Raw genomic sequence first — 101,407 nt, 5'->3', positions numbered from 1 at the left:
GGGTCGACGTCCTGTGGGCCATGCTGCGTGACAAGAGGCTGTTCACCTCCGCCCCGCCGGTCACGCAGGCGGCTTGACACGATCATTGAGATTCTCCCCGGGCGATGGCGGCGAAGGTACGGAGGGACTCGGTGCCCGGCGCGAAGTAGCCGGTGTGGCCGGGGGCGTCGGCGGCGGGCACCGCTCGGGCGCCGAACTCGGCGGAGGCCGGGTCGGTGCCGTGCCCGAGCCCGAGAAGCTGGACGTTCGGCACCCTGGAGATCCAGTCGGACGGGTCCTTGGCGGCCCACACCCGGGCGCCGGTACCCAGGTCGGCGACGGTGTCGGCGCGCAGGCCGGGGGAGCCGAGGACCACGAGGTCGCGAACGCGCAGGTGCGGGGCGGCCAGGCCGCAGACCACGGAGCCGTAGCTGTGGCAGAACACGGCGGGCTCCGGGGCGCCCCCGGCGGCGAGCCCGTCGACGAGGCGCGCCAGCCGTACGGCACCGGCCTCGGCGAGCCCGCCCGTGGCGGCGTCGAGGCCCACCCCGACGGGCGTCGTGTACCCCGCCCACGCGATGACGGCGGTGCCCGGCGCCGCGGTCCGCAGCTGCCTCGCCATCCCGGCGGGCGTGCCGTACGGGTCGGTGGGGCGGTCGTACGTCCCGGCGTCGATGTCCGAGCCGGGCACCACGACGGCGACGTGGCGGCTGCGCGTCAGGTCCCCGTACACCTCGGCGACCTGGCCCCGGCCGCGCGGGTCGAAGGCGAGGACCTGCCGCCCGGCGAGGTGTGCGAAGCGGGCGTCCTTCCGCAGGGCGGTCGCGTTCGCCTGGTAGCGCAGTTCGACCGGAGCGCCGTCGAGGTTGCCGACGACGGAAGGGTGCCGGTGCGCGAGGTCCTGCCGCCGGCCGTTCGTCAGGGTGCGGAAGAACGCGGCGATCTCGCGGGGCGTCGCGCTCGCCGGGTCGGGCAGGGCGCGCCCCAGCGAGGTGTCGGCCCGCCATTCCCGGCTGCCCGGTGGCGGCCCCGTCACCGGCCGCTGGCCGCTCCCGGCGGCCCAGCCGGCGGTCGCCGCGACCACGGCGGTCGTGAGGGCGAGGGCGGTCAGGGTCCGTTTCCAGCGGGTCGGCCGGCGGCTGCCCCGGCCGGCCCGATCGGTGCTGCCCGTGGTGCGTACGCGGTCGGTGGCGTCCGTGGTGCGCACCTGGTCGGTGCTGCCCCTGGTGCCCACGTGGTCGCTGTCGCCCGCGTGGCCCCTGCTGTCGGCGTGGCCCCTCGTCCAGCGGCGCATGACGCCCCCCTCTGCTTCCCTCGTCCGGTGCGGCGAGAGGAAGGTAGGAGGGCGGCCTCCGGCAGGACGTCACCCCGCGGGGCCAAGTGCGGGGTGCTACCGGGGTAGGGGGTGTACGAGGCCGGCCGGGGCGGGCCGTACCCGGAACGGGCGACGCCGGTCCCGGCCAGGGTTTGTCGTGTGGACCACGCCGCGGACGCGTGGTCCGGCACGCACGTCTGCGGCGTCGTCGTCGGTCGCCAATGCTCCGCGGTGGCTCCCTCCTCCGCCTTGCGATCCACGGCACCAGACGCCGCTCACGGATCCGGCCTGATCGACAAGACAACCCCTAGGCGTCCCCCGGGGTGACCACACCCGACTCGTACGCGAAGATCACCGCCTGTGCCCGGTCGCGGAGGTCCAGCTTGGCCAGCACCCGGCCGATGTGGGTCTTCACCGTCTGCTCGGCGAGCACCAGGCGGCCCGCGATCTCCTGGTTCGACAGGCCGCGGGCGATCAGCTCCAGGACCTCCGTCTCGCGGGGCGTCAGACCCTTCAGGCGCAGTGAACGGTCCCTGCGCGGGGCCGGACGGGAGGCCGCGAAGTCGGCGATCAGCCGGCGCGTCACGGACGGGGCCAGCAGCGCCTCGCCCGCCGCCACCACCCGTACCGCGCCGATCAGGTCCGCCGGCGGTGCGTCCTTCAGCAGGAACCCGGAGGCTCCGGCGCGCAGCGCCTCGTACACATAGTCGTCCACGTCGAAGGTGGTGAGCATCAGCACCCTCGGCAGGTGCACGACCCCCGGCGGCGGCGACAGGATCTCCCGCGCCGCCGCGAGTCCGTCCATCTCCGGCATCCGGACGTCCATCAGCACCACGTCCGGGTGGGTGGAGCGGGCCACCGCGACGCCTTCCCGGCCGTCCGGCGCCTCGCCCACCACGTCGATGTCCGGCTGTGCCGACAGCAGCGCGGCGAACCCCGCGCGCACCATGGCCTGGTCGTCGACGATGATCACGCGGATGGTCACGCGGGTTCCTCCGGGGCGGGGGCGGGGGCGGGAGCGAGGGGGAGGCAGGCCGCGACGCGGAAGCCGCCGTCCGGCAGCGGCCCGGTGTCGAGCGTGCCGCCGGTCAACCGTACGCGCTCCCGCATGCCGATCAGGCCGTGCCCCGTACCCGACGTCTCCAGCGGCGAACCGGCCCTCTCCGCGGGCCCGTTGACGACCAGCACGGTCAGCCGGCCGTCGTCCGCGGACACCGACACCCGCGTCCTGGCGCCCGGCGCGTGCCGCACCACGTTCGCGAGCGCCTCCTGCACGATCCGGTACGCGGACAGGTCCACCGCCTGCGGTACGGGACCGAGCTCGGCCGGCATCGACAACTCGGCCGGCACCCCCGCCCGTACCGTCGCCTCCACCAGCTGCTGCGCCCGCTCCAGCCCCGGCTGCGGGGCCCGTTCACCCTCCGCGCCCTCGCTGCGCAGCACCGTGAGCAGCCGCCGCATCTCGGCGAGGGACTCCCGCGCCGACGCCGCGATCGAGGAGAACTCCTCACGCGCCGCCTCGGGCAGTCCCTCGATCCGGTACGGCGCCGAGTCCGCCTGCACCGTGATCACCGACATGTGGTGGGCCACCACGTCGTGCAACTCCCGCGCGATGCGCGCCCGTTCCTCCAGCAGCGTGCGCCGGGCGCGCTCGGCCTCGCTGATCGTCTCCTGCTCCATCAGCCGCCGCTGCGCGTCGCCGCGTTCCCGGAGCGACGCGGTGAGCAGCAGCACGGCCCCGCTGAGGATGAACAGCAGCAGGTGGATGCCGTCGCTGCGGGTCTGCGAGATCAGCTCGAAGAGGAACCCCGCCGCGCCGGTGGCCAGCCACACGCCCAGCAGCGTCCGGCGCGGCTCGCGCAGCCCCACGGCCACCATCAGCGCCAGGTAGCCGACCACGATCATCGGCGTCCACGGCCACGACCGGCCGGCCACGCCGTCGGCGCCGAGCAGGAACAGCGCGCCCAGCACGTCGGCGGCGACCACGATCCACCACGCCTGCAACGGCCGGGCCACGGCCAGCAGCAACGGCACGGTCTGGGCGGTCGCCAGGGCGCCGGCGACGGCGCCGTTCACCTGGTAGTCGTCGACGAGCACGGTGACGGTGACCGGCAGCAGCGAGGCGACGAACCCGAAGGCGACGACGTACGGCAGCCGCCGCAGCCACGGCGAGGCCGCCCGCGCGAGCAACGGCTCCCCGCCCTCGGCCGGAGTGGCGACGGCGAGCCCCAGGGCGCGGACGGAGGCGCTCAGCCGGGGAAGCGGGGTAGTGGTGCGCATGACCCGCCAGCCTAGGCACCAGCCGCCGCGCGGACGTCATACCGGGGTGCCGGTTCCGTCCTGGTACCGGGGTACGACACCGGCGCCCCGCCGGCGGCCGGTGACCGCCGGCCGGTGGCCGGTGACCGCCCGCCGGTGGCCCTCCCCGCCGGGTGGTCCCGCTCCTGCGCGCCGCCGGGTCACAGCTCCGCGAGCAGTTGGGCCTTCTTCGCCGCGAACTCCTCGTCCGTCACCAGCCCGGCCTGGTACAGCTCGCCCAGGTGACGTATCCGCTCCGCGATCACCGCGGGGTCCCGTCCGGCCGTCACCGCGGCGTGCACCGGTACGGGCGCCGCGGCGCCCGCGTCCCGGACCGCCGCGAGCACCGCCGCCGCGAACGGCAGCGACTCGTGCACCGGCCCGTAGCCGAGCCCGAACACGACCGCCGCCGGGTCCTGGTCCGCCTGCGCCGGCTGGACGTCGCCCGCGTGGCCGCGCCGCACCAGCCGCAGGTACCCGTCGAACAGGTCGGGCGAGCGCCACTCGACGCCGCTCAGCTCCCGTACCGCGAAGGTCTGGTCGCCCGCCTTCCACTTGGCTGACGAGGCACCGGTCCAGAACCAGCGGAACGCGACCTGACCGCCGTCGAAGGTCGCCTTGCCGTCGTACGCCTTGAACTGCAGCGGCGCCTCGGGGGCCGTGACCAGGAACCGCTCGGCGGGCTCCGCGGCCTCGGGCGCCAGCCGGGCCCGCAACTCGTCCGCGTAGTACTCGGCGAGGGTTTCGCGGTCGGCCGGCAGCACCAGCCGGTAGGGGTCGCAGGCGTCCTTGAGCTGACCCGCGGCCGCCTCCATCAGCGGATCGGCGCCCGCTCTCGGCGCCGCGTGCAGCACCACCGTGCCGCGTCTGCCCGGGGAGAGGGTCACCGATGCCAGCGCCTCGTGCGGGATACGACGCTCGCGCAGCGCCTGGTAGAGCTTCGGTGCGCGGATCCCCCGTTCGAAGCGGATGAGCACGGCGTCCGGTTCGAACTCCCAGGTGGCATGAATGCCGGCCAGCACATCACCCATGCGCCTCATCGTATGCGGCGCACGCCCGCGCGTCGCCCCCGGAGACTTACGAGCTTGGACGGGGCCCGGCGGGGCTCTACGCGCGTCAGAGCGCGCTCGTACCGGAGATTCCGCTGTTGCAGGTCTCCCGGTCGCCCGCGCAGCTCACGGAACGGTATGAGCCGACGCCTATCTCGGCGAAGTTGCGCAGGCTCTCGGTGCCCGGCTCGAAGTACCCGGCGTGCCCGACCGCGCCCGCCGCCGACAGCACCCGCGCCCCGAACTCCGGCGCCACCGGATCGGCGCCGTGGCCCAGTCCGCCGACGTCCAGGTAGGGCACCTCGGCGATCCAGTCGTCGGCGTCGCGCATGGCCCACACGTGCGCGCCGGTGCCGAGCCCGGCGGCGCTCCCGGCCCGCATCCCGGGGCTTCCCGCCACCGCGACGTCGGCCACCCGGGCGGGCAGCCGGCGGGCGGCGACGCCGCACACCACGGAGCCGTAGCTGTGGCAGAACAGCGCCACCCTGGAGTCGCCGGGCAGCGCGGAGGTGAGGGAGACCAGCCGGGCCGCGCCGGTCTCGGCGAGCCTGCCGGTCGCCGCGTCCATACCGACGCCCGCCGGCGCCGTGTAGTCGGCCCAGGCGATGACGGCGGTACGGGTGCCGGGCGCGGCGGCGCGTTCGGCGGCGTACAGGGACTCGGCCATCCCGACGGGCGCCGAGTACTTGCGGGCCGTCTTCTGGAACGTCAGCAGGTTGGTGTCGACCCCCGGTACGACCACCGAGACGTGCCGCGCCCGGTCGAGGTCGCCGAAGACCTCGGCGACGCGGCCCTTGCCGGACGGGTCGAAGGCGAGGATCTGCCGGCCCTCCCGCATCAGGGCGGCGAACCGGTGCGTGCGGCGGACGGCCTCGCGGTGGCCGTCGGGCGACAGCCGCCGGTCCTCCACCCGCGCCCGCTCGGCGTCCAGCGCGGCCCGCAGCGCGAGCCGGTTCGCCCGGTAGCGGAGGGTGACGGGGGCGCCGTCGAGATTGCCGACGACGAGCGGGTGGTCGGCGGCGAGCCGGTCGCGCTGACGCGGGGTCAGGGAGCGGAAGAAGGCGGCCAGCTCGGCGGGTGGTGACGCGGGGTCGGGCAGCTCGCGCGTGCCCGTCCGGTCGTCCCGCCACGCGGCGAGCGCGGCCTCGCGCGCCTGCTCAGGGCCGCGTTGGGGGCGTATCGCGGTCCAGCCCGTGGTCATGAGGAGGACGAAGACCACAGCCAGGGCGAGCAACGCGCGCCGCACCGGGGGCATGGGGGAGGGGTCGAAGGAAGTCACTGCGGGACACCCTAGGAGACCCGCGAGGGGCCCCGCGACGAGGGTGACGTACCTCACGCGTGGAACGGTCGAATCGGGGAAGCGCGGTTACTCCCCGTACGCGCCCCGGCGCATGCCCCCGGCGTGCGGCCGGAGGTCGCGAACGTGAACAGCGGTCGTCATCCGGAACCCGGAGGCGGAAGCGGGGGACGTGCGGAGCGCGCACCGGAACGCGGTGGGGGCGTCGATGGGCGGCCCGGTGGCCGTGGCGGAGCGCGCCCGGCGGCCGGTCGGGCGGTCGCGGACGTGAACGGCCGGGGGGCGCGGGGCGTACGGACGCCCGGCGCTCACGCGTACGCCTCCGCGTGCGCGTAACCCGTACGGCACGGGCGTGTGTGTGACGGTGCGGCGTGTGCCGTGCGCGGCGGCACGCGCGCGGTGGTGCGCCGTGTGCCGTTCGGAGTTGCCCGGTGCGCGGACCGGCGTGCGGGTCAGGCGTGGGCGCCGGTTCGCCAGTCCGCGGCGAGCGCGGGCTCCAGGTGGTCCAGGTATGCCTCGGTGAGGGTGCGCATCGATTCCAGGGACGGGTCGTCGCCCCGGCCCCACAGCTGGCCGGTCATCCGCATGACGCCGCTGAACGCGGCGACGGCCACGCGCGGGCGCGGGTCGGCGTCCGCGTCCAGGCCCTCGCGGTCGGCGATCAGCCGGGCGATGTTCTCCTCCATCTCGATGGAACGCCGCAGGTGTACGGCGAGGAGCGCGGGCGTCGACTCGATCACCTGGAAGGTGCGCAGGTACAGCTCGATGGGGACGAGTTCCATGATGGCCTCACCGATGGTGTCCCACGCGGAGAGGACGGCGTTGCGCATCGCCTGCAACGGCGCCTCGTGGGCGGGTCGTTCCCGCAGGGCGGTGACGAAGTGCCGCTCGACCATGTGCTGGACGGCGAAGGCGGCCTCTTCCTTGCTGGCGAAGTAACGGAAGAAGGTGCGCTGCGACACGTCGACGGCGTCGACGATCTCGTCGACCGTCGTCTCCTCGTACCCCCGGGTCGTGAAGAGCTCCAGCGCGGCGCGCAGCAAGGCGTCACGGGTGCGCTGCTTCTTGAGTTCGCGCAGTCCGGCGGGGGCCGGCGTCCGGGGGGCGGTCGGCTGCTCGGCCGTCACTTCATGGTCCTCTTTCTGCCATTTCCGGCTGCTCAGGCTACCTGTGAGGGACGCGACAGTTACCGGCGTATGAAATGCTTTGTCAATTGTCAGTGACTGACACTAGCCTCGACGGTATGACTAGTCAGACCACCATCGATACGTCGCCGCAGGGCCAGGACCCCGTACCGGCCCCGGCCAAAGGGCTGCGCGGCCACCCTTGGCTGACGCTGTTCGCCGTGGCGGTCGGCGTGATGATGGTCGCGCTCGACGGCACCATCGTCGCGATCGCCAACCCCGCGATCCAGCGGGACCTCGGCGCGTCGCTCGCCGACGTCCAGTGGATCACCAACGGCTATCTGCTGGCCCTCGCCGTCGCGCTGATCACGGCCGGCAAGCTCGGTGACCGGTTCGGCCACCGCCAGACCTTCCTCATAGGCATCGCGGGCTTCGCCGCCGCGTCCGCCGCGATCGGCCTGTCGGACTCGATCACACTCGTGATCGCCTTCCGCGTCCTCCAGGGGCTGTTCGGCGCGCTCCTGATGCCGGCCGCCCTCGGCCTGCTGCGCGCCACCTTCCCGGCCGAGAAGCTGAACATGGCGATCGGCATCTGGGGCATGGTCATCGGCGCCTCCACCGCGGGCGGCCCGATCCTCGGCGGCGTGCTCGTCGAGCACGTCAGCTGGCAGTCGGTGTTCTTCATCAACGTGCCGGTCGGTGTCCTGGCCCTCGTTATGGGCCTGGTGATCCTGAAGGACCACCGCGCGAAGAACGCGCCGCGCTCGTTCGACCTGCCCGGCATCGTGCTGCTGTCCGCCGCGATGGCGTCCCTGATCTGGGGCATCATCAAGGCCGGGGAGAGCTGGGGCTGGGGCAGCGCCAGCACCTGGGCGTTCCTCGGCGGCGCGGTCGTCCTGTTCACGGTGTTCGCCGTCTGGGAGACGAAGGTCAGGGAGCCGCTCATCCCGCTGGGCATGTTCCGCTCCGTACCGCTCTCCGCCGGTACCGTCCTCATGGTGCTGATGGCCTTCGCCTTCATGGGCGGGCTGTTCTTCGTCACCTTCTACCTACAGGGCGTCAAGGGTCTCAGCCCGGTCGACAGCGGCCTGCACCTGCTGCCCCTGACGGCCATGATGATCGTCTCCTCGCCGCTGGCGGGCGCGCTCATCACCAAGTTCGGACCGCGCGTCCCGCTGGTGGGCGGCATGGTCTGCACGGCGATCGCCATGTTCGGCATGATCAGCCTGACCGAGGGCACCGGCACGCTGGCGATGTCCCTGTGGTTCGCCCTCCTGGGCCTCGGTCTGGCTCCCGTGATGGTGGGCGCCACCGAGGTCATCGTCGGCAACGCCCCGCTGGAGCTCTCCGGTGTGGCCGGTGGCCTCCAGCAGGCCGCCATGCAGGTCGGCGGCGCACTCGGGACGGCCGTGCTGGGCGCGGTCATGTCCTCCAAGGTGAGCGCCGAGTTCGCGGACAACTGGCGGGACGCCGGGATCCCGGTCCCGGTCGACCCCCGCCTGGAGCAGGCGGCCGAGTTCGGCACCGTCCCGGCGGAGCTGGCGAAGGCGCCCGGCATGACGCCGGACCTGGCCTCGAAGATCGGTGGTGTCATCCACGACACCTTCATGTCCGGGATGGGCCTGGCCTTCACGGTCGCGGGTGTCGTGGCGGTCGTCGCGGCGCTGGTGGCCATGCTCACCAAGCGCGGCGAGAACGCGGACGCCGGCGCGGGCGGCGCCCACATCTGACGTAGGTCCGGGCGGACGCGCGGTCGTGGATCCGACGGCGTGCGCGTGGACGAGCGGGGCCCCGTGGCTGCGGCTGCGGGGCCCCGCTCGTCGCGCTGCGTCACCCTTCCGGGTGGATCCACCCAGGAACTCTTCCCCAGAGAGTCACTCAGCGTCACGATGGATGTGCGTGATCGTCACGCGACCGATGCTGCGACCACGTTCCAACGACGCTCCACGGGGGTTCTCATGCGTTCCACGACCGTCCTCACCACCGCCGTCACCACCGCCCTCACCGCCGGCGCACTCGCCGCCGGTCTCCTCGGAGGCGCCGCGCCCGTGGCGGCGGCACCGCCCCGGCTCGGACCCTGCGAGACGGGGCAGTTGTGCCTGTGGGCCAAGGAGAGGTTCCGGGGCGCGAGGCACACCCACGAGCTGACCGACGTCGACATCGAGGCGTGCGTCCCCCTGCCCGCCGGGACGACGGCCGCCGCGCTCGCCAACCGCACCGGACGACCCGTCACCACCTACCAGTCCGCCGAGTGCGCGGAGACCGGCGAGTTCGAGACGTATCCGGGCGGCGGCACCTGGGTCCCTCAATCTCCTTACCGGGTACGGGCTTTCAAGGTGTGGGAGTCCTGAAGCGGGGCACTCGGGGGCCATGGGCAGTTTCGGGTACACCTCGCGCTCGCGCAGGAGCCCCCGATCACGCGGCCGCAGGTGGTCGCGGACCGGGCCGGATCGCGCGACGCTCGGAATCGTCGGGCTGGTCTGCGCGGTCGCCGGGTTCTTCGTCCTGGGCATCATCCTCGGCCCGGCGGCGATCGTCTGCGGCTGGCTCGGCATGGGCCGGCGCTGGGCGAGCGATCGCCTCCCGGCGCTGATCGCGTTCGTCCTCGGGGCGATCGACACCGTCCTGGCCCTCGTCCGGCTGGCCGGTGTCGGCACCCTGGGCGACGGAACGCTCTAGCCGTCCCGTACGACAGGCCTGCGCGCCCCTCGGGGCAAGGGCTCACCCCTCGCCCCGGCGCGCCGTGGGCCCTCGTGCCCGCGTCCCGACGCACGCGGCACACCCGCCCGTCCTCCGGGTGGACGCGCCCCCCCGGCCGTGCACGGGAGTTCCTAACCGGTCCTCTCCGTGGTGGCCCGGGCGGGCGCGCCGGGCGGCACGGGTGCGGTTGGCACGGCGGGCTGGACGGGCACGGCCGGGACGCCGCCCGACAGCCGGGCGACCTCCACCCGCAGCTCCCTGACCTCCCGCGTCAGCGTCTCCAGCAGGGCGCTCTGCCGCCGCTCCTGCTCGTCGTCCCGCTCGAAGCGGGAGATGAACCAGGCCGCGATGTTCGCCGTCACGACACCCAGCAGCGCGATGCCGGACAGCATCAGGCCCACGGCGAGGAGCCGCCCCAGCCCGGTGGTCGGCGCGTGGTCGCCGTACCCCACGGTCGTCATCGTCGTGAACGACCACCACACCGCGTCACCCAGCGTCTTGATGTTCCCGCCCGGGGCGTCCCGCTCCACGTGCAGCACCGCGAGAGAACCGAACATCAGCAGGCCCGCCACCGACCCGGCCACATAGGTGGTGAGCGTGACCTGCGAGGCCATCCGGGCCCGCCGGCCCACCAGGAGCAGCGTCGACACCAGCCGCAGCAGCCGCAGCGGCTGGACCAGCGGCAGCAGCACCGCCAGCAGATCCAGCGGATGGCCGCGCACGAAGTGCCACCGCGACGGGGCCAGCACCAGCCGTACCGCGTAGTCCAGGGCGAACGCGCCCCAGACCACCCACTCCACGACCGTGCACAGCGAGTGCACCCACGCCTCGGCGTCGGGCGCGACTATCGGCACCGCGTACGCGACGCCGAAGGCCAGGGCGAGAGCGAGGAGCGGCGTCTGGGTACGGGCTTCCCAGCGTTCGTTCATGCCGGGAATGGTAGGCGGGTGCGGGGGGCCGGAGCCCCCCGCGTGAGAAGCGTTACGCGTCGCCGCCGGCGGCGCCCGGATCGGCCGCCGAGACGTCCAGCAGCTGGTAGCGGTCCACGGCCTGCTTCAGCACCGAGCGGTCCACCTTGCCCTCCCGGGCCAGCTCCGTCAGTACCGCCAGCACGATCGACTGGGCGTCGATGTGGAAGTACCGCCGGGCAGCGCCCCGGGTGTCGGCGAAGCCGAAGCCGTCCGCGCCCAGAGAGGTGTAGGTGCCGGGCACCCAGCGCGCGATCTGGTCGGGAACCGACCGCATCCAGTCGGAGACGGCCACGAACGGCCCCTCCGCGCCGGACAGCTTCCGCGTCACATACGGGACGCGCTGCTCCTCCTCCGGGTGGAGCAGGTTGTGCTCGTCCACCGTCACGGCGTCGCGGCGCAGCTCGTTCCAGGAGGTGGCCGACCAGACGTCGGCGCGGACGTTCCACTCCTCGGCGAGGATCCGCTGAGCCTCCAGCGCCCACGGCACGGCCACGCCGGACGCCATGATCTGCGCCGGGATCGAGCCCTCGCGGCCGGTGCTGAACCGGTACAGGCCCTTGAGGATGCCGTCCACGTCGACGTCCGCCGGCTCGGCCGGGTGCTGGATCGGCTCGTTGTAGACGGTGAGGTAGTAGAAGACGTCCTCGGCGTTCTCGCCGTACATCCGGCGCAGGCCGTCCTTGACGATGTGCGCGATCTCGAAGCCGAAGGCCGGGTCGTACGCGACACAGGCCGGGTTCGTCGAGGCGAGCAGCTGCGAGTGGCCGTCCGCGTGCTGCAGACCCTCACCGGTCAGCGTCGTGCGCCCGGCGGTGGCGCCCAGCACGAAACCGCGCGCCAGCTGGTCGGCCATCTGCCAGAACTGGTCGCCGGTCCGCTGGAAGCCGAACATCGAATAGAACACGTACACCGGGATCAGCGGCTCGCCGTGCGTGGCGTACGCCGACCCGGCCGCGATCAGGGACGCCGTGCAGCCCGCCTCGGAGATGCCGTCGTGCAGCATCTGGCCGGTCGGGGACTCCTTGTACGCCAGCAGCAGCTCGCGGTCCACGGCCTCGTACTGCTGACCCAGCGGGTTGTAGATCTTGGCGCTCGGGAAGAACGAGTCCATACCGAAGGTGCGGTACTCGTCGGGCGCGATCAGCACGAACCGCTTGCCGATCTCCTTGTCCCGCATCAGGTCCTTCAGCAGCCGCACGAACGCCATCGTCGTGGCGATCGACTGCTGCCCCGAACCCTTCTTGACCGCCGCGTACGTCTTCTCGTCCGGCAGCGTCAGGGGCTCGGCCCGCACGACCCGGGTCGGGACGTACCCGCCCAGCGCCTTGCGGCGGTCGTGCATGTACTGGATCTCCTCCGAGTCCCGGCCAGGGTGGTAGTACGGCGGGACGCCGCTCTCCAGCTGCTGGTCGGTGATCGGGATGTGCAGCCGGTCGCGGAAGCGCTTCAGGTCGTCGACCGTCAGCTTCTTCATCTGGTGCGTCGCGTTGCGGCCCTCGAAGTTCGGGCCGAGCGTCCAGCCCTTGACCGTCTGCGCGAGGATCACGGTCGGCTGGCCCTTGTGCTCCACGGCCGCCTTGTACGCCGCGAAGATCTTCTTGTGGTCGTGACCGCCTCGGCCCAGGTGCAGGATCTGGTCGTCGGTCATGCCCTCGACCATGGCGCGCAGCCGGTGGTCGTCACCGAAGAAGTGCTCACGGATGTAAGCGCCGGTCTCCGTCGCGTACGTCTGGAACTGTCCGTCCGGCGTGGTGTTCAGCTTGTTGACCAGGATCCCGTCGCGGTCCTGGGCCAGCAGCGGGTCCCAGGAGCGGTCCCACACCAACTTGATCACGTTCCAGCCGGCGCCGCGGAACTGCGACTCCAGCTCCTGGACGATCTTGCCGTTGCCGCGCACCGGGCCGTCGAGCCGCTGGAGGTTGCAGTTGACGACGAACGTCAGGTTGTCGAGACCCTCGCGGGCCGCGATGGAGAGCTGGCCCAGCGACTCCGGCTCGTCCATCTCGCCGTCGCCCAGGAACGCCCACACGTGCGACTTGGAGGTGTCGGCGATGCCGCGCGCCTCCATGTAGCGGTTCATGCGCGCCTGGTAGATCGCGCCGATCGGCCCGAGGCCCATCGAGACGGTCGGGAACTCCCAGAAGTCCGGCATCAGCCGGGGGTGCGGGTAGGACGACAGCCCGTTGGGGAACTTCGACTTCTCCTGGCGGAAGGCGTCGAGCTGCGCCTCGGTCAGCCGGTCCAGGAGGAACGCGCGCGCGTAGACACCGGGCGACGCGTGGCCCTGGAAGAAGATCTGGTCGCCGCCGTCGCCCTCGTCCTTGCCGCGGAAGAAGTGGTTGAAGCCCACGTCGTAGAGGGAGGCCGAGGAGGCGAACGTGGCGATGTGGCCACCGACGCCGATACCGGGGCGCTGCGCGCGCGACACCATCACGGCGGCGTTCCAGCGCGTGGCGTTGAGGACCTTGCGCTCGATCTCCTCGTTGCCGGGGAAGAACGGCTCGTCCTTGGTCGCGATGGTGTTCACGTAGTCCGTGCTGCGCATCTCGGGCACGGCCACGCGCTTCTCACGGGCCCGCTCGATCAGGCGGAGCATCAGGTAACGGGCCCGCTCACGGCCGCGCTCGTCCACGGCGGCATCGAGGGAGTCGAGCCATTCCTGGGTCTCTTCGGGATCGAAATCCGGGACCTGGCTGGGAAGGCCGCCAATGATGATCGGGTTGCGATCGGATCCGGAAGCCACGCTGTTCCTTCTGGTCGGTGGAGCCTACGGGGAGTGAAGTGTCAGGCTGTGCTGTCGCGCCGCCACCATCGTGTACCCCATGGGCCTAAACGTCATCTTTACCGAGGGGTAACCCCCACGGGTCGCCGTATCCGGGCCGCGGTCACCGGAAGGCGCTGGTCAAATCGCAACCTTACGCCCAAGGCGGCCATGTGTTTCGTTCGGTCGTTCGGCCCCTACGGGCGCACGGAAGGAGTAGAAGCGAATAAAGTGGGTCAAGAGCCGTGGTGCGGATCGCGGGCAAGGGCGGGAAGGTGCCTTGAGTTGCGGCGAGACGGCCCCAAAAGTCACCGTTTCGGCGGTCTCGATCGCCGGGTACTTGCGCGATCCGCCCCGCACGTGTGGACTACGCCCAATGCCACGCGTACGCGCGCGGCCGACGCACTTTCCAAAAAACGATCAGGAGGCAAGCCGTGAGCGCGACCGCGGACCACGCGGAGGAGCGGACCAACCCGGCGGCAAAGCTGGGGTTCGAGCCCGGACAGGTGGTCCAGGAGATCGGCTACGACGACGACGTCGAGCAGGAGCTCCGTGAAGGCATCGAGGCCATCATCGGCCAGGACCTCGTCGACGAGGACTACGACGACGTCGCTGACGTCGTACTGCTGTGGTTCCGGGACGACGACGGCGACCTCACGGACGCGCTGGTCGACGCCATCGGTCTGATCGACGAGGGTGGGCAGATCTGGCTCATGACGCCCAAGACCGGCCGGGACGGTTACATCGAGCCCAGCGACATCAACGAGGCCGCCCAGACGGCGGGCCTCTCCCAGACCCGGAGCATCAACGCCGGCAAGGACTGGACCGGCAGCCGCCTGGTGACCCCGAAGACCGCCAAGCGCTGACTCGTCCGCCACCCGTCCCCCAGCCACAGGACCCCCGCCGACACCGGTCGGCGGGGGTCCTGTGCGTAGGGTGGGAGCCCACGAGACCCAGCGAAGGGATGCTTTCTGTCATGGCGATCGAGACGATCGAGGCGACCGCGCCTGTCCAGGTCGGCACCGAGGCCCCGGATTTCGAGCTGAAGGACAACCACGGCCGTACCGTGTCGCTCGCGGACTTCCGCGGCCGGAAGAACGTCGTGCTCCTCTTCTACCCCTTCGCCTTCACCGGAGTGTGCACCGGCGAGCTGTGCGCCCTCCGTGACGAGCTGCCGACGTTCGTCAACGACGAGACCCAGCTCCTCGCCGTCTCCAACGACTCGATCCACACGCTCCGGGTCTTCGCCGACCAGGAGGGGCTGGAGTACCCGCTGCTGTCGGACTTCTGGCCGCACGGCGAGGTCTCGCGGGCGTACGGCGTCTTCGACGAGGAGAAGGGCTGCGCGGTCCGCGGCACCTTCATCATCGACAAGGAGGGCGTCGTCCGCTGGACGGTCGTCAACGGTCTGCCGGACGCCCGGGACCTCAACGAGTACGCCGCGGCGCTCGACACCCTCTGATTCTTCGCCCCAAGAGCCTGCTCACGACGGGAACCGGTCACTAGGATCCAGTCGTTGATCCGACACCAACGCACCACGGGGGCGCGCTGCCCCTGAAAACCAATGGAGGGACTCGTGGGAGTCAGCCTCAGCAAGGGCGGCAACGTCTCGCTGACCAAGGAGGCCCCGGGCCTGACGGCAGTCACCGTCGGTCTGGGCTGGGACGTCCGCACCACCACCGGAACGGATTTCGACCTCGACGCCAGCGCCATTCTGGTCAACGCCGAGGGCAAGGTCCGCAACGACCAGGATTTCGTCTTCTTCAACAACCTGAAGAGCGCCGACGGCTCGGTCGAGCACACCGGTGACAACCTCACCGGTGAGGGCGAGGGCGACGACGAGCAGGTCAAGGTCGACCTGGCCAACGTCCCGGCCGACGTCGCCAAGATCCTTTTCCCGGTGTCGATCTACGACGCCGAGACCCGCCAGCAGTCCTTCGGCCAGGTCCGCAACGCGTTCATCCGCGTCGTGAACCAGGCCGGCGGCGCCGAGATCGCCCGCTACGACCTGAGCGAGGACGCCTCGACGGAGACCGCCATGGTCTTCGGCGAGCTGTACCGCAACGGCGCGGAGTGGAAGTTCCGCGCCGTGGGCCAGGGCTACGCCTCGGGCCTGCGCGGCATCGCGCAGGACTTCGGCGTCAACGTCTGACCCGCACCCCGGCGACGGACGGCGCCGCCCAGGCCCGCCCCGGCCCGCTCCGGGAGGCCGCCCCCGGGCGGTCGCCGTCCCGGCCCGCGGGGCGACGGGCCGGCGCGGCCCGCCGCCCGTCACGCTCCGGGGGGCACCGGCTCACCGCCGTGCCGTCCCGTCCGGCGCCGCACGTTTCCGTGCGGCGCCGGACGTGCCTTACCGCCCGCTCCGCACGCGGTGACCGCGCCCGGGCCGGGGGGCCGGGGACTTCCCCGGAACAACGCAGCAGCACATCTCAGGGGAGGAACACCGTCATGGGCGTCACGCTCGCCAAGGGAGGCAACGTCTCCCTCTCCAAGGCCGCACCCGACCTCACCCAGGTGCTGGTGGGACTCGGCTGGGACGCGCGCTCCACCACCGGAGCGCCCTTCGACCTCGACGCCAGCGCACTGCTCTGCCGCGACGGCAGGGTGCTCGGCGACGAATGGTTCGTGTTCTACAACAACCTCACCAGCCCCGACGGCTCCGTCGAGCACACCGGTGACAACCTCACCGGTGAGGGCGACGGCGACGACGAGTCGCTGATCGTCGACCTTCCCAGGGTGCCGGCCGACGTAGACAAGATCATTTTCCCGGTGTCCATCCACGACGCCGACAACCGGGGCCAGACCTTCGGCCAGGTCAGCAACGCCTTCATCCGGGTGGTCAACCAGGCCGACGGCCAGGAGCTCGCCCGCTACGACCTCAGCGAGGACGCCTCCACCGAGACCGCGATGATCTTCGGCGAGCTCTACCGGTACGGCGGGGAGTGGAAGTTCCGAGCCGTGGGACAGGGGTATGCGTCGGGGCTGAGGGGCATCGCTCTAGACTTCGGGGTCAATGTTTCCTAAAGCTCGTCTCCGGGTTCGTTCAAAGCCCGGCGCGCACGGCACGGGGGAGACCCGTACCCGTACTTAACACGATTGGGTAGCCAGTGGTTCTGAAAACCTTCGGCTGGTCGTTCGCCATCACGGCGATCGGCCTCGCTTTCGCCGCCTGGCAGTGGGGCTGGGAGGCGTTCGGGGTCGTACTGATCCTGTCGATCCTCGAGATCTCACTGTCGTTCGACAACGCGGTCGTCAACGCCGGGATCCTCAAGAAGATGAACGCCTTCTGGCAGAAGATCTTCCTGACGATCGGCATCCTGATCGCGGTCTTCGGCATGCGGCTGGTGTTCCCCGTCGTGATCGTCGCCGTCAGCGCCAAGGTCGGCCCCATCGAGGCCGTCCAGCTCGCCATGGACAACCCCGGGCGCTACGAGGACCTCGTCACCGACGCGCACGCCGCCATCGCCGCCTTCGGCGGCATGTTCCTGCTCATGATCTTCCTGGACTTCATGTTCGAGTCGCGCGAGCACAAGTGGCTCGCCTGGCTGGAGCGCCCGGCGGCCAAGCTCGGCAAGGTCGACATGCTCTCGGTCTGCATCGCGCTGATCGTGCTGCTGGTCACGGCCATGACCTTCGCCACCCAGGCGCACACCAGCACGGGCCATGCCGACAAGTCGGCCACCGTGCTGCTGTCGGGTGTGGCCGGCCTGATCACGTACCTGGTCGTCGGCGGTCTCTCCGGCTACTTCGAGGACAAGCTGGAGGAAGAGGAGGAGCGCGAGCACGAGGAGGAGGAGAAGGCCAAGAAGGAGGGCAAGCAGGTCTCCGCGGTCGGCCTCGCCGGCAAGGCCGCTTTCTTCCTCTTCCTGTACCTCGAGGTCCTGGACGCCTCCTTCTCCTTCGACGGGGTGATCGGCGCCTTCGCCATCACCAACCACATCTTCTGGATGGCGCTGGGCCTCGGCATCGGCGCGATGTACGTCCGGTCGCTCACCGTCTACCTGGTCCGCCAGGGCACGCTGGACGACTACGTCTACCTCGAGCACGGCGCGCACTACGCGATCGGCGCGCTTGCGGTCATCCTGCTGATCACCATCCAGCACGAGATCAGCGAGCTGATCACCGGCTTCATCGGCGTCTTCCTGATCGCCGCGTCCTTCCTGTCCTCCGTGCGCCGCAACAAGGCGCTGGCGGCCAAGGGCGAGGACGACAAGACGCACATCACCGTGTGACATTCGCCGGGGCCCGCCGGAGTGTGGGGGCCCCGGCATTGAGGAACGCTTCCGTTGCGGGGCGGCCGGGTGCTCCCGGCCGCCCCGCCGCGTATCCGAGCGGATCCCGTGGGGGAACCGGACGACTGGGGGTGGGAGCATGGCTTTCTGGGACAACCTGTGGCGGAACGACGCGGCGCGGTTCGACTCCGGCAGCGCCTCGACGAACGCGATCGACCTGACCAAGCGCCGCCCGTCCGTCTCCCTCAGCAAACAGGGCGCGGCGACCGGCAACCTGCGCGTCAACCTCTCCTGGCGCATGCGCACCTCCGACATCGAGGGCCGGTCCCGCAACAGCGGCCGACTGCTGCGCCACCCCCTCAAGCTCTTCAAGCCCGACGTGGTCCAGGCCCACACCCAGGGCGTGGTCAACGTGGACCTCGACATCGGCTGCCTGTACGAGCTGAAGGACGGCACCAAGGGCGTGGTCCAGCCACTCGGCGGGTTCTTCGGCGACCTGAACGCACCGCCGTACGTGAAGCTCAGCGGCGACGACCGGTTCGGCGCCCCGTCCGGCGAGACGATCTTCGTCAACCTCGACCACCGGGACGAGATCGCGCGCCTGCTGTTCTTCGTCTACATCTACGACCAGACACCCGCGTTCGACCGTACGCACGCCACGATGACGCTCTACCCGAGCAACGGCCCGCGCGTCGAGATCGAGCTCGACGAGCGCGCGCCGCAAGCCCGTTCGTGCGCGGTGTTCATGCTGGAGAACGTCAAGGACGAGCTGGTGGTACGGCGCGAGGTCCGCTTCGTGTACGGCTTCCAGGCCGAGCTGGACCGCCTGTACGGCTGGGGGCTGCAGTGGGGGCGGGGCTACAAGGCCGGCAAGGTCTGAGGCCGTGCGCCGTCAGGGACGGACGAACTGCGGCCCCATCGGCGGCAGCCGGAAGTTCGGGTCCGGCGCGTGAGCGGCGGCCGCGGCGGGCTGAGGGTAGCCGTACGCCGGCTGCGCCGCGCCGTGCTGTCCCTGCCCGGGCTGCTCCCCGCCGGGCCCGGCCGGGCCGCCGTGCGGGTAGCCGTACGCGGGCTGCGGCGAACCGGGCCGGGGGTAGCCGTACGCGGGCGCGGGCCCCGGGGGCGTCGCCGGTGCCGGGGGCGCCGCGGGACCGGGCGGCGCCGGGGGTGCGGGCACCGCCGTGGTGGGCGCGTTCGCCGACGCGTCCGCCATCCGGGCGTCCGTCGTCGGCTGCCCGTCCGCCTGGCGGGCCTCTCCCGCCCTGTCCGCCTCCTCGGCCTCGTCCACCGAGATCCCGAACGCCGTGGCCAGACCGATGAGCCCCGTCGGATACCCCTGGCCCACCGCGCGGAACTTCCAGCCCTCCCCGCGCCGGTACAGCTCACCGCAGATGATGGCCGTCTCCTCGCCCGTCTCCGGCTTCACCTCGAAGACCGCGAGCGGCTCCGCGGCGCCGGAGCCGGCGTCGTACAACAGGATCCGCAGATCCCCGACGCGGTCGAAGGTGTCCCCGTCCGACGACGCCGCCAGCACCACCTGGTCCACCGACGGGTCCAGCGCCGCCAGATCCGCCTCGACCGAGTCGGTAAGCCCCTCCGTCACCCGCTTCTTCGACAGCCGCCGCACCAGCCCCGAGGGGTGGCGCGGCTGGTTGTAGAAGACGAAGTCCTCGTCCGAACGCACCCGCCCGTCGGTCCCGAGCAGCAGGGCGGAGGCGTCCACGTCCGGCACCCCGGGGCCCGGGGTCCAGCACAGTACGGCCCGTACGGCCGTGGCGTCGAGCGGGACGTTCGAGCCCTTCAGCATGGCGTGCGTCATGTCCGACATCCTGCCTGGCCGCCCACGCCGCGGACAACGCGGGGGCCGCGCGGCGGGGGCGAGAAGCAGACGAGTTACCTGAAGTTCATGCCCGGGGGGAACCTCCGACACCGGTACGTACGTACTATTACCGGCCACATGTCATCAGGGCCGTCACGGCAGTACGGGGGATACTCATGCGTCATTTCGGGCACATCCCGGCCACTGCCCGGGCCGGGCTCTTCCACCGGGAGCCGTGCGAGTTCGACGCCGACTCCCCGGCACGCGTCCTCGCCGCCGCCCTCGGCGCCACCCTCTACAGCCCCGCCACCCGGCCGCGGCTCGCCGACGACGTGCTGAAGCAGGTGCGGCGCGGCGTCGTGTCGATGGTCCTGTGCCTGGAGGACTCCATCGACGACAGCGACGTCACCGGGGCGGAGGAGAACCTCGTCCGCCAGTTCGCCGACCTCCGGCAGCGGGACGGCGAACCGCCGCTGCTCTTCATCCGCGTACGGACAGCGGAACAGATCACCGACCTGGTGCGGCGCCTCGGCCCGTCCGCCCGGCTGCTGTCCGGATTCGTCCTGCCCAAGTTCACCGAGGAGCGCGGCGGGGCGTTCATGGAGGCCCTGACCGTGGCCGAGAACAGCTGCGGACGGCGACTGTTCGCCATGCCCGTGCTGGAGTCGCCCGAGCTGCTCCACCTGGAGACCCGGCGCGAGACGCTCGCCGGCATCGGGCGGATCGTCGACAAGTACCGCGACCGGGTCCTCGCACTGCGCCTCGGCGTCACCGACTTCTGCTCCGCGTACGGGCTGCGCCGCTCGCCCGACATGACGGCGTACGACGTCCAGATCGTCGCCGGCGTCATCGCGGACGTCGTCAACGTCCTGGGCCGGTCCGACGGAACCGGCTTCACCATCACCGGCCCGGTGTGGGAGTACTTCCGCCTCCAGGAGCGCATCTTCAAGCCGCAGCTGCGCCGCAGCCCCTTCATGGAGCAGCGCGCCGACGAACTGCGCACCGCGCTGATCGAGCACGACCTGGACGGGCTGCTGCGCGAGATCGAGCTGGACCGGGCCAACGGCCTGCTCGGCAAGACCTGCATCCACCCCTCCCACGTACTGCCCGTGCACGCGCTGTCCGTGGTCAGCCACGAGGAGTTCAGCGACGCCCAGGACATCCTCCGGCCGGAGCGGGACGGCGGCGGGGTGCTGCGCAGCGCCTACACGAACAAGATGAACGAAGTGAGACCCCACCGCGCGTGGGCCGAGCGGACCCTCCAGCGGGCGGAGGTCTTCGGCGTCGCGAAGGAGGACGTCGGCTTCGTGGAGCTGCTGGCCGCGGGGCTGGTCAAGTGAAGGAGAACGGGAACGTGACGGTCTGGTCGGGTACGTGGGTGTCGGAGCGGCTCGGGGTCGAGCTGACCGGCGACCGGCGGCTGCGCGAGCTGCTGGGCCTGGCGCTGCGGCGCAACCCGAAGCGGGCGCACCTGCTCGTCTCCCACGTGCTCGGCAAGCACGTCCCGCAGAGCCCGGGTGTGGTGTGGCGGTCGGGACACGACCTGGGCGTCCGGGTCCGGGAGCTGCTCGGCCCCGCCGAAGCGGCGCGGGCGGTGGTGCTCGGGTACGCGGAGACGGCCACCGGCCTCGGCCACTCGGTCGCCGACGGCCTGGGCACCGCCCCGTACCTGCACTCCACCCGCCGCCCGGTGCCCGGGGTCGCCCGGGCGGGCGGCTTCGAGGAGTCCCACTCGCACGCCACCTCGCACCTCCTGCTCCCGGAGGACCCGGCGCTCCTCGCGGGGCCCGGGCCGCTGGTGCTGGTCGACGACGAGTTCTCCACCGGCAACACGGTGCTCAACACGGTGCGTGCCCTCCACGCGCGCTACCCGCGCGAGCGGTACGTGATAGTCGCCCTCGTCGACATGCGTTCGACCGCCGATCGGGACCGCCTGGAGGCGTTCGCCTCGGAGATCGGCGCCCGCGTGGACCTGGTCACCCTGGCGGCGGGCACGGTCCTGCTGCCCGAGGGCGTCCTGGAACGCGGCCAGGCCCTGGTGGCCGAGTACGAGGCGGCGGGTGCGGGTGCTGGTCGCGTGGCTTCCGGTGGTGCGGGTTCCGGTGGTGCCGGTTCGGGTCGGGCGGGGACGGCCGGCCGGGGCGCGGCACCGGCCGTGCGGCGTGTCGAGCTCGGGTGGCCGGACGGCGTACCGGACGGCGGCCGGCACGGTTTCACCCCCGCCCACCGCGCCAGCCTGGCCGCAGCGCTGCCCGCCATGGCCGCCCGGGTCGCCGACGCGCTGGGGCTCGCCCCGGGCGCCGCGGGGCGGGCGGCCCCACCCCGCGTGCTCGTGCTGGGCTGCGAGGAGCTGATGTACGCGCCGCTCGCGCTGGGCGTCGCCCTCGAGGAGCTCGGCGGCGCCGAGGTGCGGTTCTCCACCACCACCCGCTCGCCCGTCCTCGCCGTCGACGACCCCGGCTACGCCATCCGCACCCGGCTCGTCTTCCCCGCGCACGACGACCCCGCCGACGGCCCGGGCGACCGGTACGCCTACAACGTCGCGGGCGCCGGCTTCGAAGCCGTCGTCGCCGTCGTCGACTCGGCCGCCGACACCCCCGCCCTCCACGCCCCGGACGGCCTGCTCGCGCAGCTCGCCGCACACGTACCGCACGTGCTGCTCGCCGTCGTACCGTCCTACGCCCCCGCCGAAAGGGCCACCATGCTGCCCGACCCCCTCCGAGGCCCCGCCTTCTCGTCCTACGCCCCCGAGGACGTCGGCTGGCTCCTCCAGGACCTCTCCGACGTCCAGCTGGAGGCCCCGACCGAGGAGCGCGAGGAGGCCATCCAGAGCGGCGGCGCCCACTACGCCGAGTCCCTCCCCGTCGAGTACCAGCCCAGCGACCGGTACCAGGCCCTCTTCCACACCGCCCTCGACACCTCCGCCGCCCGCATCGCCCGCGCCGTCGGCACCGTCACCGAGACGGTCCTCGTGGAGCGGTCCCCGCGCCCCGTGCTCGTGTCGCTGGCCCGCGCCGGCACCCCCGTCGGCGTACTCATGCGCCGCTGGGCGCTCCACCGCCACGGCCTCGACCTCCCGCACTACGCCGTGTCCATCGTGCGCGGCCGCGGCATCGACACCAACGCGCTGCGCTGGCTCCAGCAGCACCACGAACCCGCCGACGTGGTGTTCGTCGACGGCTGGACCGGCAAGGGCGCCATCACCCGCGAACTCGCCGCCGCGCTGGCGGACTTCCCCGGCTTCGACCCGGAGATCGCCGTCCTGGCCGACCCCGGCTCCTGCGTCCGCACCTACGGCACGCGGGAGGACTTCCTCATCCCCTCCGCCTGCCTCAACTCCACCGTCTCCGGCCTCATATCGCGCACCGTCCTGCGCGCCGACCTCGTCGGACCGCACGACTTCCACGGCGCGAAGTTCTACCGCGAACTCGCCGGCGCCGACGTCTCCACCGCCTTCCTCGACACCGTCGCCGCCCACTTCGACGACGTCACCACCACCGTCGACGCCGAGGCCAAGGAACTCCTCGCCACCGACCGCACCCCGACCTGGGAGGGCTGGGCCGCCGTCGAGCGCATCAGCGAGGAGTACGGCATCCACGACGTCAACCTGGTCAAGCCCGGCGTCGGCGAGACCACCCGCGTCCTGCTCCGCCGCGTCCCCTGGAAGATCCTCGCCCAGCGAGGCGCGGGCGCCGACCTCGACCACGTACGGCTGCTCGCCGAACAGCGCGGCGTACCGGTCGAGGAGGCCGACGGCCTGCACTACACCTGCGTCGGGCTGATCCACCCCAAGTACACCAAGGGCGCGACCGGCGCCGACGGCAGGGCGGTGGCCGGCCGATGACCCTGACCACCCTCATCGCCAGCGACCTCGACCGCACGCTCGTCTACTCCGCCGCCGCCCTCGCCCTGACCATGCCGGACGCCGAGGCGCCGCGCCTGCTGTGCGTCGAGACCTACCAGCACAAGCCGCTGTCGTACGTCACGGAGACCGCCGCCGCGCTGCTGGCCGAACTCCCGCGGCACGCCCTCTTCGTCCCCGCCACCACCCGCACCCGCGAGCAGTACCACCGCATCCGGCTCCCCGGGCCCCCTCCGCGGTACGCGATCTGCGCCAACGGCGGGCACCTGCTGGTCGACGGCGTCTCCGACCCCGACTGGCGGCGTACGGTCGCCACCCGCCTCGCCGACGAGTGCGCCACCCTCGACGAAGTCCGCGGCCACCTTCTGGCGGTCGCCGACCCGGCCTGGCTGCTGAAGGAACGCGTGGCCGAGGACCTCTTCGCCTATCTGGTCGTCGAGCGCGCCCTGCTGCCCGACGGGTGGATGCGGGAACTGGCCGCGTGGGCCGCGCCGCGCGGCTGGGCCGTCTCCCTCCAGGGACGCAAGGTGTACGCCGTACCCCAGCCGCTCACCAAGAGCGCCGCGGTCCGCGAGGTCGCCCGCCGCGCCGGAGCGGACCGCGTGCTGGCCGCCGGCGACTCGCTGCTCGACGCCGACCTGCTGCTCGCCGCCGACCGGGGTTGGCGGCCCGGCCACGGGGAGCTCGCCGAGACCGGGTGGAGCGCCGACCACGTCGACGCACTGGAGGAGCGGGGCGTGGCGGCCGGCGAGGAGATCCTCCGCCGGTTCAGCTCCGCCGTGCGCCCGTCCCCGGCTTGAACAGCCGCACGCCCACGAACGCGGCCACCGCGCCGACGGCCACCACCAGCACCACCTTGGAGTACAGCGACACGTAGTGGGTGACCTGCTCCCAGTTGTCGCCCAGCGCGTAACCGGCGAGGATGAAGGCGGTGTTCCAGATGGCGCTGCCGAGCGTCGTCAGCCCGAGGAAGGTCGGCAGCGGCATGCGCTCGATGCCGGCCGGGACGGATATCAGACTCCGGAAGATGGGGATCATCCGGCCGAAGAACACCGCCTTGGTGCCGTGCCGCCCGAACCACGCCTCCGTGCGCTCGATGTCGGCGACCTTGACCAGCGGCAGCTTGCTCGCGATGGCGATCGTCCGCTCCCGGCCGAGCAGCGCGCCGACCCCGTACAGCGCGAGCGCGCCGATGACCGATCCGGCCGTCGTCCACAGCAGCGCGGCGACGAGGTCGATCCGGCCGGTCGCGGAGGCGAACCCCGCCAGCGGCAGAATCACCTCGCTGGGCAGCGGCGGGAAGAGGTTCTCCAACGCGATCGCGAGTCCCGCGCCGGGCGCGCCGAGGGTGTCCATCAGGCTGTTGATCCAGCGTTCCATGGCTCCACGCTAGGCAAGCGGAGCTGAAGGCACACTGAAGGCCGCCGCACACTTTTCCCGAGGTCGCCACCTCGGCAGCTGGGCCCCCAAGGGCGGATCAGCCGCAGCACCCGCCACCGCAGCAACCGCCGCCGCCCTGGGACGGAGCGGGCGCTCCACCCTTGGCCGTACCGCCCACGGCGACGGCGGACAGCAGCTTGACGGTGTCGTCGTGCCCGGCCGGGCAGGCCGCGGGCGCGGACGACTCGGCCATGGGACGGTTCAGTTCGAAGGTGTCTCCGCAGGTGCGGCAGCGGTACTCATAGCGAGGCATGGCCCCAGATTAACCGCGCCGTCAGTGTGCGCCGCCCAGCTCTTCCCTGATCATCTCCACCACACGCGCCACCGACGCCCGCACCGCCTCCGTCTCGGTAAGGAAGTGCCAGTAGTCCGGGTGCCGGCCCTCCAGACCCGCGATCGCCCGGTCCAACCGGGCCACCGAGTCGTCCAGCGGCCGCGCATGACGCGGATCGGGCTTGAGCCGGCCGGCCATGGCGAGCCGCTGTGCGTCCCGGATGGCGAACCGGGTGCGCTGGATCTCCGCCGCAGGGTCCTTGGACACGGCGTTCAACCGGTTGAGCCGCTCACCGGCGGCCGACACGGCCTCATCGGCCCCGTTCAGCAACGCCCGCACGGTCGACAGGAGCGCCGTGGCGTCGGCCCACCGCTGCTCCGAGCGGGCCTGCGCCGCCTCGCGGAGCTTTCCCTCCGCCTGGTGCACACTCTCCGCGGCCTGCTCGGGAACGTGCTGGAGGTCCTGCCAGCACGCGGCGCTGAACCGGCGGCGCAGCTCGCTGAGCACCGGCTCGACCCCTGCCGCCCGGTTCGCGAGGGCCTGCGCCCGTGTCCGGAGGGACACCAGCCGCTTGTCCGTCTCGGCCGCCCGCTCCGGCAGCCGTTCCGCCTCCGTCCGGACGGCTTCTGCGTCCCGCAGGACCCGGTCGGCCCGCTGCAATGTCTCCGCGACGCCATGCTGCCCCGCGCCCTGGTTGAGCTTGGTCAGCTCCGGCCCGAGGGCGGCCAGCCGCGCCGCCAGATCATCCGCCCGCAGCCCGGAGGCACGCACCGCGTCGAGAGCGCTGCTCGCCGAGCGCAGCGCCTGCCGCGCCCGCTCGACGGCCGGCGCCAGCCGCGCGAGCTGCGTCTCTGCCTTGTCCAGCAGTGGCCCGAGCCCCCGCTCGAATGCGTCCAGCTCCCCCTTCACCCGCACCAGGTCGTCCTTGGCCCGGTTCAGCTCGCCCTGCGCCCGCGAGGCGACCGAGGCATCGAGGTCGTCCCGGTCGAGGTCGTACGCGTCGACCGCGGTGATGTACGTGTGGCTCACCTCGTCGATCCGCCGTCCCAGAGCGGCGAAGTCGTCCACCGCCCGGCGCGCTCCCGGCGACGCGTCCACCGCCGTGATCGTCTCGATCGAGATCCGCAGGTCCCGCTGCGCCGTGTCCAGCTCGTAGAACGCCGCCGCGGCCGCGTCCTTCGCCGCCTGCGCGTCCGCCCGCCGGCTCTCCCCGCGCCCGCCGAACCAGCGCCGCGTAGGGCCTCCGGCGAAGGCACCGGGCAGCACGGCGAGCGCCAATGGCACCGGCAACAACATCAGCGCGAGGACATCCTTCACGTACCGCCGCGCGTGTGTCGCCGTCACATCCGCTCCCGTGCCGTGTGTCCGCCCCTGACCGGTTCATTCTCCCACCAGGTAAGGACGAACACACGGGCCGATCAGTTCGCGCCCCGGACCATCACTTGCCCGTTGTCACTGTGGGCCGTCACCACGTGCCCGCTGCGTGCGTCGGTCGGCACCCCCACCTCCACCTCCCCGTTGTCGCTCCCCGCCCGGACCGCGTACCGCGTGCCCCCGCGCGGCAGTTCGACGGCGATGTCCCCGTTGTCGTTCACAGCCTCCACCCGGTCCGGCACCGCTCCGAGCGCCAGACGTATCTCCCCGTTCCCCGACCGCGCGACCACGCTCTTCGACGTGGCACCCTCCACCCGCACGTCGCCGTTGTCGCTCCGCAGGTCAAGCGGCCCGCGCGCGTCCCGCACCGTCACCGTGCCGTTGTCGGACGTGACTTTGAGCGTCGTCTCGAAGCCCTCGGCGGTCACATCGCCGTTGTCGTCCTCCACCGTCACCGCCACCCCACGAGGCACCCGCACCTCGTGCCGCGCCGCGCAGTTGCTCACCAGCGCGTCGCACTTCACCCGCAAGGTCAGCCGATCGCCCTCCAGCCTCCACACCGGCGCCGGCCCGTCCCCCAGCACCACCCACCCGTCGACCTGACGGGTCACCTCCACGTCCTTCACATCCGCCGGCACCAGCACCAGCTCCGAATCGTCGGCGTCCACGACCAGCGTCTCGCCCCGGAACCCGAACGCCTTCCGCTCCACCGGCGCCCCGTCCACCTCGGCACCCCCGCACCCCGCCAGGCCGATCCCGCCCAGCACCACCCCGCCGACCACCACGACCGCCCGCATCCGACGTGCACCCACGACGACTCCCCCGGTAGACCTCTGCCTCTCCCCGCTCACGCTACGTGTCCACCCGACCCACCCGCGATCCGGCCACCCACCCTTCCCCAGGTGGGGCTACCCCCCCTGCCCCGGCCGCCCGCCGCTGGGTTTGCAGGATCCACGGGTCGGCCATGTACGCTGTTCACTCACTCCACGGGTGCGTAGCTCAGGGGTAGAGCGCTGCTCTTACAAAGCAGATGTCGGCGGTTCGAAACCGTCCGCGCCCACCAGTCAAAAGACCCCCAGCCGATCATGGCTGGGGGTCTTTGACATCCGTACCTGACATCAACGGCCGTGGTCATTGGCGGCCGGGACGCCTCCTGAGCAGCCGGTCCATGTGGCTGACCGCCTCACGCTGTGTGTCCTGGACGACGTGCGTGTACACGTTCATGGTCACCGCGATCTGGCTGTGACCAAGGATCTCCATCACCACGCGGGGAGCCACCCCAGCCGCGGTGAGCAGGGTGGCGCAGCCGTGCCGGGCATCGTGCAGCCGGATCACCCGAAGGCTGGCAGGCCGGGCGACGCGGGTGAACGACCGGTACAGGTTCCTGGGCTCGATCGGCCGACCGGTCCGGGTGGTGAAGACGTAGCCCGTTTCCTCCCAGGCGGTGCCGGCCTTCTCGCGCATGGCCGCCTGGCGGAGACGCTGCCACCGCAGCGGAGCGACGCAGATCGCGGGCAGGGGAAGCGTCTGCTTCCGGCGGCGCCCCTTGGGATCGTCCTCGTACGTCTCTCCGCCGACACGCTGCCGCTGGGTGCGGACGCGTATTTCGCGCCGGTCCAGGTCGACGTTCTCCCAGCGGAGCCCAGCGATCTCACCGCGTCGGAAGCCGAGGGCGATGGCGATGACGAAGGCTGCGTAGAGCGGATCGGCCCGGGCAGCGGCAAGGAAGTCCAGCGTCTCGTCCAGCGACCAGGGCGACAGGTCCCGAGCCTCCACGGAGGGTGGCTCCACCAGCGTCGCGATTGGGTGGCCGCGACTTTCACGTCGGTAGCCCCGACGAAGACGAGAACCGGTTCCACAGGCACGGGAAAGTCGCAGTAGCGCTCCAGCACCCTTCGTACGCGCTCAGCCTCCGCCCGACTCTTGCGGGGGTACGGTTTGGGCTTGCCGCGGTTGATCCTCGCGATGTCGTCGCCCACCCACACTGCCTTGTTCGGGTGGTGCTTGGTGTTGACGCTGAACACCCCGCCAGGGCCGATGAATAAGTGATCAATGTCCACACCTCGGGGGAGGGGGATGGAGTGCAGGACTCTCCACCCCTGACGCTCCAGACGGCCCAACTCGGCTCCTACACGCCGTTCACCGACGAGCCCTGTGCGCCATGAGTCACCGTCAGTCGGCCGCCGCAGCACCCAGGCAACGAACCGCTCCAACGGACCCGGGCCCACCTCGTCAAGCTTTGCGCGCACAGCCGTGCCAGGGGGATTCGAGGCTAGGTCGTCCCGGGGCGTCAAGGGAGGCAGCGACGCGGTTGCCCGGACCGCTGCTGGGGTGGCCGGCGGAGTCGGCGAGATCTGCCGTAAGTGCTGGGTCAGCACCGTCAGCGCGGCATCTCGGTAATCATCGCGCAGGACCGTGATCTTGCCCGTTTTGCAGTCAGCCCAGGCGACGGCTGTGCCATCCGGCAGGTTCGCGTACAGACGATCATGTCCGTAACGGTTCCAGCGCACGACCTTGAGCATTGCCATGACCACCCCTTGACCAGCCTGAATGACGGTTCCGGCATCGCAGCAGGAAGGGCGGCACCACCACAAGACCACAAGCGCGGTAAGACTTTCCCTACTTCATCAAGGCCCGCGCACGGCGCGGGCGCGCGCCGCCTCGGCGGCGCGGCCCGGCCACTGTCTTCGCCCGGCCTGGCCGCGCCAGGCGGCGCGCCGCGTGCAGCGGGCGAAGGGCGGAAACCCGCTGTGGCTGGGGCGGCCGGCTCCACGGCTTTAGGCAGCCACCATGGGGCGAGCCTCTAAGATCATGGCCCCAACGTCGTGCTTTAGCGGGCAGGTCCACAGACTGCCCGACGCGCCGGAAGCTTACGGGGCTATGATCTCTCGCCCCATGGCAGCTCCCGCCCAAAGCCGCTCCACCGACCTGAAGACCAGGAGCTTGCGCTCAAGGGACTGCTGCCCCTGCGCCTTCTGACATTCCAACTTGTTGAGATGGTACGGATGTCTCGGTGATCTCTGCCTGCTGGTGAAGCTTCTTGTAGCTGGTCAATGTGATACTTCTCCAAGCTACGTAGAAGCCCACCGTAAGTAACAAGCCGAGCCCCGTAACGACAGAGATCAGTATCGGACGATCCTGTACCGGAAAGCGAATTATGACAAGATCCGCAGAGACGAGCAGAAAAATGCTATTTAGGAACCACCCTCGGCAAATCCTCATTCGAGAGCGCGCATAGTCTGCGCGCGCGACAAGGTCTGGGAATCGGTTAACTGAGCGCCGTGCGGCCGCATACGTGGAATTTGAGGTAAAGTGCCGCGCACGCAAACTTCTGCGCTTGAATTTCAGAAGGAGATCCGCGCATCGATCAATCAATATTCCGAGTGCGTACGCGAACGCGATCGCCATGCCAGCGACCGGGGCAGATCCAGCAATCGGCCCCACTTTTGATGCAGTGTCGTACCCGGCTGCGGCAGCACCTATACCGATGAGCGCCACGAGCGACCCGATTCCGACGACTAGCACCTCGATGAACATTCCAGTAGCCGCTGCCAGACCGGGCGCTTCAGGTTGACTCGGCATGTTCAAAGGGAAACCCCCCAGGCGTCCGCCATGTCATTGAGCATCGACTCGGGAAGTTCATCGACCCAGCGCCCTTGCAGGAGGAACTTAGCGCTGGATAGACGCTCAAAAATGATCAGACTTTCGGGTTGGCTCGCGAGAATATAGCGACCGTGGCGCAAGAAGTGCTCACTCTCCGGACCGTAGTCTTTGTAGGCTCGCTCGAGGTCTACCCGCCGATCCTCGGCGAACTTCGTCAGCCGTTCCGCATAGGTGCTAGGGTCCGGGATGGTCCGCACCAATACGTCAACCACGTCTTCCGATAGGTCGCGCCGCGGTTCGTGGTCCGTAAAGGTGCGAAAGAGGTGTTCCGCCTCATCCAGAAGTTGGTTACCCTGCGCAGCATCGGGGTACAGTGCCAAGGCTTCAACCCCCCGTCGGACCTCAAGATCGTAGAGTTCGATCAGTGCAATCAAACGGTACAGCGAGCGTCTGACATCGGAGGGTACGGCCCCCGACGCCGGCTTGTACATAAGCTTGTGCGACATGCGTGCCCAGAGGTCCGTGGCCTCGGTGCGAACCTGTATCTCGCACTCGTAGGGCTCACCGTCGTCGCTTCGCTGGTCCCCATACGCCACCACCTGAACGTGTAGGCGGGGGTACTGAAGACGATCTTCGGCTCCGCTCACGTACCGGTCATCTTCAGGCTCGCGTACGAGGGTTAGCGACTCTCTGAGTAGATCAACGACAGGGTCGAGGAGCCCGCTGTGCTGGACGACTATACGAACGCCGGCCTTGTCAGTGATCTTGGCCCATGGGTCGTCGTACTGCTTGTATTGGGCTTTAGTGACGAAGCTGGCTACTTCCTTGGCTCGAAAGGAGACCTCACAGTTAATCCGTGCGCGGGCAGCTCGGCGGCGAATGTGAGCCGCAGTTAGCCTCGCAGCAGTCTCAATGCGAGGCCGTTCACGTCGAAAGCGCTCAAGGGCTTCATCGGATGAGTTCACGCCTCGTCCGATTCGGTTACGGAAAATCCATCGAGACTTTGCGGACCTTGAGGGGCGTCATCTGATTCCGCAGCCTTCGGTCGACGCCTGCCACCAGGAGGCGAATATGTCGTGGTAGTGGTCACCTCCCCCGTGATTATCACACTCGTCCGACCATCCCCCTGATCTTCGAGCAGCACAGTTTCATGATCCCCCATTGCATCAAGGGGGGCCACAATGAAGACGCCATTAGCGAAGCCCAGCCGCATGTTTTTGAGCTTGTTCTCCAGGTGCTCTGTATCCTTGTCGAAGACTCTGGCGGGAACTTCTGCGCCGGTGAGGAATTCTGCGAAGCTGTCACGGTGGACGAGGTCAAGGTTCTTCTGCGCGAACGCGATCGGATCGATCACGGGGAAAGGGCTCTGGAGTTCCGTTAGAGCGGCCATCAAGTAATTGATTTTAATGTCTGGATCCGTGATGTACTCGTTGATCCAGTCTGTGGTTGCGTCGTGGAATCGCCGAGTAATCTCACGCGGCTCGTTCTTCTGCTGGCATCCAAGGAATCGCTCAAGGAAGAAGGTTGCCATTTTCCCGGACAGCTGACGATCGGCAGCCCAGCCCTCAACCCTGTCGCCAGTGGCGCCGCTTTCAGGGAAAAGGGCAACTTTGTGGATCTTTGACTTTTCCGTCATGAGAAGGTCGGCAAGATATTTGACATCGAAAGTGCGCAAACCGTTGACAACGGTCTCCGTGGCCTGCATGCCGGTTTCCTGCTCCAACTTGACTAGGAGCAGAGCCCTTTCTCCTCCTAGCCGAGCTTCTGCCACCAGGAGCAATCCAGCGGAGTTTACTCCCGATTGGCTACTACGTAGTAGATGGACCATATCCACGGACACATCTACGAGATTCACCTCACTCGTCAAGAATGAGTGAACAAAATCCGGAAGAGTGGATTTGGCGTCAGGATTCTCGACTACTTCTCGCCCTGTAGAAGCCAATACGCTGCGAAGTTTGGCCTGCAGCGCGGTGCGGACTGCGTCGTTCAGGTTGCATACTGCCTGACTCAGCGGGATTTCTTCGGCGGGGTCCGTGCGCTTACGTCGCGGCACAACGTGCACAATCGCCTGCTCAATGATCAGATCACCGAAATCTGTGCGCAACTTCCCCTACCTCGCGGCTACTCGCACGTGGATGACCACGTTGTGGCGGCTACCGGCACCACCCAACTGGCAACGGTTGACTGCGGATCCACCCAGCTGGCTGGGGCGGCCCCCTGTATGCGTATGGTGACACATTGCAATAATCATGGGGAGGGTATGCCAGTTTCAGGGTGGTCGCGCTCAGATGCTGGTGCCGCGGTCGGGCCCGCCACCAGGAGCCAGCTGGCCAGCTTGCCGGAGCCCCCGCGGCCATATCCGCTTCTGGGAGGTCGCCAACGGGCCTCCGCACATCCTGGGTGGTTGCGTCGTCAGGTTCTTCGGGGGTGTGGCCGGATCACTCCCTTGTGGCTACCTCGAGCCTCTGTCACACAGTTGATGGCGGACGATCGGGGGGAAGCGGCATGGCTGCGTCAGATGAGAACGGGCTCACGCCTTCGGCGTGGGCGGTGGAGCGGTTCGCACAACAGGCTGGCAGGCTCGCTGCCGCAGTCCCGGTGCAACTGGCTCGGGCTCATGCGCTAGCTCACGACGCACACCGCGCGGCCGGTTTGAAGAAGCGAAGCCCCTATGGCTCCACCCTCGCAGAAGCGGTCAGAGAGAAGCTGGCAGACATGGCGCGGGAGTTGGGCGAGCCAGTACGAGACGTTCGCGGGTACGAGTACGCAGTGATCAATGATCACGCGCTCTTCCCCTTCAGGTACGCAGACAGGCCTAGGCCTCTTGATCGCGCACGACTGCCGTCCAATGCTTCTCCCACGCGCCGTCGGCTGTTTCGGGCGCATGGGCCGGAACAGCCAGAAGGGTTGTTCGATCTCGACGACGGCATGACGACGGAGGCGTACCTCGATCTGCATGAGGTGTTCGAGGAGCTAGGAGCCTCCACGAAGCTCATCTGCGTGTTCTTCACCGCTGATGCAGAGAACGGTATCCACGCCATCTATTGGGGAGAAGCACACCTCGAAGCTGACCGCACCTTCACATGGCCCCATAGCGAACAGCTCCCAGTCGCCTCCCAACCGTTCCAGTGACCACCGACGCGCGGCCTATTCGTGGACGGGGAAGGGCTTGCAGCCAGACTCAGACGCCTTGACCAGCCAGAGCGTCTGATTGGCATGGGGCCTCCGGAGCCGTGTGCCCCGCCGTGCCCCCTTACGCGCCTTCCCGGCCCGCCTGGCTGGCGAGACGCTGTCAGTGTCCGTGCGGGTTCTTGGAAGGGAGGGGAGAGAGCGTGAGTCAACCAAAATGTGGGGCTCCGAAGAAGGGCGGGGGCAGGTGTACGCGGTTGGCTGTCGTGGGCAGCGGCCAGTGCTACCAGCACCAGGGAAAGTGGACAGCCCGCGCACAGGCGGACCGAAAGAAGAAGGAAGCCGAAGCGAAGAAGCAGGAGCTTCGGAAGAAGAAGCGGTCCTGGTGGTGACCGGCGGCTGACATCCGCGGCTGACATCAACCAGGGTGGACGCGGGCGGTCTCACGCGGTCGGCAGTGGCAGGGGAGTACCCAAGTCGTTGGCCGCGCAGGGGCCGTCCGGGCGAACTTACAAAGCAGATGTCGGCGGTTCGAAACCGTCCGCGCCCACTTGATCGGCAGTACGACGAAGGCCCAGGTCATCCGGCAGTTTTCCGGAGCCCTGGGCCTTGTTCGTTCCTACGCCGTCACGGAGGGGAGCGGGCGGCGTGCCACTCACGTGCCAGATGGTCCGCGATGTTGCACCTGGCGAATTCGGTGCTCCACGTGATCAGCGAGCTCATCGTCGCGACAGGCGCTGGCGACCACCATGGGGTGGTGGGGCGAGCTAGAGCAGCAGCGACGTACCGCAACCGCAACAGTGTCCGTCGATGGCCTTGCGTAAGCGTTCTCAAGGGCTGTGGTCGACGGGACGCAGGTGGGGCGCGGTTCGCTGTCGGTGCCCGCTTCCGTCGCCGCCGTACGTGGAGCGGCCGCCGGGGATGCGGCGGTTCCCGGGGGGGGAGGGTCGGCCGGGGAAGTCGGGGTGGGGCACCTGACCCGGGGCGGGGAGTAGGTGTGTCGGCCAAGGCCCCGGCCAGGGACGCGTGTTGGGTGTGATCGGATGGGGGCATGACGAGGACCCTGTATCTGTTCTGCTCAGCCGCTCCGCCCGTGTTCGATGTCGCCAGTGTGATCGAGGACGCTCAGCGCAGGGGCTGGGACGTGTGCCTCGGGCTGACCCCGACCGCCGCTCGGTGGCTGGAGCACGGGCTGGACGGGCTGGCGGCGCTGACGGGGCATCCCGTGCGGGTCGAGTACGAACTGCCCGGGCAAACAAACCCGTGGCCCGCGGCGGACATCGTCCTGTTCGCGCCGGCCACGTTCACCGTGGTCAACGAGTGGGCGCTGGGGCTGACGGGGAAGTTCGTCGTGAGCATGGCGTCCCAGGGCGCCGGGAAGCGGATCCCCACGGTGATGATGCCCTGCGTGAACGAGGCCCACGTGCAGCATCCGGCGTTCGGTACGTCGGTGGCCACGCTGCGCGCGGCCGGAGTGCGGGTGCTGTACGGCGAGGGCGCCTACCTGCCCGATCCGCCGCGTGCGGAGCTGTCCGGCGGGTTCCCGTGGGGTGTCGCGCTGGACGCCGTGGAACGCGCCGCCGGGCGGGAGCCGGCCGGGGCCTGACCGACATCGGTTGCGACCGGCCTTCGGGGCCCCGACTGACTGAGCCCGGAGGGGCGTTGTCAGTGGCGGTTCCTATCGTGGGAGCCGGTAAAGATCACCGCACGGCACCACGGCGGGCGCCACGCACGTCATGTACGCCGAGGTATGGGCGGTGCGTGAGACCGACGTCGGCCGGGCCGGACGGGGCCGGGGAGTTCTTCGCGAGCGAGTACCGCCCGCGATCTGCTGTTGCGCCACGTACGCACGTGCCGCCCCGGGCACACGGCGGTGCCGGCGCGGCGGGTGCTCGTCGCGGCGGAGGACCGGCTCAGGTGTTGGGCCGCTTGCCGTGGTTGGCGCCCTTCTTCTTGCGGGCGCGGCGCTTGTTGCCTCGCTTGGACATGGTGTGTACCTCCGTTCGCCAGTTTAGGCGCGGTGCGTGCGTCGCGCAGTGGGCGCCGGACCCCGCGTGCGACGGAGCGCACCTTCGTGGGACCGCCGTGCGCCCTGCCTGGGCGATGGCCGGGAGCGGGACGCTGCATCCGGGGGAACACCGATGCGTAGCAGGAGGCGACATGGCTCGTGCACAGTCCAAGTGCGGCGCGCGCACCAAGCAGGGCGGGTGCTGTCAGCGCCTCGCCATGGTGGGGGCCTCGCGGTGCCACCTGCACCGCGGGGACTGGGCCACCTACACGATCGAGAAGGAGAGGGAGCGGGAGAGGGAGCGGCGCAAGCGGGCGAAGCGGTGACCAGGGGACGGGCGGGCGCACACTGGGAGCATGTGCCGCAGCATCAAGACCCTTCGCCCGCCCGTGCTCCCGACCGAGGCCACCGAGGAGGACATCCACGCCGCAGCCCTGCAGTACGTCCGGAAGGTGTCCGGCTTCCGCGCCCCCGCCGCGCACAACCGGGAGGTCTTCGAGCGGGCCGTGGAGGAGGTCGCCGGAGCGACCCGGCGGCTGCTCGACGGACTCGAGGTGCGGGGCGCGGCACGCGCGGCCGAGCACTAGCACCGGGTACCGCCTCGGGCCGGGTCCGGGTCGGCGGCGAGGCGTGCCGGGTCCATGCCGGTGATCGGTGGACGGCCGGCCCGAGAGGACCGGCGGCGGGGACCCGCGGCCGCCGACCCGGGCCGGCGAGGTGCCGGTGGCCGTCAGGCGGTCGGCGCGGGTGCCGGGTGCGGAGGCGGTGGCGCGGACGGCCGGGACGGGACGGCCGTCCGGGTCGGCACCGGAACGGCTGTTGCCGCGGCCGCGGTGGGCGGCGCGGCCGGGCCAGGGACGGCGGTACGGGCCGGTACCCGTGACGCGGCACCCGAGGGGGCCGGGGGGCGCCGTACGACGTAGGCCGCCAAAGCGCCCGCGAGGGACAGGGCCAGGACCGAAACGGCCACACCGGTCCAGGTGGCGCCCAGCCACCGGCCGCCGAAGTAGCCCAGCGCCACGCTGTACGAGGCCCACGCCACGCCCGCCAGCGCGGACCATGGGACGAACTGGCCGGCCCTGCGGCGGGCCGCGCCCCAGCCCAGCGAGACGACCGAGCGCCCGGCCGGCGCGAACCGCGCGATGACGACGAGGACACCGCCACCGCGCGCCAGGGCCGCGCCGAGACGTTCCTGCGCGGTGGTCAGCCTGTGCGACCGGGAGATCAGCCGGTGCAGGCGGGACCGCCCGCGCCAGGCGAGGCGGTACGCGACGAGGTCACCCACCACGGAGGCGGTGGCCGCGCAGAGGGTCAGTGCGAGGAGGGAGCCGCCGCCCGTCGCGGCGACCGTCGCCGCGGTGACGACCAGGATGCCGCTCGGCAGCACCGGCAGGAACACGTCCAGCAGGACGGACACGGCGACGGCCGCGTAGATCCACGGGCCGGCGGCCACGCTTTCGAGCACCTTCACTCCCCGGTCCCGGTGAAGCCGGTCCCCTGGAGCGGCGGCGGCTGGACAGGCCGAAAGCGTACGACGAGGGGCGGGCGGTGCGGTGACCCGGGCGGGGACCGGCGGCGACTGTGTGAGGTCGGCGGCCCCGCCCGGGCCCGCGAGCGGGACTCCGCCCGGTTTCGTACGTCGGAGCACGGGCGGGTCTGGCGTCCGGGCGCGCACGGGGACCCGGGGGAGAGGCAGCGGAGGGCAGGGCGGGGCGGAACCGCGCGGCTCGCTACGCGACGACCGGCTCACGTCCGCGGTCGGCCGCCCGCGAGGAGGAGAGCAGGCCGTCCAGCGACAGCGCGCCCGGACCGGTGAAGACCAGCAGCAGCATCGACCAGCAGTACATGGCCGACAGCTCGCCGCCGTTCTGGAGCGGGAACAGGCCCATGGGCTGGTGGACCTTGAAGTACGCGTACGCCATCGCACCCGAGGCGATGAACGCGGCGGCGCGGGTGCCCAGGCCGACCAGCACCAGGGCGCCGCCGACGAGCTCGATGACGGCCGCGTACCACCCGGGCCAGCTTCCGGTGGGGACGGTGCCGCCGGTCCCGCCCGCGCCACCCAGGACGCCGAAGAGCGAGGCGGCGCCGTGGCACAGGAACAGCAGGCCGACGACTATCCGGAACAGGCCGAGCACGTACGGGCGGCCCTGATCGAGGCGCGCGGACATCTGGGACATGGGAATCCTTCGGTTGGGGACGGAACCGACGAGCCCCCAGGTTAGGGAGTCCTAATCAATACTTGCAAGTTCAACATTCGGTCGTTCCGCTTCCGTGGCGGAGCACGCGCGGAGGGCGGCTCGAGCCACCGCGTCCGTGTCCGAGAGGGTCACCGAGTCGACGCCCGGCCGGGCGCCCGCCGCCGTCACCCAGTGCACTCCCTCGGTGGGCACGCCGAGGGCGAAAACCGCCTGGTGAGCGCGTCCTTCACGGTCGATCAGGCGGTACGGGGACGGCGTGACGTCCAGCCCTCCGGTGTCGTACCCGTCCACCACGTGGGTGCGGCACTGACCGGACTCCAGCATTCCGGCGAGCAGCGGGTCGCCAGTGCGCCTCAAGTCCGGCTCCGGCAACCGGGCCTCGATCAGTGTGGTGGCCGTCACGGCGGATCCCGGCACGTCGGGCGATTCCGCGACGAACGCGCCGTTGTCGGGACGGACGCTCATCCGGGGTCCGACGACGTCCAGCACTCCCGCCTCGATCAGGGCCGTCATCTCCTCGATGCGGCGGCGCGGGGGGCCGATCGACAGGAAGGCGTTCAGCGGCGTGTACCAGCGGTCGAGGTGGTCCCTGCGCGAGGTGCCCGGCAGCCCCGCGTGGTCGACGACGAGCCGCAGCTCGTTGCGGATGTCGCGCAGCACGTCCAGCGCGGCCTTGACCGGGCCGGCCACGTTGCCGAGCGCCGCGTCGGCCGCGTCCCGGCGCAGGCGCGCCAGCAGCCAGTTGCGGAAATCCGCCGGCGAGCGGAACGTCTCGCCCGCGTACGGGCGCGAGATCCGCTCCCACGACCACCGGTCGCGGTGCGGCACGGCGTACATGTCGAGGGTGTCCTCCGGAGCGGCCAGGAAACGGCTCCGGAAGCCCGGCGGGCGCCGCAGCAGCGTCTCGTAGTACGTCGTCTCGACCTCCTTGGCCACCAGGGGCCATATCTCGTCCAGGAAGTCCGGCGGGTCGCCCGCGTCCGCCCGCTTGCGGAACCTCTCGATGACGTCCGGCGTCAGCAGCAGCGGCTCGTGCCGCGCGGACGCGCCCTTCTCGTTGTCGCCGCGCGCCTGGTACGGGACCCCGCGCCGCGAACCGGCGTACAGCCGGGGCTCCCGGCCCGACGGGCGGTAGAGGCACCGGCCCTTCCCGTCGTACGTGAACACCCCGCCGCGGCCCTCGGTCAGCAGCGCCATGTGGTCGAAGAAGTTCAGGCCCAGGCCCCGCAGCAGCACCGCCTCGCCGGGGGCGATCGGCGTCAGGTCGAGGTCCGCCGGGTTGGCGGGCGGGAAGTGGCGCAGGCCGTGACGCGCCGCGTAGGCGCTCAGGTGACCCGAGGACGGGTCCCGGACGACCGGGAGGTGGCCCTGGGCGAGAACGACCGCGCCCAGGCCGGTGAGGACGGTGCCGTCGTCCAGCACCAGCGTGTGCGGACCGGTGTCGCCCTCCAGCCGTACGGCCCGTGCCGCGTGCACCCGCACCGTCACCTCGGGCGGCGCCTCGGCCACCGTGCGGGCGAACGCCCACTCCAGGTAGGCGCCGTAGCAGGTGCGGGTGGGGTAGTCGTCGGGGCCGAGCCGGTAGGAGCGGGCGGCTGCCCACTCGTACAGGCTGGGCCCCCGGCGTATCGGGCCCTCGCAGGTCACGCTCTCGTCGGTGAAGACGGTCACCTGGCACGCCACCGTGTTCATGAGGAGTTCGGCCGGCTGGTCGGTGCGCCATACGCGCCCGGCGCCCGGCGGAGCCGGGTCGACGACGTGGACGGTCAGCGGGGTTCCCGGGGCCAGCTCCGGGACGGAGGCGCAGAGCCGTTCGAGGACGGACGTGCCGCGGGGGCCCGCCCCGACCAGGGCCATGGCGTGGGGAACTTCGGACGACAAGACTCGGACTCCCGGAGCAGGGGGCGGTGTCGGCGGTGCCCGCGGGGGCGGGCGGAAGTCATCATGCCGGTGCCTCGGTCCTCACCGAACCCCGGGGCGGAGGATCACCATCCGCTATGGGCGGGATTGCCGGAGGCCTGAACCGGACGTTCACCGGACGTTCACAGCCCCGGCGTGAGGCCCACCCACCGCGCCCGGCGGTGACCCGCCCCGTCGCCAGGACCCCGAGCCGACCGCCGACCTGCGGATACGCCCAACCCGAGCGCCTGCGGACACGCCCGGCAGGAGCGCCGCCGACCAGCGGACACGCCCGCCCCGCGCCCCCTCGCGGTGCCTCGGCCGGTCTCCGCGTCCCGGCCGCCCCTCGTCTGAGCCTCCGCCCCTGCCCGTCGTGAGCCCCCCGCCTCCGCCCCTGCCCCCCGCCTCACTGATCGTTTCAGAATGAGTCGAGTCGTAGGTCTCGCGTCCGGTGATCTGCGTGGGCAGGGCGTCCGGGCGCAAAGACGTCCCACCGACTGAGGTCCTCCCACCCTCTGCGGCCCGGCCCAGCGGTCGCCTACCCCTCCGCCGACGCCCCGCCGCCCCGGCGTGGCGTCAGGCTCCGTGTGTGCACCGTCCGCAGCTCGGCGCCGCTCCCGTCGCGGCCCCGCGCCATCGCGTGCTCCAGGCGCAGCTCCGCCGCCCGTCCGCGCAGCGTCAGCGTCATCAGCTGGTTCCCGAACCACGGCCCACCCGTGCGGCGCCAGTCCACGACCGGCGGTCCCGTCCGGCCGTGCCGCCGCAGGGCGTACCCGATCCACCGCCCCGCCCGGCTCCAGCTCAGCCGGAACCCGGCCCGCAGCGCCGCCGGGATCCGGTTGTGGACCGGCGAACAGGTCAGCTGGACGATCCGGGTGGACGCCGAAGTGGCGCCTTTCGGCCATTCGGGTTCGGCGACGTACGCGTGGTGCACATCGCCCGAGAGGACGCACACCGTCGCCGGGGCGTCCGGCCCGCTGCCGGCCTCGGCGAGCAGTCGCGTCAGCCGCTCGAAGGAGTCCGGGAAGGCGGCCCAGTGCTCCAGGTCGGCCGCCCGGCGCACGCGTTCCCCCAGTCGCGCCCACCGGTCGCCCCGCTCCCCGCGGCACAGTGCCGCGTTCCAGGCCTCCGCGTCGTGCATCATCGGCGCCAGCAGCCACGGCAGCGAGGCGCCCACCAGCAGGTGGTCGCAGTCCTCCCGGTCGGACAGGATCTGCTCGACCAGCCAGCGCGCCTCGTCCTCGTCGTGCATCGCCCGCTTCTGCTCGTCCAGCACGCGCCCCGCCCGGCTGTCGATCATCACCAGCCGCGTACGGCCGAAGTCCCGCCGGTAGCTCCACCGCACCCTGGCCGGGTCGGCGTCCGCATCGGCGACGAACCGGCGCAGCACGTCCGTCCCGTCCGGGGCGGCGCGGACCGCCGCGTACAGCGGGTCGGCGTCCAGTTCGTCGGGGGAGAGGTTGCCCAGGTGCTGGTGGACCCAGTACGACATCAGCCCGCTGAGGATCCGCTCGCGCCACCAGCCCTCCTTGCGCATGTCGGCCACCCAGGAGGCGCTGGTGTTCCAGTCGTCGATCACGTCGTGGTCGTCGAAGATCATGCAGCTGGGGACGGTGGACAGCAGCCAGCGCACGCCGGGGTCGAGCCAGGACTCGTAGTAGAGGTGGGTGTACTCCTCGTAGTCCGCGACCTGCGCTCCCGGTGCCTGGCGGAGGTCCCGGCGCCCGGCCAGCCAGCGGCGGGTGTCCTTGGAGGTCTCGTCCGCGTACACCTGGTCGCCGAGCAGCAGCAGGACGTCGGGGCGTACGGCACCGGGGTCCTCCGCCAGACGGGTGGCCAGGGTGTCGAGGGCGTCGGGGCCGACGGGGTCGTCCCCGCCCGCGGGGGGCGCGGCCCAGCGGCAGGACCCGAACGAGACACGTACCTCGTCGGCGCCCGTCCGGGGCGTGGTGATGGTGCTGGCGGGGTAGCGGTGGTCCGGTTCGGTGGGCGGCCACACCGGCTGGCCGTCGAGCAGGACCTCGTACGGCGTGGTGGAGCCGGGGGTCAGGCCGGTGACCGGCACCAGGGCGTAGTGGTGTCCGGCGACCTGGAAGGTCCGGACGCTGCCTCCGGCGCCGTCCGCGCACCGCACTTCGGCCGTGCACGGGCGGTCGGCCTCGACCCAGACGGTCGCCCGGTCACCGCGCTCCCAGTCGACATGCCGCAGGAGTGGTCCCAACCGCAGTCCGGCTGCCATGTCCGGCCTCCTCCATCGAGTCCGTGGCCTCGTCCATCGGCCCCGTGGGCTTCGTCGACTCCGCGGACACCGTCTCCGCCGACCCGCCCGTACTACTTCTGTACGGTACGGGGCGACGGAAACGTAAGGAACCGGGGAGCGGGTCAGCAGCCGTTGAGCACCGACTGCAGGGCGCTCTTCTCGGCGGAGTCCACGCTCAGGCTCCAGTGGTACTTCACGTGTACCCACATCCGGGCGTACGTGCAGCGGTACGCGGTGCGCGACGGCAGCCACTCGGCGGGGTCGAGGTCGCTCTTGGCCTGGTTGACGTCGTCGGTGACCGCGATGAGCTGCGGGCGGGTGAGGTCGTTGGCGAAGGCCTGGCGCTGCGAGGTGGTCCAGGCGCTCGCGCCGGAACGCCAGGCCTCTGCCAGGGCGACGACGTGGTCGATGTCGAGGTCCGACGCCGCGCGCCAGGTGGCGCCGTCGTACTCGGAGTACCACGTGCCGCTGACCGCCGCGCAGCCGGAGTCCTGGACGACGTTGACGCCGTCGCGCTTGAGGACGACCTCGCGGGTGTTGCAACTGCCCGACTGGGTGATCCAGTGCGGGAACAGGTCGCGGCTGTAGCCGCTGGAGGAACCTTCCGCCTTCACCGTGAGCTGGCCCAGGTACGTGCGGGCGGTGGCGGCGCTGACCGGGGTGGGCGGAGCGGCCTGGGCGGCGGGGGCGGTGGCCAGGACGCCGGTGGCGGTGAGTGCGGCGGAGGCGGCGAGAACGGCTATTCGACGCGCGTAGACACCGGACATGGGTAACTCCCTCGTGATGTGGGGGGGTGGTGACCGGCAGCCCGGCCGGGCTGCTCGGTCATCGTGGTGGCGCCGGGTTGCCCCGGGGAATGCGCCGGGTTACAGAGTGGCGACATGTGCACGTCACATCAAGGGTTGTGCCCGGTTTCTGACGGCCCGGCACCTGCCTTGTCCGGCTTTAGGGTTGACGTGTGCTGCTGCCCGTCAATGCCACGTTCGCGGCTGTTCTCGCCGTCCTGCTCGCCGTCGCCGCCGGCGTCGCCGCGCTCGCCCACCTCCGGGCGCCGCGCGAGATCGTCACCGCGGGGGTGCGGGCGGCTGCGCAGCTGGCCGCCGTGTCGCTGGCCATCGGGTGGGTCGTCCGCTCCGTACCGCTGCTGCTCGCCTTCCTGCTGCTCATGTACGCCGTCGCCGTCCGCACCGCGGGGCGCCGCGTCACGCCGAACGGGACGTGGGGGTGGGCGGCCGTGCCCATCGCCGCCGGGGTCGTCCCGGTCGTCGGCGCGCTGCTGCTGACCGGGCTCGTACCGCCGAAGGGCATCACCCTGGTGCCGGTGGCGGGCATCCTCATCGGCGGGGCGCTCACCGCGACGGTGCTCGGCGGGCGGCGCGCCCTGGACGAGCTCGGGACCCGGCACGGCGAGGTGGAGGCGGGGCTGGCGCTCGGCCTGCTGGAGCGCGACGCGCGTCTTGAGGTGGCCAGGGAGGCGGCGGCGGACGCCCTGCTGCCGGGGCTCGACCAGACCAGGACGGTGGGGCTGGTCACCCTGCCGGGTGCGTTCGTCGGGATGCTGCTGGGCGGGGCGTCGCCGCTGGAGGCCGGGGCGGTGCAGCTGTTCGTGCTGGTCGGGCTGATGGCCGTGCAGGGCGTCGCGGTCGCGGCCGTGCTGGAGCTGGTGGCGCGGGGCCGGCTGCACCGGCGCGGGGGGCGGCCGGGCCGATCGCGTACCCTGGACGGAGCAGAAGGGGAGTAGCTCTTCGCCGGAACGTCGACATACTGCTGGGCCTCGCGCCCGGCCGGCGCCCGGAGGCACGCCGTCGGGCGCGCCAGCGAGACCTTCGGCAACAGCAGTGCCATGCCTGTCCCCATCCATGGTGCCGCCGTGCCGGAGCGACCCCTGACACGTCTCTTCTCGGTACGGCGGAGCCCGACCGATCGAGGAATCAAATCCCGTGCTCAGCCTCACGATCATGGCGATCACCTTCGGCGTCGTCTTCCTCGCCGAACTTCCCGACAAGACCGCGCTGGCCGGCCTCATGCTGGGCACCCGGTACCGCGCGTCCTACGTCTTCGCGGGTGTCGCCGCCGCCTTCGCCGTCCACGTCGTGCTCGCGGTGGCCGCGGGCAGCGTCCTGACCCTCCTCCCGCAGCGGCTGGTGCAGGCCCTGGTCGGCGTGCTGTTCCTGGCCGGCGCGGCGGTGCTGCTCCTGAGGAAGGGCGAAGAGGACGAGGAGAACATCAAGGCCCCGGCCGACCAGTCCTTCTGGAAGGTCTCCGGGGCGGGCTTCATGCTGATCCTGGTGGCCGAGTTCGGCGACCTGACGCAGATCATGACGGCGAACCTCGCCGCCCGCTACGACGACCCGCTCTCCGTCGGCCTCGGCGCCGTCCTCGCCCTGTGGGCGGTCGCCGGAATCGGCATCCTGGGCGGCCGGACGCTGATGAAGTACGTACCGCTGCGGCTCATCACCAGGGTCGCCGCCTGCCTGATGCTGGCGCTGGCGGGCTTCAGCCTCTACGAGGCGCTGGCCGCGTGACGCCTACGCGGTGATGTGCAGGCGGATCGCGTCACCGGCGCGGTCCGCCTCCACGCGCACGTGCGTCAGGTCCGGTACGAGGACGTCGGGGCCGAACGCGCCCGCGCGCGGTCCCACGCCGACCACCCGCATCCCGGCGGCGCGCCCCGCCTCGATGCCCGCCTCGGAGTCCTCGAACACCACGCAGTCGGCGGGGTCGAAGCCCAGCTCGGCCGCGCCCTTCAGGAACCCCTCCGGGTCCGGCTTGCTGGCGCCCACGAGTTCGGCGGTCACCCGCACCCGCGGCATGCGCAGCCCGGCCGCGCCCATGCGGGCTCGGGCGAGCGCCTCGTCGGCCGAGGTGACCAGGGCGTGGGGGAGCGCGGCGATGGCGGCCAGGAAGGCGGGCGCGCCGCCGATCGGGACGACGCCGTCCAGGTCGGCGGTCTCCTCGGCGAGCATCACGCGGTTGTCGGCGTGGTTCTCCGCCATGGGACGGTCCGGCAGGAGGACGGCCATGGTGGCGTACCCCTGGCGGCCGTGGACCACCTTGAGGGCCTCCTCCGGGTCGAGCCCGTGCCGCAGCGCCCAGCGTCGCCAGCAGCGCTCCACGACGGCGTCCGAGTTCACGAGCGTGCCGTCCATGTCGAGGAGGAGGGCCCGGGCGGTCAGGACGGAAGGGGCGGCCGGCATCGGCGATCTCCACGGGGAGGGTGAGGTGGGGGTACGAAGTGGCCCGCCCGCCGGTCAGGGTATACGGGCGGGACCACTTTGTTCCTTTACGATACAAAACCATGCCCCCCAGCGCCAGTCCGCCCGGGGACGGTGCGCCGCCGTCCCCGGGCGGACCGGCGCGGGACCGGGGGCGTGCGGGGTCAGCGGGGGCCCGTCTCGGACTCCAGCCACTCGCGGGTCTCCGGGCCGTACACGCCCCAACCGTCGCTCCGCAGGTCGCGGGCCTCCTGGTACTGGCCCACGCTCCACTCCACGTCCTTGTTGTAGCGGCCGTTCATCGGTCCGTCGTAGAGGCCGGCCTCCCGCAGCCGGTACTGGAGCTCCGTGACCGCCGCCCCCGAGTCGCCCCGCCGCAGGGTGGCGGGCTCCTCGGGGGCGGGCTCCGCGCTCGGCACGCGGCTACGGGTGGGCGAGGGCGCCGGTCCGCCCGGCGGGTCGTTCGAGGGGCTCGGGGAGGCCGACGCCGACGGCGTGTCCGGCACCGCCAGGGCCAGGGACGCGGAAACCGCCACCGAGGCGGACGGCGAGGCCGACCGTGACGCGGAGGCTGACGCCGTCGCGGACGGGGACTCCGTCCGCGACGGCGACGACGACGGCGACCCGGACGCCCGCGACGGCTCCGCGGGCCCCTCGCTCGGCCACGCGGGCGCGCTCGGCACCAGGTCGGGAAGGGCCCGGTCCGCCTCGCCGTCCCGGCCGAACAGCCCGCCCGCGAACGCGGCCACGGCCACCACCGCGACCACCGCCGCCACGGCGCCCAGCACGGCGTACGGCCGGCGGGCACGGCTGCGGGACCGGGCGTCCGCCCGGGCCTGCGCCCGGGTGCCGGCCCGCGCGCCGCGCGGTGGGCCCACCGTGTCCAGCGACACCAGCTCCGGCTCCAGCGGCACGTACAGCGGCATCGTCGACGCGGGCATCGCGGGCGGCACGAAACCCGGCGAACCCGCGGAACCCGGGACCGCGGAACCCGGGACCGCGGAACCCGGGACCGCGGAACCCGGCGGCTCCGGGCCCCGGCCGGGCTCCCCGCCGAGGTTCACGTACGGACGTATCCCCAGCGTGTCCTCCGTGGAGGCACATCCGCAGTCGCCGTCGCAATCAGGACAGAACTGTCCCGTCAATGTGGGCCCCTCCCCTTTGAACTGCGAGCGATTATGCAGCCCGCCGGGCCACCCGGAGGACCACGGTCCGCCCCCTCCTCCCCGCTCGGCGGGCCGTATCGGGACGAAGCGCCCAGGATGGGATGAGGAAACGAGGGGTAACGCGTCCGACCCGCCCGCCCACGCGACGAGGGATGACGAGGGAGAAACCATGGCGCAGGAAGTGACCACACCGGCCACCGGCCCCGCCCCGGGACAGGGACAGAACCGGCGTACCGTCCTGGTCGCCATCGGCGCCCTCCTGCTCGGCATGCTCCTGGCGGCGCTCGACCAGACCATCGTCTCCACCGCGCTGCCGACGATCGTCAGCGAACTGGGCGGCATGGAGCACCTGTCCTGGGTCGTCACCGCGTACATGCTCGCCTCGACCGCCGGTACCCCCCTCTGGGGCAAGCTCGGCGACCAGTACGGGCGCAAGAAGCTCTTCCAGACGGCCATCGTCATCTTCCTCATCGGCTCCGCGCTGTGCGGCATCGCGCAGAACATGCCGCAGCTCATCGCGTTCCGGGCCGTCCAGGGCCTGGGCGGCGGCGGCCTGATGGTGCTGTCCATGGCCATCGTCGGCGACCTCGTCTCACCGCGTGAGCGCGGCAAGTACCAGGGCCTGTTCGGCGCCGTGTTCGGCGCCACCAGCATCCTCGGACCGCTCCTGGGCGGGCTGTTCACCGAGCACCTCTCCTGGCGCTGGGTGTTCTACATCAACCTGCCCATCGGCGTCGTCGCGCTCTTCGTCATCGCCGCGGTGCTCCACATCCCCGCGCGCTCCACCCGCCACACCATCGACTACCTCGGCACCTTCCTCATCGCCTCCGTCGCCACCTGCCTCGTCCTCGTGGCGTCCCTCGGCGGCACCACCTGGGACTGGGGCTCGGCCCGGATCATCGGCCTCGCCGTCGCCGGAGCCGTCCTGCTCGTCTGGTTCGTGCGCGTCGAACGGCGGGCGGCCGAGCCCGTGCTGCCGCTGAAGCTCTTCCGGATCCGCACCTTCACCCTGGTGTCGGTCATCAGCTTCATCGTCGGCTTCGCGATGTTCGGCGCGATGACCTACCTGCCGACGTTCCTCCAGGTCGTCAGGGGCGTCACCCCGACGATGTCCGGGGTGCACATGCTGCCGATGGTGCTCGGCATGCTCCTCACCTCCACAGCCTCGGGCCAGATCGTCAGCCGCACCGGCCGCTGGAAGGTCTTCCCCGTCCTCGGCACCGCCGTCACGGCCCTCGGCCTGGTCCTCCTGCACCGGATGAAGGTGTCCAGCTCCGACTGGGAGATGAGTCTGTACTTCTTCGTCTTCGGCGCCGGGCTCGGCCTCGTCATGCAGGTCCTGGTCCTGGTGGTGCAGAACGCCGTCGGGTACGAGGACCTCGGCGTCGCCACCTCCGGCGCCACCTTCTTCCGCTCCATCGGCGCGTCCTTCGGCGTGGCCATCTTCGGCACGGTCTTCACCAACCGGCTCACCGGCAAACTGGCCGACGCCCTCGCCGGCCGGGAACTGCCCCCGGGAGCCGGGGCGGACCAACTGGCCGCCGACCCGCGCGCCATCGCCGCACTCCCGCCGGACCTGCGTCCCGCCGTGCTGGACGCGTACGCCACCTCCATCACGGACGTCTTCCTGTACGCCGCGCCCGTCGTCGTCCTCGCCTTCCTCATCGCCCTGCTGCTGAAGGAGGACCGGCTGCGCGGCGCGGTCACCGCCCCCGACCCCAGCCAGACCGTCGCCTCCAACCCCGTCGAACGCTCCTCGCACGACGAGTGCGCCCGCGCGCTGTCGGTGCTCGGCTCCCGCGAGGGCCGCAAGGAGATCTACGAGAAGATCACCGCCCGCGCGGGGCTCGACCTGCTCCCCGCCGCCAGCTGGCTGCTGCTGCGCGTCCGCCGCCACGGCACGGTGGAGCCCGGCCTGCTCGCCGACACCACGCCCGTACCGCTCCGGTTCATCACCCAGGCGGCCCGGCAGCTGGAGGAACGGCGTCTGGTGCGCCGCGAAGGGATCCAACTGCTGCTCACCGACCAGGGCGCGGCCGTGGCCGCGCGGCTGGCGCACGCCCGGGAGGAGTCCCTCGCGGAGCTGCTCGGCGACTGGTGGGGGCCGGAGCGGCCGACCGACCTGGTGCAACTGGTCGAGGAGCTGACGGCCGAGCTGTGCGGCTCCCGGCAGGAGCGGCCCAGGGCCGTGGAGGTGCGCCGGAACCACGCGCGCTAGGCGGTACGGCCATACGGCTAGGGAGTGTCCGGAAAGTCGCGGCCCAGGGGGGACCTTCCGGACACGACCCGGGGCCGGCCGGCGGCTGTCAGCTCCTTGCCGTACCAGACGTCCATGTAGGGGCCCTCGCAGTACGCCGGGATCTCGCGGTAACCGCACCGGACGTACAGGGCGCGCGCCTCCACCAGGTCCAGGCGGGTGTTGAGCACCATGCGCTTGGCGCCCAGCCCGACGGCGGCGGTCTCCAGCGCGTCCATCAGGAGGCCGGCGCCGCCGGTGCCGCGGAAGGCGTGCCGGATGAAGACCCGGGTCAGCTCGGCCCGTTCCCCGTCCAGCATCAGCACCCCGCCGCAGGCCGCGGGCTTCCCTTCCACCCGGCCGACCACGAACGCGCCGGTGGGCGGCGTGAGTTGGTTCAGCTTCTCGTTGAGGATCGCGTCGTCGATCTCGTCCGCCGTGATCGGCCGCCCGTAGTAGCGGCTCGCCACGTCGTCGTAGTAGTCGACCCGGAGAGCGGTGGCCTCGGGCGTGTCGTAACGCTCCGGGCGGATACTCCAGTTGGTACTCGTCATGGTGTGTCTCTATCCGAGGGACCGTCGTTTGGCCAACGCGTTTGCGGCAACACGGCCGACGAACAGACACGAAGAAACCCCGACCCCTGGATCGAGGGAAGACAGTCATGTCCACTGTCCTGATCGTCGTCGCCCTGGTCGTCGTCTTCGCCGCCGTGGTCGCCGCGGTCCTGTACGCCGGACCGGGCAGGGGGGCCGGCCGCCGCGGGCACGGGTTGAAGCGGCGGTTCGGCCCCGAGTACGAGCGGACCGTCGCCCGGCACGACGGTGACACCAAGGCCGCGGAACGAGAACTCGCCGAGCGCGTCCGGCTCCACGGCGACCTGCGGCCGCGGCCGCTGTCCCGTGAGGCCCGTGAGCAGTACGTGGCCCTCTGGGCGGGTCTGCAGGAGCAGTTCGTCGACGCGCCGCGCCAGGCCGTCTCCGAGGCGGACCGGCTGCTGGCCCGGCTGGCCGAGGACCGCGGCTTCCCGGCGGCCTCCGCGTACGAGGAGCAGGTCGCCGCGCTGTCCGTGCACCACGCCGAGCACGTCGACGGCTACCGCCGGGTGCACCGCGCCGCCCACACGGACGGCCGCGACCCGCACACGGGCACCGAGGAGCTGCGTGCCGCGATGGTCGACGCCCGCCGGCTCTTCGAGGAGCTCGTCACCGAGCACGCCGAGGACCACGCCCGCCACGCCCCGCGCCGCCAGGAAGGCCGCGGCCACCGGGCCCACACGCCGTGGCAGCCGAAGGGGAGTGGCGCCTGATGTCCCCGCAGCGACCGACCCCGCAGCACGGCACCGGTGACCCGTCCGGGGCGAACACCCCGACCGGTACCTCGTACCGCGTCGCCCCCCTGAACGAGGCCGTCACCCCTCCGAAGACGCCGCCGGCCGCCCCGGGCGCCGCGCCCGGACCCGGCGCGGTTTACAAGGTCGAAGCGCCCACCGGAGCCCCCACCACCACCGCGACCACGCCCCCGGCCGCCGGCCCGGGCACCGGCCCCACCGGGGCCGGCGTTCGCGGGGACGCGCCTCGGACGGGGGACGTGGCCGGGGTGTCCGCCCCGCTGGTGCCGGACGAGGCCCGCGAGGAGCTCGCCCGGCGGATGCAGCAGGCGCTCAGCGGGTTCGTCGACAGCCCGCACCGGTCCGTGAAGGAGGCCGCCGCCGTGCTGGACGCGGCCGCCGACGAGCTCACCGCCGCCCTGGCCGACCACCGCCGTGCCCTGCGCGCCGACTGGGACGCGGACGGGCGCGGGGACGACCAGGAGCCGGACACGGAACGGCTCCGGGTCACGCTCCAGGCGTACCGTGCCATGGCCGAGCGCCTGTTGCGGGTGTGACGGCGGCGGGTCAGGCCGCGACGCGGGCCAGCAGCATCCCGTCGTACCCCTTGCCGCCGACCGTCTGGAGCGCCGTCGCGTCCAGCCGTGGGTCACGCGCGACCAGGTCGAACAGCTCACGCGTCGCGGTCACCGCCGGGTCCTGCGAGGACTCGTCGGTGATCGCGCCGCCGCGTACCACGTTGTCCACGACGATCAGACTGCCCGGCCGGGTGAGCCGCAGTGCCCACTCCACGTACCGGGGGTTGCTCGGCTTGTCGGCGTCGATGAAGACCAGGTCGAAGGGGCCCGCGCCCTCGTCGGCCAGCCGGGGCAGCGTGTCGAGGGCGGCGCCCGTCCGGACCTCGGCCACCTTGTCCAGTCCGGCCCGTGCGAGGTTCGCGCGGGCGACGTCCGCGTGCTCCGGGGCGTGCTCCAGGGTGATCAGCCGGCCGTCCTCCGGGAGCGCGCGGGCCAGCCACATGGTGCTGTAGCCGCCGAGGGTGCCGATCTCCAGCACCGTACGGGCCCCCTGCACACGGGCCAGCAGGTGCAGGAACTTGCCCTGGGGCGGCGTCACTCCGATCGCCGGCAGGCCGGCCGCGTCGCTGTCGGCGAGCGCGGCGGTCAGGGCCTCGTCGGCGGGCGCCAGCATGTCGGTGAGGTAGTCGTCCACGGCGGACCAGCGTTCTTGGCTCATGCAGCCGAACGTACGTCACTTCGCCACCCGCCGGGCCCCACTTGTCCGCACGTGTCACCCCCGCCCGGTGGGGGGGGGGGGGGGGGGGGCGGGGGAGGGGGGGGGGGGGGGGGGGGGGGGGGGGGGGGGGGGGGGGGGGGGGGGGTTCCGTACCCCCCCCCCCCCCCCCCCCCCCCCACCCCCCCCCCCCCCCCCCCCCCCCCCCCCACCCCCCCCCCCCCCCCCCCCACCCTCCCCCCCCCCCCCCCCCGGGCCGGGACGCGGGAAGGCCCCGGTGAACGTCGTTCACCGGGGCCTCGCGCCGTCAGGCCGGGACGGCTCAGTACCAGCCGTTGGACTGCCAGAAGTTCCACGCGCCGCACGGGCTGCCGTAACGGTCGTTCATGTAGTCCAGGCCCCACTCGATCTGCGTGGCGGGGTTGGTCTTCCAGTCCGAACCGGCCGACGACATTTTCGAGGCCGGCAGGGCCTGCACCAGGCCGTAGGCGCCGGACGAGGCGTTCGTGGCGGACGGGTTCCAGCCGGACTCGTGCTCGACGATCCTGTCGAAGCACTGGTACTGACCCGCCGGGACCATCTTCTTCGCGATGTCCTGCGCGGAGGCGGCCGAGGCCGGAGCGGTGGTGCCCAGCACGGCGCCGGTGGCACTCAGCAGCACCGCGGCGCCGGCGGCGACGGACTTGGGACGGGCGGAGAAACGGCTGACGAGCGAGCGGAACACGTAGCGACCTAACGTCGGGGACTTGGGGAGTCGCGGGCATGCCGGACCACGCCGGGAGGCGGGGTTCGGGGTCCCCTGCTCGGGCGGGGCCGAGAGCTCGGGGAGGGCTGCCAGGGGCGCTGCGATGCGAGCTGCGCCCGGCGACATCACCAGAGAAGCAGGGCGGTCCGGCCGCCGCAAGGACCCCCGGTACTACCCGGGACCGGAGAGGGGGCGAAGGGACTCTTGGCCCCCGGCGGCGATCAGCGCACGTCACCACGGGAGGACCCGGGACCGCCAGCCGTCCATTTCAGGGCACTATGTCCCTTCGTATGTGACCTGTGTCCTGTGGGGCGCCTCACCCCCGAAGGCCGCCTTCAGGCCTTGTCGGCGCCTTCGAATGTGACCTGGACCTCGAAGGCGGCCCGCCGAGTGGCCCGTCGCAGAGCCCGCAGGACCGTCGATCCGATGGTCATCACCAGGACGACGGTGAGCACCGCCCGCCCCAGGTCCCAGCCGAGCGACGTCGCCGCGCAGTAGGCCACGAACCGCACCAGGTTCTCCCGCACCGGGTCACCGGCGTGGAACGAGATCCCGCTGCCCATGCCCTGCAGGGTCACCCAGCCCTGGAGGTTCATCACCGTCCCGTACGCGAACGACGCCACCGCCCCGTACAGCGACAGCATCAGCAGCTCGCCCCGGCCCCGCAGCGCCACCGGCCCCGGCAGCAACCCCGCGCCCATGGTGAACCAGCCCATCGACAGCATCTGGAACGGCATCCACGGCCCCACCCCGCCGGTCAGCAACGCCGACGCGAACATCGTCACCGCGCCCAGCACGAATCCGAACCCCGGGCCCAGGACCCGGCCGCTCAGCACCATGAGGAAGAACATCGGCTCCAGGCCCGCCGTCCCCGCGCCCAGCGGACGCAGCGCCGCCCCGACCGCCGCCAGCACGCCCAGCATCGCCACCGCCTTGGCGTCCATGCCGCAGTCGGCGATCGTCGCCACCACCACGGCGACCAGCAGCGGCAGCACCACGGCCAGCAGCCACGGCGCGTCCTGCGACCGGCCCGCCAGCACGGACGAGCCGTCCGCCAGCAGCGGCCAGCCGAAGGCGACCACCCCCACGGCGCCGATCAGCACGAGCGCCGCCACCGAACGGGGCCCCAGGCGCACCGGGCGGGCGGCGCTCACAGGGCCGCCTCCACCTGTGCGACGGTCAGCCACGGCTGCGGGGCCAGGATCTTCGCCACCTGCGGGGCGAACGCCGGGGAGGAGACGACCACCTCGTGGGTCGGGCCGTCCGCGACGACCTCCCCCTCGGCCAGGACGACCACCCGGTGCGCCAGCTCGGCCGCCAGCTCCACGTCGTGCGTCGCCATCACGATGGCGTGCCCGTCGGCGGCCAGCCCCCTGAGGACGCCGGCCAACCGGGCCTTCGCCGCGTAGTCCAGGCCCCGCGTCGGCTCGTCGAGCAGCAGCAGCGGGGGCCGGGCGGCCAGCACCACCGCCAGGGCCAGCGCCAGCCGCTGCCCCTCCGACAGGTCCCGGGGATGGGTGCCGTCGGCCACGCCGGGCAGCAGCTCCGACACCAGCGCCCGGCACGTCCCCGGCGCGGCGCCCGCGTCGGCGTCGGCCGCCGCGCACTCGGCCGCCACCGTGTCCGCGTACAGCAGGTCGCGCGGCTCCTGCGGGACCAGCCCGACGTGCCGGACCAGTTCGCGCGGCGCCGTACGGTGCGGCGCCCGGCCGCCCACCAGGACGCTGCCCGACGCCGGCTCGACCAGCCCGACCAGCGCCCCGAGCAGGGTGGACTTGCCGGCCCCGTTGCGCCCCATGAGGGCCACGGTCTCCCCGGCGCGCACGCCGACGGCCACGTCCCGCAGCGCCTCGGCCCTGCCGCGCCGCACCGACAGGCCGCGCGTCTCGGCCACCGTCGGCCCGGCGCTCCCGCTGCCCCCGGCGGCGTCGCCGCGCACCAGGCGGCTCAGCACCGCCCGCACCCCGGACGGGGCCACCGGGGCGCCCGCCGCGACAGCCGGCCCACCGGTGGAGGCGACGGCGGGGGCGGGCGCGAGCCCCGCCAGCCGGTCCCGCAGCCCGCCCGCCCGGCGCCGGGCGTCACGTACCGACAGCGGCAGCGGGTCCCAGCCCGCCAGCCGGCCCAGGGCGACCACCGGCGGGCGCACCGGCGACACCGCCATCACCTCGGCGGGCGGGCCGACGACCACCGGCGCGCCGGGCGCCGGCAGGAGGGCCACCCGGTCGGCGTACTGCACCACGCGCTCCAGGCGGTGCTCGGCCATCAGGACCGTGGTGCCCAGGTCGTGGACCAGCCGCTGCAGGACCGCGAGGACCTCCTCCGCCGCCGCCGGATCGAGCGCCGACGTCGGCTCGTCGAGCACCAGCACCTTCGGGTGCGGGGTCAGGACGGACCCGATCGCCACCCGCTGCCGCTGGCCGCCCGACAGCGTGGCGATCGGCCGGTCGCGCAGCGGGGCGAGGCCCAGCAGGTCCAGGGTCTCCTCCACCCGGCGCCGCATCACCGCGGGCGCCAGCCCCAGCGACTCCATCCCGTACGCCAGCTCGTCCTCCACCGTGTCCGTGACGAAGTGCGCGAGCGGGTCCTGGCCCACCGTGCCCACCACGTCCGCCAGCTCACGCGGCCGGTGGGTGCGGGTGTCGCGGCCGTCGACGGTGACCCGGCCGCGCAGGGTGCCGCCCGTGAAGTGCGGGACCAGGCCCGACACCGCGCCCAGCAGCGTCGACTTGCCCACCCCCGACGGGCCCACCAGCAGCACCAGCTCGCCCTCGGGGACGGTGAGGTCGACACCGTCCAGCGCGGGCGCGGCGGCGTCGGCGTACGTGACCGTCACGTTCTCGAACCGGATCACACGGACTCCTTCGGCAGCGGGGCCACGAAAGCGGGCAGCAGGCCCACGAGGACGACGAGCGCCGGCCACAGCGGCAGCCCGGGCGCGGAGAGCGGAACGACAACCAGGTGCAGCGCCACCGGGTCGGCACCGGCCATCAGGGTGCCGACCGCCGCGCCCGACCCCGCCACCAGCCAGGACCGCGCGCCCCACCGGTCGGGCCGGTAGCGGGTGCGCACCGAACGGCGGCCGCCCAGCCGCAACCCCGCCGCCGCCATGACCACCCCCGCCGCGACGAACGGCACCGCGTACGAGGCCCCCGACGCCGTCAGCAGACCGTACGCGCCGACGCACACCGCGAGCAGGCCGCCCAGCGTCAGGACCGTCGTGGCGTGCCGTACCGCACGCGGCACCGGTGCGGTGCGGCCGTAGCCCCGCGCGTCCATCGACGCGGCGACCGCCACCGACCGCTCCAGCGCGCCCTCCAGCACCGGCAGCCCCACCTGGAGCACCGCCTTCACCCCGCCCGCCGGCCGTCCGCGCAGCCGCCGGGCGGCCCGCAGCCGTCCCACGTCGGCGACCATGTTCGGCGCGAACGTCATCGCGACGACCACGGCGACCCCCACCTCGTACAGCGCGCCGGGCAGCGACTTCAGCAGCCGCGCCGGGTTGGCGAGCGCGTTGGCGGCGCCCACGCAGATCAGCAGCGCGGCCAGCCTCGCCCCGTCGTACAGCGCGAACACCAGCTGCTCGGCCGTCACCCGGCCGCCGATCCGCACGCCCCGGGCCCAGTCGGGCAGCGGCACCTCGGGCAGGGTGACCAGCACGTGCGTACCGGGGACGGGGGAGCCGAGCAGCGCCGAGAACACCAGCCGGACCACCAGGACCGCCAGGCCCAGCTTCACGAACGCCCCGTACGAGCGGGCCCACGGCGCGTCGGTGCGTCGGGCCGCCACCACGTACCCGGCGACACCGACCAGCAGGCCCAGCAGCAGGGGGTTGGTCGTGCGGGACGCGGCGGCGGCCAGGCCCAGGGCCCACAGCCACCAGGCGCCCGCGTGCACGGCGTTGGAGCGGTTCGCCCCGGGCGCGCGGAGGTTCATCGGCGACGGCGGCGGGCCTGCCACACCCCGGCGGCCCCCAGGACGGCGACGGCGGCCACCCCGGCGACCGTCCCGGCGGACGGCCCGGGTTCGAGGTCCGTCACCGGGTGGGCCGCGGGCGTCGGCGACGCCGAACCGGCGGGGCCAGGCCCGCCGGGGGTCGTCGAAACCTGCTCCCCGCACCCCGTCCTCGGGTAACCCGCGATCGCGCACAGCAGCGCCCGGTCGTCGTACCGCAGCGGCCTCGCCACCGCCGCGAGCGCCTCCGCGCCGGTCGCGTCGGCCCGCACCCGCGCGCACGCCGCGCGCGGCGCGGGCGGCTGCCCGTCGTGCGCGGGCGCGTCCGCCGCCGTACCGAAGTCGATGACGACGGCGACCCGCTTGGTGCCGTCCTCGGCGGGCACCGTCCCGCAGATCGCGGCGAAGCCGGGTGCGCGGCGGGGCCGTGCGGCGTCCCGCGAGTCGGCGCTCACGGCGAACCGGTAGCCGTTGACGTCACCGTCGGCGGGCCGGGCGGTGCCCGGGCCCTGCGTGGCGTACGTCCACCCGCCTCCCGGTCCGCCCTCCCAGAACGACCAGTAGCGGTAGCCGGCCGCCTCGGCCGTCCCGGGGAGGCCGAGCAGCACGGCGCAGACCGCGACCGCGACCGCGAGGAGCGGGGCCGGGAACCGGGCACGCATCACGGCCGCCCGGTCCGCTTGCGGCCGCTGAGCAGGAAGCCGATGCCGATGCCGGCCACCAGGAAGACGGCGACGACCAGCCGGACGTCGACGCCCGGCTCGCCGCTCTCCTCGTCGTCCGCCCCCTGCTCCGCGGGCTTCTTCGACTCCAGGGGCACCGACGCGGGGACCGGGCCGGTCGCGTTCAGCCGCTGTACGAGATCGACACCGCCGAAGTCGCGGGCGTCCTCGCCCACCGTGTGGGCGGCGAGGACCAACTGCGCCCAGGCGGCCGGGCCGTTCTCCCGGGCCCAGGCCGCGGAGTTCTTCTTCAGCCACGCCACGGCGCCCGCCGCCTTGCCGCCGTGCCCGGCCGCGCCCAGGGCGATGACGGCGTCGGCGGTGTTGCCGACGTCGGGCAGGGGGGCCGCGGTTCCGGCGCCCGGCATGGGCGGCAGATCGAGGTGGCCGCTGCCGGCGAGGGCGCCGGCCAGCCAGGCGGCGCCGTTGCGGGCGGCGCGCTCGGCGGTCGGCCTGGCCGGGGTCCGGCAGGTCGGCCGCTGCTCCGGCTCGACGCCGCGCGTCCGGAGGTCCTTGCCGAGCCCGGCGAGGACGGCGGCCGCGGTGGCGTCGGCGTTCGCGACGAGCGCGCCGGTCTTCGCGTCGGCCTGGTAGGCGAAGGCGCCCGCGCCCGTCCCCGCGCCGCAGGGGATCGCGAAGCCGAGCAGCGCGTCGTAGGGGGTCCGGCCGCCGCTGGAGGTGATGTCGCCGGGCCGGTGGCCGACGGCGGCGAGGGCGCTGACGACGATCGACGTGGAGTTGGCGTCGCTGGGCGCGCCGGGGTGGTAGCCCCAGCCGCCGTCCTTGTTCTGCACGCCCTTCAGCCAGGCGGCGCCCGCGCCGATGGCCTTGCTGACCGGGTCGGTCCCGGGCTCGGCCGCCTCCGGCCTGTCGACGCCGGACAGGGCCTGGACGGCGACGCCGGTGGCGTTGGTGTCCAGCGGGGTCTTCGGGTCGCAGGTCTTCGCCGGGTCGGGGCGGTAGGAGGCGAAGCCGCCGCTGTCGCACTGCTGGTCCAGCAGCCAGCCCACGGCCTCGCGGTTCGGCTCGACACCGGCCACCTGCTGGGCCATGAAGGCGAGCGACTGCCGCCACACACCGTCGTAGGTGGGGTCCTTGGTGCCGTACAGGCCGGCCGGCATCACGGGGGAGGGGGCCGGCGAGGGCGCCGCATGGGCGGCCGGGGCACCGCCGGACAGCAGGACGGCGGCCGCGGCGAGCGCGGCGGCGCCGCGGCGGACGCGAACGGTGGTCATGGCTTCGGTGGCCTCTCCTGCGGGAACCGGGCACCGGCACGCGAAAGGCACCAGGCTCCGGCTCCGCATTCCTCGACGGTGCCGGTCACCGGGCGGGAGCTCGGTGACACGAGCCGAACACGTGCGCGTGCGGGGCATTCCGGCTCACCGCCGAAGGGCGGTCTCACGGCTGCGTGGTCAGCGCCGGATTCGCACCGGCTTCCCCCCGTACGGGCATGATGACGACGCGCTCACTCTACCGGCGGGTCAGGACGGCCCCGACGCGACGTACGTCACCGGGTCACCGCCCGGCGCGCCCCGCCCACCGGGGGAGGGCCCGAGGCGGGGCGGCGCGCGGAGCCCGTCGTTGCACGGGTCGGCCCGCCCCCTCGTGCGAAGCTGCCCTCCTGGTCACACGGGCACGGGCCCGTGCGCACACAGGATGGGGATCCTCGTGCACAAGGCGATTGGCGTGTCCCCTGCTCGAGCGAGGGCGAGAGCGTGGGGAAGGGCGGCCGCGGCCGCCGGTGCGGTGCTGCTGGCCGCGGGCTGCGGCGGCGGTTCCGGCAAGGAGACGGGGACCCCCGCGCCCCCCGGCGTCACGGCCCCGGGGCGCGCGGGCGCCGGGGCGCCGGGGGAGGCCGGCGGCGGCCTGGACGCCGCCGCGGTGGCCCGGGAGATCGCGGCCGCGGCCACGGCGGCGGGCTTCCGCCAGAAGCCGTCCGACGGGGACGTCCCCCCGGCCCTCGAACCGTGCATGGTCTCCTGGCAGGTCGACGACGAGAAGGCCGCCGACTCCGAGAAGTCCTACGGCGACACGCTCGCGGCGCTCGCCGAGGGCGGCTGGAAGGAGAATCAGAGGTCCGACCACACGGGCTCGGTCATCACGTCGCTGGACAAGGGCGGCTGGACGGTGAAGGCGAGCCACCACCGCCAGGGCGGCTTCCTGATGGTCTCGTTCATCGCCACCGACGGCGGACCGGAGTGCGAGAAGCTCTTCGAGGAAGACCTGGAGAAGAACAAGAACGCGCGGTGACGGCCCTCCGGGCCCGGTCAGACCGGCCCGGCTGCCCCGCCCGCGGCGCGGGTGGCGTCCCCGGCACGGGTGTCCCGGGGGCGGGTGCCGGTCCCGGACGCGTCCGGCGCCGGCAGGTCGATCAGACGGCACACCGTCTCGATGTCGATCCCCACCTGCGCGATCGACGCCCGGCCCGACAGCCAGGTGATCAGCGCCGAGTGCCAGGTGTGCTCGATCACCCGCACCGCTGACAGCTGCCGGGGCGTCGGGTGCTCCAGACCCGTCGCGTCCAGGATGATCGCCGTCGTCTGCCGCGAGACGGTGTCCACCTCCCGGCTCACGCCGCGGTCCGCGAACGTCAGCGCCCGCACCATCGCGTCCGCGAGGTGCGGCTCGCGCTGGAGGGCCCGGAACGCGCGCATCAGCGTCTCCGCGACCCGCTCCGACGCGGTCTCACCGGCCGGGGGCCGCTTCCGCAGCGTCGTGTGCAGGTGGTCCAGCTGGTCCTGCATGGTCGCGACCAGCAGGTGGATCTTGGACGGGAAGTACCGGTACAGCGTGCCCAGCGCGACCCCCGCCGCCTCGGCCACCTCGCGCATCTGGACCGCGTCGAAGCCGCCCCGGCAGGCCAGGTGCGCGGTGGCGTGAAGGATGCGGCGGCGGCGCGCCTCCTGGCGCTCGGTGAGCGGCGGAGAGGCCGGTCTGGGTTCCGCGGTCATGTGTCCCGTTCCGTCGTTCCGTTCCCTGGTGTGCAGGCGTGCTACGGGCCGGTACCGGCGGTGGGCCGTCGTGGCGTGAATCACCTGGACCGGCCCTCACAGCGGCACTACCTGCCGGTAGATTCGGAGCTCCTTGAACCATCAAGTCTGAAACTTGTTCTAGATTAGCGCGACCGGTTACGCTCCGGCGAAACGCAAGGCAGAAGGGGGCCGCGAGTGACCGCTGAGGCCATTGAGGCAGGCCCCCGCGGCGGTGGCACCGAGGGCGACGAAGCCCCGCTGCGCATCGCGCTCCTCACGTACAAGGGCAACCCGTTCTGCGGCGGGCAGGGCGTCTACGTCCGCCACCTCTCGCGCGAACTGGCGCGCCTCGGGCACAGCGTCGAGGTGATCGGCTCCCAGCCCTACCCCGTACTCGACGAGGGCGTGCCGCTCACCGAGCTGGCCAGCCTCGACCTGTACCGGCAGCCCGACCCCTTCCGCACACCGAAGCGCGACGAGTACCGCGACTGGATCGACGCCCTCGAAGTGGCCACCATGTGGACCGGCGGCTTCCCCGAACCGCTCACCTTCTCGCTGCGCGCCCGGCGCCACCTGGCCGCCCGCCGCGGCGACTTCGACGTCGTCCACGACAACCAGACCCTCGGCTACGGCCTCCTCGGCGACATCGGCGCCCCGCTCGTCACCACCGTCCACCACCCCATCACGGTGGACCGGCGGCTGGAGCTGGACGCCGCCGGCGACTGGAAGCGCCGCGCCTCCGTCCGCCGCTGGTACGCCTTCACGCGCATGCAGAAGCGGGTCGCCCGCCGCCTGCCGTCCGTGCTCACCGTCTCCGGCACCTCCCGCGACGAGATCGTCGAGCACCTCGGCGTACGGCAGGACCGCATCCGCGTCGTCCACATCGGCGCCGACACCGACCTGTGGTCGCCCGACCCGGCCGTCCCCGAGGTCCCCGGCCGGATCGTCACCACCTCCAGCGCCGACGTCCCGCTCAAGGGCCTCGTCCACCTCGTCGAGGCCCTCGCCAAGCTGCGCACCGAGAACCCCGACGCCCACCTCGTCGTGGTCGGCAAGCGCGCCGAGGACGGGCCGGTCGCCCAGGCCATCGAGCGGTACGGGCTCGACGGCGCCGTCCGGTTCGTCAAGGGCGTCACCGACGCCGAGCTCGTCGACCTCTACCGGAGCGCCCAAGTGGCGTGCGTGCCCTCGCTGTACGAGGGGTTCTCGCTGCCCGCCGCCGAGGCGATGGCCACCGGGACGCCCCTCGTCGCCACCACCGGCGGCGCCATCCCCGAGGTCGCCGGCCCCGACGGCGAGACCTGCCTGGCCGTCCCGCCCGGCGACGCGGGCGCCCTCGCGGCCGGTCTCGGCCGGCTGCTCGGCGACGCCGAACTGCGCGCCCGGCTCGGCGCGGCGGGCCGCGCACGGGTACTGGACAGGTTCACCTGGGCCCGCGCCGCCCAGGGCACGGCCCAGCTGTACCGCGAGGCGATCGCGGCACGCGGAGCCCGCCGATGACCTCGCAGTCCCCCCGCACCCCCTCCCCCCTCTTCCGTGAAAGCAGGCCGTCCCCGTGCTGACCGTCGACTTCACCCGCTTCCCGCTCGCCCCCGGCGACCGCGTCCTCGACCTGGGCTGCGGCGCGGGGCGGCACGCCTTCGAGTGCTACCGGCGCGGAGCCCGGGTCGTCGCCCTCGACCGGAACGCCGAGGAGATCCGCGAGGTCGCCAAGTGGTTCGCCGCCATGGAGGAGGCCGGCGAGGCGCCCGCCGGGGCGACGGCCACCGCCATGGAGGGCGACGCGCTCAACCTGCCCTTCCCCGACGAGTCGTTCGACGTCGTGATCATCTCCGAGGTGATGGAGCACATCCCGGACGACAAGGGCGTCCTCGCCGAGATGGTCCGCGTCCTCAAGCCCGGCGGCCGCATCGCCGTCACCGTTCCCCGCTACGGCCCCGAGAAGGTCTGCTGGGCGCTCTCCGACGCGTACCACGAGGTCGAGGGCGGCCACATCCGCATCTACAAGGCCGACGAGCTGCTCGCCAGGATCCGCGAGGCCGGGCTCCGGCCGTACGGCACCCACCACGCCCACGCGCTGCACTCGCCGTACTGGTGGCTGAAGTGCGCCTTCGGCGTCGACAACGACAAGGCGCTGCCGGTGCGGGCGTACCACAAGCTGCTGGTCTGGGACATCATGAAGAAGCCCCTCGCCACCCGTCTCGCCGAGCAGGCCCTCAACCCGGTCATGGGCAAGAGCTTCGTGGCGTACGCGACCAAGCCGCACCTCCCCGCGGCGGACGCCAAGTGACCTCTCCCGAACGCACCGAACACCTGGTCCTGCCGGGCGTCCTCACCGCCGAGCAGGCCGCCGAGACCGTCGCCGGCATCCTCGCCGCGCAGCGCGAGGACGGCGCCATCCCCTGGTTCCGGGGCCACCACCTCGACCCGTGGGACCACACCGAGGCCGCCATGGCCCTCGACACGGCCGGCGAACACGACGCCGCCGCCCGCGCCTACGAGTGGCTCGCCCGCCACCAGAACCAGGACGGCTCCTGGTACGCCGCCTACCACGACGGCGACCACACCCAGGTCACCGACCACGGCCGGGAGACCAACTTCTGCGCCTACGTGGCGGTCGGCGTCTGGCACCACTACCTCGCCACCGGCGACGACACCTTCCTCGACCGGATGTGGCCCGTCGTCTACGCGGCCGTCGAGTTCGTGCTGGGCCTCCAGCAGCCCGGCGGTCAGGTCGGCTGGAAGCGCGAGCCCGACGGCACCCCCGTCACCGACGCGCTGCTCACCGGCTCCTCCTCCATCCACCAGGCGCTGCGCTGCGCCCTGGCGATCGCCGAGGAACGCGAGGAGCCCCAGCCCGACTGGGAACTCGCCGTCGGCGCGCTCGCCCACGCCATCCGCCACCACCCGGAGCGGTTCCTCGACAAGAACCGCTACTCGATGGACTGGTACTACCCCGTCCTCGGCGGCGCCGTCACCGGCGCGGCGGCCAAGGAGCGGATCGAGAGCGGCTGGGACGACTTCGTGGTCCCGGGCCTCGGAGTCCGCTGCGTCCTGCCCAACCCCTGGGTCACCGGCGGCGAGAGCTGCGAACTGGCGCTCGCCCTCTGGGCGATCGGCGAGTCCGACCGCGCCCTGCGGATCCTCCAGTCCATCGGCCACCTCCGCGCCCCCGGCGGCCTGTACTGGACGGGTTACGTCTTCGAGGGCAACCGCGCCGTCTGGCCCGAGGAGCTCACCACCTGGACGGCCGGCTCCCTGCTGCTGGCGGTGGCCGCGCTGGGCGGGGACGAGGCGACGACGGCCGTCTTCGGCGGGGAACGCCTCCCGCACGGCCTGGCCCCCGACTGCTGCCGGTGACCTGAACCGGCCACCTCCGGCCGTCGCCGGTTCGTCACCCCGGCACAGGGGTACCCGAGTTCACCGACCGACGCGGCGTTCCCGGAAGGATCGACCACAACCTTCCGGCCGCTCCGGTCGTCCCACTTCGACAACGGACCCAGCGCCAGGGGGAAACATGAAACGACGCACCACGACCATGGCGACGCTCCTGCTCACCAGTGCGGGACTCGCCGCGCTGACGGTGCCCGCCCAGGCCGCGCCGGCCGGGACGGCGCCCGTCGCGGCCTCGCGCACCGCCGCCTGCCCCACCGGATGGGGCAGCGCGCGGAAGACCGTCGCCGGCGCGGCGACCGCGTCGCTGACCGACATCAGGACCGGCCGCCACGACTGCTACGACCGCATGGTGTTCCACGTCCCCGGCCTCGGCAACGGCAAGGCCGGTTACGACATCAGGTACGTCGACCGGCTCTACCAGGACGGCTCGGGGAGCCACGTCCCGGTCGCCGGCGGAGCCGTCCTGGAGATCCGCCTCGCCGCACCCGGCTACGACCCCGAGACCGGCCGCGCCACCTACCCGGGGAAGGTGGCCCAGCCGCTGCCCGGGGTGAACATCACCGGCTACCGCACGTTCCGGGACACGCGGTTCGTCGGCAGCTTCGAGGGCGACACCCAGGTCGGCCTCGGCGTCCGCGCCAGGCTGCCCTTCCGCGTCCTGCACCTGCCCGACCGCCTCGTGGTCGACGTCGCCCACACCTGGAGCGCCGGCCGCTGAACCATGGCCCACCGGCCGGCTCCCGATACGCGGTGCCGGGTACTCGCGTCCTAGTACCGGCGCAGGCGGCCGGCCAGGGCGTGGCCGAGGAACAGGTACACCAGGGCGGCGAGCCCGTACCCGGCCACCACGCGCAGCCAGGCCGCGTCGAAGGTGAACAGGTCGTGGGACCACCCGGCGAGCCAGCGGGCCGTGTCCTGGACGAACTGCACCAGGTCGTTGGCCCGGTTGGCGTCGAACAGGTACATCAGGATCCATAGGCCGATGATGGCGGCCATGACATCGGCGATGACCGCTATCGCGGTCGCCGCCTGCGCGCTTCCGTTCCGATGACGGGGAGACATGCGCTACGGGTTGCCGCTCGCCCGTGCCCGAAACCCACCCCGGGCAGCGGGTGTTGGGGGAGTGGGCACCCCGCCGGGTCCGCCCGGCGGCGCGTCGTCGTCCGGTGGGCGACCCCACGGCAACGGCCCCCCGCCCGGAAGGGCGAGGGGCCGTGTACGGGCCGGACCGGCTCGGCGGCACTAACCGCGCTGGATGCCCGTCGTGTCCTGAAGTACGCCGCGGCGGCCGTCCTGCGTCTGCGCCACCAGGCCCTGGCCGCGCTGCTCGACCGCCAGGTACCAGGTACCGGGCGCCAGCTCCGCGATCGGGGTCGGGGAGCCGTCCTCCGCGTACAGCGGGCGGGCCACCGGCACGGCGAACCAGAACGGCGAGAAGTCCCCGGCGGGCGCGGGCTGCTGCGCCTGGCCGCCCTGCGACGGCTGCCCCTGCGGCTCGGCCTGCTGGCCCGGCTGACCGGCCTGCGAAGGCTGCGGCTGGCCCGGCTGACCGGCCTGGACGCCCGGGTAGCCGTAACCGCCCTCGGGCTGCCCGCCGTACGGCGGCTGCTGGGCGCCGGGGTAGCCGTAACCGCCCTGCGGGTGCCCGCCGTACGGCTGCGGCTGCTGCGGACGCGGCGCGCCCATCAGCGGGGCCTTCAGCGCCGGGACGAGCGGTGCGGCGATCGCGGCGCCGGCCAGCACGATCGTGGCCAGCAGGCCCAGGATCAGGCCGGCGCCCGCGTCCGCCTCCCAGTCGATGATGGTCCAGAACGCCGTCCACAGCGCGAAGATGCAGAAGGCCACACCGAACTGACCCAGGTCGATCCCGGCGACCCTGCGGCCGGGCATCCCGCGCCCGACCACGATCAGCGCCGCCCCGATGACACCGGAGAGGAACATGCTCATCAGGAGGCCCAGGCTGTCCCAGGCGTTGGCTGAATCGAAGTTCGAGCAGTCGATGCCGCTGGGACAGTCGACGTCGGGAGTAAGGCCGAGGAACGAGGCGATGAACAGCACCACCGCTGCTCCGATCACCACGCCATCGCCTCGAGTGAGGGAGCGGATGTTCACGTGTAAGAGTCCTTCGTCGGTTCGTCTCGTCGGGGTGGCGCGGTGCACGGGGGTGGCCGGCCCCATCGTACGGATGCGGTCCGGGTACGGGTACGGGTCCGGGGCGACCCCGGACCCCCGGCAGGCTACCGCCCGCCGGACCTAGCCCCGCAGGTAGGTACGGACGCCGACCGCGATCCCCTGCGCCGCTTTCTGCCGCCATGCCGCGTCTGTCAGCAATGCGACGTCCTTCGGATCACGCATATTGCCGCATTCGATGAAGACTTTGGGCACGGTCGACAGATTCAGTCCGCCCAGATCCTTTCGTACGTCCAACCCGGTGCCACCGCCTACGTAGTTGGCCGGCGGGGTACCGGTCGCCCGGGCGAACGCGCGCGCGATGTTCTCCCCGAGGGACCGGGACGGGGCGGTGATCCGCGCGGTGTCGGCCGCGCCGCCCTTGACCAGGGCGGGCAGGATCACGTGGAAGCCGCGGTTGCCGACGGCCGAGCCGTCCGCGTGGACGGAGACCACCGCGTCGGCCCCGGCGGTGTTCCCGACGCGGGCCCGCTCGTCGATGCACGGGCCGTACGGGCGGTCGGCGTCCTGGGTGAGGACCACGGTCGCGCCCTGCTCCTGGAGCAGGGCGCGGAGACGGTGTGAAACGTCCAGGGTGAATGCGGCCTCCGTGTAACCGGAGTCGGTGGACGTCCCCGTGGTGTCGCATTCCTTGCGGTTCGTTCCGATGTCCACGAGCCGGTTGATCTCCCGGGGGTGCGCGAAGTTCCCCGGATTGTGACCCGGATCGATCACCACGGTCCGCCCGGCGAGCGGCGCCCCGCCAGGGGATCCCGAGGCGCCGGAGGATCCCGAGGCGGTGGGGGCCGGCGCGGAGGGGCCCGGAGCGGGCCGGCCCTTCGGCGGGGCGCTCGCGGCCGGACCGCTCACCGCCCCCCAGGCCAGCCAGCCGGCCAGCGCGGCCGACGCCGACACGGCGAGGGTGACGGCGAGGGCGGGGGCGAGCTTCGAGCGGCGGGCCGGGCGCGCGGCCGGCGGACTGTCGTCGTGGTGCACAGCGTGATGCTAGGTCAGGTCAGCAGCCGGGGCCCGTACGCCGCAGCACCCGCAGCGAGTCCGTCACCGACACCTCGGTGAAGGCGCCCGACTCCAGGGCGCGCAGGTAGACCCGGTACGGGGCCTGGCCGCCGTCCGCCGGGTCGGGGAACACGTCGTGGACGACCAGCAGTCCGCCCTCGGCCACCCGGGGCGCCCAGCCCTCGTAGTCGGCCGTCGCGTGCTCGTCGGTGTGGCCGCCGTCGATGAACACCATGCCCACCTCGCCCGCCCACACCCGCGCGACCTGCGGGGAACGGCCGACGACCGCGATGACGTACTCCTCCAGCCCCGCCTCGTGCAGCGTGCGGCGGAACGCCGGCAGCGTGTCCATCAGGCCGATCTCCGGGTCCACCACCGTCGGGTCGTGGTACTCCCAGCCCGGCTGCTGCTCCTCGCTGCCCCGGTGGTGGTCGACGGTGACGGCCACGGTGCCCGCGGCACGGGCCGCGTCGGCGAGCAGGATCGTGGAACGCCCGCAGTACGTGCCGATCTCCAGCAGCGGCAGCCCCAGCCGCCCGGCCTCGGTGGCCGCGGCGTGGAGCGCCAGGCCCTCGCGCACCGGCATGAACCCCTTGGCGGCCTCGAAGGCGGCGAGCGTCTCCGGCTTGGGCGCGGCGGGCACCGCCATGGGTTCCTCCTGGTCGGACGTCCTTACTGGGCGGTCACATCGTAGGCGGCCGGTCCGCGGGCGCCATGGCCGGGACTTCCGGCGAAGGCCCGTATCCCCGTGTACGGAGCGCACCGTACCTGCGACCATGACGCGTATGCCGCAGCCCCGTCCCGACGCCGACGCCGACCGCGACCCCCACCGCACCGCCACCGACCCGTCCACCGGTCCGTCCACCGGTCCGTCCACCGGTCCGTCCGCCCCTTCGGCTTCGGGTCCTTCCACCGATCCGTCCCGCCCCGCGGCCCGCACGTGGGTAGTGCTTCTCGCCGCCTGCGCCGGACAGTTCCTGGTGGTCCTCGACGTCTCCGTGGTCAACGTGGCCCTGCCGTCGATGCGCGCCGACCTCGGGCTGTCGGCGCTCGGGCTCCAGTGGGTGCTCAACACGTACACGATCGCCTTCGCCGGGTTCATGCTGCTCGGCGGCCGGGCGGCGGACCTGTTCGGGCGCAAGCGCATGTTCCTTGTCGGACTGGGGCTGTTCACCGCCGCCTCCATGGCCGGCGGACTCGCCGAGGAGGGCTGGCAACTCCTCGGCGCCCGCGCCGTGCAGGGGCTCGGCGCGGCGGTCCTCGCGCCCGCGACGCTCACCATCGTGACCGGCGCCGTGCCGGCGGGGCCCGCGCGCACCCGGGCGATAGCGACCTGGTCGGCGGTCGGCGCGGGCGGCGGGGCGGCCGGCGGGCTGGTCGGCGGCGTCCTGACGGACCTGCTCTCCTGGCGCTGGGTGCTGCTGATCAACGTGCCGGTCGGCGTCCTGGTGCTCGTCGGCGCCGCGGCGTGGGTCCGCGAGAGCCGCACGGAGGGCGGGCGGCGGCTCGACCTGCCCGGCGCGGTACTCGTCACGGGCGGTCTCGCGGCCGTGGCGTACGGCATCGTGCAGACTGAGGCGGCCGGCTGGGGCGCGCCGGTGACCCTGCTGCCGCTGCTCGGCGGGGTGGCGCTGCTGGCGGCGTTCGTGGCCGTGGAGGCCCGTACCAAGGCGCCCCTCATGCCGCTCAAGGTGTTCCGCTCGGGGGCCGTGACGTCGGCCAACGTGTCGATGGTCGTCAACGGCTCGGCGTCGTTCGCCATGTGGTTCTTCATGACGGTGTACGCCCAGAACGTGCTCGGGTACACCCCGCTGGAGGCCGGTCTGGCCCTCGTGCCGAGTTCGATCAGCGTCGTCGTCGGCTCGAAACTGGCGCCCCGGCTGATGGCCGTCACCGGGGCCCGCGACCTCGCGGTGATCGGCACGCTGATCGCCGCCTGCGGATTCGGCTGGCAGTCCCTGATGGACGCCCAGGGCGCCTACGTCACCACCATCCTCGGTCCCGGTGTCCTGATGATGGCCGGCACGGGCCTGTCCATCACCCCGCTCGCCACCCTCGCCACGTCGGGTGCCGCGCCGGGCGACGCCGGCCTGGTGTCGGGCCTGGTCAACACGTCGCGGACGATGGGCGGCGCCCTGGGCCTGGCGGTTCTGTCGACGGTCGCCGCGTCGCGGTCGGCGGGCGGAGCGGGGCCGGAGGCGCTGACGGCCGGGTACGCGCTGGCCTTCCGTACCGGCGCGGGCATCCTGCTGGGAGGCGCCGTGCTGATGTCGCTGTGGCTGCCGCGCCGGACCGAGCCGTAAGGTCACGGTCGCGGCAGCCCTCTGCCCCAACCGGCCTCCGTGCCGCATACTGGCGGGAAATGACGAACCGATCCGCGCCCCGGCGCCACCTCGCCACCAGTCCCTTCAAAGCCCCCGTCGCCGCACCCATCAAGCACTTCGCGGTAGGGGACCGGGTCTCCCACGACCGGCATGGCCTCGGCACGGTCATCGCCGTCGAGGACCAGATCGCCACCCTGGTCGACTTCGGGTCCCAGAAGGCCCGCATCGTCAGCCCGTACAAGGGCATGGACAAGCTCTGACCGACCGTCCCGTTCACTCCGACTGATCCGTCGCAGCGGCGGCGGACGCCCGCCGCGGAGCCGGTCCCGCCCCCGGGACCGCCCGCCGCGGCCGGCCGTGCGTCCGCCGCTTCCCGCGCCGCCACGCGGCCGGCGGCCCCGGGCCGGCCGGGCCCAGGCGGGGGCGTCCGCTCCGGCCCGTCCGCACCGGACGCGGGGCGCGTGTGCCCTCCGGCACGTCGTAGGACCCTTCCGCACCTTCACCACGTTCACCACCCGCGCCGCACGGGGCCACCGCCGGCCGCGTGACCCGTCCGGACGCCGGGCCGGGCGCCCCGCACCGGCCCTTCACGGCCCCGCACCGGCCCTTCACGGCCCCGCACCGGCCCTTCACGGCCCGGAGCGGCCCGGAGCGGCCCTTCGCGGCCCCGGAGCGGCCGGCGGTGCCGGACAGCCGCGCCGAGGCCCCGGCGACGAGCAGGAGCCCCAGCCCCATGCCCCTCGACCCGCACCGGGCGATCGCGGCCGCTCCCCGGTCCGCCGAGATCACCTGGGACCACAAGGACGTCCAGCTCTACCACCTCGGCATCGGCGCCGGCCGCCCCGCGACCGACCTCGCCGAGCTCCGCTGCACCATGGAGACCCGGCTGCACGTGCTGCCCGGCTTCGCCACCGTCGCCGGGGCGGGCACGGGCGTGATGGGCGGCCTCTCGGTACCCGGCATCGACGTCGACCCCGCGCTCGCCGGGGACGTCACGCGCGTCCGCTCGTACCGCACCCGTTTCGCCGGCGTGGTGTACCCGGGCGAGACCCTCCGGATCCGGATGTGGGAGTCCGCCGGCCGCGTGCAGGCCGAGGTGACCGCTGCCGACCGGGACGACGCGCCGGTCCTCGCCGACACCCTCGTCGAAACGGTGTGAACGAGCCGCGATGACGGTTCCGGGCGGGGGTCGAACCCCCGTACGACGAAGGGGCCGCCCCGGGGGTTCTCCCCGGGGCGGCCCCTTCCGGCTGCCGTTCCGTCAGGCCGCGCTGTGGTGCGGGTCCTTGCGGTGGCGGCCGTGCGGCTGCGTCGACAGGTCCTCCGTCGACGCCGCACCCCCTCGGTGCTTTCCGGAGCCGCCGGCGTCCCCCTGCGGTCGCCCGTGGGTCGTGTCGGTGCTGGCTTCAGACATGTGGGAAGTCACCCCGTAGTGATCGCTGACGATGTTGCGGCCCGAGAGTCTAACCAGGGCCCGTGCGGCCGGTGAGCGGCGCCTGTTGCAGCGGCACCGGCTTGCACACACCAGGAGTCACCGAGGGCCCGGACGGTTCCCCGTCGGCGCATTCGGCCGGGGCGGACGGTGCGGCCGGACGCGGTACGGACCCCTCCGGCGCCGTCCCCACCGGCCCGGCGCCGGCATCCTCGGCCCGTCCGGTCTCCCCGGGCCCTCCCGGCTCCCCGGGCCCGCCCGCCCCCCCGGCCCGTCCGGTCATCCCGGGCCGCTCCGTGCCGGCCCTGGCCGCCTCGACCCGGGCCACGTCCACCCGCGCGAGGCCGCACGGCACCGCCCGGGTCGCGTACGGCAGCCGCAGCACCCCCTCCCGGCTCCACACCCCCGCCCCCGCCAGCCACCCCCGGGGCGCCGGCAACTGGTGCAGCCGCCGCCCCGCCGGCCGCCACAGCCCCACCCAGCTGCCCGCCGCCGCGTCGATCCGCACCGCCACGGCACAGGTCTCGGGGGTCAGCGTCTGCCCAGGCTGTATCGCGAACGGCGTGACCGCGGCGTCGGGGAGCCGCAGGCACTCCGGGAAGCGGACGGGCATCATGCTGCCCAGCACCCCCCAGCCCAGCCGGTGGTGGCCCGGTGACGGCGCGTCGGACCGGATCAGCAGCAGCCCGCTGTCCGGATCCGCCAGCAGCACCCGGTCCTCGCTGCCCTCCGTGATCTGCAGCAACGGCGTCACCTCGCCGCCCCGCTCCAGGTCGACGGCGACCGCCTTCACCGGCCCGCCCTCGTCCTGCCGCCGGTCCAGCGCCAGCAGCCTGCCCGTACGGTCCAGCCACGCCCCGCCCCCACAGCGGCCCTCCACCTCGGCGACGTGCTCGGGGCCGCCCTGCCCGCCGCCGGCCACCAGCCAGACGCCCGTCGAGTGCTCCCCGCGTGCCAGCGCGTAGGCGCACGCCCCGTCCGGTGACGGCGGCAGCAGCCGCAGCGAAGCCGACTCGATCGCGCCCAGCGGCAGTTCACCGGTCCGGGGCCCCGTCGGGTACAGCAACGAGAAGACGTACCGCCCAGCCGTCCGGCGGGCGATCAGGACCCGCCCGTCCACCAGCGGAAGCACCTGCGCGTGCGGATCCTCGGGCTGGGCGGCGGGGAGGGGCACCGCGTACGGCTCCGGCCCGTCCAGCGTCCAGCGCTCGGGGAACAGGGCCTCGCCGGCACCCGTCAGCCGCGCCGCGTAGGCGCCGTTGGCCGCGATGGTGAAGCCCGGACGCGACACCGCGCCGTCGTCCTCCGCGGCGGTCTCGATGGCACAGACTGTCATCGACTCGTCACCTCCGGCGACAGAAGCTAGTTTTCGCACTCCCAGCCGAACAATGAGAGCTTCCGCACTTCACCTATAAGGGTGGCGATGTCCCGATTCGCCTGAGAAAAGGGGGGCGGTTGTGCTGGTGGAGCCGTCGTGGGAGTCCGCTCCCCACCGGGCCGGCGGGCGGCGGGGGAGGCCGGGCGGTCACGGGTACGGGGCCGGAGGGCAGGCCAGGTAGCCTTTCCTCCGTGCCCCGTCTGTCTGAAGTCATCGCCGAGCTCGACGCCCTCTGGCCGCCCGAGCGGGCCGAACAGTGGGACGCCGTCGGCACGGTCTGCGGCGACCCCGACGCCGAGGTCACACGCGTGCTGTTCGCCGTCGACCCCGTACAGGAGATCGCCGACGAGGCGATCGCGCTCGGCGCCGACCTGATCGTCACCCACCACCCGCTCTACCTGCGCGGTACGACGACCGTCGCGGCCGGCCACTTCAAGGGCCGGGTCGTGCACACGCTGATCAGGAACGACATCGCGCTGCACGTCGCGCACACCAACGCGGACACCGCCGACCCCGGCGTCTCCGACGCCCTCGCCGGCGCCCTCGGACTGCGCGTCACCGGGCCCCTCGTCCCGTCGAGCGGCCTCGGGCGGATCTGCGAGGTGGATCCGCCCCGGACGCTGCGCGAGTTCGCCGCCCGCGCCGCCGAGCGGCTGCCCGCCACCGCGCAGGGCATCCGCGTCGCGGGCGACCTCGACGCCACCGTCCGTACCGTCGCCGTCAGCGGCGGCTCCGGCGACAGCCTCTTCGACGCCGTGCGCGCGGCGGGCGTGGACGCGTTCCTCACCGCCGACCTGCGCCACCACCCGGCCTCCGAGGCCACCCAGCACTCACCGCTGGGGCTGGTCGACGCCGCCCACTGGGCCACCGAGTGGCCCTGGTGCGAGCTGGCCGCCGCCCAGCTCGACGAGATTTCCGACCGCCACGGCTGGGACCTGCGGGTCCATGTCTCGAAGACGGTCACCGACCCGTGGTCCCACCACTCTTCTTCTGGAGCCCCCAACTGAACGCCGCGCCCGCCGACCAGATCCGACTCCTCGACGTCCAGTCCCTCGACGTACGCCTGTCGCAGCTCGACCACAAGCGCAACTCCCTGCCCGAGCACGCCGAGATCGAGTCGCTGAACAAGGACCTCGTCCAGCTGCGGGACCTGCTCGTCGCCGCGCAGACCGAGGAGAGCGACTGCGCCCGCGAGCAGGTCAAGGCGGAGCAGGACGTCGACCAGGTGCGCCAGCGCGCCGTCCGCGACCAGCAGCGGCTGGACTCCGGGGCCGTCTCGTCCCCCAAGGACCTGGAGAACCTCCAGAAGGAGATCGTCTCGCTGGCCAAGCGCCAGGGTGACCTGGAGGACGTCGTCCTGGAGGTCATGGAGCGCCGCGAGTCCGCCCAGGAGCGGGTCGCCGAACTGACCGAGCGGGTCTCCTCCGTCCAGGCCAAGGTCGACGACGCGGTCGCCCGGCGGGACGCCATGACGCGGGACCTGGACGGCGAGGCCGCCACCGTCGCCAAGGAGCGCGAGCTGGTGGCGGGTTCCGTGCCCGCCGACCTGATGAAGCTGTACGAGAAGATCCGCGGGCAGCAGGGCGGGGTCGGCGCGGCGCGGCTGTTCCAGCGCCGCTGCGAGGGCTGCCACATCGAGCTGAACATCACCGAGGTGAACGACGTGCGCGCGGCGGCGCCCGACACCGTCCTGCGGTGCGAGAACTGCCGCCGCATCCTGGTGCGTACGGCGGAATCGGGCCTCTAATGCCGGACGTGCGGGAACTGGTCGTCGAGGCCGACGGCGGCTCCCGGGGGAACCCGGGACCGGCGGGTTACGGTGCGGTGGTCCTGGACCCGGTGTCGGGGGAGCCGCTGGCGGAGGCGGCCGAGTACATCGGCGTCGCCACCAACAACGTCGCCGAGTACAAGGGCCTGGTGGCCGGCCTGAAGGCGGCGCGCGAGCTGGCGCCCGACGCCACGATCCGGGTCCGGATGGACTCCAAGCTGGTGGTCGAGCAGATGTCGGGGCGCTGGAAGATCAAGCACCCGGCGATGAAGCCGCTGGCGGCGGAGGCGGCCCGGATCTTCCCGCCGTCGCAGGTGACGTACGAGTGGATCCCGCGCGAGCGGAACAAGCACGCCGACCGGCTCGCCAACGAGGCGATGGACGCCGGCAAGCGCGGCGAGCAGTGGCGGCCGTCCACCTCGACGGCCGCCCTGGACGCGGGCGCCCGTCCCCGGCCGGGCGTCCCCGACGCGGGCGCGGCCCGGGTCGTGGGTGACGCGGCGGCGGGCGCGGCGAAGGCCCGCGCGGCGCTCACCGGCACGGTGCCGGCGGCTGCGGGGACGGGTGCGGCGGTGCCGGGCGCCTCGGTGTCGGGTGCGGCGCCGGGTGCGGCGGCCGACGGTTCGGTGACCGGTGCGGTGCCGGGCGTCTCGGTGTCCGGCGGTCCGGTGTCCGGTGCGGACGCCACCGGTGCGACGGCCGGTGCGGATGTGACCGGCACGGCGCCGGCCGGAAGCGTGCCGACCGCCGCGACCGACGCGGCTTCCGCCGGAACCGCCCGGACCGCTGCGGCCCGTACCGCTCCCGCCGGGGGCGACCCGCTCGGCGACGCGGGCGCCGCCGTGGTCGCCGGCAGCACCGCGCCCGCCGCCCCGCCGGTCGGCTGGGCCGCCGCGGCGGACCTCGGCGCGCCGGCCACGTTCGTGCTGCTGCGGCACGGCGAGACCGCGCTCACGCCGGAGAAGCGATTCTCCGGCAGCGGCGGCGGCGACCCCGACCTGTCCCCGGTGGGCCGGCGGCAGGCCGACGCGGTCGCGGTCGCCCTCGCGGCGCGCGGCACGATCCAGGAGATCGTCTCCTCCCCGCTGGCCCGGTGCCGGCAGACCGCCGCGACGGTGGCGGCCCGGCTCGGCCTGGACGTCCGCGTCGAGGACGGGCTCCGCGAGACGGACTTCGGCGCCTGGGAGGGCCTGACGTTCGCCGAGGTGCGGGAGCGCCACCCCGAGGACCTGGCGGCCTGGCTGGCGTCGCCGGACGCCGCCCCCACAGGCGGGGAGTCCTTCGCGGCGGTCGCGCGCCGGGTCGCGGCGGCCCGTGACCGGCTGACCGCCCGCCACGCGGGCCGTACCGTCCTGCTGGTCACGCACGTCACGCCCATCAAGACGCTGGTCCGCCTGGCGCTGGGCGCCCCGCCGGAGTCGCTGTTCCGCATGGAGCTGTCCGCGGCCTCGATCTCGGCGGTGGCGTACTACCGGGACGGCAACGCCTCGGTCCGTCTGCTGAACGACACCTCCCACCTCCGCTGAGCGCCGTGGGCTGGGAACTCACCCACGACGCCGAGGAGTTCCGCCGCGAGGCGGGCCCGTTCCTCGCGGCCGACCCGGCCCGCAACACCGTGCCGCTCACCGTCGCGGAGACGGTGCTGCGCCACGGTCCCCGGGCGCTGGGGTCCGGGGACGCCCGGTTCGGATTCTGGCGCCGCGACCCCGGCGGGCCCGTCGAGGCGGTGGCCGTTCGGACCCCGCCCGGGGACCCGCTGCTGGGCCCCATGCCGGACGAGGCCGCCCGGCAGCTCGCCGAGGCCCTGCGGGGGACCCCCGTCGAGGGCGTGAAGGGCGCCGAGCGGACCGCGCGGGCGTTCGCCGTGGCCTGGACGGGGCCGGGAGGGTCCTGGACGGTCACCCGCCGCAGCCGGCTCTACCGGCTCGGCGAGCTGACCCCGCCGAGGCCCGCCCCACCCGGCACCGCGCGGCGGGCCACCGCCGCCGACGTACCGCTCGCCGCCGCCTGGATGAGCGCCTTCGCCGCGGACATCGGCGTGGCCCCGGCCACCGACCACACCGCCGGCGCCGAGCGCCGCGTCGCCCAAGGCGGGCTGTACGTCTGGGAGGCCGGCGGCCGGCCCGTCTCGATGGCCGCGCACTCTCCGCCCGTCGCCGGGCAGTCCCGTGTCGCGCCCGTCTACACGCCCCCCGAGCTGCGGGGCCGCGGCTACGCGGGGGCCCTCACCGCCGCCGTCAGCCGCGCCGCCCGGGACACGGGCGCCGCGCAGGTGCTGCTCTTCGCCGATCTCGCCGACCCCACCAGTACCGCGCTCTACCGGCGCCTCGGCTACCGCCCTGTCGCCGACCACGTCGACATCGCGTTCACCTGACGCAGGCCGCGGCGGCGCGCGCGTCAGCCCCGCAGCGCCGACGCCTCCCGGGCCAGCGCCTCCACCCGCGCCCAGTCTCGTCGCGCCAGCGCGTCGCCCGGCAGCATCCACGTACCGCCGACGCAACCCACGTTGGGCAGACCCAGGTAGGACGGCGCCGACGTGGCGGAGATGCCGCCCGTGGGGCAGAAGCGGGCCTGCGGCAGCGGACCGGCCAGCGACCTGAGGTACGCGGTGCCGCCCGCCGGCTCCGCCGGGAAGAACTTCATGTCGCGCACGCCCCGCTCCAGCAGCGCCACGACCTCCGAGGCGGTCGAGACGCCCGGCAGGAACGGCACGCCCGAGTCCCGCATCGCGTCCAGCAGCCCGCCCGTCCAGCCGGGACTGACCAGGAACCGGGCCCCCGCGCCCACCGCGTCCGCGACGCCCCGCGCCGAGACGACCGTGCCCGCGCCGACCACCGCGCCCGGCACCTCCGCCGCGATCGCCCGGACGGCGTCGAGCGCCGCCGGTGTCCGCAGCGTCACCTCGACAGCCGGGAGCCCGCCCGCCACCAGCGCCCGGGCCAGCGGTACGGCGTCGGCGGCGTCGTCGATGACGACGACGGGCAGCACGGGGGCGTGGTCCAGCACGGACGGGGCGGGAATCATGCGCCCATCCTGCCGGGGCGCCGCGCCACCCGCAACGAGCGTTGCGGATGGTGCAACGTCACTCAGTGGACCTCGTCCACCAGCACGTCCAGCTTCCCCTCCGCCGGCGTCTCCACCACGTACCCCAGGTCCCGCAGCGCCTCCACCAGCTCACCCGGCGCGGCGGGCACCGCACCCGCCTCCAGCAGGCTCCGCACGATCCGCCCCTTGGTCGCCTTGTTGAAGTGGCTGACCACCTTCCGCGTCGGGGCGTGCAGCACCCGTACCGTCGCCGTCCGCGCCGCGACCTCGCCCTTCGGCCGCCACGCCGTCGCGTACGCCGCCGACCGAAGGTCCAGCACCAGCCCGTCCCCGGCCGCCTCCGGCATGACCTCCGCCATCGGCGCTCGCCAGTACGCCCCGAGCGCCCCCAGCCCCGGCAGTTTCACGCCCATCGAGCAGCGGTACGACGGGATCCGGTCGTCCACCCGCACCGCACCCCACAGCCCCGAGAACACCAGCAGCGAGGCGTGCGCCCGTTCCCGCGCGGCACCGTCCAGCGTCGCCAGCCCCAGCGCGTCGTACAGCACGCCCGTGTAGATCTCACCGGCCGGCCGCGCACCCGCCGTCCGCAGCCCCGCGTTCTTCGCCACCTCGCCGCGCAGCCCCTCGCTCAGCCCGAGGACCTCCCGCGCCTTCCCCTCGTCGCCGGCGCACAGCTCCACCAGCTCCTCCAGCACGGCGGCGCGCGCGCCCGCGAGACCCGGCAGCGACAGCGAACCCGGCTCCAGCGGCGCGCCGCTCCCCGATGCGGCCTTTCCTTCCGAGGGCGGCAACAGCACGAGCACGGTGGTTCTCCTTCAGTACGCACGAAACGGGGATGCGGCCCCGCGCCAGCGTACAAAGCGCCGCGGCACGCGCGGCACGGTGGCGTGCGCGGCCCCGGGCATCCACGGCGCCCCTTGCCCGCTCGGCGCCGCGGCGTACGAGGTGCCGCCGAGTGCCCCGCGCCCTTACCCTCGACCCATGCCCCGCCGCCAAATGCGTGTGACCGGCGCGGCCGAGGCGCCCCTGAGGGCCGCCCTGCGCGCGCTGCGTACCGAGCTCGCCGTCCCCGGCGCCTTCCCGCCCGCCGTCCTCGCCGAGGCCGAGGCCGCCGTACGCGCGCCCCGCCTGCCCGGCCGCGACGCCACCGACCTGCCCTTCCTCACCATCGACCCGCCCGGCTCGACCGACCTCGACCAGGCCATGCACCTCACGCGCCGCGCCGGCGGCGGTTACCGCGTCCACTACGCCATCGCCGACGTAGCCGCCTTCGTCACCCCCGGCGGCGCGATCGACACCGAGGCCCACCGCCGCGTACAGACCCTCTACTTCCCCGACGGCCGGATCCCCCTGCACCCCGCCGTCCTCTCCGAGGGCGCCGCCAGCCTCCTCCCCGACCGGACCGTCCCCGCCCTCCTGTGGCGCATCGACCTGGACGCCGACGGCCGCCGCGTCGCCACCGACGTCCACCGCGCCCTCGTCCGCAGCCGCGCCCGGCTGGACTACGAGGGCGTCCAGAAGCAGCTCGACGCGGGCACCGCCGAGGAGCCGCTGGCCCTGCTGCGCGAGATCGGCACCCTCCGGGAACGGCTGGAGACCGAGCGAGGCGGGATCTCCCTCAACGTCCCCGAGCAGGAGATCGTCGAACACGGCGCCACCTACCGCCTGGAGTACCGCGCGCCCCGCCCCGCCGACGCCTGGAACGCGCAGATCTCCCTGCTCACCGGCATGGCCGCCGCCGACCTGATGACCGCCGCGGGCACCGGCGTCCTCCGCACCCTGCCGACCGCCCCGGACGGCGCCGTCAGCCGGCTGCGGCGCTCCGCGAAGGCGCTCGGCATCGTGTGGCCGCACCACGTCTCGTACGCGGCCCTCGTCCGCACCCTCGATCCGGGCGACACCCGCAGCGCCGCCTTCCTCCAGGACTGCACCACCCTCCTGCGCGGGGCCGGCTACACCGTCTTCACCGACGGCGACACCCCCGTCCCGGCCGTCCACGCCGCCGTCGCCGACGAGTACACCCACTGCACCGCCCCGTTGCGGCGCCTCGTCGACCGGTACGCCGGCGAACTGTGCGTGGCCGCGGTGGCGGGGGAGGAGCCGCCGGAGTGGGTGCGGGCCGCGCTGCCGGAGCTCCCGCGACGGATGGCGGAGGGCTCCCGCCGGGCGGGCGCGGTCGAGCGCGAAAGCGTCGACATCGTGGAGGCCGCCCTGCTCATGGACCGGGTGGGTGAGGTCTTCGACGCGTACGTCGTCGACGTACGCGACAAGGACCCGACGATCGGCACCGTCCACCTGGACGACCCCGCCGTGGTGGCCCGCGTCGAGGGCGGCACCGGGCCGCTGCCGCTGGGCGAGCGGCTGCGCGTACGGCTCACCCAGGCCGATCCGGGGCGGGCGAAGGCGCTGTTCGCGCCCGCGTGAGCGCCCGCCCGAGCGCCTGCACCAGCGCCCGCGGGTCATCGGCGTGGCACCGCACGAGGCGCACCGGGTACGGCCTGCCCAGCAGCCGTACGGCGGTGACGGGCTCGCTCAGCTCGACGGTGACGGACGTCTGCGAGGCGACGGCCAGGTTCAGGACCGCCTCCTCCTCCTCGTGGGAGAACCGCGGCTCGTGCCGTACCGCGGCGATCCGCGCCAGCGGAATCACCACATCCACGTGCGCACCCCGCCGCACCCGCAACACGTCCCCGTCCAGCAGGTGCGGCCGGGTCACGGACGCGGCGTGCAGCCCCAGCACGAACAGCACCGTGTACACGTCCAGGACCAGGAACACCGCGTGCACCACGGGCCGCGACGCCAGCAGGTACGACATGCCGACCGTCTCCACCACGCACACGAAGGCGAACCCGTAGGCGTACGCGGCCTGATCCCGCGCGTGCCCGAACGCCCGGGTGCCCGGCCGCCCGGCGCCGTCCGGCCGCCGCGCCGCCCATCGCACCAGGCTCGCCATCAGCCGCAGCTCGTGCCCCACCAGCCGGGCGGCCGGTTCCGGCACCAGCGCGCGCACCGCCTCCCGGCGGCCGAGCCCCCGGCGCCGCAGCCGCACGTACAGCAGGGCCTCCGCGCCCAGCAGGGCGGCCACCGCGACCTCCGCCGCCAGCAGCACGGCCGCCGGTATCCGCACCCCCGCCACCAGGCACCCGGCGAGGACCACCTCGGCCGGCAGCAGTGCGTACGCCGCACCCCGGACCACCCGCCTCACCGCGCACGCTCCGCCGCGATCCGCAGCGCCCGCCGGACGGCCTCCGCCTGAGCGGCCGAGAAGTCCGCGAAGAACATGTCCGTGAACGCATTGCCGTCCAGGTCGCCCAGGTCGTCCGGCACCATCTCGTCCGGCAGCAGCCCGGCCAGCGCCCGCGCGGTCTCCTCCACCCGTACGTCCCCGGCGGGCGCGTCCGCCAGCGCGTCGAGCCGCGCGTACACCTCGTACGCCCGCTCCATCGCACCCGGCGCCCGGGCCATCTCGCGCAGGGAGCCCAGCAACCGCGCCCCCTCCGCCTCCGGCACCACCGTCTCCACTAGGGCGAGCATCTCGCGGTCCCGCGCCGCCATCACCGGCTCCGGCCCCGGCAGCGCGGCCGACGCCGTGGCCATCTCCCCGAACAGCTCCGCCAGGCCGGGCGACACCGGCCCCTCCGCCGGCAGCCGTCCCGCCCTGGCCTGCTCCAGCAGCACCCCCAGCCGCTCCCGGCGGGCCCCGATCTCCGCCTGCTGCCGCGCCAGGTCGGCGTCCAGCTCGTCCAGCACGTCGACCAGCTCCCGGCCCGCGTCGTCCGCCAGCACGTCCCGCACCTCGTCCAGCCCGAGCCCCAGCTCGGTCAGCCGCCTGATGCGCGCCAACAGCACGGCGTCGCGCAGCGCGTAGTCCCGGTAGCCGTTGGTCCGCCGCCGGGGCTCGGGGAGCAGCCCGAGGTGGTGGTAGTGGCGCACCGCCCGCGTGGTGATGCCGACGAGGCCGGCGATCTCTCCGATCCGCATGAACCCAGTAGAAACGTTGACGTCGCGGCAGGGTCAACCACAATGCCGCGGCCTTCCCCGGTCATGTGCCACGATCGAGGGAACGACTCCCATCCCACGGACAGGCGGCCCGGTGATGTCCCAGTCTGACGAGCGACCGAGGAAGGGGCGTGACATGACTGCCATGCCGCATGCACCGCTCACGCAGGCGGACGTCCTGCTGGAGGGCTTCCTGGCGCTGGAGACGCCGGAGGGCTTCCGGGCCGAGCTGATCGAGGGGGAGATTGTCGTGACGCCGCCGCCGGACGGGGACCACGAGGACTACAACAGCCTGATCGTGGAGCAGGTCTTCATGCGGTCTCGCACCCGCATGCAGTTCTCCGGCAACAAGGGCCTGAAGCTGCCCAGCGGCGGCAACTGCCCCAGGAGCCACGTCATCCCCGACGGCACCTTCGCCCCCGCCGAGCTGCGGCTCTTCCGGGGCGCCGAGTCCTGGATGCCGTGCGACGGCGTGGCGCTCGTCGTCGAGGTCACCTCCACCCGGCCGCAGCGCGACCGGGACACCAAGCGGCGCTGCTACGCCCGCGGGGAGATCCCGCTGTACCTGCTGGTCGACCGGGAAACCGCCTCCGTGACGCTCTTCAGCGACCCGGAGCGCGAGGACTACCGCCAGGTGGTCACCGTCCCGTTCGGCAAGCCGCTCACGCTCCCCGAGCCGTTCGGCTTCGACCTGGAGACCGCCGACTTCCTGTAGGGCCGGCGGCGTCCCACGCGCCGGGTACCATGGTCGGCACGGCAGACGAGCCGGGCGGACGGCCGCGTGGAGACCCTTCGGGATCTTCCCGAGGAACGTCCGGGCTCCACAGGGCAGGGTGGTGGCTAACGGCCACCCGGGGTGACCCGCGGGACAGTGCCACAGAAAACAGACCGCCGGGGACCTCGGTCCTCGGTAAGGGTGAAACGGTGGTGTAAGAGACCACCAGTGCCCAGGGTGACCTGGGCAGCTAGGTAAACCCCACCCGGAGCAAGGTCAAAAGGGGACACCCCGGTGTCCCTGCGCGGACGCATGAGGGCTGCCCGCCCGAGTCCGCGGGTAGACCGCACGAGACCGGTGGCAACGCCGGTCCTAGATGGATGGCCGTCGCCCCGACGACCGCGAGGTCCCGGGGCACAGAACCCGGCGTACAGCCCGACTCGTCTGCCCCACCGGTCACGCACCCGCCCGTACACGGCGGTGGCCGCCCCATGCTCCCACTCCGGCCTCCCCAAGCGCCGCCTGCCCCCCGCACCTCCGGGTGGCGAGGTGCTCCCGGGAGTCGCGCCGGGGCCGGGGCGGGTTCGGGTGTGGCGCGTTCACCCGTACGGGCGGGGTGCCCGGGTGGGGTTCCGTGGGAACGGGGTACGGAGGGTACGGCCGGGGCGCCGCCGCCTCCCGTGCCCGTACCGAAGGAGACACCGTGACCATCCCCGTGGACCAGCTCGCCGACCCCGCCGTGCGCGCCTTCGTCGCCGCCGTCAACGCGGGCGACCGCGCCGCGTTCGCCGCCGTGCTCGCGCCCGGCGCCACCATGTCCGACGACGGCTCCGACCGGGACCTGGACCAGTGGGCCGACAGGGAGATCTTCTCCTCCGGCGGCCACATGGACGTCGAGTCGGAGCAGGCGGACGGCCACGCGCTCGTCGTCCGGTACCGCAACGACACCTGGGGCGAGATGCGGACCGCGTGGCGGTTCGTGGTGGGCGACGACGGGAAGGTGACCCGCTTCGAGACCGGCCAGGCGTGACGCGACCCCCGGCAGACTCCGGGGGCAAGGACGCCGGTGGCCGACGCCCCGGACGCGCGGGCGGCCGTACGCGGACGAGGCGGCCCGCCGGGGCGGGCGGCGCCCGGGCGGGTCAGCCCCGGCCGATGTAGGGCATCGTCGTGGCCATGACGGTCGCGAACTGGACGTTCGCCTCCAGCGGCAGTGCCGCCATGTGCGCGACCGTGCGGGCCACGTCCGCCGCGTCCATCACCGGCTCGACCGCGCGTTCGCCGTTCGCCTGGAGGATGCCGGTCTCCATGCGCCGGGTCATGTCCGTCGCCGCGTTGCCGATGTCGATCTGGCCGCAGGCGATGCGGTGGGGGCGGCCGTCCAGGGACAGTGACTTCGTCAGGCCCGTCATGGCGTGCTTGGTGGCCGTGTACGCGACCGAGTGCGGCCGCGGCACGTGCGCCGAGATGGAGCCGTTGTTGATGATCCGGCCGCCCTGCGGCGACTGGTCCTTCATCTGCCGGTACGCCGCCTGGGCGCACAGGAACGCGCCGGTCAGATTGACGTCCACGACCGCACGCCACGTCTCGTGGTCCAGGTCCTCGACCGGCGTCCCGCCGCCCGCGAAGGTCCCCGCGTTGTTGAACAGCAGGTCCACCCGCCCGAAGCGGTCCCGGGCGGCCTCGAACAGGGCCGCCACCGCCTCGGACGACGTCACGTCGGTGGGCACGCAGAGGACGTCCGCGCCGGCCAGGGCCGCCGTCTCCTGAAGGGGCTCGGCCCGGCGTCCCGCCAGGGCCAGGGACCAGCCGTCCTCCGCCAGCGCGAGCGCCACGCTCCGGCCGATGCCCGAGCCGGCCCCCGTCACCACCGCGATCTTCCGTACACCGCTCATGGGGCCGCAGCGTACGGGAGAGTCCGGCACGTGGAACTCACACGGCCGACATGTGGATGTTGTGTACCCGACAGCCCGTGCGGCTGGGATGTTCCCGACACACACCACCAGGGGAGGGCCCATGACGTCCGCACACCGTGCCGGCGCCCGGCGGGAAGCCGAGCACGCACCCGAACTCCGCGCCGCCGCACGCCACTTCGGCCGCCGCGGCTTCCTCACCGCCACCGGGGCCGCCGCCGCCCTCGCCTTCTCGGTGAACCTCCCGGGCACCGCCCACGCCGCCGAGGCCGACGCCCGCCGCATCACCGAGGACCCGTTCACCCTCGGCGTGGCCTCGGGCGACCCTCTGCCCGGCTCCGTCCTCCTCTGGACCCGCCTCGCGCCCCGCCCGTACGAGCCCGGCGGCGGCCTGCCCAGAGCCCGCGTCCAGGTCCGCTGGGAGCTCGCCCACGACGCCCGGTTCACCCGGATCGTCAGACGCGGGCAGGCCACCGCCCACCCGGAACTCGACCACAGCGTCCACGTCGAGGTGCCCGGCCTCGACCCCGACCGCGTGTACCACTACCGCTTCCGCGCCGGCACCTGGATCAGCCCGGCCGGCCGCACCCGCACCGCCCCGCGCCCCGGCGCCCGGATCGGCGAGCTGAGACTGGCCGCCGTCTCCTGCCAGGCGTACCACGACGGGTACTTCACGGCCTACCGGCACCTCGCCGAGGAGGACCTCGACGCCGTCTTCCACCTCGGCGACTACCTGTACGAGTACGCCGTCAACGCCACCGGCGGCGCCCGCGCCTACACCGACCGCCGGCTGCCGGCCCACTTCAACCGCGAGACCGTCACGCTGGAGGACTACCGGCTGCGCTACGGCCTGTACAAGTCCGACCCGGACCTGAAGGCCGCGCACGCCGCCCACCCCTTCGTGGTGACCTGGGACGACCACGAGACGGAGAACAACTACGCGGGCGGCACCCCGGAGAACGACGTACCGCCCGAGGAGTTCCTGCTGCGCCGCGCCGCCGCGTACCGCGCCTACTGGGAGAACCAGCCGCTGCGCGCCCCGCAACGGCCGACCGGCCCCGACATGCGGCTGTACCGGCGGCTGCGGTTCGGCCGGCTCGTGCAGTTCGACATCCTCGACACCCGCCAGTACCGCTCCGACCAGGCGTACGGGGACGGCTGGCAGACGCCGGGCCCCGAGTCCGAGGACCCCTCGCGCACCATGATCGGCGCCGCTCAGGAGCGCTGGCTGCTGGACGGGTGGAAGCACGCGGACACCACCTGGAACGTCGTCCCCCAGCAGGTCACCTTCGCCCGGCGGCGCAACGTCCCCACCCCGGACTTCAAGCTCTCCATGGACGCCTGGGACGGCTACCCCGCCTCCCGCGCGCGGCTCCTGGACGGCGCCGCGGCCGCCGGGATCGAGAACCTCGTCGTCCTGACCGGCGACGTCCACGTCGGATACGCCTTCGACCTGAAGGCCGACTTCGACGACCCGGCCTCGCGGACCCTCGGCACCGAGATCGTCGCCACGTCCGTCACCAGCGGCAAGGACGGCGCCGACCGGCCCGCCAACTGGGACAACCTCACCCGCGCCAACCCGCACCTGAAGTTCTACAACGGGCGGCGCGGCTACGTGACGGTCACCCTGACCGGCGAGCGGGCGCGCGCCGACTACCGGACGGTGGCCGCCGTGACGACGCCCGGCGCGCCGGTCACCACGGCGGCCTCGTTCGTGACCGAGGCCGGCGACCCGGGCCTCAAGCCCGTGTGAGCGGCTCGTCGGCCGGATAGCGGACGCCGACGCGGTCCCTGACCGCGTCGAGCGTCCGCATCACGGCCAGGGTGCCGTCCAGCGGCACCAGGGGCGACTCCGTCTCACCCGCCCGCAGGCAGCGCATCACCTCCGCCGCCTCGTGCTGGAGGCTGTCCCGCCGCCCGGCCACCGTGAACTCCTCCGGCTCGCTCCCCTCCCGGTGCAGCACGAACCCCTCCGGGTGGAAGAAGCCGCGCGGGAACTCGATCCGCCCCTTCGTCCCCGACACCGTCGCGGTCAGCGGGGTGTCCGCCACGATGGAGCACGACAGCGACGCCGTCGCCCCCGAGTCCCAGCCCAGCAGCATCCCCGTGTTCAGGTCCACGCCCTCCGGCGACAGCAGCGCGTCCGCCTGTACGCGGTCCGGCTCGCCGAGCAGCAACTGCGCGAACGACACCGGGTAGACGCCCAGGTCGAGCAGCGCGCCGCCGCCCACCGCCGGATCGCGCAGCCGGTGCCCGGGGTCGTCGGGCCCCACCAGCCCGAAGTCGGCGTGGACAGACCGGATCTCACCGACCGCCCCGTCCCGCACCAGCTCCACCATCCGCCGGATGACCGGCCCGCAGTACATCCACATGGCCTCCATCAGGAACAGCCCGCGCTCCCGGGCGAGCGCCACCAACTCCGCCGCCTCGCGCGCGTTCAGCGTGAACGGCTTCTCGCACAGCACCGCCCGCCCCGCCTCCAGGCACAGCCCGGTGGCCTCCCGGTGCGCCGAGTGCGGTGTCGCCACGTACACGACGTCCACGCCGTCGTCCGCGGCGAGGTCCGCCCAGCCGCCGTACGCCCTGGGTATCCCGAACCGTTCGGCGAACGCCTCCGCCGACGCGGCGGTACGGGACGCGACGGCCACCACCTCCGCGTCCGGCAGCTCCAGCAGATCGGTCGTGAACGCCGCCGCCATGCCTCCCGTCGCCAGCACGCCCCACCGCACGGTCCCGCCCATACCCAGCCCCCAAATTGAGGTTTCAACCATCGCTGACGAGCTGAGAGCATAGGCGCGGCCCCCACCACCAGGAGACGAGATGCCGGAAAGCGGCCCGAGCACGCCAGGACACATACCGACCGATCGCCCGAAGACCACACCCCCGGCCCCCGCCGCGCCCGCCGACCCGGCCACCCCCGCCGCGGCCCCCGGCGCCTCCGGCACTCCCGCCCCGGCCCCCGGCACCGCGCCGGTCGCCGCGCGGCGGGCGGGGCTGCTGGTCACGCTGGTCCTCGGCGGGCTCACCGCACTCCCGCCGCTGTCCATGGACATGTACCTCCCGGCCCTGCCGGAGGTCACCCGGGCACTGCGCGCGCCCGCCGCCACCGTCCAGCTGACCCTGACCGCCTGCCTCGCCGGCATGGCGCTCGGCCAGCTGGTGGTCGGCCCCATGAGCGACAGGTGGGGACGCCGCCGCCCCCTGCTCACCGGCATGCTCGTGTACGTCGCCGCCACCGCCGCCTGCGCCCTGGCACCGAGCCCCGAACTGCTCATCGCCTTCCGCCTGCTCCAGGGCCTCGCGGGCGCCGCCGGGATCGTGATCGCCCGGGCGGTGGTGCGCGATCTGTACGACGGCGTGGAGATGGCCCGGTTCTTCTCCACCCTCATGCTGATCTCCGGGGTGGCCCCGATCGTCGCCCCGCTCATCGGGGGCCAGATCCTCCGGGTCACCGACTGGCGCGGGGTCTTCCACGCCCTCACCGTGGTCGGTGTCCTGCTCACCCTCGTCGCCCGGAAGTGGCTCGGCGAGACCCTGCCGCCCGCGCGGCGCCACGTCGGCGGGGTCGGCGAGGCGCTGCGGACGATGCGCGGGCTGCTCGCCGACCGGGTGTTCTCCGGCTACATGCTCGCGGGCGGGCTCGCCTTCGCCGCCCTCTTCGCGTACATCTCGGCCAGTCCGTTCGTGGTGCAGGAAATCTACGGCGCCTCGCCGCAGACCTTCAGCCTGCTGTTCGGCGTCAACTCGGTCGGGCTGGTCGCGGTCGGCCAGATCAACGGCAAGCTGCTGGTGGGCCGCGTCAGCATGGACAAGGTGCTCGGCTTCGGCCTCGCGGTGATCACCCTGGCGTCCGCCGCGCTGCTGCTGATGACGAGCGGCGTCCTCGGCGAGGTGGGGCTGGTGCCGGTGGCGGCCGGCCTGTTCGTCCTGATGTCGGCGATGGGCCTGGCGATGCCCAACACCAACGCCCAGGCGCTGATGCGCACCCCGCACGCGGCCGGTTCCGCCTCCGCGCTGCTGGGCGCGTCCTCTTTCCTGGTCGGCGCGGTGGCCTCGCCGCTCGTCGGCATCGCGGGCGAGGCGACGGCGGTCCCGATGGCCGTGGTGCAGCTGGTGTGCGCGCTGGGCGCCGTCGCCTGCTTCCTGGGCCTGTGCCGCCCGTGGCAGCAGCGCCGGCCGGACCGCCGACCGCCGGACCCGGCGTGACCGGCCGCCGACCGGACCGCCGGACGCGCCGGGCGTGACCGGCCGCCGACCCGACCGTCAGCCGCGCCGGGCGTAACCGACCAGGTGGACGCGGTCCCGGGCGTCCGTCCAGCGGAACACGCCGACCCCGGCCACCTCGGCGACCGGCAGCCGCACGTTCGGCGGGAGGGCCTCGGGCACCCCGGTCGCCAGGTCCACCGCGACCGGGTCGCCCCCGCCGTTCAGCGCGTCCAGCGCCCCGCGGGCCCCGCTCGCGCCGTACGCCACGCCCGCGTCCGTGGCGGTGGTCAGGGTGAGCGGCTTGGAACCGTCCTCCTCCTCGAAGCAGCGGCCGGTCCGCGCGTCCAGGTCGAACGCGAGGCTCCCCGCGATCAGGTACCGGCCGCCCGGGGACGCCACCGCCTGCGGGTACTCGCCCGGTTCGATCGCCGGCCTGCGGCACTCCGCCTTCACCAGCGGCCGGCCCGTCCGCGCGTCGTGGACCGCCCAGATGTCGTGGGTGGCGGCCCGCGCCGAGCCCTTCGCGCCCCGCCACCGGGCGAGGACGTGGCCGGACGTCAGCGATGCGGGCACCCCGCTCGCCGGGTCCGCGCCGGCGGGCGCCCGGTCGCGGCCGGCCCAGCCGCCCGGCACCCAGAACCCCCGCACGCCGCTCACCAGCAGTCCCTTCGGCGTGACCCCGCGTACGGCGGTCAGCCGCCGGCAGTCGGCGCAGCCCTTCGGGTAGCCGAGGCGCTGCGGCGCCACGCTGCCGACCTCGCCGGTGTCGGGGGCGACGACCGCGCTCCGCGCCCGCCCGTCGCTGATCAGCACGCCGGGGCCGGTGCCGGTCACTATCGGCACGTCGGCCCAGGGCACCTCCACCCGCCGCCGGGTGCCGTCGGCCGCGTCGTACACGTCGAGGGACACGAAGCTGTCGGCCGTCGTCAGCGGGTCGTCGCCGGTCCTGCCGTACGACCAGGTGACGAAGAACCCCCGGCCCTCCTTGGCCGGGGCCAGCAGACCGGGTACGGCCGCCGGGTCGCCGAGCGGCCGCCAGGCCGGGCCCGTCCAGCCGGGGCGGCCGGTGCGCGCGTCGAGGGTGCGCAGGCGGTACCGGGTGCCGTCGACGCGCTCCAGGTACGCGATCAGCCCGCTGCCGCGGACGCTGACGAAGTCGGGGGACGGGCCGGTCACCTCCCAGCCCCGCGAGGTGTCGTACGCGTCGGGGACGGTGAGCCGGCCGGCGGGGGCGGTGCCCCCGGCCGTGGACCGGGCGGTGCCCCGCGAGGGGGCGGGGCGCTCCTCGGCGGAGCCGCAGCCGGCGAGCAGGGCCAGCGACGCGAGGACGGCCGCGCCGGCCGCCAGCGCCCTGGCCGTGATCCTGTGTCCCATGGTCCCTGGTCCCCCCACCCCGGCCGACGGGCGGCCAGCGTAGCAACTGCCGCACCCGCCGGGGTCGTTCACGCGGCGAGGGGCCGAAGCCGGTCCCGGCCGTTCCGGAGCGGGTTGCCCGCCCGCCTACGATGTGTCGGTGAACGCCTCCCCCTCCACCGCGGAAGCCCTGCGCGGCGCCCTCGCCGGGCTGCTCGACGGGCTTCCGCCGACGCAGGCGGCGCAAGCCGTCGACCGGCTGATCTCCCACTACCGCGGGACGGTCCCCACCGGCGCGCCCGTGCTGCGGGACCGGTCGGACGTCGCGGCCTACGCCGCGTACCGGATGCCCGCGACGTTCGAGGCGGTACGGGCCGCGCTGGACGCGCTCAGGGAGGCCGCCCCGGACTGGGCGCCGGACACGCACACCGACATCGGGGGCGGTACGGGCGCCGCGAGCTGGGCCGTCGCCGAGGCGTGGGACTCCTCGGCGCGCACCACCGTGCTGGACTGGGCCGAGCCGGCTCTCGCGCTGGGCCGCGAGCTGGCGGCCGTGTCGGGAATCCCGGGGCTGGAGGCCGCGGCGTGGCAGCGCTCTCGTATCAGCGGGGCGCTCCGTGTCGAGAGCACCGATCTGGTCACCGTGTCGTACGTCCTCAACGAGCTCACCGAGCAGGACCGCACCGCGCTCGTCACCGAAGCCGCCCACGCCGCGCAGGCCGTCGTGATCGTCGAACCCGGCACCCCCGACGGCTACGCCCGGATCATCGCCGCCCGCGACCTGCTGATCGCCGCCGGGCTGACGGTCGCCGCGCCCTGCCCGCACAGCGGCGCCTGCCCCATCGAGCCGGGCACCGACTGGTGCCACTTCGCCACCCGGGTCAGCCGCTCGTCGCTGCACCGCCAGGTGAAGGGCGGCTCGCTCGCGTACGAGGACGAGAAGTTCGCCTACGTCGCGGCGACCCGCTTCCCCGTCGTCCCCGCCCCGGCCCGGGTCACCCGCAGGCCGCAGATCCGCAAGGGCCAGGTGCTGCTGGACCTGTGCACCGAGGACGACGGGCTGCGCCGCGAGACGGTGACCAAGCGGCACGGCACGCTCTACAGGGGCGCCCGCGACGCGGCCTGGGGGGACGAGTGGCCGCCCCGCTGACGGGGTGACAGTGCGCGACCACGCGGGTGACCTCGCACCCGTGGCAATGGCCCGGGGTGCCCCGGCGGGGTTGAGGTGGGCTCGTTCCCGCTCCTCACACCCTGGAGGTTCCATGCCGCGCACCCGTTCCCGCGCCCGGCTCCTCACCCGCGGCGTCCTGGCCGCCGCCACCGCGGTGCTCGCCATCGGCGGGTCGGCCGTGACCGCCGAGGCGGCTTCGAAGCCCACCCCGAAGGCCGCGCCCAAGGACTCGGTCACGGTGCTCGACTGGCTCGCGGTCAAGCGGTCCGACAGCAAGCCGGAGCGCGTGCGTGTCGGCGCCGACTGGACGGTCCACTCCCACCTCTACACCAACAGGAAGGGCAAGCCCGGCAAGAAGATCGGTGACGCCTCGGCGCACTGCAGCGCCGTCGACGTGACGCGCCACGGCTATGTGGCCCTGTGCCACCGGGTGCTGCGCACCGACGACGGCAGCCTCAGCCTGAGCGACTCCATCGACCGCTTCGGCAACCACCCGCACGGGGGCCGTTCCGCGGTCACCGGCGGCACCGGCAAGTACGTGGAGGCCGAGGGCCAGGCCGAGCTCACCTTCCACGGGGACATCGCCCGCTACCGCATCCTGCTCGACGACTGACCGCGCGCACCCCCGCGCACGGGGGCCGGCCCGCCCGGGCCGGCCCCCGCCGGCCGTCAGGCGCGCAGCTCCTGCGTACAGCACTTCACGCTGCCACCGCCCTTGAGCAGCTCGCCCAGGTCGATGCCGACCGGCTCGAACCCGCGCTCGCGCAACGGCCGGAACAGGCCGACCGCGGTCTGCGGCAGCAGCACGTGCCTGCCGTCGCTCACCGCGTTCAGCCCGAGCGCCGCCGCGTCCTCCTCCTCGGCGATCAGCGCGTCGGGGAAGAGCCGGCGCAGGACCGAGCGGCTGCCGGGGGAGAACGCGCCGGGGTAGTACATGATCTCGTCGGCCGCGTCGTCCAGGACGCACAGGGCCGTGTCCAGGTGGTAGTAGCGGGGGTCCACCAGGTCCAGTCCGATCACCGGCCGCCCGAAGAACTCCTGCGCCTCGTCGTGCGACAGCGGACTGGAGCGGAAGCCGCGCCCCGCCAGGACGTACGTCGAGGTGACCGCGAAGTCGCCCTCGCCCTCGTTGACGTGGTCGGGCTCCCGCACGTCGGTGAAGCCGTGGGCGCGGAACCACGCCCGGTGCACCGCGGCCTCGGCGGCGCGCTCGGCGAAGGCGAACCGGGCCCCGAGCACCCGGCCCTCGATGACGGTGGCGCCGTTGGCGGCGAAGACCATGTCGGGCAGGTCGGCGTGCGGCTCCAGCAGCTCGACGGTGTGGCCGAGCGACACGTACCGGTCGCGCAGGTCCTCCCACTGGGTGAGGGCGAGCGGCAGGTCGACCGGTTTCGCGGGGTCCATCCAGGGGTTGATGGAGTACGTCACCCTGAAGTGCGCGGGTGGGCACATCAGGTAGCGGCGGGGTGTTGCGTCACGAGGCAAGGAAGGCTCCTCACGGACGGCAGACGCACGATCTGTGCGTGCATGCCATGGTGCGCCGTGCGGAGCCTTCGCGCAGTGGACCGTACGGGTGAGTTCACGCCGACGCTCAGGAAGCGCCGTGCGCCGTACGTCCCTCCTTCAGTTTCCGCAGCAACTCCCGCTTCTGCGCGGCCGGGTCGGTGCCCCGGCCGGCGCGTCCGCCGCCGCTGCCGCGCAGGGCGTCGCGGGAGAGGTTCCTGCGGGTGCCGCCGACGCCCAGCATGCTTCCTGCTCCACCACGGGTCATGGGTGGGCTCCCTTCGGGTCGTGTCCGTGTCTCTCCGACGCATTCCAGATTGAACGAGACGTATCGTCTTGTCAAGACGATACGTCTCGCCTCGCGCCGCTGCTAGATTGAGGACATGGCTGAGACCAAGGCACCCGACTCCACGCGCCGCAGCGAACGCTCCCGCCGCGCCATCTACGACGCCGCCCTCGCCCTCGTCGGGGAGGTCGGCTACGCCAGAACCACCATCGAGGGCATCGCCGCCCGCGCCGGGGTCGGCAAGCAGACCATCTACCGCTGGTGGCCCTCCAAGGCGGCGGTACTGCTGGAGGCGTTCGTCGACCTCGGCGTCCAGGCCAACGAGGCGCTCGGCGGCGACGCGGACAGCGGGATCCCGGACACCGGCGACCTGGAGGCCGACCTCAAGCTGGTCCTCCGGGCCACGGTCGACGAGATGAACGACCCGAAGTACGACGTCCCCTCCCGGGCCCTGGCCGCCGAGGGCGTGGTGAATCCCGAGCTCGGCGCCCGCTTCGTCGAGCAGCTGCTGGAACCGCAGCTCCAGCTGTACGTCGAGCGGCTCTCCGCCGCCCGGGAGGCCGGCCAGGTCCGCCCGGAGATCGACCCCCGGGTCGCCCTGGAGCTCTTCGTCGGCCCGGTCGCCCACCGCTGGCTGCTGCGCACCGCGCCGCTGACCCACGCGTACGCCGACAGTCTCGTGGAGTACGCCCTGCACGGCCTCGCCCCGAGGCGGTGAGCCCGGCCCGGGCGGCCGTCCGGCGGGCCCCGGCCCGTGCGCGGCCGTCCCCGCGCGCCGTCCCCGCGCCGCCTCTGCGCGGCGTGGAGCTCCTCACGCCCCACCGCCCGCGACGGGGGGCGAATCGCCGCATAAGCCCGCAACCCGACCGGTGCGACGGGGGCCGGGGCCCGGTCACCGCCGTCGGGTTGGGGACTTGGGGTCACCGAAGGCGCAGGATGGTGGGACGATGGCAGGGACCGCAGGGCTGGGCAGAGGTGTGAGGGGATAGATGGGCGACGGTATCGGCCGCTACCGCGGCACGGAGAACAAACTCGCGCAATGGCTGCGCCGGCGCCCGAAGAAGGCCGCCGTCGAGACCCCGGACCGCGAGGATCTGCTCCGGGCCGTCGCCGCCGCCGGCCTGCCCCTCGCCCCCGCCGCGTACCCCGTCGGCTACCGATGTTCCTGCGAGCGCGTCGGCTGCCCGACCCCGGCCCGCCATCCCGTCTCCTTCGCCTGGCAGACGCAGTCCACCACCGACCCGGCCCAGATCGAGCGGTGGGCCCAGGGGCAGCCGCAGGCCAACTTCATCACCGCGACCGGCATGGTCCACGACGTCCTCGACGTTCCGTTGGAGGCCGGTCGCGCCGCGTTGGAGCGGCTGCTCGGCGAGGGCGTCGACGTCGGGCCGGTCGCCGAGTCCGGGGACGGCCGGATGCTGTTCTTCACCGCCACCCGCGGCACCCCCGAGGACGAGGACGAGTGGTGGCCGTGCGAGCTGGACTGCCACCCGGAGACGATGGACGAGCACCCGGGGCTGCGCTGGCACTGCCGAGGCTCCTACGTCCTCGTCCCGCCGGCCCGCCTCCCCGGCGAGCTCGGCGTGGACTGGGTGCGCGGCCCGGAGCACCCGCTGCCGGACCCGCTGACCCTGCTGGAGGCGCTCACCGACGCGTGCGCCCGCCACGCCGTCCAGTACGAGGGGCAGGACGACCACCACTCGGTGGCCTGGCCGCTCAGCCGCTGACCGGCGCGGGCGTCACGAACCCGTCGCCGAGGTCACACCCTGGAGCCGGCCCAGGACCGTCACCTGGTCCGCAGCCGCGCCGGCCGGTTCGACCAGCACCGCCTGGCTGGACACCCACTCCTTGGTGAGGGTGCTCCGGACCTCGCCGGTCATCAGCGCCCGCACCTCGGGGCTGACCTTCGGCCGGTAGCCCTTGGCCGCCACCTGCCGGTCGTAGAACCGGGTCGCGAAGAACACCAGGGCGCCGCCGCCCCGCGTCGCCAGGCCCAGCGGCGCGTAGTCGCCGGTGTCCAGCGGCTGGTCCACGTACTGCGTGGCCAGCCCCGGCCGCTTGGCGATCCTCGCCCGCTCGTCCCGCCACACCGTGGTGTGCGGCCCGGCCGCGAAGTGCTCCGGCTTGCCGGTGTGGAGGTACGAGGTGTACTCCTCGCTCAGGTTCTTCGGCGCCACCGCCAGCGCGGCGGAGTCCGGTTCGACCGGCCGCGCCCACCCGTCCTCGTCCGTCGCGAACTCCGGTACCCCGTCGGCGGCCAGGATCTGCAGGTAGGCGACCTCCCACAGCTGCTCGGGCCCGTTGCGTACGAACACCAGCACCCAGCGCTCGTCGTCCGCGCCCCGGTCGGTGTCCCGGTTGGAGTCGGTGTCCGCGACGAACCAGCGCGGCCAGCCGGCCTTCTTCGGTATGACGAAGCGCGCGTCGGTGAGCCGCAGGGGCCGGTGGGCGGGGTTGCCGCCCGGGCTGGTCACGCTGCGCGACTTCAGCCCCGCCTGGTTGATCGCCCCCAGCGCGCCGGTGACCCGGCCCGCGTCGAGGGCCGGGTCGAAGGCCTTGTCGGCCGCGTTGTACGCGTCGGTGAACGCGGCGAGGGCTTCCGCCGCCTCAGCCTTCGTCGCCGTCGGCACGACCTCCAGCTCGCCGTGCACCGTCACGCACCCGCTCGCCGTCAGCGCCAGTACCGTCGCCATCGTCGTCGCCGCGAGCCCCGCCGCCCGGCCCCGGCCCGGAACCCGCCTCAGCCTTCTCATCGGTTGCCTTCTGCTCCTCGACCCCCACTGACCGTCCGAACCCTACCGGGGCGAGGAACAGCGCAAGCGCCGGGACCAGATACAGCGCCCACACCACGACCTGGAGGACGGTCGGGTCGGGCTGGAAGTTGAAGACGCCCTTCAGCAGGGTCCCGTACCAGCTGTCCGGGGGGACGGTGGCGCTGATGTCGAACGCCTTGTCCGCCAGGCCACCGAGGAACCGCGCCTCCTGCAAGTCGTGCACGCCGTACGCCAGCACGCCAGCGGCGACCACCACCAGCATCCCGCCGGTCCAGGTGAAGAACCGTGCCAGGTCGATCCGCAGCGCGCCCCGGTAGAACAGCCAGCCCAGCACCACCGCCGTGGCGATGCCCAGCAGCACGCCCGTGAGCGGCTCCACCGACCCCGCCTCGTCGGTCGCCGCGCGGACCGACGCCCAGACGAACAGCGCGGTCTCCAGGCCCTCCCGGCCCACCGCGAGGAACGCGGTGGCCACCAGGGCGCCGGTGCCCAGCCGCAGCGCCGCGTCGAGCCGCCCGTGGAGCTCCGCCCTCAGGTGCCGCGCGGTGCGCCGCATCCAGAAGACCATCCACGTCACCAGGCCCACCGCCAGGATCGACAGCGAGCCGCCCAGCAGCTCCTGCGCCTCGAACGTCAGCTCCTGGGAGCCGAATTCGAGGACGCAGCCGAAGGCCAGCGACAGCCCCGCCGCGATGCCGATACCGGTCCACACCGGCTTCAGCGCGTCCCGCCGCCCGGTCTTCACCAGGTAGGCGACCAGGATGCAGACGACCAGGCTGGCCTCCAGCCCCTCGCGCAACCCGATCAGGTAGTTGCCGAACATTCCCGTCCCGTCCCCTCAGGCGAACAGCGCACGGCCCCACCAGTCGTCCGCGTCCCGGACGCCCGGCGGGACGGCGAAGAGCGCCGAACCCACGTGCTGGATGTACTCGTTGAGCCCGTCGTGGCGGGCCAGCCGGGACTGCACCGGCAGGAAACCGGTGCGTACGTCCCGCTGGTACGCCAGGAAGAACAGGCCCGCGTCCAGCCGGCCCAGCCCGTCGGTGCCGTCGGTGAACGAGTAGCCGCGGCGCAGCATCCGCGCCCCGGCGTTGGAGTCGGGGTGTGCGAGGCGCACGTGCGACTCGGGCTTCATCGCCGGCAGGAACGGCTCGTCGTGCTCCTTCGCCCTGCCGACCGGGGCGCCCTCGCCCTTGTCGCGGCCGAAGATGTCCTCCTGCTCCTGGAGCGGGGTGCGGTCCCAGGTCTCGATGTTCATCCGGATACGGCGGGCCACCAGGTAGGAGCCACCGGTCAGCCACGCGGGGCCGTCCTTCGGGGAGACCCACACGTGCTCGTCGAGCGCGGCGGCGTCGGTGCCCGCGATGTTGCGGGTGCCGTCCTTGAAGCCGAAGAGGTTGCGCGGGGTCTGCGCGTCGGGCGTGGTCGAGGACGTCTTGCCGAACCCGAGCTGCGACCAGCGCACCGCGACCCGGCCGAAGCCGATGCGGGCCAGGTTGCGGATGGCGTGCACCGCCACCTGCGGGTCGTCCGCGCACGCCTGTACGCACAGGTCGCCGCCGCTGCGCGCCCTGTCCAGGTTGTCGCCCGGGAACGGCGGGAGTTCCGTCAGCGCCGCCGGCCGCCGGTCCGCCAGCCCGAACCGGCCGTCGAACAGCGACGGGCCGAAGCCGATGGTGAGCGTCAGCCGCGACGGCTTGAGGCCCAGTGCCTCGCCGGTGTCGTCCGGCGGGGCCTCGGGCAGCCCGCCGTACGCCCCCTCGCCGACCTCGCGGCCCGTGGTCAGCCGCTCGGCCGCCCGGGTCCACTCCTTCAGCAGCCGCACCAGTTCGGCGCGGTCCCTCGTCCTCACGTCGAACGCGGCGAAGTGCAGCCGGTCCTGGACGGGGGTGGCGATGCCCGCCTGGTGGGCGCCGTGGAAGGGCACCGCGGCGCCGCTGTCCGCGACGGGCGCCGAGCGGTCCTGGGCGCGGGTCACGGCCGCCGCGCCGCCGGCCGCCGCGGCGCCGAGGGCCAGCCCCGCGCCTCCCCAGCCGAGGAGGGCGCGCCGCGAAGGCGTCGTCTTCTCGTCGTCAGCCATGGGGGCCTACTTCACCACCGCGGCGGCGAGCCTGGACAGCGGCTCCGCCAGGGCGTTGACGCCGTCGGACAGCTCCTTGCGCTGTTCCTCGGAGACCTTGTCGTACGGGGTGAAGTCGTACGAGGTCCTGTCCGCCCGGTACTTGTCCAGCAGGCCGTTCAGCGCCGTGAACTGCTCGTCGAGCCGGGCGACGAGCGCCGGGTCGTTCTTCGCCGCGACCGGCTTCAGCAGCTCGAAGGACTTCTGGGCGCCCTCGACGTTGGCCTTGAAGTCCACCAGGTCGGTGTGGGAGTACCGCTCCTCCTCGCCCGTGACCTTGCCGGTGGCGACCTCGTCGAGCAGCTCCTTGGCGCCGTTGGCCATCGAGGTCGGCGTGATCTCGGCCGTGCCGACCCGCTCGACCCAGTCGGCCAGGTCCTTGTCGAGGGTGTCGGCGAGCAGCTTCGACTCGGGCCCGAGCTTCTTCTCCCGCCACAGCGCCTTCTCCAGGCGGTGCCAGCCGGTCCACTTCTGGCCCGGCTCCAGGCCGTCCTCGCGGACGTCGACCTTGGGGTCGATGTCGCCGAAGGACTCGGCGACCGGCTCGGTGCGCTCCCAGCCGATGCGGGACGCGGCGTACGCCTTCCTGGCCCCCTCGACGTCGCCCGCGCGCACGGCGTCCGTGAAGGTCTTCACCCTGGGCAGGGTCTCGTCTGCCTGCTGCTGGACGTACTGGCGGTACGCGGCGACGGCGGCGTCCATCTCGGGGGAGCGGGCGGCGGCCCTGCCGCCGGTGGCGGTGACCTTCTGGCGGATGCCGTCGCCCTTCATACCGGGCTTGCAGGCGATCTCGTAGTCACCGGCCTTCACCTCGGCGGTGATGGTCGCCTTGGTGCCGGGGCCTATGTTCTCGCGCTCGGTGACGATCCGGTCGTCGGGGAAGAGGACGTAGACCTCGGTGACCTTGGAGCCCTTGTTCTCCACGGCCAGCTCGACGTGACCGGCGGGGAACTCCTTCTTCGACACCTCGCAGGCGTCGTCCTTGGCGATGACCTGGACGGCACCGTCACCGGCCTTGGCGTCGCCCTTCTCGGCGCACCCCGTGACGGAGGCCAGTGCGGCCAGGGACGTGGCGGTGACGACGAGGGGCAGACGGACGGGTCGCATACGGGCTCCGGAAAGGATGGGTGCTTCGGAAACGCGGAGGACGGCGAAGGTCCGAAGTGAGGCGAACCTTACTTATGGGAGCCTCACAAGACTGCGACTCAGGGCGATAACGGACAGGTCATGGATCCTCCACGGAGCGGTCAAGTGCTGGTCAAGCTGAGAGCTTTGTTGCACTTTGTCGGACTGTGTCCGCCGCGGTCCGCCGCGCCCCTCCCCGTGCTTCAATGCCCGGGTGAACACCGCATATGACGTGGTCGCCGTCTTCTGCGGGGGTGACGGCCGCCACGGCAACCCCCTCGGCGTCGTGCGCGACGGACGGTCCCACCCCGACGAGGCGTCCCGGCAGGCGTTCGCCAAGCAGCTGGGTTTCAGCGAGACCGTGTTCGTCGACGACCCCGAGCGCGGGGTCGTCGACATCTACACGCCCGGCGTGCGGCTGCCCTTCGCCGGGCATCCCCTCGTGGGCACCGCCTGGCTGCTCGACCTGGAGGTGCTCAACCCGCCGGCGGGCGAGGTGTGGGCCCGGCACGACGGCGAGTTCACCTGGATCACCGCCCGCGCCGAGTGGGCGCCGCCCCGGACGCTGCGCCGGTACGCCTCGGCGGGCGAGGTGGACGCGCTGGACGTGCCGCCCCCCGGCGAGTGGGTGTACGCGTGGGCCTGGGAGGACGAGGCGGCCGGCCGGGTCCGGGCCCGGGCCTTCCCCGGGCGGGGCGACGGCATCGACGAGGACGAGGCGACCGGCGCCGCCGCGCTGCTGCTCACCGCACGGCTGGGGCGGGCGCTGAACATCGTCCAGGGCCGGGGCTCGCAGCTGCTGACCGCCCCCGGCCCCGACGGCACCATCGAACTCGGCGGGCGCGTACGGGAGGTCAGGCGCTGAGCGGGAACTCCTCCGCGAGCTGACGGAACACCGCGCCGTTGAAGTCGAAGGCACGCCGGCACTCGTCGACGATCCGCTGCTTCTCCAGGTCGTCCGCGTCCACCCGGTCCAGCAGCTCGCGGTAGGCCCGCTTGAACGCGGCCGGGTTGGTGATCCGCTCGAAGACGTAGAACCGGACGCCGTCGCCCTTGCGGGCGAAGCCCCACGTCCGCTCGGCCCTGTCGCGGATGATCTGGCCGCCGGACAGGTCGCCCAGGTACCGCGTGTAGTGGTGCGCCACGTAGCCGGCGGGCCAGGTGCGGGCGCACTCCTCGACCCGGGCGGCGTAGGCGGCGGTGGCGGGCAGCGGGGCGAGGGCGGTACGCCACCCGGTGCCGCGCAGGTGCGCGAGGTCCCGCTCCAGCTCGGCGGTGCGGAACAGCTCCGGCTGGACGAACGGCCCCGCGACCGGGTCGTCCCGCAGCGCGTCGGCGGCGCCCTCCAGGGCCCGGTACACGAACCACAACTGCTCCGTGTAGCGGGCGTAGGCGTCCACGCCGAGCCGCCCGCCGAGCAGGTCGCTCATGAAGGTCGAATTCTCCGCCTCGGTGTGCTGCTGGTGGGAAGCGGTGCGGATGAGCGTCGAGAACGGGGTGGCGGTGCCGCGTACGTCCAAGGCGGGCCTCCGGGGCCGTGGGGACGGGAGGTGGCGGCCGGAACCGCCACTACCGCCGATCTTCCGGCTCGGGTGCGCCCGAGTCAACCGGTTCCCGACGGTCTGTCGGTAAGACCGTACCCACTCGGAGCGTCAGGGCAACGTCAGGATCTCGGCACCCGTCTCCGTGACCACGAGGGTGTGCTCGAACTGCGCGGTGCGCCTGCGGTCCTTCGTCACGACGGTCCAGCCGTCGTCCCACATGTCGTACTCGTGGGTCCCGAGCGTCAGCATCGGCTCGATCGTGAACGTCATGCCGGGCTGGATGACCGTCGTCGCGTGCGGGGAGTCGTAGTGCGGGATGATCAGCCCGGAGTGGAACGACGAGTTGATCCCGTGGCCGGTGAAGTCCCGCACCACCCCGTAGCCGAAACGCTTGGCGTACGACTCGATGACCCGCCCGATGACGTTGATCTGGCGTCCCGGCCTGACCGCCTTGATCGCCCGGTTGAGCGACTCGCGGGTCCGCTCCACGAGCAGCCGGGACTCCTCGTCCACGTCGCCGCAGAGGTAGGTGGCGTTGTTGTCGCCGTGGACGCCGTTGATGTACGCCGTCACGTCCAGGTTCACGATGTCGCCGTCGCGCAGCACGGTCGAGTCGGGGATGCCGTGGCAGATCACCTCGTTGACCGAGGAGCACAGGGACTTCGGGAACCCGCGGTAGCCGAGCGTCGACGGGTAGGCGCCGTGGTCGCACATGTACTCGTGCGCTACCCGGTCCAGCTCGTCCGTGGTCACGCCCGGCGCGATGTGCTTGGCGGCCTCCTCCATCGCCCGGGCGGCGATGCGGCCCGCGATCCGCATCCGCTCGATGGTGTCGGCGTCCTGGACCTCCGGGCCGGTGTACGGCGTCGGGGCGGGCTTGCCCACGTACTCGGGGCGGCGGATGGATCCGGGAACGGAACGGGTGGGGGAGAGTTCCCCTGGTACGAGCAGCGACTGGCCAGACATGCCAGCGAGTCTAACCAGGCGTCGCGGGGGCACCCTTGCGACAGAGGAAGGAGCCGAGATGGCCCTGTTCAAGAAGCACACCGCCGGGAAGCCGGGCGAGTGGTACTACTGCCTGAAGCACGGGAAGGTCGAGGAGGGCCCCGAGTGCCGCGCCGCGGACCGCTTCGGTCCGTACGCGACGCGTGAGGAGGCGGCCCACGCCATGGAGACCGCCCGGGACCGGAACCTCCAGTGGGAGACCGACCCCAAATGGCACGACGCCCCCAAGGACGACACACCCTGACGCTCCTCCCCGCCCCCTCGGACGGCCGGGCCCGGTGGGGCACCCGGCGCTCGCCGGGCGGGGCGGGGCGCCGGGGCCGGGGCCGGGCTACCAGCGCGGCGGCGGCGGGGCCGTCAGGTGGTCGGTCAGGCGAGCCAGCCGGTCCCTGAAGCGGCGGCGGCCCGGCCGGGCGGCCGGCAGGGTGTTCTCGCCGGCCGCCGCGCTCACCAGGTGCTGCACCATGTCGAGGTCCACGTCGTCCGCCTCCGTCACCGTCAGCGCCTCGTGTGCCAGCCCGTGCACCTCCCGGTCCCCGCCGTCCAGCGACAGCACCGTCGCGCCCGCCCGCCGCGCGTCGTGCACCCGTTCCAGCAGGCCGCCGTCCGGCCGCTCCGGCGCCACCACCAGCAGCGTCTCGCCCCGCCCGGCCGCCTCCAGCCGTCCGAGGCCCACCGCCAGGTGCGCCGGGTCGGCCGGCCGCGCCCGGTGCCGCACCAGCGTGGGCGCCAGCTCCGGCCGCCCCGACCAGGCGGCCTCGTCCACCAGGTGCGCAGCCAGGTGCCACGGCTCGTACCGCTCCGTGCCCACCAGCAGCAGCCCGCCGCCCTGCGGCACCACCGAGGAGCGCAGCACCCCGGCGAACCGGCGGGCCGCGGCGGGCCACTCCGTACCGTCCAGCACCTCGCGCAGCAACGCGACACGTACGGCATCCATGGCGCCGTATGGTGCCCCCTTCCCGGGGTGCCGCGCGGGCGTTCGGCGTCGCGTCACCCGGACGGGGGCCCGCCACGTAATGTCGGGACCATGACTACTGATCCGTACGACCTCCCCGACGTCTCCGGGCTCGTCGTCGGTGTCCTCGGCGGCACCGGCGACCAGGGCCGCGGCCTCGCCCTCCGCTTCGCCCGCGCAGGCCAGAAGGTGATCATCGGCTCGCGGGCCGCCGAGCGCGCCGAGGCCGCCGCCGCCGAGCTGGGAGCGGGCGTCGAGGGCGCCGACAACGCCGAGTGCGCGCGGCGCAGCGACATCGTGATCGTCGCCGTGCCGTGGGACGGGCACGCCGCGACCTTGGAGGCGCTGCGCGAGGAACTGCGCGGCAAGCTCGTCGTCGACTGCGTGAACCCCCTCGGGTTCGACAAGCGGGGCGCCTACGCGCTGAAGCCGGAGGAGGGCAGCGCCGCCGAGCAGGCCGCCGCCCTGCTGCCCGACTCGCGGGTCACGGCCGCCTTCCACCACCTGTCGGCCGTCCTGCTCCAGGACGAGTCGGTGGAGCGGATCGACACGGACGTGATGGTGCTGGGCGAGCAGCGCGCCGACACCGACATCGTCCAGGCCCTCGCCGGCCGGATCCCCGGCATGCGGGGCGTCTTCGCCGGCCGGCTGCGCAACGCCCACCAGGTGGAGTCGCTGGTCGCCAACCTGATCTCGGTCAACCGCCGCTACAAGGTCCACGCCGGTCTGCGCGTGACCGACGTCTGACGGCCCGGGCGCATGGGGGACACTGGACCCGCACGTTTCACGCCGTACCCGGACAGGAGCCGTCCCCCATGCACCGCCTCGCGCTGTACGCCCTCGCCGTCTGCGTCCTCGCCGTCGCCGCCGCGGTGGTCTCCTTCGTCCAGGGCACGTGGCTGGGCGTCGTCTGGGTGCTGCTGGCCGGTGTCTCCTCCAACATGGCGTGGTACTACCACCGCCGCGGGAAGCGCGTCACCGGCTGACGATCTCCTCGCAGACGGGGTCGCGCTCCTGCCAGAAGCGGTACAGGTCCTGCCCG

General features: G+C 73.1%; 100 protein-coding genes, 1 tRNA gene, 1 other RNA gene, 3 pseudogenes and 1 riboswitch (1 of these 106 running past the window's edge). Of the genes and pseudogenes, 48 read left to right on the top strand and 57 right to left on the bottom strand.

Annotation, left to right across the window (positions count from 1 at the left end; translation table 11 throughout):
- Nucleotides 1-82: 82 nt before the first annotated feature.
- The 6 genes from AC07DW_RS17165 to AC07DW_RS17140 form a co-directional block, all read right to left on the bottom strand.
- A complete protein-coding gene (locus AC07DW_RS17165; protein WP_478858466.1) occupies nucleotides 83-1,273 on the bottom strand; it encodes an alpha/beta hydrolase in 1,191 nt (396 codons plus the stop codon).
- 328 nt (nucleotides 1,274-1,601) lie between these two features.
- Nucleotides 1,602-2,279 (bottom strand): response regulator, encoded by a 678-nt coding sequence (locus AC07DW_RS17160; protein ID WP_478858465.1) that lies wholly within the window; start codon nucleotides 2,277-2,279, stop codon nucleotides 1,602-1,604.
- A complete protein-coding gene (locus AC07DW_RS17155; protein ID WP_478858464.1) occupies nucleotides 2,276-3,574 on the bottom strand; it encodes a histidine kinase in 1,299 nt (432 codons plus the stop codon). Before AC07DW_RS17155 ends, AC07DW_RS17160 begins: the two co-directional genes overlap by 4 nt.
- 179 nt (nucleotides 3,575-3,753) lie before the next feature.
- Nucleotides 3,754-4,623 carry a DUF4429 domain-containing protein gene (locus tag AC07DW_RS17150; RefSeq protein WP_478858463.1) on the bottom strand — a complete coding sequence of 290 codons (870 nt, stop codon included), beginning with the start codon at nucleotides 4,621-4,623 and terminating at the stop codon, nucleotides 3,754-3,756.
- 85 nt (nucleotides 4,624-4,708) lie between these two features.
- Nucleotides 4,709-5,920: an alpha/beta hydrolase gene (locus AC07DW_RS17145; RefSeq protein WP_478858462.1), complete on the bottom strand. Its 1,212-nt coding sequence runs from the start codon at nucleotides 5,918-5,920 to the stop codon at nucleotides 4,709-4,711.
- 470 nt (nucleotides 5,921-6,390) lie between these two features.
- Nucleotides 6,391-7,065: a TetR/AcrR family transcriptional regulator gene (locus AC07DW_RS17140; protein ID WP_478858461.1), complete on the bottom strand. Its 675-nt coding sequence runs from the start codon at nucleotides 7,063-7,065 to the stop codon at nucleotides 6,391-6,393.
- 116 nt (nucleotides 7,066-7,181) lie between these two features.
- Here AC07DW_RS17140 and AC07DW_RS17135 point away from each other — a divergent pair, with 116 nt between their 5' ends.
- The 3 genes from AC07DW_RS17135 to AC07DW_RS17125 all read left to right on the top strand — a co-directional run bounded on the left by AC07DW_RS17135 (nucleotide 7,182) and on the right by AC07DW_RS17125 (nucleotide 9,741).
- Nucleotides 7,182-8,792 (top strand): MFS transporter, encoded by a 1,611-nt coding sequence (locus tag AC07DW_RS17135; protein ID WP_478858460.1) that lies wholly within the window; start codon nucleotides 7,182-7,184, stop codon nucleotides 8,790-8,792.
- Nucleotides 8,793-9,020: 228 nt separating this feature from the next.
- Nucleotides 9,021-9,413, top strand: coding sequence for a peptidase inhibitor family I36 protein (locus AC07DW_RS17130; RefSeq protein WP_478858459.1), 393 nt, complete (start codon nucleotides 9,021-9,023; stop codon nucleotides 9,411-9,413).
- Between the two features lie 19 nt (nucleotides 9,414-9,432).
- A complete protein-coding gene (locus AC07DW_RS17125; RefSeq protein WP_478858458.1) occupies nucleotides 9,433-9,741 on the top strand; it encodes a small hydrophobic protein in 309 nt (102 codons plus the stop codon).
- Nucleotides 9,742-9,893: 152 nt separating this feature from the next.
- Here the strand turns inward: AC07DW_RS17125 and AC07DW_RS17120 are convergent, their stop codons facing one another.
- Together AC07DW_RS17120 and aceE are read right to left on the bottom strand one after the other, a co-directional pair.
- Nucleotides 9,894-10,691: a potassium channel family protein gene (locus AC07DW_RS17120; RefSeq protein WP_478858457.1), complete on the bottom strand. Its 798-nt coding sequence runs from the start codon at nucleotides 10,689-10,691 to the stop codon at nucleotides 9,894-9,896.
- A 52-nt stretch (nucleotides 10,692-10,743) separates the two neighbouring features.
- A complete protein-coding gene (gene aceE / locus AC07DW_RS17115) occupies nucleotides 10,744-13,476 on the bottom strand; it encodes a pyruvate dehydrogenase (acetyl-transferring), homodimeric type (protein ID WP_478858456.1) in 2,733 nt (910 codons plus the stop codon).
- 452 nt (nucleotides 13,477-13,928) lie between these two features.
- Here aceE and AC07DW_RS17110 point away from each other — a divergent pair, with 452 nt between their 5' ends.
- The 6 genes from AC07DW_RS17110 to AC07DW_RS17085 all read left to right on the top strand — a co-directional run bounded on the left by AC07DW_RS17110 (nucleotide 13,929) and on the right by AC07DW_RS17085 (nucleotide 18,606).
- Entirely contained in the window at nucleotides 13,929-14,360 is a 432-nt protein-coding gene (locus tag AC07DW_RS17110) for a DUF3052 domain-containing protein (RefSeq protein WP_189548307.1), read from the top strand.
- A 110-nt stretch (nucleotides 14,361-14,470) separates the two neighbouring features.
- Nucleotides 14,471-14,956, top strand: a complete 486-nt coding sequence (locus tag AC07DW_RS17105; protein ID WP_478858455.1) for a peroxiredoxin — start codon at nucleotides 14,471-14,473, stop codon at nucleotides 14,954-14,956.
- A gap of 114 nt (nucleotides 14,957-15,070) precedes the next feature.
- Nucleotides 15,071-15,646 (top strand): TerD family protein, encoded by a 576-nt coding sequence (locus tag AC07DW_RS17100; RefSeq protein ID WP_478858454.1) that lies wholly within the window; start codon nucleotides 15,071-15,073, stop codon nucleotides 15,644-15,646.
- Between the two features lie 296 nt (nucleotides 15,647-15,942).
- Complete coding sequence (locus AC07DW_RS17095) at nucleotides 15,943-16,518, top strand: TerD family protein (protein WP_478858453.1); 576 nt, start codon at nucleotides 15,943-15,945, stop codon at nucleotides 16,516-16,518.
- 83 nt (nucleotides 16,519-16,601) lie between these two features.
- Nucleotides 16,602-17,726 (top strand): DUF475 domain-containing protein, encoded by a 1,125-nt coding sequence (locus AC07DW_RS17090; protein WP_478858452.1) that lies wholly within the window; start codon nucleotides 16,602-16,604, stop codon nucleotides 17,724-17,726.
- Between the two features lie 139 nt (nucleotides 17,727-17,865).
- The gene (locus AC07DW_RS17085) at nucleotides 17,866-18,606 is read left to right on the top strand and encodes a TerD family protein (RefSeq protein ID WP_478858451.1); all 741 of its coding nucleotides are present in this window, start codon (nucleotides 17,866-17,868) and stop codon (nucleotides 18,604-18,606) included.
- A 12-nt stretch (nucleotides 18,607-18,618) separates the two neighbouring features.
- Here the strand turns inward: AC07DW_RS17085 and AC07DW_RS17080 are convergent, their stop codons facing one another.
- Entirely contained in the window at nucleotides 18,619-19,554 is a 936-nt protein-coding gene (locus AC07DW_RS17080; protein ID WP_478858450.1) for a TerD family protein, read from the bottom strand.
- A 167-nt stretch (nucleotides 19,555-19,721) separates the two neighbouring features.
- Between AC07DW_RS17080 and AC07DW_RS17075 the strand changes: the two genes are divergently transcribed.
- Genes AC07DW_RS17075 through AC07DW_RS17065 form a run of 3 tightly spaced genes read left to right on the top strand, consistent with a single transcriptional unit; the run spans nucleotide 19,722 to nucleotide 24,207 of the window.
- The gene (locus AC07DW_RS17075; RefSeq protein ID WP_478858449.1) at nucleotides 19,722-20,885 is read left to right on the top strand and encodes an HpcH/HpaI aldolase/citrate lyase family protein; all 1,164 of its coding nucleotides are present in this window, start codon (nucleotides 19,722-19,724) and stop codon (nucleotides 20,883-20,885) included.
- Between the two features lie 14 nt (nucleotides 20,886-20,899).
- A complete protein-coding gene (locus AC07DW_RS17070) occupies nucleotides 20,900-23,389 on the top strand; it encodes a phosphoribosyltransferase (RefSeq protein WP_478858448.1) in 2,490 nt (829 codons plus the stop codon).
- Nucleotides 23,386-24,207 carry an HAD family hydrolase gene (locus AC07DW_RS17065; protein ID WP_478858447.1) on the top strand — a complete coding sequence of 274 codons (822 nt, stop codon included), beginning with the start codon at nucleotides 23,386-23,388 and terminating at the stop codon, nucleotides 24,205-24,207. The genes AC07DW_RS17070 and AC07DW_RS17065 overlap by 4 nt, the downstream gene beginning before the upstream one ends.
- Here AC07DW_RS17065 and AC07DW_RS17060 read toward each other — a convergent pair.
- From AC07DW_RS17060 to AC07DW_RS17045, 4 genes are all read right to left on the bottom strand, one after another.
- Nucleotides 24,176-24,787 (bottom strand): DedA family protein, encoded by a 612-nt coding sequence (locus tag AC07DW_RS17060; RefSeq protein ID WP_478858446.1) that lies wholly within the window; start codon nucleotides 24,785-24,787, stop codon nucleotides 24,176-24,178. The two genes, AC07DW_RS17065 and AC07DW_RS17060, sit on opposite strands and share 32 nt — an antisense overlap.
- 97 nt (nucleotides 24,788-24,884) lie before the next feature.
- On the bottom strand, nucleotides 24,885-25,100 hold the full coding sequence (locus AC07DW_RS17055; RefSeq protein ID WP_478858445.1) for an FmdB family zinc ribbon protein: 216 nt from the start codon (nucleotides 25,098-25,100) through the stop codon (nucleotides 24,885-24,887).
- Nucleotides 25,101-25,121: 21 nt separating this feature from the next.
- A complete protein-coding gene (locus AC07DW_RS17050) occupies nucleotides 25,122-26,417 on the bottom strand; it encodes a hypothetical protein (protein WP_478858474.1) in 1,296 nt (431 codons plus the stop codon).
- A 122-nt stretch (nucleotides 26,418-26,539) separates the two neighbouring features.
- Nucleotides 26,540-27,292 carry a DUF4097 family beta strand repeat-containing protein gene (locus tag AC07DW_RS17045; protein ID WP_478858473.1) on the bottom strand — a complete coding sequence of 251 codons (753 nt, stop codon included), beginning with the start codon at nucleotides 27,290-27,292 and terminating at the stop codon, nucleotides 26,540-26,542.
- A gap of 191 nt (nucleotides 27,293-27,483) precedes the next feature.
- On the opposite strand from AC07DW_RS17045, the gene AC07DW_RS17040 reads away from it, so the two are divergent.
- Nucleotides 27,484-27,558, top strand: a tRNA-Val gene (locus tag AC07DW_RS17040).
- Nucleotides 27,559-27,626: 68 nt separating this feature from the next.
- Here AC07DW_RS17040 and AC07DW_RS17035 read toward each other — a convergent pair.
- The 4 genes and pseudogenes from AC07DW_RS17035 to AC07DW_RS17020 all read right to left on the bottom strand — a co-directional run.
- Nucleotides 27,627-28,295 (bottom strand): annotated as a pseudogene (locus AC07DW_RS17035) (site-specific integrase); the annotation flags it as partial.
- A gap of 47 nt (nucleotides 28,296-28,342) precedes the next feature.
- A pseudogene (locus AC07DW_RS17030) lies at nucleotides 28,343-29,017 on the bottom strand (nuclease-related domain-containing protein); the annotation flags it as partial.
- A 1,062-nt stretch (nucleotides 29,018-30,079) separates the two neighbouring features.
- Nucleotides 30,080-31,063, bottom strand: coding sequence for a hypothetical protein (locus AC07DW_RS17025; RefSeq protein ID WP_478858444.1), 984 nt, complete (start codon nucleotides 31,061-31,063; stop codon nucleotides 30,080-30,082).
- Nucleotides 31,060-32,202, bottom strand: coding sequence for a nucleoid-associated protein (locus tag AC07DW_RS17020; protein WP_478858443.1), 1,143 nt, complete (start codon nucleotides 32,200-32,202; stop codon nucleotides 31,060-31,062). The genes AC07DW_RS17025 and AC07DW_RS17020 overlap by 4 nt, the downstream gene beginning before the upstream one ends.
- A 401-nt stretch (nucleotides 32,203-32,603) precedes the next feature.
- Between AC07DW_RS17020 and AC07DW_RS17015 the strand changes: the two genes are divergently transcribed.
- Complete coding sequence (locus AC07DW_RS17015; RefSeq protein WP_478858442.1) at nucleotides 32,604-33,230, top strand: hypothetical protein; 627 nt, start codon at nucleotides 32,604-32,606, stop codon at nucleotides 33,228-33,230.
- Nucleotides 33,231-34,278: 1,048 nt separating this feature from the next.
- Nucleotides 34,279-34,833 (top strand): flavoprotein, encoded by a 555-nt coding sequence (locus tag AC07DW_RS17010; protein WP_478858441.1) that lies wholly within the window; start codon nucleotides 34,279-34,281, stop codon nucleotides 34,831-34,833.
- A gap of 307 nt (nucleotides 34,834-35,140) precedes the next feature.
- Here AC07DW_RS17010 and AC07DW_RS17005 read toward each other — a convergent pair whose 3' ends face one another.
- Entirely contained in the window at nucleotides 35,141-35,215 is a 75-nt protein-coding gene (locus tag AC07DW_RS17005; RefSeq protein WP_372460710.1) for a 50S ribosomal protein bL37, read from the bottom strand.
- 172 nt (nucleotides 35,216-35,387) lie between these two features.
- On the opposite strand from AC07DW_RS17005, the gene AC07DW_RS17000 reads away from it, so the two are divergent.
- Nucleotides 35,388-35,561 (top strand): hypothetical protein, encoded by a 174-nt coding sequence (locus AC07DW_RS17000; RefSeq protein WP_478858440.1) that lies wholly within the window; start codon nucleotides 35,388-35,390, stop codon nucleotides 35,559-35,561.
- A gap of 30 nt (nucleotides 35,562-35,591) precedes the next feature.
- A complete protein-coding gene (locus AC07DW_RS16995; protein WP_478858439.1) occupies nucleotides 35,592-35,822 on the top strand; it encodes a DUF2277 domain-containing protein in 231 nt (76 codons plus the stop codon).
- Nucleotides 35,823-35,965: 143 nt separating this feature from the next.
- Here AC07DW_RS16995 and AC07DW_RS16990 read toward each other — a convergent pair whose 3' ends face one another.
- From AC07DW_RS16990 to AC07DW_RS16970, 5 genes are all read right to left on the bottom strand, one after another.
- A complete protein-coding gene (locus tag AC07DW_RS16990) occupies nucleotides 35,966-36,706 on the bottom strand; it encodes a DedA family protein (RefSeq protein ID WP_478858438.1) in 741 nt (246 codons plus the stop codon).
- Between the two features lie 259 nt (nucleotides 36,707-36,965).
- Nucleotides 36,966-37,406, bottom strand: a complete 441-nt coding sequence (locus AC07DW_RS16985) for a DoxX family protein (RefSeq protein ID WP_478858472.1) — start codon at nucleotides 37,404-37,406, stop codon at nucleotides 36,966-36,968.
- Between the two features lie 60 nt (nucleotides 37,407-37,466).
- A complete protein-coding gene (locus tag AC07DW_RS16980; protein ID WP_478858471.1) occupies nucleotides 37,467-39,293 on the bottom strand; it encodes an FAD/NAD(P)-binding protein in 1,827 nt (608 codons plus the stop codon).
- 580 nt (nucleotides 39,294-39,873) lie between these two features.
- A complete protein-coding gene (locus tag AC07DW_RS16975) occupies nucleotides 39,874-41,574 on the bottom strand; it encodes an alkaline phosphatase D family protein (RefSeq protein ID WP_478858437.1) in 1,701 nt (566 codons plus the stop codon).
- Between the two features lie 143 nt (nucleotides 41,575-41,717).
- Nucleotides 41,718-42,362, bottom strand: a complete 645-nt coding sequence (locus AC07DW_RS16970) for an HNH endonuclease family protein (RefSeq protein ID WP_478858436.1) — start codon at nucleotides 42,360-42,362, stop codon at nucleotides 41,718-41,720.
- 191 nt (nucleotides 42,363-42,553) lie between these two features.
- On the opposite strand from AC07DW_RS16970, the gene AC07DW_RS16965 reads away from it, so the two are divergent.
- Nucleotides 42,554-43,336 carry an ABC transporter permease gene (locus AC07DW_RS16965; RefSeq protein ID WP_478858435.1) on the top strand — a complete coding sequence of 261 codons (783 nt, stop codon included), beginning with the start codon at nucleotides 42,554-42,556 and terminating at the stop codon, nucleotides 43,334-43,336.
- A 199-nt stretch (nucleotides 43,337-43,535) separates the two neighbouring features.
- A complete protein-coding gene (locus AC07DW_RS16960; RefSeq protein ID WP_478858434.1) occupies nucleotides 43,536-44,120 on the top strand; it encodes a TMEM165/GDT1 family protein in 585 nt (194 codons plus the stop codon).
- A gap of 3 nt (nucleotides 44,121-44,123) precedes the next feature.
- On the opposite strand, the gene AC07DW_RS16955 is transcribed toward AC07DW_RS16960, so the two are convergent.
- Nucleotides 44,124-44,792 (bottom strand): HAD-IA family hydrolase, encoded by a 669-nt coding sequence (locus AC07DW_RS16955; RefSeq protein WP_478858433.1) that lies wholly within the window; start codon nucleotides 44,790-44,792, stop codon nucleotides 44,124-44,126.
- 182 nt (nucleotides 44,793-44,974) lie between these two features.
- On the bottom strand, nucleotides 44,975-45,751 hold the full coding sequence (locus AC07DW_RS16950) for a peptidoglycan-binding domain-containing protein (RefSeq protein ID WP_478858432.1): 777 nt from the start codon (nucleotides 45,749-45,751) through the stop codon (nucleotides 44,975-44,977).
- A gap of 394 nt (nucleotides 45,752-46,145) precedes the next feature.
- Here AC07DW_RS16950 and AC07DW_RS16945 point away from each other — a divergent pair, with 394 nt between their 5' ends.
- Complete coding sequence (locus tag AC07DW_RS16945) at nucleotides 46,146-48,194, top strand: MDR family MFS transporter (protein WP_478858431.1); 2,049 nt, start codon at nucleotides 46,146-46,148, stop codon at nucleotides 48,192-48,194.
- Nucleotides 48,195-48,211: 17 nt separating this feature from the next.
- On the opposite strand, the gene AC07DW_RS16940 is transcribed toward AC07DW_RS16945, so the two are convergent.
- Entirely contained in the window at nucleotides 48,212-48,766 is a 555-nt protein-coding gene (locus AC07DW_RS16940) for a GNAT family N-acetyltransferase (protein WP_478858430.1), read from the bottom strand.
- Nucleotides 48,767-48,873: 107 nt separating this feature from the next.
- Here AC07DW_RS16940 and AC07DW_RS16935 point away from each other — a divergent pair, with 107 nt between their 5' ends.
- Both AC07DW_RS16935 and AC07DW_RS16930 read left to right on the top strand, forming a co-directional pair.
- Nucleotides 48,874-49,518 carry a hypothetical protein gene (locus AC07DW_RS16935; RefSeq protein WP_478858429.1) on the top strand — a complete coding sequence of 215 codons (645 nt, stop codon included), beginning with the start codon at nucleotides 48,874-48,876 and terminating at the stop codon, nucleotides 49,516-49,518.
- Nucleotides 49,518-50,096, top strand: coding sequence for a hypothetical protein (locus AC07DW_RS16930; protein WP_478858428.1), 579 nt, complete (start codon nucleotides 49,518-49,520; stop codon nucleotides 50,094-50,096). Before AC07DW_RS16935 ends, AC07DW_RS16930 begins: the two co-directional genes overlap by 1 nt.
- 10 nt (nucleotides 50,097-50,106) lie before the next feature.
- Here the strand turns inward: AC07DW_RS16930 and AC07DW_RS16925 are convergent, their stop codons facing one another.
- From AC07DW_RS16925 to AC07DW_RS16895, 7 genes are all read right to left on the bottom strand, one after another.
- Nucleotides 50,107-50,775, bottom strand: a complete 669-nt coding sequence (locus tag AC07DW_RS16925; RefSeq protein WP_478858427.1) for an O-methyltransferase — start codon at nucleotides 50,773-50,775, stop codon at nucleotides 50,107-50,109.
- Nucleotides 50,776-51,094: 319 nt separating this feature from the next.
- Nucleotides 51,095-51,496: an aggregation-promoting factor C-terminal-like domain-containing protein gene (locus tag AC07DW_RS16920; protein ID WP_478858426.1), complete on the bottom strand. Its 402-nt coding sequence runs from the start codon at nucleotides 51,494-51,496 to the stop codon at nucleotides 51,095-51,097.
- Nucleotides 51,497-51,852: 356 nt separating this feature from the next.
- Complete coding sequence (locus AC07DW_RS16915; RefSeq protein WP_478858425.1) at nucleotides 51,853-52,671, bottom strand: ECF transporter S component; 819 nt, start codon at nucleotides 52,669-52,671, stop codon at nucleotides 51,853-51,855.
- A complete protein-coding gene (locus AC07DW_RS16910) occupies nucleotides 52,668-54,371 on the bottom strand; it encodes an ABC transporter ATP-binding protein (protein WP_478858424.1) in 1,704 nt (567 codons plus the stop codon). Before AC07DW_RS16910 ends, AC07DW_RS16915 begins: the two co-directional genes overlap by 4 nt.
- Nucleotides 54,368-55,453 carry an energy-coupling factor transporter transmembrane protein EcfT gene (locus tag AC07DW_RS16905; protein WP_478858423.1) on the bottom strand — a complete coding sequence of 362 codons (1,086 nt, stop codon included), beginning with the start codon at nucleotides 55,451-55,453 and terminating at the stop codon, nucleotides 54,368-54,370. Before AC07DW_RS16905 ends, AC07DW_RS16910 begins: the two co-directional genes overlap by 4 nt.
- Nucleotides 55,450-56,133 carry an SCO2322 family protein gene (locus tag AC07DW_RS16900; RefSeq protein ID WP_478858422.1) on the bottom strand — a complete coding sequence of 228 codons (684 nt, stop codon included), beginning with the start codon at nucleotides 56,131-56,133 and terminating at the stop codon, nucleotides 55,450-55,452. Before AC07DW_RS16900 ends, AC07DW_RS16905 begins: the two co-directional genes overlap by 4 nt.
- Nucleotides 56,133-57,428: a prenyltransferase/squalene oxidase repeat-containing protein gene (locus AC07DW_RS16895; protein WP_478858421.1), complete on the bottom strand. Its 1,296-nt coding sequence runs from the start codon at nucleotides 57,426-57,428 to the stop codon at nucleotides 56,133-56,135. The genes AC07DW_RS16900 and AC07DW_RS16895 overlap by 1 nt, the downstream gene beginning before the upstream one ends.
- Nucleotides 57,429-57,560: 132 nt before the next feature.
- Nucleotides 57,561-57,633, bottom strand: a riboswitch (cobalamin riboswitch).
- 246 nt (nucleotides 57,634-57,879) lie between these two features.
- Between AC07DW_RS16895 and AC07DW_RS16890 the strand changes: the two genes are divergently transcribed.
- Nucleotides 57,880-58,443: a hypothetical protein gene (locus AC07DW_RS16890; RefSeq protein WP_478858420.1), complete on the top strand. Its 564-nt coding sequence runs from the start codon at nucleotides 57,880-57,882 to the stop codon at nucleotides 58,441-58,443.
- A 17-nt stretch (nucleotides 58,444-58,460) separates the two neighbouring features.
- On the opposite strand, the gene AC07DW_RS16885 is transcribed toward AC07DW_RS16890, so the two are convergent.
- Nucleotides 58,461-59,144, bottom strand: a complete 684-nt coding sequence (locus AC07DW_RS16885; protein WP_478858419.1) for a TetR family transcriptional regulator — start codon at nucleotides 59,142-59,144, stop codon at nucleotides 58,461-58,463.
- A 216-nt stretch (nucleotides 59,145-59,360) separates the two neighbouring features.
- Here AC07DW_RS16885 and AC07DW_RS16880 point away from each other — a divergent pair, with 216 nt between their 5' ends.
- From AC07DW_RS16880 to AC07DW_RS16865, 4 genes are all read left to right on the top strand, one after another.
- A complete protein-coding gene (locus AC07DW_RS16880; RefSeq protein ID WP_478858418.1) occupies nucleotides 59,361-60,665 on the top strand; it encodes a glycosyltransferase family 4 protein in 1,305 nt (434 codons plus the stop codon).
- 55 nt (nucleotides 60,666-60,720) lie between these two features.
- Nucleotides 60,721-61,455, top strand: coding sequence for a class I SAM-dependent methyltransferase (locus tag AC07DW_RS16875; protein WP_478858417.1), 735 nt, complete (start codon nucleotides 60,721-60,723; stop codon nucleotides 61,453-61,455).
- On the top strand, nucleotides 61,452-62,525 hold the full coding sequence (locus AC07DW_RS16870) for a prenyltransferase (protein WP_478858416.1): 1,074 nt from the start codon (nucleotides 61,452-61,454) through the stop codon (nucleotides 62,523-62,525). The genes AC07DW_RS16875 and AC07DW_RS16870 overlap by 4 nt, the downstream gene beginning before the upstream one ends.
- Before the next feature lie 157 nt (nucleotides 62,526-62,682).
- Nucleotides 62,683-63,279, top strand: coding sequence for an AMIN-like domain-containing (lipo)protein (locus AC07DW_RS16865; protein ID WP_478858415.1), 597 nt, complete (start codon nucleotides 62,683-62,685; stop codon nucleotides 63,277-63,279).
- A 50-nt stretch (nucleotides 63,280-63,329) separates the two neighbouring features.
- On the opposite strand, the gene AC07DW_RS16860 is transcribed toward AC07DW_RS16865, so the two are convergent.
- The 4 genes from AC07DW_RS16860 to AC07DW_RS16845 all read right to left on the bottom strand — a co-directional run bounded on the left by AC07DW_RS16860 (nucleotide 63,330) and on the right by AC07DW_RS16845 (nucleotide 66,396).
- Nucleotides 63,330-63,623, bottom strand: a complete 294-nt coding sequence (locus AC07DW_RS16860) for a hypothetical protein (RefSeq protein WP_189548363.1) — start codon at nucleotides 63,621-63,623, stop codon at nucleotides 63,330-63,332.
- A gap of 180 nt (nucleotides 63,624-63,803) precedes the next feature.
- The gene (locus AC07DW_RS16855) at nucleotides 63,804-64,640 is read right to left on the bottom strand and encodes a hypothetical protein (protein WP_478858414.1); all 837 of its coding nucleotides are present in this window, start codon (nucleotides 64,638-64,640) and stop codon (nucleotides 63,804-63,806) included.
- A 174-nt stretch (nucleotides 64,641-64,814) separates the two neighbouring features.
- Nucleotides 64,815-65,726, bottom strand: coding sequence for an N-acetylmuramoyl-L-alanine amidase (locus AC07DW_RS16850; protein ID WP_478858413.1), 912 nt, complete (start codon nucleotides 65,724-65,726; stop codon nucleotides 64,815-64,817).
- A gap of 19 nt (nucleotides 65,727-65,745) precedes the next feature.
- Nucleotides 65,746-66,396 (bottom strand): class I SAM-dependent methyltransferase, encoded by a 651-nt coding sequence (locus AC07DW_RS16845; RefSeq protein ID WP_478858412.1) that lies wholly within the window; start codon nucleotides 66,394-66,396, stop codon nucleotides 65,746-65,748.
- Nucleotides 66,397-66,532: 136 nt separating this feature from the next.
- Here AC07DW_RS16845 and AC07DW_RS16840 point away from each other — a divergent pair, with 136 nt between their 5' ends.
- The 3 genes from AC07DW_RS16840 to AC07DW_RS16830 all read left to right on the top strand — a co-directional run bounded on the left by AC07DW_RS16840 (nucleotide 66,533) and on the right by AC07DW_RS16830 (nucleotide 69,230).
- Nucleotides 66,533-68,050, top strand: coding sequence for an MFS transporter (locus AC07DW_RS16840; RefSeq protein WP_478858411.1), 1,518 nt, complete (start codon nucleotides 66,533-66,535; stop codon nucleotides 68,048-68,050).
- 59 nt (nucleotides 68,051-68,109) lie between these two features.
- Nucleotides 68,110-68,331, top strand: coding sequence for a hypothetical protein (locus tag AC07DW_RS16835; protein WP_189548367.1), 222 nt, complete (start codon nucleotides 68,110-68,112; stop codon nucleotides 68,329-68,331).
- Between the two features lie 473 nt (nucleotides 68,332-68,804).
- Complete coding sequence (locus AC07DW_RS16830) at nucleotides 68,805-69,230, top strand: MaoC/PaaZ C-terminal domain-containing protein (protein ID WP_478858470.1); 426 nt, start codon at nucleotides 68,805-68,807, stop codon at nucleotides 69,228-69,230.
- A gap of 102 nt (nucleotides 69,231-69,332) precedes the next feature.
- Here the strand turns inward: AC07DW_RS16830 and AC07DW_RS16825 are convergent, their stop codons facing one another.
- Both AC07DW_RS16825 and AC07DW_RS16820 read right to left on the bottom strand, forming a co-directional pair.
- The gene (locus AC07DW_RS16825; RefSeq protein ID WP_336318243.1) at nucleotides 69,333-69,485 is read right to left on the bottom strand and encodes a hypothetical protein; all 153 of its coding nucleotides are present in this window, start codon (nucleotides 69,483-69,485) and stop codon (nucleotides 69,333-69,335) included.
- A gap of 49 nt (nucleotides 69,486-69,534) precedes the next feature.
- Nucleotides 69,535-70,839: a hypothetical protein gene (locus tag AC07DW_RS16820; RefSeq protein ID WP_478858410.1), complete on the bottom strand. Its 1,305-nt coding sequence runs from the start codon at nucleotides 70,837-70,839 to the stop codon at nucleotides 69,535-69,537.
- A gap of 233 nt (nucleotides 70,840-71,072) precedes the next feature.
- On the opposite strand from AC07DW_RS16820, the gene AC07DW_RS16815 reads away from it, so the two are divergent.
- From AC07DW_RS16815 to AC07DW_RS16800, 4 genes are read left to right on the top strand one after another with little or no spacing between them, the layout of a single operon-like run.
- Nucleotides 71,073-71,888, top strand: a complete 816-nt coding sequence (locus AC07DW_RS16815) for a Nif3-like dinuclear metal center hexameric protein (RefSeq protein WP_478858409.1) — start codon at nucleotides 71,073-71,075, stop codon at nucleotides 71,886-71,888.
- Nucleotides 71,885-72,628: a zinc ribbon domain-containing protein gene (locus tag AC07DW_RS16810; RefSeq protein ID WP_478858469.1), complete on the top strand. Its 744-nt coding sequence runs from the start codon at nucleotides 71,885-71,887 to the stop codon at nucleotides 72,626-72,628. Before AC07DW_RS16815 ends, AC07DW_RS16810 begins: the two co-directional genes overlap by 4 nt.
- A gap of 8 nt (nucleotides 72,629-72,636) precedes the next feature.
- On the top strand, nucleotides 72,637-74,175 hold the full coding sequence (locus tag AC07DW_RS16805) for a bifunctional RNase H/acid phosphatase (protein WP_478858408.1): 1,539 nt from the start codon (nucleotides 72,637-72,639) through the stop codon (nucleotides 74,173-74,175).
- A 5-nt stretch (nucleotides 74,176-74,180) separates the two neighbouring features.
- The gene (locus tag AC07DW_RS16800; RefSeq protein WP_478858407.1) at nucleotides 74,181-75,023 is read left to right on the top strand and encodes a GNAT family N-acetyltransferase; all 843 of its coding nucleotides are present in this window, start codon (nucleotides 74,181-74,183) and stop codon (nucleotides 75,021-75,023) included.
- 23 nt (nucleotides 75,024-75,046) lie between these two features.
- Here the strand turns inward: AC07DW_RS16800 and eda are convergent, their stop codons facing one another.
- Nucleotides 75,047-75,673, bottom strand: a complete 627-nt coding sequence (gene eda, locus AC07DW_RS16795) for a bifunctional 4-hydroxy-2-oxoglutarate aldolase/2-dehydro-3-deoxy-phosphogluconate aldolase (protein WP_478858406.1) — start codon at nucleotides 75,671-75,673, stop codon at nucleotides 75,047-75,049.
- A 62-nt stretch (nucleotides 75,674-75,735) separates the two neighbouring features.
- The gene (gene yaaA, locus AC07DW_RS16790) at nucleotides 75,736-76,500 is read right to left on the bottom strand and encodes a peroxide stress protein YaaA (RefSeq protein WP_478858405.1); all 765 of its coding nucleotides are present in this window, start codon (nucleotides 76,498-76,500) and stop codon (nucleotides 75,736-75,738) included.
- Nucleotides 76,501-76,678: 178 nt separating this feature from the next.
- Between yaaA and AC07DW_RS16785 the strand changes: the two genes are divergently transcribed.
- Nucleotides 76,679-78,121, top strand: a complete 1,443-nt coding sequence (locus tag AC07DW_RS16785) for an RNB domain-containing ribonuclease (protein WP_478858404.1) — start codon at nucleotides 76,679-76,681, stop codon at nucleotides 78,119-78,121.
- Here AC07DW_RS16785 and AC07DW_RS16780 read toward each other — a convergent pair.
- Both AC07DW_RS16780 and AC07DW_RS16775 read right to left on the bottom strand, forming a co-directional pair.
- Complete coding sequence (locus AC07DW_RS16780) at nucleotides 78,072-78,902, bottom strand: hypothetical protein (protein WP_478858403.1); 831 nt, start codon at nucleotides 78,900-78,902, stop codon at nucleotides 78,072-78,074. The two genes, AC07DW_RS16785 and AC07DW_RS16780, sit on opposite strands and share 50 nt — an antisense overlap.
- Nucleotides 78,899-79,678, bottom strand: coding sequence for a MerR family transcriptional regulator (locus AC07DW_RS16775; protein WP_478858402.1), 780 nt, complete (start codon nucleotides 79,676-79,678; stop codon nucleotides 78,899-78,901). The genes AC07DW_RS16780 and AC07DW_RS16775 overlap by 4 nt, the downstream gene beginning before the upstream one ends.
- 154 nt (nucleotides 79,679-79,832) lie before the next feature.
- Here AC07DW_RS16775 and AC07DW_RS16770 point away from each other — a divergent pair, with 154 nt between their 5' ends.
- The 3 genes from AC07DW_RS16770 (at nucleotide 79,833) to AC07DW_RS16760 (ending at nucleotide 81,441) form a co-directional block, all read left to right on the top strand.
- A complete protein-coding gene (locus AC07DW_RS16770; RefSeq protein WP_478858401.1) occupies nucleotides 79,833-80,411 on the top strand; it encodes a Uma2 family endonuclease in 579 nt (192 codons plus the stop codon).
- Nucleotides 80,412-80,457: 46 nt separating this feature from the next.
- Nucleotides 80,458-80,858, top strand: an RNA gene (gene rnpB, locus AC07DW_RS16765) — RNase P RNA component class A.
- Nucleotides 80,859-81,114: 256 nt separating this feature from the next.
- On the top strand, nucleotides 81,115-81,441 hold the full coding sequence (locus AC07DW_RS16760) for a nuclear transport factor 2 family protein (RefSeq protein WP_478858400.1): 327 nt from the start codon (nucleotides 81,115-81,117) through the stop codon (nucleotides 81,439-81,441).
- A 112-nt stretch (nucleotides 81,442-81,553) separates the two neighbouring features.
- Here AC07DW_RS16760 and AC07DW_RS16755 read toward each other — a convergent pair whose 3' ends face one another.
- Nucleotides 81,554-82,306 (bottom strand): SDR family oxidoreductase, encoded by a 753-nt coding sequence (locus AC07DW_RS16755; RefSeq protein WP_478858399.1) that lies wholly within the window; start codon nucleotides 82,304-82,306, stop codon nucleotides 81,554-81,556.
- Between the two features lie 121 nt (nucleotides 82,307-82,427).
- Here AC07DW_RS16755 and AC07DW_RS16750 point away from each other — a divergent pair, with 121 nt between their 5' ends.
- A complete protein-coding gene (locus AC07DW_RS16750; protein WP_478858398.1) occupies nucleotides 82,428-84,077 on the top strand; it encodes an alkaline phosphatase D family protein in 1,650 nt (549 codons plus the stop codon).
- Here AC07DW_RS16750 and AC07DW_RS16745 read toward each other — a convergent pair.
- On the bottom strand, nucleotides 84,064-85,065 hold the full coding sequence (locus AC07DW_RS16745; RefSeq protein ID WP_478858397.1) for a Gfo/Idh/MocA family protein: 1,002 nt from the start codon (nucleotides 85,063-85,065) through the stop codon (nucleotides 84,064-84,066). The two genes, AC07DW_RS16750 and AC07DW_RS16745, sit on opposite strands and share 14 nt — an antisense overlap.
- 79 nt (nucleotides 85,066-85,144) lie before the next feature.
- On the opposite strand from AC07DW_RS16745, the gene AC07DW_RS16740 reads away from it, so the two are divergent.
- The gene (locus tag AC07DW_RS16740) at nucleotides 85,145-86,530 is read left to right on the top strand and encodes a multidrug effflux MFS transporter (RefSeq protein ID WP_478858396.1); all 1,386 of its coding nucleotides are present in this window, start codon (nucleotides 85,145-85,147) and stop codon (nucleotides 86,528-86,530) included.
- Between the two features lie 57 nt (nucleotides 86,531-86,587).
- On the opposite strand, the gene AC07DW_RS16735 is transcribed toward AC07DW_RS16740, so the two are convergent.
- Complete coding sequence (locus tag AC07DW_RS16735; RefSeq protein WP_478858395.1) at nucleotides 86,588-87,904, bottom strand: hypothetical protein; 1,317 nt, start codon at nucleotides 87,902-87,904, stop codon at nucleotides 86,588-86,590.
- 139 nt (nucleotides 87,905-88,043) lie between these two features.
- Between AC07DW_RS16735 and AC07DW_RS16730 the strand changes: the two genes are divergently transcribed.
- Together AC07DW_RS16730 and AC07DW_RS16725 are read left to right on the top strand one after the other, a co-directional pair.
- Nucleotides 88,044-89,033, top strand: a complete 990-nt coding sequence (locus tag AC07DW_RS16730) for a small ribosomal subunit Rsm22 family protein (protein ID WP_478858394.1) — start codon at nucleotides 88,044-88,046, stop codon at nucleotides 89,031-89,033.
- 112 nt (nucleotides 89,034-89,145) lie between these two features.
- Nucleotides 89,146-89,667, top strand: coding sequence for a hypothetical protein (locus tag AC07DW_RS16725; protein WP_478858393.1), 522 nt, complete (start codon nucleotides 89,146-89,148; stop codon nucleotides 89,665-89,667).
- Between the two features lie 56 nt (nucleotides 89,668-89,723).
- Here AC07DW_RS16725 and ddaH read toward each other — a convergent pair.
- Both ddaH and AC07DW_RS16715 read right to left on the bottom strand, forming a co-directional pair.
- Nucleotides 89,724-90,575: pseudogene (gene ddaH / locus AC07DW_RS16720) on the bottom strand (dimethylargininase); the annotation flags it as partial.
- A 70-nt stretch (nucleotides 90,576-90,645) separates the two neighbouring features.
- The gene (locus AC07DW_RS16715; protein WP_478858392.1) at nucleotides 90,646-90,825 is read right to left on the bottom strand and encodes a DUF6243 family protein; all 180 of its coding nucleotides are present in this window, start codon (nucleotides 90,823-90,825) and stop codon (nucleotides 90,646-90,648) included.
- Nucleotides 90,826-90,940: 115 nt separating this feature from the next.
- Here AC07DW_RS16715 and AC07DW_RS16710 point away from each other — a divergent pair, with 115 nt between their 5' ends.
- Nucleotides 90,941-91,561, top strand: coding sequence for a TetR/AcrR family transcriptional regulator (locus AC07DW_RS16710; protein WP_478858391.1), 621 nt, complete (start codon nucleotides 90,941-90,943; stop codon nucleotides 91,559-91,561).
- Between the two features lie 271 nt (nucleotides 91,562-91,832).
- Nucleotides 91,833-92,570, top strand: a complete 738-nt coding sequence (locus AC07DW_RS16705; protein ID WP_478858390.1) for a bifunctional DNA primase/polymerase — start codon at nucleotides 91,833-91,835, stop codon at nucleotides 92,568-92,570.
- A gap of 12 nt (nucleotides 92,571-92,582) precedes the next feature.
- Here AC07DW_RS16705 and AC07DW_RS16700 read toward each other — a convergent pair whose 3' ends face one another.
- Genes AC07DW_RS16700 through efeO form a run of 4 tightly spaced genes read right to left on the bottom strand, consistent with a single transcriptional unit; the run spans nucleotide 92,583 to nucleotide 96,843 of the window.
- Nucleotides 92,583-93,536, bottom strand: coding sequence for an SCO2278 family lipoprotein (locus tag AC07DW_RS16700; protein WP_478858468.1), 954 nt, complete (start codon nucleotides 93,534-93,536; stop codon nucleotides 92,583-92,585).
- Complete coding sequence (efeU, locus tag AC07DW_RS16695) at nucleotides 93,451-94,440, bottom strand: iron uptake transporter permease EfeU (protein ID WP_478858389.1); 990 nt, start codon at nucleotides 94,438-94,440, stop codon at nucleotides 93,451-93,453. The genes AC07DW_RS16700 and efeU overlap by 86 nt, the downstream gene beginning before the upstream one ends.
- A 15-nt stretch (nucleotides 94,441-94,455) precedes the next feature.
- A complete protein-coding gene (gene efeB / locus AC07DW_RS16690; protein ID WP_478858388.1) occupies nucleotides 94,456-95,697 on the bottom strand; it encodes an iron uptake transporter deferrochelatase/peroxidase subunit in 1,242 nt (413 codons plus the stop codon).
- Nucleotides 95,698-95,703: 6 nt separating this feature from the next.
- A complete protein-coding gene (gene efeO, locus AC07DW_RS16685; RefSeq protein ID WP_478858387.1) occupies nucleotides 95,704-96,843 on the bottom strand; it encodes an iron uptake system protein EfeO in 1,140 nt (379 codons plus the stop codon).
- A gap of 232 nt (nucleotides 96,844-97,075) precedes the next feature.
- On the opposite strand from efeO, the gene AC07DW_RS16680 reads away from it, so the two are divergent.
- Complete coding sequence (locus AC07DW_RS16680) at nucleotides 97,076-97,726, top strand: PhzF family phenazine biosynthesis protein (RefSeq protein WP_478858386.1); 651 nt, start codon at nucleotides 97,076-97,078, stop codon at nucleotides 97,724-97,726.
- Here the strand turns inward: AC07DW_RS16680 and AC07DW_RS16675 are convergent.
- On the bottom strand, nucleotides 97,716-98,381 hold the full coding sequence (locus AC07DW_RS16675) for a biliverdin-producing heme oxygenase (RefSeq protein WP_478858385.1): 666 nt from the start codon (nucleotides 98,379-98,381) through the stop codon (nucleotides 97,716-97,718). The two genes, AC07DW_RS16680 and AC07DW_RS16675, sit on opposite strands and share 11 nt — an antisense overlap.
- Nucleotides 98,382-98,513: 132 nt before the next feature.
- A complete protein-coding gene (map, locus tag AC07DW_RS16670; RefSeq protein WP_478858384.1) occupies nucleotides 98,514-99,371 on the bottom strand; it encodes a type I methionyl aminopeptidase in 858 nt (285 codons plus the stop codon).
- A gap of 58 nt (nucleotides 99,372-99,429) precedes the next feature.
- On the opposite strand from map, the gene AC07DW_RS16665 reads away from it, so the two are divergent.
- Complete coding sequence (locus tag AC07DW_RS16665; RefSeq protein ID WP_478858383.1) at nucleotides 99,430-99,654, top strand: hypothetical protein; 225 nt, start codon at nucleotides 99,430-99,432, stop codon at nucleotides 99,652-99,654.
- A gap of 87 nt (nucleotides 99,655-99,741) precedes the next feature.
- Here the strand turns inward: AC07DW_RS16665 and AC07DW_RS16660 are convergent, their stop codons facing one another.
- Nucleotides 99,742-100,347 carry a hypothetical protein gene (locus tag AC07DW_RS16660; RefSeq protein ID WP_478858382.1) on the bottom strand — a complete coding sequence of 202 codons (606 nt, stop codon included), beginning with the start codon at nucleotides 100,345-100,347 and terminating at the stop codon, nucleotides 99,742-99,744.
- A 90-nt stretch (nucleotides 100,348-100,437) separates the two neighbouring features.
- Between AC07DW_RS16660 and npdG the strand changes: the two genes are divergently transcribed.
- Together npdG and AC07DW_RS16650 are read left to right on the top strand one after the other, a co-directional pair.
- Entirely contained in the window at nucleotides 100,438-101,112 is a 675-nt protein-coding gene (gene npdG, locus AC07DW_RS16655; RefSeq protein WP_478858381.1) for an NADPH-dependent F420 reductase, read from the top strand.
- Nucleotides 101,113-101,180: 68 nt separating this feature from the next.
- A complete protein-coding gene (locus tag AC07DW_RS16650; RefSeq protein WP_478858380.1) occupies nucleotides 101,181-101,351 on the top strand; it encodes a hypothetical protein in 171 nt (56 codons plus the stop codon).
- Here AC07DW_RS16650 and AC07DW_RS16645 read toward each other — a convergent pair.
- Nucleotides 101,341-101,407, bottom strand: the 3' end of a protein-coding gene (locus tag AC07DW_RS16645) for a site-2 protease family protein (RefSeq protein WP_478858379.1). 740 nt of this gene lie beyond the right edge of the window; only the last 67 of its 807 coding nucleotides appear in the window; the start codon falls outside the window, past its right edge — the gene reads right to left on this strand; the stop codon is at nucleotides 101,341-101,343. The genes AC07DW_RS16650 and AC07DW_RS16645 overlap by 11 nt on opposite strands.

Source organism: Streptomyces sp. NPDC045701 (assembly GCF_056432045.1).
The sequence above is the reverse complement of the archived record's forward strand: the minus strand, read 5'-3'. Positions and strand labels throughout refer to the sequence as shown.

What these genes read in the sequence shown, in the direction of transcription:
- AC07DW_RS16735 (WP_478858395.1), bottom strand. Translation starts at nt 87,904, where the DNA reads ATGGGACACAGGATCACGGCCAGGGCGCTGGCGGCCGGCGCGGCCGTC.
- AC07DW_RS16945 (WP_478858431.1), top strand. Translation starts at nt 46,146, where the DNA reads ATGGCGCAGGAAGTGACCACACCGGCCACCGGCCCCGCCCCGGGACAG.
- AC07DW_RS16785 (WP_478858404.1), top strand. Translation starts at nt 76,679, where the DNA reads ATGCCCCGCCGCCAAATGCGTGTGACCGGCGCGGCCGAGGCGCCCCTG.
- AC07DW_RS16895 (WP_478858421.1), bottom strand. Translation starts at nt 57,428, where the DNA reads ATGACCACCGTTCGCGTCCGCCGCGGCGCCGCCGCGCTCGCCGCGGCC.
- AC07DW_RS17155 (WP_478858464.1), bottom strand. Translation starts at nt 3,574, where the DNA reads ATGCGCACCACTACCCCGCTTCCCCGGCTGAGCGCCTCCGTCCGCGCC.
- efeB (WP_478858388.1), bottom strand. Translation starts at nt 95,697, where the DNA reads ATGGCTGACGACGAGAAGACGACGCCTTCGCGGCGCGCCCTCCTCGGC.
- AC07DW_RS16970 (WP_478858436.1), bottom strand. Translation starts at nt 42,362, where the DNA reads ATGTCCGGTGTCTACGCGCGTCGAATAGCCGTTCTCGCCGCCTCCGCC.
- AC07DW_RS17105 (WP_478858455.1), top strand. Translation starts at nt 14,471, where the DNA reads ATGGCGATCGAGACGATCGAGGCGACCGCGCCTGTCCAGGTCGGCACC.
- AC07DW_RS16700 (WP_478858468.1), bottom strand. Translation starts at nt 93,536, where the DNA reads ATGGCGACGGTACTGGCGCTGACGGCGAGCGGGTGCGTGACGGTGCAC.
- AC07DW_RS16830 (WP_478858470.1), top strand. Translation starts at nt 68,805, where the DNA reads ATGCCCCTCGACCCGCACCGGGCGATCGCGGCCGCTCCCCGGTCCGCC.
- AC07DW_RS16825 (WP_336318243.1), bottom strand. Translation starts at nt 69,485, where the DNA reads ATGTCTGAAGCCAGCACCGACACGACCCACGGGCGACCGCAGGGGGAC.
- AC07DW_RS16755 (WP_478858399.1), bottom strand. Translation starts at nt 82,306, where the DNA reads ATGAGCGGTGTACGGAAGATCGCGGTGGTGACGGGGGCCGGCTCGGGC.
- AC07DW_RS16950 (WP_478858432.1), bottom strand. Translation starts at nt 45,751, where the DNA reads ATGCCCGCGTCGACGATGCCGCTGTACGTGCCGCTGGAGCCGGAGCTG.
- map (WP_478858384.1), bottom strand. Translation starts at nt 99,371, where the DNA reads ATGTCTGGCCAGTCGCTGCTCGTACCAGGGGAACTCTCCCCCACCCGT.
- AC07DW_RS16835 (WP_189548367.1), top strand. Translation starts at nt 68,110, where the DNA reads ATGACGAACCGATCCGCGCCCCGGCGCCACCTCGCCACCAGTCCCTTC.
- AC07DW_RS16770 (WP_478858401.1), top strand. Translation starts at nt 79,833, where the DNA reads ATGACTGCCATGCCGCATGCACCGCTCACGCAGGCGGACGTCCTGCTG.
- AC07DW_RS16980 (WP_478858471.1), bottom strand. Translation starts at nt 39,293, where the DNA reads ATGGCCCTGGTCGGGGCGGGCCCCCGCGGCACGTCCGTCCTCGAACGG.
- AC07DW_RS17065 (WP_478858447.1), top strand. Translation starts at nt 23,386, where the DNA reads ATGACCCTGACCACCCTCATCGCCAGCGACCTCGACCGCACGCTCGTC.
- AC07DW_RS16650 (WP_478858380.1), top strand. Translation starts at nt 101,181, where the DNA reads ATGCACCGCCTCGCGCTGTACGCCCTCGCCGTCTGCGTCCTCGCCGTC.
- AC07DW_RS17085 (WP_478858451.1), top strand. Translation starts at nt 17,866, where the DNA reads ATGGCTTTCTGGGACAACCTGTGGCGGAACGACGCGGCGCGGTTCGAC.
- AC07DW_RS17055 (WP_478858445.1), bottom strand. Translation starts at nt 25,100, where the DNA reads ATGCCTCGCTATGAGTACCGCTGCCGCACCTGCGGAGACACCTTCGAA.
- AC07DW_RS16885 (WP_478858419.1), bottom strand. Translation starts at nt 59,144, where the DNA reads ATGACCGCGGAACCCAGACCGGCCTCTCCGCCGCTCACCGAGCGCCAG.
- AC07DW_RS17010 (WP_478858441.1), top strand. Translation starts at nt 34,279, where the DNA reads ATGACGAGGACCCTGTATCTGTTCTGCTCAGCCGCTCCGCCCGTGTTC.
- AC07DW_RS16905 (WP_478858423.1), bottom strand. Translation starts at nt 55,453, where the DNA reads ATGAACCTCCGCGCGCCCGGGGCGAACCGCTCCAACGCCGTGCACGCG.
- AC07DW_RS16975 (WP_478858437.1), bottom strand. Translation starts at nt 41,574, where the DNA reads ATGGCAGCCGGACTGCGGTTGGGACCACTCCTGCGGCATGTCGACTGG.
- AC07DW_RS17095 (WP_478858453.1), top strand. Translation starts at nt 15,943, where the DNA reads ATGGGCGTCACGCTCGCCAAGGGAGGCAACGTCTCCCTCTCCAAGGCC.
- AC07DW_RS17130 (WP_478858459.1), top strand. Translation starts at nt 9,021, where the DNA reads ATGCGTTCCACGACCGTCCTCACCACCGCCGTCACCACCGCCCTCACC.
- AC07DW_RS16935 (WP_478858429.1), top strand. Translation starts at nt 48,874, where the DNA reads ATGTCCACTGTCCTGATCGTCGTCGCCCTGGTCGTCGTCTTCGCCGCC.
- AC07DW_RS16930 (WP_478858428.1), top strand. Translation starts at nt 49,518, where the DNA reads ATGTCCCCGCAGCGACCGACCCCGCAGCACGGCACCGGTGACCCGTCC.
- AC07DW_RS16925 (WP_478858427.1), bottom strand. Translation starts at nt 50,775, where the DNA reads ATGAGCCAAGAACGCTGGTCCGCCGTGGACGACTACCTCACCGACATG.
- AC07DW_RS16985 (WP_478858472.1), bottom strand. Translation starts at nt 37,406, where the DNA reads ATGTCCGCGCGCCTCGATCAGGGCCGCCCGTACGTGCTCGGCCTGTTC.
- AC07DW_RS17000 (WP_478858440.1), top strand. Translation starts at nt 35,388, where the DNA reads ATGGCTCGTGCACAGTCCAAGTGCGGCGCGCGCACCAAGCAGGGCGGG.
- efeU (WP_478858389.1), bottom strand. Translation starts at nt 94,440, where the DNA reads ATGTTCGGCAACTACCTGATCGGGTTGCGCGAGGGGCTGGAGGCCAGC.
- AC07DW_RS16775 (WP_478858402.1), bottom strand. Translation starts at nt 79,678, where the DNA reads ATGCGGATCGGAGAGATCGCCGGCCTCGTCGGCATCACCACGCGGGCG.
- AC07DW_RS16900 (WP_478858422.1), bottom strand. Translation starts at nt 56,133, where the DNA reads ATGCGTGCCCGGTTCCCGGCCCCGCTCCTCGCGGTCGCGGTCGCGGTC.
- AC07DW_RS16725 (WP_478858393.1), top strand. Translation starts at nt 89,146, where the DNA reads ATGCCGCGCACCCGTTCCCGCGCCCGGCTCCTCACCCGCGGCGTCCTG.
- AC07DW_RS16840 (WP_478858411.1), top strand. Translation starts at nt 66,533, where the DNA reads ATGCCGCAGCCCCGTCCCGACGCCGACGCCGACCGCGACCCCCACCGC.
- AC07DW_RS16665 (WP_478858383.1), top strand. Translation starts at nt 99,430, where the DNA reads ATGGCCCTGTTCAAGAAGCACACCGCCGGGAAGCCGGGCGAGTGGTAC.
- AC07DW_RS17075 (WP_478858449.1), top strand. Translation starts at nt 19,722, where the DNA reads ATGCGTCATTTCGGGCACATCCCGGCCACTGCCCGGGCCGGGCTCTTC.
- AC07DW_RS16995 (WP_478858439.1), top strand. Translation starts at nt 35,592, where the DNA reads ATGTGCCGCAGCATCAAGACCCTTCGCCCGCCCGTGCTCCCGACCGAG.
- AC07DW_RS16955 (WP_478858433.1), bottom strand. Translation starts at nt 44,792, where the DNA reads ATGCCGGCCGCCCCTTCCGTCCTGACCGCCCGGGCCCTCCTCCTCGAC.
- AC07DW_RS17165 (WP_478858466.1), bottom strand. Translation starts at nt 1,273, where the DNA reads ATGCGCCGCTGGACGAGGGGCCACGCCGACAGCAGGGGCCACGCGGGC.
- AC07DW_RS16845 (WP_478858412.1), bottom strand. Translation starts at nt 66,396, where the DNA reads ATGGCGGTGCCCGCCGCGCCCAAGCCGGAGACGCTCGCCGCCTTCGAG.
- npdG (WP_478858381.1), top strand. Translation starts at nt 100,438, where the DNA reads ATGACTACTGATCCGTACGACCTCCCCGACGTCTCCGGGCTCGTCGTC.
- AC07DW_RS16740 (WP_478858396.1), top strand. Translation starts at nt 85,145, where the DNA reads ATGCCGGAAAGCGGCCCGAGCACGCCAGGACACATACCGACCGATCGC.
- efeO (WP_478858387.1), bottom strand. Translation starts at nt 96,843, where the DNA reads ATGCGACCCGTCCGTCTGCCCCTCGTCGTCACCGCCACGTCCCTGGCC.
- AC07DW_RS17135 (WP_478858460.1), top strand. Translation starts at nt 7,182, where the DNA reads ATGACTAGTCAGACCACCATCGATACGTCGCCGCAGGGCCAGGACCCC.
- AC07DW_RS17050 (WP_478858474.1), bottom strand. Translation starts at nt 26,417, where the DNA reads ATGTTGTTGCCGGTGCCATTGGCGCTCGCCGTGCTGCCCGGTGCCTTC.
- AC07DW_RS17080 (WP_478858450.1), bottom strand. Translation starts at nt 19,554, where the DNA reads ATGTCGGACATGACGCACGCCATGCTGAAGGGCTCGAACGTCCCGCTC.
- AC07DW_RS16750 (WP_478858398.1), top strand. Translation starts at nt 82,428, where the DNA reads ATGACGTCCGCACACCGTGCCGGCGCCCGGCGGGAAGCCGAGCACGCA.
- AC07DW_RS16940 (WP_478858430.1), bottom strand. Translation starts at nt 48,766, where the DNA reads ATGACGAGTACCAACTGGAGTATCCGCCCGGAGCGTTACGACACGCCC.
- AC07DW_RS17060 (WP_478858446.1), bottom strand. Translation starts at nt 24,787, where the DNA reads ATGGAACGCTGGATCAACAGCCTGATGGACACCCTCGGCGCGCCCGGC.
- AC07DW_RS16745 (WP_478858397.1), bottom strand. Translation starts at nt 85,065, where the DNA reads ATGGGCGGGACCGTGCGGTGGGGCGTGCTGGCGACGGGAGGCATGGCG.
- AC07DW_RS16860 (WP_189548363.1), bottom strand. Translation starts at nt 63,623, where the DNA reads ATGTCTCCCCGTCATCGGAACGGAAGCGCGCAGGCGGCGACCGCGATA.
- AC07DW_RS17125 (WP_478858458.1), top strand. Translation starts at nt 9,433, where the DNA reads ATGGGCAGTTTCGGGTACACCTCGCGCTCGCGCAGGAGCCCCCGATCA.
- eda (WP_478858406.1), bottom strand. Translation starts at nt 75,673, where the DNA reads ATGATTCCCGCCCCGTCCGTGCTGGACCACGCCCCCGTGCTGCCCGTC.
- AC07DW_RS16660 (WP_478858382.1), bottom strand. Translation starts at nt 100,347, where the DNA reads ATGGATGCCGTACGTGTCGCGTTGCTGCGCGAGGTGCTGGACGGTACG.
- AC07DW_RS16710 (WP_478858391.1), top strand. Translation starts at nt 90,941, where the DNA reads ATGGCTGAGACCAAGGCACCCGACTCCACGCGCCGCAGCGAACGCTCC.
- AC07DW_RS17150 (WP_478858463.1), bottom strand. Translation starts at nt 4,623, where the DNA reads ATGGGTGATGTGCTGGCCGGCATTCATGCCACCTGGGAGTTCGAACCG.
- AC07DW_RS16705 (WP_478858390.1), top strand. Translation starts at nt 91,833, where the DNA reads ATGGGCGACGGTATCGGCCGCTACCGCGGCACGGAGAACAAACTCGCG.
- AC07DW_RS17015 (WP_478858442.1), top strand. Translation starts at nt 32,604, where the DNA reads ATGGCTGCGTCAGATGAGAACGGGCTCACGCCTTCGGCGTGGGCGGTG.
- AC07DW_RS17045 (WP_478858473.1), bottom strand. Translation starts at nt 27,292, where the DNA reads ATGCGGGCGGTCGTGGTGGTCGGCGGGGTGGTGCTGGGCGGGATCGGC.
- AC07DW_RS17120 (WP_478858457.1), bottom strand. Translation starts at nt 10,691, where the DNA reads ATGAACGAACGCTGGGAAGCCCGTACCCAGACGCCGCTCCTCGCTCTC.
- AC07DW_RS16715 (WP_478858392.1), bottom strand. Translation starts at nt 90,825, where the DNA reads ATGACCCGTGGTGGAGCAGGAAGCATGCTGGGCGTCGGCGGCACCCGC.
- AC07DW_RS16820 (WP_478858410.1), bottom strand. Translation starts at nt 70,839, where the DNA reads ATGACAGTCTGTGCCATCGAGACCGCCGCGGAGGACGACGGCGCGGTG.
- AC07DW_RS16865 (WP_478858415.1), top strand. Translation starts at nt 62,683, where the DNA reads ATGAAACGACGCACCACGACCATGGCGACGCTCCTGCTCACCAGTGCG.